At 62.4% G+C, this 86944-nt stretch carries 91 protein-coding genes and 1 pseudogene (1 of these 92 cut by a window edge); 55 read left to right on the top strand and 37 right to left on the bottom strand.

Annotated elements, in window-relative coordinates; all coding sequences use genetic code 11:
* Positions 1–769: 769 nt before the first annotated feature.
* The 3 genes from KBY83_RS03290 to KBY83_RS03280 form a co-directional block, all read right to left on the bottom strand.
* Entirely contained in the window at positions 770–958 is a 189-nt protein-coding gene (locus KBY83_RS03290) for a YgaP-like transmembrane domain (RefSeq protein WP_315858922.1), read from the bottom strand.
* A 71-nt stretch (positions 959–1029) separates the two neighbouring features.
* The gene (locus KBY83_RS03285; RefSeq protein WP_255018301.1) at positions 1030–1215 is read right to left on the bottom strand and encodes a rhodanese-like domain-containing protein; all 186 of its coding nucleotides are present in this window, start codon (positions 1213–1215) and stop codon (positions 1030–1032) included.
* Positions 1216–1233: 18 nt separating this feature from the next.
* Complete coding sequence (locus tag KBY83_RS03280) at positions 1234–2370, bottom strand: rhodanese-like domain-containing protein (RefSeq protein ID WP_255018300.1); 1137 nt, start codon at positions 2368–2370, stop codon at positions 1234–1236.
* 120 nt (positions 2371–2490) lie between these two features.
* On the opposite strand from KBY83_RS03280, the gene KBY83_RS03275 reads away from it, so the two are divergent.
* From KBY83_RS03275 to KBY83_RS03260, 4 genes are read left to right on the top strand one after another with little or no spacing between them, the layout of a single operon-like run.
* The gene (locus KBY83_RS03275; protein ID WP_255018299.1) at positions 2491–2811 is read left to right on the top strand and encodes a helix-turn-helix transcriptional regulator; all 321 of its coding nucleotides are present in this window, start codon (positions 2491–2493) and stop codon (positions 2809–2811) included.
* Positions 2812–2858: 47 nt separating this feature from the next.
* Positions 2859–4403: a carboxypeptidase M32 gene (locus KBY83_RS03270; protein ID WP_255018298.1), complete on the top strand. Its 1545-nt coding sequence runs from the start codon at positions 2859–2861 to the stop codon at positions 4401–4403.
* Between the two features lie 30 nt (positions 4404–4433).
* Positions 4434–5021 carry an inorganic diphosphatase gene (locus tag KBY83_RS03265; protein ID WP_106502423.1) on the top strand — a complete coding sequence of 196 codons (588 nt, stop codon included), beginning with the start codon at positions 4434–4436 and terminating at the stop codon, positions 5019–5021.
* 14 nt (positions 5022–5035) lie between these two features.
* Complete coding sequence (locus KBY83_RS03260; RefSeq protein WP_106502424.1) at positions 5036–5524, top strand: L,D-transpeptidase; 489 nt, start codon at positions 5036–5038, stop codon at positions 5522–5524.
* 279 nt (positions 5525–5803) lie between these two features.
* Here KBY83_RS03260 and KBY83_RS03255 read toward each other — a convergent pair whose 3' ends face one another.
* Genes KBY83_RS03255 through rpoD form a run of 4 tightly spaced genes read right to left on the bottom strand, consistent with a single transcriptional unit; the run spans position 5804 to position 10547 of the window.
* Positions 5804–7822, bottom strand: a complete 2019-nt coding sequence (locus KBY83_RS03255; protein WP_255018297.1) for a chloride channel protein — start codon at positions 7820–7822, stop codon at positions 5804–5806.
* Complete coding sequence (hemC, locus tag KBY83_RS03250; protein WP_254941667.1) at positions 7797–8747, bottom strand: hydroxymethylbilane synthase; 951 nt, start codon at positions 8745–8747, stop codon at positions 7797–7799. Before hemC ends, KBY83_RS03255 begins: the two co-directional genes overlap by 26 nt.
* Positions 8748–8772: 25 nt before the next feature.
* Positions 8773–9171, bottom strand: coding sequence for a DUF1824 family protein (locus tag KBY83_RS03245; protein WP_255018296.1), 399 nt, complete (start codon positions 9169–9171; stop codon positions 8773–8775).
* Positions 9168–10547 carry an RNA polymerase sigma factor RpoD gene (gene rpoD, locus KBY83_RS03240; protein WP_255018295.1) on the bottom strand — a complete coding sequence of 460 codons (1380 nt, stop codon included), beginning with the start codon at positions 10545–10547 and terminating at the stop codon, positions 9168–9170. Before rpoD ends, KBY83_RS03245 begins: the two co-directional genes overlap by 4 nt.
* A 405-nt stretch (positions 10548–10952) precedes the next feature.
* Between rpoD and priA the strand changes: the two genes are divergently transcribed.
* Positions 10953–13163 (top strand): primosomal protein N', encoded by a 2211-nt coding sequence (priA, locus tag KBY83_RS03235; protein ID WP_255018311.1) that lies wholly within the window; start codon positions 10953–10955, stop codon positions 13161–13163.
* A gap of 9 nt (positions 13164–13172) precedes the next feature.
* On the opposite strand, the gene KBY83_RS03230 is transcribed toward priA, so the two are convergent.
* Genes KBY83_RS03230 through KBY83_RS03220 form a run of 3 tightly spaced genes read right to left on the bottom strand, consistent with a single transcriptional unit; the run spans position 13173 to position 15752 of the window.
* Positions 13173–14291 (bottom strand): DUF3153 domain-containing protein, encoded by a 1119-nt coding sequence (locus tag KBY83_RS03230; RefSeq protein WP_255018294.1) that lies wholly within the window; start codon positions 14289–14291, stop codon positions 13173–13175.
* Positions 14284–15162 (bottom strand): acetylglutamate kinase, encoded by an 879-nt coding sequence (gene argB, locus KBY83_RS03225; protein ID WP_255018310.1) that lies wholly within the window; start codon positions 15160–15162, stop codon positions 14284–14286. Before argB ends, KBY83_RS03230 begins: the two co-directional genes overlap by 8 nt.
* Before the next feature lie 41 nt (positions 15163–15203).
* Positions 15204–15752 carry a DUF2854 domain-containing protein gene (locus tag KBY83_RS03220; protein ID WP_255018309.1) on the bottom strand — a complete coding sequence of 183 codons (549 nt, stop codon included), beginning with the start codon at positions 15750–15752 and terminating at the stop codon, positions 15204–15206.
* A gap of 22 nt (positions 15753–15774) precedes the next feature.
* On the opposite strand from KBY83_RS03220, the gene KBY83_RS03215 reads away from it, so the two are divergent.
* Positions 15775–15978: a hypothetical protein gene (locus KBY83_RS03215; RefSeq protein ID WP_106502430.1), complete on the top strand. Its 204-nt coding sequence runs from the start codon at positions 15775–15777 to the stop codon at positions 15976–15978.
* 23 nt (positions 15979–16001) lie between these two features.
* Here KBY83_RS03215 and KBY83_RS03210 read toward each other — a convergent pair whose 3' ends face one another.
* The gene (locus KBY83_RS03210; protein WP_255018308.1) at positions 16002–16505 is read right to left on the bottom strand and encodes a single-stranded DNA-binding protein; all 504 of its coding nucleotides are present in this window, start codon (positions 16503–16505) and stop codon (positions 16002–16004) included.
* A 31-nt stretch (positions 16506–16536) separates the two neighbouring features.
* On the opposite strand from KBY83_RS03210, the gene KBY83_RS03205 reads away from it, so the two are divergent.
* Complete coding sequence (locus KBY83_RS03205; RefSeq protein ID WP_255018293.1) at positions 16537–17328, top strand: precorrin-6A/cobalt-precorrin-6A reductase; 792 nt, start codon at positions 16537–16539, stop codon at positions 17326–17328.
* Between the two features lie 3 nt (positions 17329–17331).
* On the opposite strand, the gene KBY83_RS03200 is transcribed toward KBY83_RS03205, so the two are convergent.
* The 4 genes from KBY83_RS03200 to KBY83_RS03185 all read right to left on the bottom strand — a co-directional run bounded on the left by KBY83_RS03200 (position 17332) and on the right by KBY83_RS03185 (position 22046).
* Positions 17332–18330, bottom strand: a complete 999-nt coding sequence (locus tag KBY83_RS03200; RefSeq protein ID WP_255018291.1) for an adenosine kinase — start codon at positions 18328–18330, stop codon at positions 17332–17334.
* Complete coding sequence (locus KBY83_RS03195) at positions 18330–19649, bottom strand: adenylosuccinate synthase (RefSeq protein WP_255018290.1); 1320 nt, start codon at positions 19647–19649, stop codon at positions 18330–18332. Before KBY83_RS03195 ends, KBY83_RS03200 begins: the two co-directional genes overlap by 1 nt.
* 88 nt (positions 19650–19737) lie before the next feature.
* Positions 19738–20172 carry a photosystem II protein Psb27 gene (psb27, locus tag KBY83_RS03190; protein WP_106502435.1) on the bottom strand — a complete coding sequence of 145 codons (435 nt, stop codon included), beginning with the start codon at positions 20170–20172 and terminating at the stop codon, positions 19738–19740.
* Between the two features lie 47 nt (positions 20173–20219).
* Positions 20220–22046 (bottom strand): proline--tRNA ligase, encoded by a 1827-nt coding sequence (locus KBY83_RS03185; RefSeq protein WP_255018289.1) that lies wholly within the window; start codon positions 22044–22046, stop codon positions 20220–20222.
* Between the two features lie 140 nt (positions 22047–22186).
* Between KBY83_RS03185 and KBY83_RS03180 the strand changes: the two genes are divergently transcribed.
* Positions 22187–22675, top strand: a complete 489-nt coding sequence (locus KBY83_RS03180) for a hypothetical protein (protein ID WP_255018288.1) — start codon at positions 22187–22189, stop codon at positions 22673–22675.
* A gap of 398 nt (positions 22676–23073) precedes the next feature.
* Here the strand turns inward: KBY83_RS03180 and KBY83_RS03175 are convergent, their stop codons facing one another.
* A complete protein-coding gene (locus KBY83_RS03175) occupies positions 23074–23826 on the bottom strand; it encodes a class I SAM-dependent methyltransferase (RefSeq protein WP_255018287.1) in 753 nt (250 codons plus the stop codon).
* Positions 23827–23908: 82 nt separating this feature from the next.
* Here KBY83_RS03175 and KBY83_RS03170 point away from each other — a divergent pair, with 82 nt between their 5' ends.
* Both KBY83_RS03170 and KBY83_RS03165 read left to right on the top strand, forming a co-directional pair.
* A complete protein-coding gene (locus tag KBY83_RS03170; protein ID WP_106502554.1) occupies positions 23909–24271 on the top strand; it encodes a 2Fe-2S iron-sulfur cluster-binding protein in 363 nt (120 codons plus the stop codon).
* A 29-nt stretch (positions 24272–24300) separates the two neighbouring features.
* Positions 24301–24645, top strand: coding sequence for a Spx/MgsR family RNA polymerase-binding regulatory protein (locus tag KBY83_RS03165; RefSeq protein ID WP_255018286.1), 345 nt, complete (start codon positions 24301–24303; stop codon positions 24643–24645).
* Here the strand turns inward: KBY83_RS03165 and KBY83_RS03160 are convergent.
* On the bottom strand, positions 24611–26152 hold the full coding sequence (locus tag KBY83_RS03160; protein WP_255018285.1) for a hypothetical protein: 1542 nt from the start codon (positions 26150–26152) through the stop codon (positions 24611–24613). The genes KBY83_RS03165 and KBY83_RS03160 overlap by 35 nt on opposite strands.
* 77 nt (positions 26153–26229) lie before the next feature.
* Here KBY83_RS03160 and lepB point away from each other — a divergent pair, with 77 nt between their 5' ends.
* The gene (gene lepB, locus KBY83_RS03155) at positions 26230–26997 is read left to right on the top strand and encodes a signal peptidase I (protein WP_396093295.1); all 768 of its coding nucleotides are present in this window, start codon (positions 26230–26232) and stop codon (positions 26995–26997) included.
* On the opposite strand, the gene KBY83_RS03150 is transcribed toward lepB, so the two are convergent.
* Together KBY83_RS03150 and KBY83_RS03145 are read right to left on the bottom strand one after the other, a co-directional pair.
* Entirely contained in the window at positions 26960–28237 is a 1278-nt protein-coding gene (locus KBY83_RS03150; RefSeq protein WP_255018284.1) for a dihydroorotase, read from the bottom strand. The two genes, lepB and KBY83_RS03150, sit on opposite strands and share 38 nt — an antisense overlap.
* Before the next feature lie 6 nt (positions 28238–28243).
* Positions 28244–29578: a histidine phosphatase family protein gene (locus tag KBY83_RS03145; protein WP_255018283.1), complete on the bottom strand. Its 1335-nt coding sequence runs from the start codon at positions 29576–29578 to the stop codon at positions 28244–28246.
* A gap of 83 nt (positions 29579–29661) precedes the next feature.
* Here KBY83_RS03145 and KBY83_RS03140 point away from each other — a divergent pair, with 83 nt between their 5' ends.
* The 5 genes and pseudogenes from KBY83_RS03140 to KBY83_RS03120 all read left to right on the top strand — a co-directional run bounded on the left by KBY83_RS03140 (position 29662) and on the right by KBY83_RS03120 (position 35003).
* Complete coding sequence (locus KBY83_RS03140) at positions 29662–31077, top strand: CPBP family intramembrane glutamic endopeptidase (protein WP_255018281.1); 1416 nt, start codon at positions 29662–29664, stop codon at positions 31075–31077.
* A 66-nt stretch (positions 31078–31143) separates the two neighbouring features.
* A complete protein-coding gene (locus KBY83_RS03135) occupies positions 31144–31617 on the top strand; it encodes a hypothetical protein (protein ID WP_255018280.1) in 474 nt (157 codons plus the stop codon).
* A gap of 13 nt (positions 31618–31630) precedes the next feature.
* Positions 31631–33448 carry a penicillin-binding protein 2 gene (locus tag KBY83_RS03130; protein WP_255018279.1) on the top strand — a complete coding sequence of 606 codons (1818 nt, stop codon included), beginning with the start codon at positions 31631–31633 and terminating at the stop codon, positions 33446–33448.
* Between the two features lie 116 nt (positions 33449–33564).
* Positions 33565–34551: pseudogene (locus KBY83_RS03125) on the top strand (transaldolase); the annotation flags it as partial.
* A 74-nt stretch (positions 34552–34625) separates the two neighbouring features.
* On the top strand, positions 34626–35003 hold the full coding sequence (locus KBY83_RS03120) for a Crp/Fnr family transcriptional regulator (RefSeq protein WP_255018278.1): 378 nt from the start codon (positions 34626–34628) through the stop codon (positions 35001–35003).
* 8 nt (positions 35004–35011) lie between these two features.
* On the opposite strand, the gene KBY83_RS03115 is transcribed toward KBY83_RS03120, so the two are convergent.
* The 5 genes from KBY83_RS03115 to KBY83_RS03095 all read right to left on the bottom strand — a co-directional run bounded on the left by KBY83_RS03115 (position 35012) and on the right by KBY83_RS03095 (position 39462).
* The gene (locus KBY83_RS03115) at positions 35012–36178 is read right to left on the bottom strand and encodes an NAD(P)/FAD-dependent oxidoreductase (protein WP_255018277.1); all 1167 of its coding nucleotides are present in this window, start codon (positions 36176–36178) and stop codon (positions 35012–35014) included.
* Complete coding sequence (gene frr, locus KBY83_RS03110) at positions 36175–36714, bottom strand: ribosome recycling factor (protein ID WP_254937042.1); 540 nt, start codon at positions 36712–36714, stop codon at positions 36175–36177. Before frr ends, KBY83_RS03115 begins: the two co-directional genes overlap by 4 nt.
* Before the next feature lie 8 nt (positions 36715–36722).
* Positions 36723–37430, bottom strand: a complete 708-nt coding sequence (pyrH, locus tag KBY83_RS03105; RefSeq protein ID WP_106502448.1) for a UMP kinase — start codon at positions 37428–37430, stop codon at positions 36723–36725.
* Between the two features lie 65 nt (positions 37431–37495).
* Positions 37496–38179: a cob(I)yrinic acid a,c-diamide adenosyltransferase gene (gene cobO, locus KBY83_RS03100; protein ID WP_255018276.1), complete on the bottom strand. Its 684-nt coding sequence runs from the start codon at positions 38177–38179 to the stop codon at positions 37496–37498.
* Positions 38176–39462: a site-specific integrase gene (locus KBY83_RS03095; protein ID WP_255018275.1), complete on the bottom strand. Its 1287-nt coding sequence runs from the start codon at positions 39460–39462 to the stop codon at positions 38176–38178. The genes cobO and KBY83_RS03095 overlap by 4 nt, the downstream gene beginning before the upstream one ends.
* Positions 39463–39584: 122 nt before the next feature.
* Here KBY83_RS03095 and hemH point away from each other — a divergent pair, with 122 nt between their 5' ends.
* The 5 genes from hemH (at position 39585) to KBY83_RS03070 (ending at position 43922) form a co-directional block, all read left to right on the top strand.
* Positions 39585–40760, top strand: a complete 1176-nt coding sequence (hemH, locus tag KBY83_RS03090; RefSeq protein WP_255018274.1) for a ferrochelatase — start codon at positions 39585–39587, stop codon at positions 40758–40760.
* Positions 40761–40785: 25 nt separating this feature from the next.
* The gene (locus KBY83_RS03085) at positions 40786–41394 is read left to right on the top strand and encodes a M23 family metallopeptidase (protein WP_255018273.1); all 609 of its coding nucleotides are present in this window, start codon (positions 40786–40788) and stop codon (positions 41392–41394) included.
* A gap of 142 nt (positions 41395–41536) precedes the next feature.
* Positions 41537–43309: a biosynthetic-type acetolactate synthase large subunit gene (ilvB, locus tag KBY83_RS03080; protein WP_396093308.1), complete on the top strand. Its 1773-nt coding sequence runs from the start codon at positions 41537–41539 to the stop codon at positions 43307–43309.
* Complete coding sequence (locus KBY83_RS03075; protein ID WP_255018271.1) at positions 43306–43695, top strand: hypothetical protein; 390 nt, start codon at positions 43306–43308, stop codon at positions 43693–43695. The genes ilvB and KBY83_RS03075 overlap by 4 nt, the downstream gene beginning before the upstream one ends.
* Positions 43696–43715: 20 nt before the next feature.
* Positions 43716–43922 carry a GIVxVP protein gene (locus tag KBY83_RS03070; RefSeq protein ID WP_254930967.1) on the top strand — a complete coding sequence of 69 codons (207 nt, stop codon included), beginning with the start codon at positions 43716–43718 and terminating at the stop codon, positions 43920–43922.
* Positions 43923–43969: 47 nt separating this feature from the next.
* On the opposite strand, the gene KBY83_RS03065 is transcribed toward KBY83_RS03070, so the two are convergent.
* On the bottom strand, positions 43970–44410 hold the full coding sequence (locus KBY83_RS03065) for a hypothetical protein (RefSeq protein ID WP_255018270.1): 441 nt from the start codon (positions 44408–44410) through the stop codon (positions 43970–43972).
* Positions 44411–44582: 172 nt separating this feature from the next.
* Between KBY83_RS03065 and ppsA the strand changes: the two genes are divergently transcribed.
* Entirely contained in the window at positions 44583–46964 is a 2382-nt protein-coding gene (gene ppsA / locus KBY83_RS03060) for a phosphoenolpyruvate synthase (RefSeq protein WP_255018269.1), read from the top strand.
* Between the two features lie 32 nt (positions 46965–46996).
* Here the strand turns inward: ppsA and KBY83_RS03055 are convergent, their stop codons facing one another.
* A complete protein-coding gene (locus tag KBY83_RS03055; RefSeq protein WP_255018268.1) occupies positions 46997–48094 on the bottom strand; it encodes a metallophosphoesterase in 1098 nt (365 codons plus the stop codon).
* Between the two features lie 244 nt (positions 48095–48338).
* Between KBY83_RS03055 and KBY83_RS03050 the strand changes: the two genes are divergently transcribed.
* Positions 48339–50042, top strand: coding sequence for an FAD-dependent oxidoreductase (locus tag KBY83_RS03050; RefSeq protein WP_255018267.1), 1704 nt, complete (start codon positions 48339–48341; stop codon positions 50040–50042).
* On the opposite strand, the gene KBY83_RS03045 is transcribed toward KBY83_RS03050, so the two are convergent.
* The 4 genes from KBY83_RS03045 to KBY83_RS03030 form a co-directional block, all read right to left on the bottom strand.
* Positions 49981–50343, bottom strand: coding sequence for an AbrB family transcriptional regulator (locus KBY83_RS03045; RefSeq protein WP_254941143.1), 363 nt, complete (start codon positions 50341–50343; stop codon positions 49981–49983). The genes KBY83_RS03050 and KBY83_RS03045 overlap by 62 nt on opposite strands.
* A gap of 104 nt (positions 50344–50447) precedes the next feature.
* Complete coding sequence (gene pgeF / locus KBY83_RS03040; RefSeq protein ID WP_255018266.1) at positions 50448–51263, bottom strand: peptidoglycan editing factor PgeF; 816 nt, start codon at positions 51261–51263, stop codon at positions 50448–50450.
* A 9-nt stretch (positions 51264–51272) separates the two neighbouring features.
* Complete coding sequence (locus KBY83_RS03035) at positions 51273–52157, bottom strand: Tab2/Atab2 family RNA-binding protein (RefSeq protein WP_255018264.1); 885 nt, start codon at positions 52155–52157, stop codon at positions 51273–51275.
* Positions 52154–53437, bottom strand: coding sequence for a S1 RNA-binding domain-containing protein (locus KBY83_RS03030; RefSeq protein ID WP_255018263.1), 1284 nt, complete (start codon positions 53435–53437; stop codon positions 52154–52156). The genes KBY83_RS03035 and KBY83_RS03030 overlap by 4 nt, the downstream gene beginning before the upstream one ends.
* Positions 53438–53486: 49 nt before the next feature.
* Here KBY83_RS03030 and KBY83_RS03025 point away from each other — a divergent pair, with 49 nt between their 5' ends.
* The 6 genes from KBY83_RS03025 (at position 53487) to folE (ending at position 58725) form a co-directional block, all read left to right on the top strand.
* The gene (locus KBY83_RS03025; RefSeq protein WP_255018262.1) at positions 53487–54290 is read left to right on the top strand and encodes a creatininase family protein; all 804 of its coding nucleotides are present in this window, start codon (positions 53487–53489) and stop codon (positions 54288–54290) included.
* 44 nt (positions 54291–54334) lie between these two features.
* Positions 54335–55078: an aldehyde oxygenase (deformylating) gene (locus tag KBY83_RS03020; RefSeq protein ID WP_255018261.1), complete on the top strand. Its 744-nt coding sequence runs from the start codon at positions 54335–54337 to the stop codon at positions 55076–55078.
* Between the two features lie 61 nt (positions 55079–55139).
* Complete coding sequence (locus KBY83_RS03015) at positions 55140–56192, top strand: long-chain acyl-[acyl-carrier-protein] reductase (protein ID WP_255018260.1); 1053 nt, start codon at positions 55140–55142, stop codon at positions 56190–56192.
* Between the two features lie 30 nt (positions 56193–56222).
* On the top strand, positions 56223–57212 hold the full coding sequence (locus tag KBY83_RS03010) for an acetyl-CoA carboxylase carboxyltransferase subunit alpha (RefSeq protein WP_106502464.1): 990 nt from the start codon (positions 56223–56225) through the stop codon (positions 57210–57212).
* Between the two features lie 38 nt (positions 57213–57250).
* Complete coding sequence (locus KBY83_RS03005; RefSeq protein ID WP_255018259.1) at positions 57251–57973, top strand: SDR family oxidoreductase; 723 nt, start codon at positions 57251–57253, stop codon at positions 57971–57973.
* Between the two features lie 8 nt (positions 57974–57981).
* Positions 57982–58725 carry a GTP cyclohydrolase I gene (gene folE, locus KBY83_RS03000; protein ID WP_255018258.1) on the top strand — a complete coding sequence of 248 codons (744 nt, stop codon included), beginning with the start codon at positions 57982–57984 and terminating at the stop codon, positions 58723–58725.
* Positions 58726–58786: 61 nt separating this feature from the next.
* Here the strand turns inward: folE and KBY83_RS02995 are convergent, their stop codons facing one another.
* Together KBY83_RS02995 and KBY83_RS02990 are read right to left on the bottom strand one after the other, a co-directional pair.
* Positions 58787–59329 (bottom strand): hypothetical protein, encoded by a 543-nt coding sequence (locus KBY83_RS02995; RefSeq protein WP_255018257.1) that lies wholly within the window; start codon positions 59327–59329, stop codon positions 58787–58789.
* Positions 59329–60021 (bottom strand): phosphoribosylanthranilate isomerase, encoded by a 693-nt coding sequence (locus KBY83_RS02990; RefSeq protein ID WP_255018256.1) that lies wholly within the window; start codon positions 60019–60021, stop codon positions 59329–59331. The genes KBY83_RS02995 and KBY83_RS02990 overlap by 1 nt, the downstream gene beginning before the upstream one ends.
* Positions 60022–60119: 98 nt before the next feature.
* Between KBY83_RS02990 and KBY83_RS02985 the strand changes: the two genes are divergently transcribed.
* A complete protein-coding gene (locus KBY83_RS02985) occupies positions 60120–61382 on the top strand; it encodes a site-2 protease family protein (protein WP_255018255.1) in 1263 nt (420 codons plus the stop codon).
* On the opposite strand, the gene KBY83_RS02980 is transcribed toward KBY83_RS02985, so the two are convergent.
* Complete coding sequence (locus tag KBY83_RS02980) at positions 61289–62074, bottom strand: lipoyl protein ligase domain-containing protein (protein ID WP_255018254.1); 786 nt, start codon at positions 62072–62074, stop codon at positions 61289–61291. The genes KBY83_RS02985 and KBY83_RS02980 overlap by 94 nt on opposite strands.
* 14 nt (positions 62075–62088) lie before the next feature.
* Between KBY83_RS02980 and KBY83_RS02975 the strand changes: the two genes are divergently transcribed.
* Positions 62089–62892: a sulfite exporter TauE/SafE family protein gene (locus KBY83_RS02975; RefSeq protein ID WP_255018253.1), complete on the top strand. Its 804-nt coding sequence runs from the start codon at positions 62089–62091 to the stop codon at positions 62890–62892.
* Here KBY83_RS02975 and KBY83_RS02970 read toward each other — a convergent pair.
* Positions 62872–63354, bottom strand: a complete 483-nt coding sequence (locus KBY83_RS02970; protein WP_255018252.1) for a CRR6 family NdhI maturation factor — start codon at positions 63352–63354, stop codon at positions 62872–62874. The two genes, KBY83_RS02975 and KBY83_RS02970, sit on opposite strands and share 21 nt — an antisense overlap.
* 89 nt (positions 63355–63443) lie before the next feature.
* Here KBY83_RS02970 and psaM point away from each other — a divergent pair, with 89 nt between their 5' ends.
* The 3 genes from psaM (at position 63444) to KBY83_RS02955 (ending at position 65142) form a co-directional block, all read left to right on the top strand.
* Entirely contained in the window at positions 63444–63548 is a 105-nt protein-coding gene (psaM, locus tag KBY83_RS02965; RefSeq protein WP_106502470.1) for a photosystem I reaction center subunit XII, read from the top strand.
* Positions 63549–63870: 322 nt separating this feature from the next.
* A complete protein-coding gene (locus tag KBY83_RS02960) occupies positions 63871–64134 on the top strand; it encodes a hypothetical protein (RefSeq protein ID WP_255018251.1) in 264 nt (87 codons plus the stop codon).
* A 27-nt stretch (positions 64135–64161) separates the two neighbouring features.
* Positions 64162–65142: a protochlorophyllide reductase gene (locus KBY83_RS02955; protein WP_255018250.1), complete on the top strand. Its 981-nt coding sequence runs from the start codon at positions 64162–64164 to the stop codon at positions 65140–65142.
* Here KBY83_RS02955 and KBY83_RS02950 read toward each other — a convergent pair.
* The gene (locus KBY83_RS02950) at positions 65139–65609 is read right to left on the bottom strand and encodes a hypothetical protein (RefSeq protein ID WP_396093281.1); all 471 of its coding nucleotides are present in this window, start codon (positions 65607–65609) and stop codon (positions 65139–65141) included. The genes KBY83_RS02955 and KBY83_RS02950 overlap by 4 nt on opposite strands.
* Before the next feature lie 182 nt (positions 65610–65791).
* On the opposite strand from KBY83_RS02950, the gene KBY83_RS02945 reads away from it, so the two are divergent.
* Positions 65792–66550: a BMC domain-containing protein gene (locus KBY83_RS02945; protein ID WP_106502471.1), complete on the top strand. Its 759-nt coding sequence runs from the start codon at positions 65792–65794 to the stop codon at positions 66548–66550.
* A gap of 58 nt (positions 66551–66608) precedes the next feature.
* Here KBY83_RS02945 and KBY83_RS02940 read toward each other — a convergent pair whose 3' ends face one another.
* Entirely contained in the window at positions 66609–67190 is a 582-nt protein-coding gene (locus tag KBY83_RS02940) for a non-canonical purine NTP pyrophosphatase (RefSeq protein WP_106502472.1), read from the bottom strand.
* Between the two features lie 114 nt (positions 67191–67304).
* On the opposite strand from KBY83_RS02940, the gene KBY83_RS02935 reads away from it, so the two are divergent.
* The 17 genes from KBY83_RS02935 to KBY83_RS02850 all read left to right on the top strand — a co-directional run bounded on the left by KBY83_RS02935 (position 67305) and on the right by KBY83_RS02850 (position 83142).
* Positions 67305–68300, top strand: coding sequence for a sodium-dependent bicarbonate transport family permease (locus KBY83_RS02935; RefSeq protein ID WP_255018249.1), 996 nt, complete (start codon positions 67305–67307; stop codon positions 68298–68300).
* A 4-nt stretch (positions 68301–68304) separates the two neighbouring features.
* Positions 68305–68586, top strand: a complete 282-nt coding sequence (locus tag KBY83_RS02930; protein WP_106502474.1) for a P-II family nitrogen regulator — start codon at positions 68305–68307, stop codon at positions 68584–68586.
* A gap of 230 nt (positions 68587–68816) precedes the next feature.
* A complete protein-coding gene (locus tag KBY83_RS02925; protein WP_106502566.1) occupies positions 68817–69128 on the top strand; it encodes a BMC domain-containing protein in 312 nt (103 codons plus the stop codon).
* A 64-nt stretch (positions 69129–69192) separates the two neighbouring features.
* Positions 69193–70602, top strand: a complete 1410-nt coding sequence (locus KBY83_RS02920; RefSeq protein ID WP_254997356.1) for a form I ribulose bisphosphate carboxylase large subunit — start codon at positions 69193–69195, stop codon at positions 70600–70602.
* Between the two features lie 153 nt (positions 70603–70755).
* A complete protein-coding gene (locus tag KBY83_RS02915; protein WP_254941125.1) occupies positions 70756–71097 on the top strand; it encodes a ribulose bisphosphate carboxylase small subunit in 342 nt (113 codons plus the stop codon).
* Positions 71098–71214: 117 nt separating this feature from the next.
* Positions 71215–73587 (top strand): CsoS2 family carboxysome shell protein, encoded by a 2373-nt coding sequence (locus KBY83_RS02910; protein WP_255018248.1) that lies wholly within the window; start codon positions 71215–71217, stop codon positions 73585–73587.
* Between the two features lie 7 nt (positions 73588–73594).
* On the top strand, positions 73595–75100 hold the full coding sequence (locus tag KBY83_RS02905; RefSeq protein ID WP_255018246.1) for a carboxysome shell carbonic anhydrase: 1506 nt from the start codon (positions 73595–73597) through the stop codon (positions 75098–75100).
* Position 75101: 1 nt separating this feature from the next.
* Positions 75102–75383, top strand: a complete 282-nt coding sequence (locus tag KBY83_RS02900) for a carboxysome peptide A (protein WP_106502479.1) — start codon at positions 75102–75104, stop codon at positions 75381–75383.
* A complete protein-coding gene (locus tag KBY83_RS02895) occupies positions 75383–75634 on the top strand; it encodes a carboxysome peptide B (RefSeq protein ID WP_106502480.1) in 252 nt (83 codons plus the stop codon). Before KBY83_RS02900 ends, KBY83_RS02895 begins: the two co-directional genes overlap by 1 nt.
* Before the next feature lie 63 nt (positions 75635–75697).
* Complete coding sequence (locus KBY83_RS15385) at positions 75698–76327, top strand: BMC domain-containing protein (protein WP_315858920.1); 630 nt, start codon at positions 75698–75700, stop codon at positions 76325–76327.
* Between the two features lie 5 nt (positions 76328–76332).
* Complete coding sequence (locus KBY83_RS02880) at positions 76333–76800, top strand: ferritin-like domain-containing protein (RefSeq protein ID WP_255018244.1); 468 nt, start codon at positions 76333–76335, stop codon at positions 76798–76800.
* Positions 76801–76822: 22 nt separating this feature from the next.
* Complete coding sequence (locus KBY83_RS02875) at positions 76823–78682, top strand: NAD(P)H-quinone oxidoreductase subunit F (protein ID WP_255018243.1); 1860 nt, start codon at positions 76823–76825, stop codon at positions 78680–78682.
* A 7-nt stretch (positions 78683–78689) separates the two neighbouring features.
* The gene (locus KBY83_RS02870; protein ID WP_255018305.1) at positions 78690–80234 is read left to right on the top strand and encodes an NADH-quinone oxidoreductase subunit M; all 1545 of its coding nucleotides are present in this window, start codon (positions 78690–78692) and stop codon (positions 80232–80234) included.
* Entirely contained in the window at positions 80234–81373 is a 1140-nt protein-coding gene (locus KBY83_RS02865) for a CO2 hydration protein (RefSeq protein WP_106502571.1), read from the top strand. The genes KBY83_RS02870 and KBY83_RS02865 overlap by 1 nt, the downstream gene beginning before the upstream one ends.
* 75 nt (positions 81374–81448) lie before the next feature.
* Entirely contained in the window at positions 81449–81706 is a 258-nt protein-coding gene (locus KBY83_RS02860; RefSeq protein WP_255018242.1) for a 4a-hydroxytetrahydrobiopterin dehydratase, read from the top strand.
* Between the two features lie 29 nt (positions 81707–81735).
* Positions 81736–82629 (top strand): CbbX protein, encoded by an 894-nt coding sequence (gene cbbX, locus KBY83_RS02855; protein WP_255018304.1) that lies wholly within the window; start codon positions 81736–81738, stop codon positions 82627–82629.
* Between the two features lie 24 nt (positions 82630–82653).
* Positions 82654–83142 (top strand): hypothetical protein, encoded by a 489-nt coding sequence (locus KBY83_RS02850; RefSeq protein ID WP_255018240.1) that lies wholly within the window; start codon positions 82654–82656, stop codon positions 83140–83142.
* A gap of 24 nt (positions 83143–83166) precedes the next feature.
* On the opposite strand, the gene dnaA is transcribed toward KBY83_RS02850, so the two are convergent.
* Complete coding sequence (gene dnaA / locus KBY83_RS02845; RefSeq protein ID WP_254961432.1) at positions 83167–84558, bottom strand: chromosomal replication initiator protein DnaA; 1392 nt, start codon at positions 84556–84558, stop codon at positions 83167–83169.
* A 97-nt stretch (positions 84559–84655) separates the two neighbouring features.
* On the opposite strand from dnaA, the gene KBY83_RS02840 reads away from it, so the two are divergent.
* The 3 genes in view from KBY83_RS02840 to KBY83_RS02830 are tightly spaced (each overlapping or abutting the next) and all read left to right on the top strand, a layout consistent with a single transcriptional unit that may run on beyond the window.
* The gene (locus KBY83_RS02840) at positions 84656–85780 is read left to right on the top strand and encodes a trypsin-like peptidase domain-containing protein (protein WP_255018239.1); all 1125 of its coding nucleotides are present in this window, start codon (positions 84656–84658) and stop codon (positions 85778–85780) included.
* Complete coding sequence (locus KBY83_RS02835; protein WP_255018238.1) at positions 85777–86394, top strand: TIGR04282 family arsenosugar biosynthesis glycosyltransferase; 618 nt, start codon at positions 85777–85779, stop codon at positions 86392–86394. The genes KBY83_RS02840 and KBY83_RS02835 overlap by 4 nt, the downstream gene beginning before the upstream one ends.
* Positions 86385–86944, top strand: the 5' portion of a protein-coding gene (locus tag KBY83_RS02830) for a TIGR04283 family arsenosugar biosynthesis glycosyltransferase (RefSeq protein ID WP_255018237.1). 190 nt of this gene lie beyond the right edge of the window; only the first 560 of its 750 coding nucleotides appear in the window; it begins with the start codon at positions 86385–86387; the stop codon falls past the right edge of the window. Before KBY83_RS02835 ends, KBY83_RS02830 begins: the two co-directional genes overlap by 10 nt.

Here is an 86944-nt window from a genome sequence, read left to right as displayed (position 1 = left end):
CAAAGTGGCTGAACAGGAGATCAAAAGTCCTCTGAAAAGGGCCTCAGAGGCAATTTACGGTCAAAGGCACTCTTTTCTGCTCACTGCCTCCGGCTCAAACCCCGTTTGTCCAGAGATTCCCTAACACCTAAGCGTCAACGCTTCACCGCGGGATTGTGAGATGATGGACTGGGCCAAGGGTTGAATTGGTGAATTAGTGATTGAGCACTAAGTCTAATTTTTTGTAAAAGCTTCCCGGTGTCCCAGAAGCGTCGTAGCATTCCAGGCTGCCAGGCCGTGCGGCGGCCACCTCCCCCGTCAAGTCAGTGCGGCCAGCCGGTCGAAAGTTGGTTTCGTTAAGGCTGGAGTTCTAGGAATAAATAATTGTCTTCAGGGCTTATCGGCCTCGCCAGCCAATGCAAAATACAAAGACTAAAAGGTTGCGAAAAAGACAAAGCTGCCAGTTATTTAAACAGGCATTCCTTTATTGGTATTGGCGCCACCAGTGCCAGCCTTCAATGTTGATCAATAATCCAAGCAGGGTCATCACCGCCATGAGAACGATCTGATCAAGGCGTGCATCTGGCACCAAGCAGCAGCGGCAAGGCTCCCAGTGGCACTTGGCTGTCGATCTCGGGTGACTGCCCGTGGAATAAGGGCATCAAGCCCAAATCCACGTGGAACAGCATGGCCAGCAACCAGGCAATCCAGAGAGTGATCAACCGCTGGGCATGATTTGTAGTGGAGCGCATGCATCCATCCAGGTGTTATGGGCAAGCGCCTGCTGCCATCAAATCGACACCCGGTTCCAGGGCATCAGGGCCAGCAGGCGGGCCATGCCACAAAAACCACTGACGCCAGCAAACACCAGGCCGGCTCCCACAAACCAGCTGAGCAGAATCCAAGCCGGCGCCACCCAGCCGCCGAGGCCCAGACCGATCAGCACCAAAGAGCCAGCGGCGATCTGAACCTGGCGCATCAGCGGCAGGGGGGCGTTGTTGAGCCTGTGCAGGGGCAGTCCAGCCTGCTGCCAGGTGGGGATGCCGCCATCTAGATCGGCAAGGGCGCTGCGGCGACCGCTGAGGCATACCAGTACAAGGGCTCCTTGCGGCTGCCTTCGATGTGACCGCCGGCGAATTCCATTGCCTCGCGCACATCGATCACGCTGACCCGCTTTTCAGCCAGCTGCCGGGCTAGTTCCTGTGCATTGAGACGGGTATTGAGGTCTGGTGTCATGACTGATAAGGAGGTTGATCAGGTGGAAGCGACGCCTTGCAGCGGGTAGCCCCCATCCGCCCAGCGGGCCAGACCGCCGTGGAGGTTTGCCACCTGGCTGAGGCCGGCCTTAAGCAACTGCTGGGTAGCCAGGGCTGAGCGGCTGCCGGAGTGGCAGACCACCACCACCGGTTGATTGACGGGAAGTTCGGAGATGCGACCTTCCAGTTCCGGCAGGGGAATCAGCAGGCTGCCCGCCACCCGACCGTCGGGGCCGCCATATTCCTCAGCCGAACGCACATCCAGCAAGGTGAGGCCATCACGGTGGGACGCCACCCAGGCGGGGGGAAGTTCGGGCAGGCCCGCATAGCTGCGTTGCAATGGCGCCCAACATGGGTTTGCAGCAGGGCTGGTGACGCCCTGATCCAGGGGCTTGCCAGAGCGCATGTTGCCAGGTAAGGCTTCGGCGATCCTGTGGGGGTGGGGCAACTGCATGGACTCCATGTGACCAACGAAATCCCTTTCGGTGGCCATACCGCCCAGGCGGGCGTTGAAGGCTTTTTCTTCAACGACCGAGCTGACCGTGCGGCCCTCGTAATCGTGCCCTGGATAGAGCAAGCAGGAGTCGGGCAGGCTGAAGAGTTGCTGGGTAATCGAGGCCCAGAGGGTATGGGGGTTGCCCTGCTGAAAGTCACAGCGACCGCAGCCCCGCACCAGCAAGGCGTCACCACTGAATGCCATCGACTGATCGTCGAGCACAAAACTGAGGCAGCCATTGGTATGACCTGGGGTGCTGCGCACCTCGAGCCAACGAACACCAAAGGACAGCCGATCCCCGTGCTGCAGGGGCATGGTCACGTTTTTCGCCTTAGCGGCTGCAGCCAGGCCAATTGCACAGCTAGTGGCCTCGTGCAGCAGCCAGCTGCCGGTGACGTGGTCGGCGTGGGCATGGGTATCGAGGGAGGCCACCAGCTCGAGCCCCAGCTCACGGAGTAGGGCGAGATCCCGGCCATGGCGCTCAAACACCGAATCGATGATCACCGCCTGACGACTGGAAACATCGCCTAGTAAGTAGGTGAAGGTGCCGGTCTGGGCATCAAAAAGCTGGCGGAAGAGCAGGGATCCCCCTCCAGCCGCTGCCCGCAGGGAGATCGGCGTAAACGGGGCGAAAACCATCGCGACATTGCAGCTTGTTATGACCATAGCCGCATAAAGACGTCACCCCCGGGGTTGCTCGGGGGAATGCGGCTTGCGACATAGCTGCGACATAATTAATAGATGGCTTATTCCAGCTCCATGCCGTCTCCCCAGTTGCTGGAGGAGTACTGCCAGTTTTTCCGTTTGCTGAGCGAGCCGGCGCGCCTCCAGTTGCTTTGTCAGCTCAGGGCAGGGCCCATGGATGTGGCAGCACTGATCGAAGCCACAGGCTTCTCCCAATCCCACATCAGCCGCCAGCTCGGCCAACTGCAGCGGGCTGGCCTAGTGCGCTGCGAGCGCGATGGGGTGCGCACGATCTGGAGCGCCGAAGGCGCCTTGGTAGACGAGCTCTGCTCCCTGGTCCAGACCCGACTCAAGCGACGTCTCGAGAACCAGTTAGCCCAACTGCAATCAGCCTGAGCGCGCCGGGCCTGAAGCCGGAAGAATGGCCCTAGCAAAAGTTCCCCATGGCGCAGCCAAAATCGCCCCTAGATCAGCTGCAGGAGCATCTGCGCCAGAGCCAGCTGCTGGGCTCAATCAGCAGTGCCCTCTACTACGACCAGAACACGGTGATGCCGGCGGCCGGTGCCGAATGGCGTGGCGACCAACTGGCCCTGTTGGCCAGCCAGCTACACGAACGCCAGAGCAGCCCTGCTTACGCCGATCTGGTCGAGGCGGCGGAAGCCGAGCTGCAAGCCAGCACCCCGGCGGCGGTGCGCCGCAACTTGCAGCTACTGCGGCTTGAGCTAAATCGCCAGCGCTGCCTAGATCCCCAGCTAGTAGCCCAGATCGCCCAAGCCCAGTCGCGCGGTAATGCCATCTGGCAGGAGGCAAGGCGCCGCAGCGACTTCAGCATCTTTGCTCCGGCACTGGAAAGCCTGATCGGCCTCCGCCGCGAACAAGCGACCCAACTTGCCGCCGCTGAAGTTCAACACCGCAGCCCCTGGGAAATCCTGGCCCAGCCGTTTGAGCCCGACGTCAGCAAAGAACGGCTGCAGCAGCTGTTTGCCCCACTTCAGGACGAGCTGCCCGTCCTGCTCCAGCAGGCAGCAGCAACCCAGGTATCCCCCCTGCCAGAGCTACCCGAAGCCCTGCAGGAAAATCTCTGCAGCGAGCTGCTCAACAGCTGGGGCTACGACCCGGCCTACTGCCAACGCTCCCGTTCGGCCCATCCCTTCTCCTGCACCGTGGGCCCCCAGGACTTCCGCATCACCACCAGGGTGGTGCCGGATCAGCCCCTCTCGGCCTTCCTTGCCACCGCCCATGAATGGGGCCACTCCCTATATGAACAGGGCCTGCCCCGCACGGGCAACCACTACTTCCCCTGGCCCCTCGGTGAGGCCACCTCGATGGGGGTGCACGAGTCGCAGTCGCTGTTCTGGGAATGTCGCGTGGGCCGTAGCCGCGCCTTCGCCGAGCGCTGGCATCCGCGCTTCTGCACTGGCTTAGGCAGCGGCGTTGGCAGTGGCAGTGATCCCTGGGGCGGCGCCCTCAGCTTCTGGCGAGGGCTCAATCCCCTGCGGCCCGGCCTGATTCGGGTGGAAGCAGACGAGCTTAGCTACTGCTTACACATCGTGCTGCGCTTTGAGCTGGAGCTGGCCCTGCTCGAGCAGGAGCTGCCGGTGGCGGAGCTTCCAGGTTTATGGAACCGCCGCATGGGCGAGCTGCTGGGCCGTACCCCTTCAAGCGATTCGGAGGGATGTCTGCAAGATATCCACTGGGCAGAAGGCCTGTTTGGCTATTTCCCCAGCTATGCCCTGGGCCATCTGATCAGCGCCCAACTCGCGGAAACCATGGAGCAGGAGCTTGGCGGCCCAGGTGCCATCGAGGCCGCGATCGCTGCTGGTAAGGAGAGCAGCCTGCGGGACTGGCTGGCCAGCAGGGTTTATCCCCTGGGCCGCAGTGTCAATGCGGAAGAGCTGGTGGAACAGGTGAGTGGCCAGAGCCTCAGCGCAGCTGCTTTCCTTCGCTATCTGCGCAACAAGCTGGAGCGCCTGCAGGCAGATACTTAGGATGCCGCTCAGCCACTCAAATTCCGCTTCATGGCGAACATCGACCACGCCCCGAGCCGCACGATGCTCAACCTGCTGCACGTGCTGCCGGCCTTCGCTGATGAAGCAGAGCTGCGCTTGAACGCGATCGTGGAGTTGAACTCCATGACGATCAACAAGTACGAACTGATCACGGAGACAGGCCACCTCAAGCTGGATCGCGTCGGCTACTCGTCGCTTGCCTACCCCTTCGCCTACGGCTGTATCCCCCGCACCTGGGACGAGGACGGGGATCCCCTAGATATTGAAATTGTCGGTGTCACCGAGCCCCTAGTGCCGGGATCGCTGGTGGAAGCTCGGATCATCGGCATCATGACCTTTGACGACGGCGGCGAGGTCGACGACAAGGTGATCGCAGTATTGGCCGATGACAAGCGCATGGACCACATCACCAGTTTCACCCAGCTTGGTGAGCAGTGGGTCACGGAAACCCAGTACTACTGGGAGCACTACAAAGACCTCAAAAAACCCGGCACCTGCAAGGTCAATGGCTTCTTGGAGCCAGCAGAAGCTGTGAGCATCATTAAGGAGTGCGAACGGCGCTATCTCCACATCATCGACTCCAAATTGGTTAACTAAGCGCCCTTATCACCATGGCTGACTACCTCAAACCGCTCTGGATTGCCGCAGCAGCCCTAGCGATGGCTCCGGCTTGGACCCCTGTCCAGGCCCAGAGCAACAGCCGGGAAATTGTGCTTCAGCTTGACAAGCGCACGATCAGCCTGCGTGAAGGCGGCAAGGTGCTGGGCAGTTGGCCAGTGGCGATTGGCGATCCCAGCACCCCCACACCAGTAGGGCGCTTCTCGGTGCAAAACAAGGTTGTTAATCCCAAATACCAGAGCACCAAAAGCGGCAAGATCAACGCCACCGTCGGACCAAATGGCCCCTTAGGCGATCGCTGGCTTGGATTCCAGAAAAGCGGACCCAACCAGTACGGCATCCATGGCACGCCAAATGCTTGGTCCTGGACGGTGACATCACGCGCAGCCGTGACCAATGGCTGCGTGCGCATGCTCCACGAGCATGTGCGCTCCTTATTTGATCAGGTGGAAGTCGGTACGCCAGTAATCGTGCAGCGCTGAAGCCACCCGATTGTCGGAAAATATTCTGGAGATAACCCCAGCTGCAGCACCAAGCTGGGGTTATCGGCGTACCTTATAAGGCCAAAACAAGGCACGAGGCCTTTCGACTGCGTCTATGTCTGCGGTTCCCCACTCCAATCATTCCTGCGAACCCCAAGTGAGCACCACCTTGAAGTGGGCCAGTGACGGCGAGCTTTCAGCCCTTGATTTAGAGCGGATACTGGCGAGGTTAAGTGCGGTTGATCCAGCAGCCCAGGAGCTCTTTAGCCAGCTGCAGACTCAATCCTGAGCCCCATCCCCAGCGGGTGTGAGCTGGCGCGCTAGGGCCCGGGCCATGCCATCGCGGCTGGCCAAGCCACGTAGAGAAGCAACCGGTAAACCGGGATTGGGAAGGCCATGGGGCAGGGCTGCTGCCGCCGCAGCCGGCACATCAAAAACCGGCAATTGGCGCAAGCCATTTGGCCTGAGCTGGTCTTCCAGCTGAGCAAGCTGGGCAGACATCGGCAGCCACACCAAGTCACTGCGGCGACAGGAGAGCAAGGTGGGCACAGGTAAAGAGCCGTCCTCATTGAACTCCCGCTCGGCACTCAGGGCCCGCTGCAGATCAGCCAGGGTGACCAGCCCCACCACCCAAGCCCCATCAGCCACCACCAGACAGTGGCCGTGGGCCTCCACCAGCTGAATCAAGGCCTTTTTGGCTGGTAACTCAGCTGCCAGCACCAGGGGGGCTTCGGGCTCGAAAGCCTCAGCCACCTGCAGGGCGGCCAACTGGCGGCGGCGATGCTCCTCTTGGGGGTCAGGCCCAAGTAAGCCCGGATCAGCCAGGCCCTGCCAGCGCTCCACCAAGGCAGCACTTAGGCCTGCGGCGGCCATCAGAGGCAGCACAATTCGAATATCACGGGTGAGCTCAAACAGCAGCAACAGGGCCGTAAGAGGAGCCCGGGCACTACCGGCCAGCACAGCGGCCATGCCCACCATGGCGTAAGCGGGTGGCTCAGCCACCGGCAGGTGCAGGCCACTATCACCAAGCAGCTGGCCGTAGCAGTTGCCGAGCACCGCTCCCAGAAACAGGGATGGGGCAAAACCACCGCCAACAAAGCCGGTGGCATTGCTAATACCAGTTGCTAGAAGCTTGACGCCCAGCAATACCAGCAAGGTGAGCAGGGGCACGCCCCCCTCGCTGCCAAGCAGGGCCTCAATCGTGTCGTAGCCGACACCCAGCACCTGGGGAAAACCCAGAGCCATCACACCCACAGAGGCACCCCCTAGGGCGGTGGGCAGGCCTGGCGGCAGCTGGCCCAGCCAGGCCTGAAGCCGCTCGCTGCGGCCTGCAGCCAGCAGGCTCACCAAGGCCCAGGACATCAAGCTGGCCACCAGGCCTAAGCCCAGATAAAGGGGCAACTCCAGCGGTGAGCGCACCTCATAAGCAGGCAAGCGCAAAATCGGTGTGTCCCCAAGCAGCAATTGGGTGACCAGCGAGGAAGCCACCGCCGCCACCAGCACCGCCCGCAAGCTGGGCCGGCCCTGAACGGCACTGAAGCTTCCTTCAAAAGCAAAAAACACTCCGGCGATGGGTGCCTTGAACCCCGCCGCCAGACCTGCGGCCACTCCCGCGGCCACCAGGGCTTTCTGACTCTGGGGAGAGAGCCCGCCGCGCAGGGCCACCCAAAGACCGATATTGCCGCCACTCTCAACGCTGGGCCCCTCCGGGCCGAGGGAGGCACCACTGCCCAGGCTGAGGGATGCACCCAGCAGGCGCAGGAAGGGCAAGCGGGGCCGAGCGCTAACGGCGCCATCGGCCATCGCCATCAGGCTGGGGAGGCCAGGGCCCAGGTCACCGCCATAGCGGCGCAAAAGACCAACGGCCCAGCCCCCCAGGGTGGGCACCACAACCACCGGCCAGAGACTGATCCAATCCGGCAGGGAGGAAACCGGCAGGGGCAACGGCTCAGGAACGGCCGGGGGCGGTGGCAGGAAGCCAAGCCCGCCGAGACCCACCTGGAGCAGGGCCCGCAGCGGTGTGCCCGTATCAGGAGCCGCCGCCAGCGGCAATTCGGTTGCTAACTCCGGCGGCTGGCTACGACCAACCGTTAGGAGCCCCTCCACAAAAGGTCCAAACAGCCCGTTATTGATAAAGCCCAGCAATTCGTGGAAGGCCACCACTGCCAGTCCCGTGAGCACCCCAATCAGGGCAGCCCAGGCCAGCAGATTCCATTGATAGGGAAGGGCGCGTGCCTCGGCTTCAACGGGGCTAGCGGCCGCTGGCGCTGGTTCAGGCTTCGGGCCGGACAGTTGCAAAAATCTCCTCCAGGATCTCGCCGGCGCCCTGGGCTTTCAAAGCATGGGCAAGGGCGATCCCAATGGCCTCAGGGTCGGCCTGGGGACCGCAAGCCTCATCGCGAATCAGGCGCAGGCCGTCGATGCTTGCAACCATTCCCGTTAATACAAGCGTATCCCCGTCGAAGCGGCTGTTAACGCCGATGGGCACCTGACAGCCCCCCTCCAGCTCACGCAAAAAGGCTCGCTCAGCCAGGCAGCGACGGGCGGTGGGCTGGTGCTCCAACACCTTGATCTGCTCGAGTACGGCGGCATCGCCCTCTCGACACTCAATACCCAAGGCACCCTGGCCAACGGCGTGGAGGGAAATGGAGGGGTCGATCAGCTCGTGGATGCGATCCCCCAAACCAAGCCGTCCCAAACCAGCGGCCGCCAGGATCAGGCAGTCGTACTCACCAGCATCAAGTTTCTCCAAGCGGGTGATTACGTTGCCGCGCACATCCTTGAAGCTGAGGTGCGGGAAGTGGTGGCGCAGCTGGGCTAGACGGCGCAGGGAACTGGTGCCCACCACGGCGCCTGCGGGCAGGGTTGCCAGGCTCTTATCGCGGTGTTGTTCATGCACCACCAAGGCATCCGCGGGATCTTCCCGCTCGGTGATGCAGCCAAGCATCAGCCCCTCGGGCAGGTTGGTTGGCAGATCCTTGAGGCTATGGACGGCGATATCAGCCTGTCCAACAAGCATCTGAGCCTCTAACTCCTTGGTAAAAAGGCCTTTGTCGCCGATCTTGGCGAGGGCCACATCGAGAATTTTGTCCCCCTGGGTGGCCATCGCTTCAATCGTGATCTCCAGGCCGTTGTGGGCCTGGATCAGTTCATCGCGCACCCAGTTGGTTTGCACCATGGCCAGCTGGCTGCGGCGGGAGGCTATGCGCAGGGGGTTGGCCATCAGGGGCAGATAACAGCCACTCAGATTAAGGGCCGAAGAAATCAAGGGGCAATGGACCCCAGGTGTCTTCCGCAGCCGTATCTGCTGAACAGTGACCGCTGATCAAAAGGCCCTCTCCTAGACCGGTTTCAGCGCGCACCTGAAAGCGACCGCTGTTTTGGTTGGCCTTGAGGAAGACCGGACCTTCGATCGAATCGAGGGCTACACCGGCGGGATCTAGCTGCAATGGCGACCAGCCCAGAGCCGTCTCAACCTGACGCAGACAGGTCACCGCAGCCGCTGCAGAAGCTGCCATCACTCCCGCCGTGAACCAGTCGCAGCGAGCCAGCAGCGGCTCAAGCTCTGCCCGCAGCTCCGAGAGCGCTGCGGGGTCGAGCGACGGAGCAGTGCGCAGCCCCCGCAGGGATGCCAGGTCCTGACTCACTTGATGTACTCCTTGAGCACGCCGTTGCGGTTGGGGTGGCGCAGCTTGCGCAGGGCCTTGGCTTCAATTTGACGAATGCGCTCCCTGGTTACATCAAAGATCTGGCCGATCTCTTCAAGGGTCTTCATGCGGCCGTCATCTAGGCCGTAGCGCAGACGCAGCACGTCACGCTCCCTGGGGCTGAGGGTGGCCAGCACGCCCTCGAGGTCCTCTCGCAGCAGGTTCTTGGCCACATCCTGCTCAGGGTTTTCAATATCGGCCTCGATGAAGTCACCGAGCCGGGAATCCTCCTCTTTGCCGATCGGCGTCTCCAGGGAGATGGGCAGCTGGGCGCTTTTGGCGATGAAACGCAGCTTCTCGATGGTCATTTCCATCGATTCGGCAATTTCCTCTTCGGTGGGCTTGCGGCCGAATTCCTGGGAGAGGGTCTTAGTGGTCTTCTTGATCCGGGAAATGGTTTCGTATAGGTGCACCGGAAGGCGGATAGTGCGTGACTGATCAGCGATAGCGCGGGTGATCGCCTGACGAATCCACCAGGTGGCGTAGGTGGAAAATTTATATCCCTTTTCGTGGTCGAATTTCTCGGCAGCCCGGATCAAGCCGAGGGAACCCTCCTGAATCAGGTCCTGGAAGCTCAGGCCCCGGTTCATATATTTCTTTGCGATCGAAACCACCAGGCGCAGGTTTGACTGCACCATCTTTTCCTTGGCTCGGCGGCCAAGCATCAGGCGCCGGCGGAACTTGATGGAGGGCATCTCCACCAATGCCGCCCATTCCTTGTTGTCGGGCTGGCGGCCGTGATCGGCCTCAAACTGAGCGGCGATCTCCTCGAGCTGGAGCAGATCGGCGATCTTGCGGGCCAGCTCGATCTCCTCATCGGGCCGGAGCAGGCGGATACGGCCGATCTCCTGGAGGTAAACCCGAATGGAGTCTTCGGTGTAGACACCTTTAGGCCCCACCTTGATGCTGGCGAGGGCCTTTGCGGCCTTCTCGTCCTTCTCGGCAGAGCTGCCAGATGGGCCTAGATCATCGGCATCGTCTAGCCCAGCGGTATCGACTGGAGCCTCAGTTTTGGCCTTGGCCGCTGGGGGTTTAGGCGCTGAGGATTTGCTTGCGGCCGGCTTTGCCTTGGTAGCAGCCTTTGCCTTGGTAGCAGCAGTTCCTTTAGAAGCAGCCGGGGATTTGGTGGCAGTCTTTGCTTTGGGAGCAGCCGTTCCCTTGGAAGCGGCCGGGGCTTTGGCAGCGGCTTTTGCTTTTGGCGCGGCCTTTGGCTTAGGTGCAGCCTTCATGGGCTTTACTTGCACCTCTTCACCGGCCGCCGTGGCCACCATCAAGATTTCAGGGGTTGCTTTCGGCTGGGCAGCAGCAGGGCTCATAGGTAACGAAAACGAAACAACAAAACAAATGAGCGGAAACGCATCGCCTGAAATCGGGTCTAGAGATTTTCTGCCTGCAATCGGCAGAAAATTGTTCCAGCTACGCCGGGATTAGCCGTAGGAGCTGGTGCAAGACCACGAAAACGGAAACGAAACCTCTGAACGGTGGTAGTAGGCAAGGAAAAGTCGAGCGACCCGGCAAAAAGCAAGGGGTCGGTGGCCGAGGCCTGGACAGGGCTGACAGGGGTGGTCGCAGACCGGGAGGCCGAATGGTGGGAGGCTGGCTCCCGGGGTCTCACTTCAGGTCTTCCCGCTGGACGGAAATCTGCTTAGTTCCGACGGCAGTCCTTGAACTGCCCAACAAACACATCCTAAGAATGGGTTGTGACCTTTGCAAGCTTGTCGATCCCCTGGCTGCAGATTTGGCTCGAAGCCGGGCGGGAAGGCCAGGTATTCACCTACGCCAACTCGCCAGAAACCCCAGCCGGGATTGGGGATTTGGTGCGGGTGAAGCTGCAGGGCCGCCCGCACACCGGCTTGGTTGTGGGCTGGCTTGATCAATTACCCACCAGTCTCAGCAGCAAGCGAATCCAGCCAATCATGGAGATTTGGCAGCGGGCTGCCGTAGATCCCGATTGGCAAAACTTAATGACAAGTGTGGCGGCGGAGTGCCACACGAGCCTCTTCAAAACTCTGAAAAGTGCCCTGCCACCGGGCTGGCTTGGCCAGCGCAACCAGGGGCCAAGCAGGCCAAGCCGTGCAATCTGGCTGGTGGAGCGCTCCGATGCAGCACTCCTCAGCCAGCCCCTCACCGAGCGGCAGCAACAACTGCTTGAGCACCTTGGGCGCCATAGCGGGCCAGTGCCCCTGCGGGACATTTGTGGTGAGGCTGGCTTCAGTCGCGCCGTCCTCAAGGGCCTGGAGGCTAGGGGCCTGGTGCAGCGCCTTCAGGCTCCCCCCGAGGGCAGTGGAGCTGGCCTGGCACCGGCCCACTGGCCTGCCCTGACGGAAGCTCAGGCCGCTGCAGGCCAGGCCCTTTCCGGTGCCCCAGCGGGCGCGGAATTTTTGCTCTGGGGTGTAACAGGCGCCGGCAAAACTGAGGTGTATCTGCGGGCGGCCGCCCAAGCTCTGGAGCTGGGGCAGGCCACCCTCTTACTCACCCCGGAGATTGGCCTAATCCCCCAGTTGCTCGACCGGGCACGGGAACGCTTCGGCTGCCGGGTGGTCGAGTTCCACAGCGGCCTTTCCGATGGAGCCCGGGTGGCGGCCTGGCGTCGCTGCCTAGAACCAGAAGCGGTGGTGGTGGTGGGTACCCGCTCAGCGATCTTTCTGCCCATGCCCAGGCTGGGCCTGATCGTGCTCGATGAGGAACACGACAGCTCCTACAAGCAGGACAGCCCGATGCCCTGCTACCACGCCCGCGACGTAGCCCGCCTACGGGCCCGGCACAGCGGGGCGCGGCTGGTGCTCGGCAGTGCCACACCCTCCCTCGAGAGTTGGCTGAGCTGTCAATCCCCCCAACCAGCCAGCCGCCTCCTACGACTGCCGGAGCGGATTGGTTCGCGGCCCCTGCCTGCCGTACGGGTGATCGACATGCGCCACGAGCTCGCCGATGGCCACCGTCGCTTGATCAGCCGGGCCCTGATGGGGCGCTTAGAGCAGCTGCAGGAGAAGGGCGAACAGGCAGTGGTGCTGGTGCCCCGACGGGGCTACCGAGCATTCCTTAGCTGTCGCAGCTGCGGCGAAGCGGTGCTCTGCCCCCACTGCGATGTATCCCTAACCGTGCACCGCTCCAAAGGGGGCCAGGAATGGCTGCGCTGCCACTGGTGCGACCACCGCGCCGAGATGGGCAATCGCTGCGGCCACTGTGGCTCCACGGCCTTCAAGCCCTTTGGCGCGGGCACCCAGCGGGTGATGGAGCAGCTAGCAACCGAGCTTGAAGGGTTGCGCCTGCTGCGCTTTGACCGTGACACCACCAGGGGCCGCGACGGCCACCGCCGCCTGCTCGATCGCTTTGCCCAAGGGGAAGCCGACGTATTGGTAGGCACCCAGATGCTGGCCAAAGGCATGGACCTACCTCGGGTCACCCTGGCGGCGGTATTGGCGGCAGACGGGCTTTTGCATCGCCCCGATCTGCGCTCCTCCGAGCAGTGCCTGCAATTGCTGTTGCAATTAGCGGGCCGGGCGGGCCGCGGCGAAAAACCAGGCGAGGTGCTGGTGCAGACCTACAGCCCCGACCACCCGGTGATTCGCCACCTGGTGGATGGGCGCTACGAGCTGTTTTTGGCCCAGGAGAGCCAGTTGCGCCGCCAGGGTGGCCTGGTGCCCTTCAGCCGGGCCTGCCTCCTGCGTCTGAGCGGACCAAGCGCCAGCGGCACGGCAACCGCCGCCGCCGCCTTGGCGGAGAGAATCCGCAGCCAAGTGGCGGCAGCCGGCTGGCTGTTGATTGGTCCCGCCCCGGCCCCGGTAGCCCGGGTAGCGGGCAAGAGTCGCTGGCAGCTGTTGCTGCATGGTCCCGCCGCCCAGCCCCTGCCCTTGCCAACTGAAAGCCTGCTGCGGGAGGGGCTGCCTGCGGGGGTGGGTCTGGCGATCGACCCCGACCCCCTCTGCCTTTGAGCACCGCTCTCAAGCCGGTAGTTCCGGCAGGCCGAAGCCCAGCAGACGCCGCAGGCGCTCCAGGGCCAGCACCAGCACTAGGGCAAGGGCAATCAGGGCGCCGCCAATACCAAGACCACTCCAGCGCCAGCAGCTGAGCTGCAGGGTGTTGCTGGCGCCAAAGCGCAGGGGCCAGTGCAGGGCAGCTCGTCCAGAAATCGCCGCAGCGGGCTCGGGACTGGCCAGGCGGACAGCGGCAGGGGTCACAGGGGCCAGGTCGATGGCGGCGCTGAAACCCGGCAGAGCGGTGAGCCCACGCAGGTCCACTGTCAGTTCAAGGCTTTGGCGCACCCCCAGCAGCCAATTGCGCTCCCGCAGCTGGAACTGGGGCGGCTGCAGGGCTACACCGGCCAGATCCGCTGCCGCGCTGAGGTTTGCTGCCAGCAGGGCAAGGGCCTCGGGCGCTGGTAGCACCGGGCTCTCCAGTCGCTGGTGAAAGCCGTCAGCGCCAGCAGATGGCTTGGGCTGCTTGGCCGGGTGAAATCCCTGGGTCAGCAGGGTGCGGCCAAACTGACGGGCCCAGGGCTCGGGTTGGGTGCCGGGGCTCGATAGGCCATGGGCGATCTGCAGCCGGCCCGGCCCCTTAAAGGTCAACTCGCTGCGCACCTCGGTGCAGCCGCCGAGCAGCAGCGTCAGGAGCAACAGCAAAACTGCCAGCACAGCGAAGCCCACTGGAGCCCTAGTTGGCCCCACCGGTGGCGGTGGCGGCGGTGGCGGTTTGTTGGAGCGGCGGCCGCGGGCAAGCTGCTGCATCTGGCCGCCCATGGCCTCGGCTGTGCCCAGATCGGGCAGGGTGATCGACCAATCGCGGGGGCGCTCGAGGGCCGGTGCCTCCAGCACGGTGAGTAGGTCTATGGCTTGAGCCCGCAGGCTGGCATCACGGCAGCGCTTGATCAGCCGGCAACACAGGATCGCCCGGCCGTTGTCGCCCCGCCCCATCCAGGCGGTGGCGAGCAGCAGCTGAATCTCAGCTCCGGTGGCGGTAGCAGCAGGATGCTCTCTGGTGAGGGGATCCAACAGGCGTACAACCTGGCCGTAATCGCCCCGCTCGAGGGCTGCACGGGCTGCAGCCAGCAGGTCTTCAGCCATGGCCGCCGCGCTGGCTGCCCACCACCATGGTGCCAATCCCCGAATCGGTGAATACCTCCAGCAACAGGGCGTGGGGCACCCGGCCATCAACGATGTGGGCCGCCGCCACTCCCTGGGCCAGGGCCCGGATGCAGCATTCGGTCTTTGGGGTCATGCCGCCTGCAACCACACCGTCATGGATTAATTGGCGTGCGTCCGCCAGGGTCAGCTGACGAATTAGGGAGTCAGAATCGTGGCGATCCTTCAAAATCCCTGCCGTGTCGGTGAGCAGGATCAGTTTCTCGGCCTGTAAAGCCGCGGCCAGTTCACCGGCCACGGTATCGGCATTGATGTTGTGGGCCTGGCCCTCAGCATCGGCGGCCACGCTTGAGATCACCGGGATGTAGCCGGCATCGAGCAGGGGAAAAAGCACTGCCGGATCTACTGCCGCCACCTCTCCCACCAGCCCATTAACCCCATCGGCGTAGGTGCGGGCCCGCACCAAGGAGCCATCACTGCCGCAAAGTCCCACGGCCCGGCCACCCACCTGATTGAGGCCGTTAACGATGTTTTTGTTGACCCGGCCCACCAGCACCATCTCCACCACGTCCATGGTTTCCGGAGTGGTGACCCGCAAACCGTCACGGAATTCCGGCTCGATTTGGAGGCGATTCAGCCAGTCATTGATCTCCGGACCGCCGCCATGAACCACCACTGGCTGCACCCCCACCGAGGCCAGCAACACCACATCGCGGTAGACAGCGTCGCGAAGCTCCGCTTGCACCATCGCCGCGCCGCCGTACTTGACCACCACCCTGCGGCCCGCAAAGCGTTGGATGTATGGAAGGGCCTCACTTAGGACCGACACCCTCAGGGTGTCCTGGCTGCTGATCAAGGTTTCGCTTGTCGATGGGGCAGATGGATTAAGCGGTCTTAGCTAGGGCTGGGCTCGGGCACCAGAGCGAGGCTGAATTCATCGCGGCGCTCTGGCTTGATGTCGGCACTCAAACCGGGGCCAAAGAAGCGGCCAAGCCGATCAGCGCGGGCCTGCCAGCGATCTAGGGGCACCCCTTCGCAGCGAAAGCGCAGGCGCAAGCCATAGCGGCCATCGCAGTCGAGCTCCTCAACACTCAGCAGCTGGGGCGGAGCGTCCTCGTCCCAGAGCTTGAGCACCTCCAGGGAGCTCTCCAGATGGGCTTTCTGGCCGTAGCGCCAGCGATCTACATCGGCTAGCAGCTTGCGCAGGGGCTCGCTCTCCGGCAGGTCCCGCAATTGCTTGAAACGGGAGGCCGGCGTTAGTCGCTTAGGTGGAGGCAGCTCAGAGGATTTCAAGGCCAACCCACCCAACAGGATCGGAATGCCGTAGAAAATCGTGGGCAGGCTGAGATTGGGGATATCGGTGGCGTAGGCGATCGTGCCGATCACCGTGAGCACAGCCCCCGCGATGGTCACGAGGCTGCCTGGTGAGAGAAGTGCTTGCATACAGCCATCTTCCTTTATGCCCATGGCGGATGCGACCACCAGCTGGCCCAGCGAAACCGGCACCGCCGAACTGATCAGCAACCTCAAGAGCGACCGGCTTTGGTTATTGCGCCAAATTGATGCGGGTCGTTGGCCCCAATGGCGCCTGGATCTAGCAGCCTTGGAGCGGGAGCTGGGCCAGCTGCTCGATCAGTTGAGCGACTCCGATTCCAGCGCCGACGCCTAGCTCTGAACGGGATCAATCCCGCATCAAAAAGGGATGTCGTCGTCGTCAGGGAGATCAGGCACCAGCGGGGAGGTATTCCAGGTTGGGGGCTGGGCACCTGCCGGCGCTGCTGGAGCCGGGTTGGCTGGAGCCGGGGTGGAAGGGGGAGCCGCCGCTGGGGCACGGCGCTGGGGCGCAGGCGCAGTAGCGGCAGCTGGATTGACAGCAGGACTGCTGGTGGCGCCAGGACCCATGCCGTGCAGCCGGGCCAGGGTGAATTCAGCGCGCTTTTCCTTGACGCCGTCCTGACGGGTGACGGTATTCATGCGCAGCCTGCCCTCGAGCATCAGCCGCTGGCCAACCTGCACCCGGTTCTGGAGCTCTTGGGCCAAATTGCCCCAGCCGACCACCTTCAATTGACCCGGGGGATCATCAGGACGCAGGCCATCTATCTGGACCGCCATCTCCGCCACCGGCGTCTGATTGTCCTGGGTGTATCGCACCTGGGGCGCTTCCAGCACCTCAACCTCGAGCAGACAGTGATTCACTCCCCGGCAACCATTGGTGGTCCCCATCCTGATGCACGGACCTGAGATTCAGCAGACCTCGCCCCGTCTGTGGCTGATCGGCGGCACCGGTGAAGGCCCCGTAGTGGCGGAGCGGCTGCTGCAGCGCGGTTGGCACCTAACCGTGAGCGTTGTTGGTGCAACAGCGGCCCTGGCCTATCGCCCCCATCCGGGGCTAACCCTGCGCGTCGGCGCCATCGATGGCGAGCAGGGGGTATGGGCAGAACTGGCCGCCGCCGAATCGGTGGGTTGGCCCTATGCGGTGGTGGTGGATGCCAGCCATCCCTTCGCCTGTCTGGTGAGTCGCCAGCTGGCCGCCGTGTGCAAGCAGCGCCGCCAACGGCTGATACGGCTGCTGCGCCCCACCCTGCCTGGAGCGGCAACGATCCTGCCGAGCCTGGAGACGCTGCGTAGTCGCTCGCTGCAGGGCCACCGCCTCCTATTGGCAATAGGTGCCCGCCAACTAAAACAGGCGCTGGCCTGCAGCCCCGGCGCCCGTCACTTCGCCAGGCTGCTGCCCAGCCCAAGGGCCTTACAGCTGGCCATGGCGGCTGGCTTGGCGGCCGATCAGGTCGCCTGCCTCCGCCCAGGCTCGGAGCTGGAGGTAGAGCGATCCCTGATTCGTCGCTGGCGCATCACTACGGTGTTGGCCCGCCAGTCGGGCGGAGCTACCGAACAGCTCTGGAGGCAGCTCTGCGCAGGCCCCGGCCCCGAATTGTTGCTGATCGGCAGGCCAGCAGAGCCAGCCGGAGTAGAAGCCTTAAGCCAAACTTGCCTATTGGAGGCACTGGTGCTGCCGCAGTGAGGCTCAGCCCAGGTGCTGGGCTACTAGCTGCTTGAGCGAGCCCTGGGGCCGGGGCCCCAGCTGGGTCACGACCTGACCAGCGCAGAGGGAACCCAGCCGTCCACATTCGTCGACGGACTGGCCCTGGGTGTAGGCGTGCAGGAAGCCAGCGGCGTAAAGATCACCCGCCCCTGTGGTGTCCAGCAAGGGACCGAGCTGGAAGGGGGCGACTCTGTGGGTTCCGGCGCCATTGAGTACTACCGATCCCTGCTCGCTGCGGGTGAGGGCTGCCAGCTTGCAGCGGCCCCGCACCTGGTCGGCAGCCTCTTCAAAACTATTGGCCTTGTAGAGGGCCGTGATCTCCATTTCGTTGGCAAACAGGATGTCGACGTGGCCGTCCACTAGCTCCTGGAAGCTTTCGCGGTGACGCTCGACGCAAAAAGCATCCGACAGGCTCAAAGCCACCTCGCCCCCATGGGCGCGGGCCACCTCGGCCGCAGTGATGAAAGCCGCCTTGGCCTCGTCGCTGTCCCAGAGGTAACCCTCTAGGTAGAGCACCTTGGCTTGGGCAACCATGTCAAGGTCGAGGTCGGCTGGATCCAGCCCCACCGAAGCACCCAAGTATGTGCACATGGTGCGCTGGGCATCCGGAGTTACCAGGATCAGGCAGCGGGCCGTGGAGGGCCCCTCCGTGGCCGCAGGGGTATCAAAGCGAGCTCCAACCGAACGGATGTCGTGGGTAAAGATCCCCCCCAGCTGATCGTTGCGCACCCGACCGATAAAGCCCGCCCGGCCGCCCAGTTGGGCAACCCCGGCCAGGGTGTTGGCAGCGGAGCCGCCAGAGGTTTCAAGGCCCGGTCCAACGCTGGCGTAGAGGCGCTCGGCTTGGGCTTCGTCCACCAGGGCCATGGTGCCCTTGGTGAGTTCGAAGTTGTCGATCAGGTCGTCGTTGGCTTGCACCAGCACGTCAACGATGGCGTTGCCAATGCCGACGACGTCGTAGGTCTTTTCCATGGGATCCATTAGGTGCTCAGCAGGGCCCGCTTGGGACCGTGAATGGGGTCTTCTACAACGATCGTCTGATCGCGGTTAGCGCCAAGGGAAACTATGGCGATCGGTACCTCCATTAGATCGGCAAGAAAGCGCAAATAGCTCATCGCCGTTGGAGGTAATTCCTCCAGGCTGCGGCAATCTTCAGTAGAGGTTTGCCAACCCGGCAAGGTTTCAAAGATCGGCTGGCAGCGGGCGAAATCCTCCGAACTGCTGGGGAAATATTCGATCCGCTCGCCGTCGAGTTCGTAGGCAACACATACCTGGATTTCATCGAGCTCATCAAGCACATCGAGCTTGGTGATGGCCAGACAATCGAGGCCGTTCACCTCCACCGCATAGCGACCGATCACCCCGTCAAACCAACCGCAACGGCGGCGGCGGCCCGTGGTGGTACCAAACTCACCGCCCCGATCACAGAGATGATCGTTGAGGCTGCCCTGGAGCTCGGTGGGGAAGGGACCCTCTCCTACCCGGGTCGTGTATGCCTTGGCTACCCCGATCACCCGATCGATCAAGGTGGGGCCCACCCCTGCTCCGATGCAAGCACCGCCACTTACCGGGTTTGAGGAGGTGACATAGGGATAGGTGCCGTGGTCAAGATCCAGCAGGGTGCCCTGGGCTCCCTCAAACAGGATGTTTTGGCGGGCCCGCGCAGCGCTGTGGATAGTGCGGGTGCAATCGACCACATGGGGCGCTAGCCGCTTGCCGTAGCCGACGTATTCGGCCACAACCGTCTCGAAATCCAACGGCTCAAGGCCGTAGAGCTTCTCGAGGATTTCGTTCTTTTCGGCAAGGGGGCCCGCGAGGCGATCCCGCAACCGATCCCCGTCAAGAATGTCCAGGATTCGGATGCCATTGCGCTCCGATTTATCTGCGTAGGTGGGACCGATGCCCCTGCCAGTGGTGCCGATGCGGCGATCGCCGCGGCGCTGTTCCATCGCCTGATCCAACAGGCGGTGGTAAGGCATGGTGACGTGGGCCGTAGAAGCCAGCTTCAAGCCACTGATGTCGATGCTGTAGGTGGCGAGCATGTCGAGCTCCCCCAGCATCACCTTGGGGTCGACCACCGTGCCGGAGCCGATCAAGCAAATCGTGTCGGGGTAAAGGATCCCGGAGGGGATCAGGTGCAGTTTCAGCACCTTGTCGTCCACGACGATGGTGTGGCCGGCGTTCACCCCGCCTTGATACCGCACCACAACGTCGGCTGAGCGGCTGAGAAGATCCGTGATCTTGCCCTTCCCCTCGTCACCCCACTGCGCACCGATGACGACAACGTTGGCCAAGGACACAGCGGCCCGGAGCCGCTTCTGAGCACAATCCGAGAGCTTCTCAGATCGTGGGGTCCTTCGTCAAAGATGGTTGGATTGGATCAGGGCCTTAGGCGCCGCGAGTCGCGTTGGTTTCAGCCTTCTTGAGTTCCTTGGCGATCCGCTCCTTAAGCGCCTCCGGCAGCGGGCGATTGGGATAATTGGTGTAGTGGCCAGCCATGGAGTTGATCGCCGTCTGCATGGTGGTGAAAGAGCCCAAGCCGTTCACCGAGCTGCGGGGGCGGTAGCGGGCCACGTAGCCATTGCTCAGGCTGCGAGCTTCGATCTCGGCCTCAGCGCGGGCAGGATCGTCGGCCCCTAAGGCGATGGTGCTCAGCAGGCTGTCGGCCACCGCCACAGTGTCCTCGATGTAGTTACCAGAAAGACCAGTATTTGCAGAGCTACAGGCAGTTAGAGCAAGGCTGAGGCAGAGCACCAGGGCTACGGCCAAGCGTGAAAAAAGCTGCTTCAGCCGCTGGCGGAAGGAGGGAAGCACAGCGGCCATGGGAGAAATGCGAATCCCCCCATCCTAGAAGCCGCCTCAGGGGCCCATTACGCAGGCAGGCCCATGCGCTGGCTTACCAAGCAGGGCAGCAGGGTCTCAAGCAGCTCAATGGCCGGCAGATCGCGCTTGCTGCAGCTGGAGCGCTCCACCAACTCCACCAGACCATCAGCCGCTCCGCGACCCACCACTACCCGCCAGGGAATACCAATCAGATCGGCATCCTTAAACTTCACTCCAGCCCGCTCACTGCGGTCATCCAGCAATACATCTACACCTGCTTCCTGGAGACGCAGATAGAGCTGCTCAGCCAAGCCGCTCTGCTCGGCTTCGGCCCAATTGGCCGCCACCACGATCACTTCGAAGGGCGCAATCGATACGGGCCAGCAGATGCCATTGCCATCGTGATGTTGCTCAACAGCCGCCTGGGCCAACCGGGAGACACCGATGCCGTAACAGCCCATCCACAGGGCTTCTTCCGAGCCAGCCTCATTGGTGAAACGGGCCTCAAGGGCCTCTGAATACTTGCGGCCCAGCTGGAAAATGTGTCCCACCTCAATGCCCCGACTGGCCTGGAGCTGCTGGGAGGGGTCGTGTTGGCAGCGATCACCTGGTTGGGCGGCCCGCAGATCAAGGCTCTCAGGGCAAGGGCAGAGGGAGCCCCAAGCCGCGCCTACTAGGTGGATATCGGTGCTGTTGGCACCACACACAAAGGAACTGAGCTCAGCAGCTGTTCTGTCAGCTAGTCGCAAGAAGTGCTTGGTCCAGTGACCGGAATTGGTCAGCAGCCCATCGGCTAAGTGGGGACCCATAAAGCCAAAGGGCAAGGGCAGCAGCCCTTCGCTGGCCGCGGCCTCCTTAGTAATTGGGGAAATGTCTAGTAGCGCCCCATGCTCCGCTGAGCAGCGGGCCGTTACTGCATTGGCCAGCTTGACTTCGTTGAGTTGTTGATCGCCCCGCAGGCTCACCAGCAGGGGCTGGGCGCTTTGATCTTCAAAGCGGGCTAGCAACATCAACACCTTTACGGTCTGACAGGGCTCAATGCCATGGCCGGCGCAGAGATCTTCAATGCTGCTTTGTCCAGGGGTGGCAAAAGGTTCACCCTTACCGCCAGCCCGCGGTCCCCCCGGTAGGGAGATTGGGTCAGCGGCTAACGAAACAGCCCGCTCCTGGTTGGCGGCGTAGGCCCCATCGGAACTAGCCAAAATCAAATCCTCACCTGCCTCAGCCGTAACCATGAATTCCTGGCTGGCCGAGCCACCAATCGCACCGCTGTCTGCCTCCACCGCGACAGCTCGCAAACCACAACGGGCAAAGATGCGTCTGTAGGCGCCATCCATAGCGGCGTAGGTTTGCCGCAAGGACTCCTCATTGGCATGGAAGGAGTAAGCATCTTTCATGATGAATTCGCGACCACGCATTAAGCCGAAGCGGGGACGAATCTCATCGCGAAATTTGCTCTGTATCTGATATAAATTGACGGGCAACTGCCTGTAAGAACGCAACAGATCGGTGGCCAGATATGTGATCACCTCCTCATGGGTAGGCCCCAGCCCCAACTCACGCCCCTGGCGATCCTCCAGGTGGAACATGATGCCCTCCCCTGCGGTGTAGCCGGCCCAACGGCCGCTGCGCTGCCACAACTCCGCCGGCTGAAGTTGGGGCAACAGGGTTTCAAGGGCTCCGGTGCCGTCCATCTCCTCACGCACCACCCGGGAAACCTTCTGGAGCACCCGCCACATCAAGGGGAGATAGGCGTAAATGCCCGAGGCAACCCGGCGGATGTAGCCGGCGCGAAGCAGCAGCTTGTGAGAGGGAATCTCAGCCTCCGACGGATCGTCGCGGAGCGTCACCAGCATCAGGCGGGAGACGCGCATGGCAGGAGCTTTCGATGAGGGCGGAACCTATCACCGACACCCAGCCAGGGGAGCCTGTATGGGGGTGACCACCGCTGGTGATTACGTGTAAAACCCCTGCTATGGTCTCGATCTGATCCCGTTAGTCCAAAAGCCGTCTCATGTCACCCCAGCCCAGTTCTGCAAATGGATTGGGGGCAATCGGGCTACCTGCTGGGCTTGTTGCCCAGGCCGAACCCGCAGATGCTGGATCCGCCGAGATCGCTGAAGGCCTAATCGGTATTGATGAGGTCCAAAGGGCTCTCAACCGTTCTCGGGCGTCTGTATACCGCTATACAAATACTGATCCCCGCAATCTCAATCCGCCTTTTAACCCGCGCAAGTTGAATCCGGAATACCGCAGCGATCAAAAGGATCCGCTGATGTTCCACCCCAACGAGGTGGCCCGTTTTGCCCGCGACGTGCTGCGGATCAAGGAAGTAACGGTTGAGGTACTCAACTCACCCTCTACTGCCACCCAACAATTGTTGGGTTCGATCCTCGAAGAGCTGCGATCCATCCGATTGCGCTTAGACCATCTCGATGGTCGCCCTACAGACCTGAGTGCCCGCCGTGATCAACACGATCAAGGCTCCCGCCCTGCCGCCTAAAATATTGGCCTTACTAGTTGACCGGTCTTGCAAGTTGCACGGTTCAGTCTTGCTAGTTGCACGAGTCAATAATTGTTCAATCCCCAATTTCTGAGCCACAGTGCCAGAATTGAAGAAGTCCCTTTGATTTTTGAGTGGAATCGGTGCCTTATGCGCCCTTTCCCATTGCTATGGATTCAGTTCCCCGAGATTCCCAACCCTCTTCCATCCCCCATCTAGTCGAAGCGACCGCGCCAGAACGCGATCTTGATGAGCAGGGTGAAGATCCATTCAGTACGGGCCCCCAAGCCCTTTCAGGCCTGCTGGGAAGCCTGATCGCCCTGGCCACGGCGGTGGTGCCGCTAGCCATGGTTGTCGCTGGAAGACCCTTCAGCTATTCGGCCCCGAGCTTCGAGAGCTCAGGGGCGGCGCTGCAGCAGAAAGCCCTCATAGCCGAGAGCCTGAAAAATCCTGGCCGGATCTCCAAAGCCAGCCGCGTTGACGAGAGCCGTTAGCCGCGCTTCCCCAATCGGGTGGAGGCCTTGGGTAAGAGGAGCGAGATCGTGAGGATCAGCGTTGAGGCCACTAGCCCGTTGGAAACCCATCCAGGCTGCCTCCACCTGGCTTTGCAGGGTTGATCGCTCCGGCGCCATCAAATCAACCAGCACGAGTTGGCCACCAGGCTCAAGGCTGCGGGCAAGGGCCGTAAGGAAGGCAAGCTTGCTGCCATCGTCTGGCAAGGACTGCAAAACCAGCACGGAAAGGGCGCCAGCAAAACATCCGTCGGCGTTGAGGTCCTCGACCGTGGTTTGACGCCAGCTGATCGACTCGACACCCAGTCGCTGTTGGGAAGCGGCGAGCATCTCAGCGGAGGGATCGATTGCGGTGAGCTGCCAGTCCGGGCGCTGGGCCCTTGCCTCCACCAGCTCTGCTCCGGTGCCGCAGCCCGCCACCAACACAGCTGCGCCAGAGCTGCTGGCCCGAGGCGAGGCAGCCAGCAAAGCAACCGCCAAGCGAGCCAGGCTGGCGTATCCCGGAATCAGCTGCTGGACTATCAGGTCATAACCAAGAGGCAGGTCATAACCAAGAGGCAGGTCATAACCAAGAGGCAGGTCATAACCAAGAGGCAGGTCATAACCAAGAGGCAGGTCATAACCGAGGGGCGTTGACACAGCTCGCTCGCGAAGATTCCGATGCTAGGCATTGGGGCGGGCGTGACCTAAGTTGGGCGGCGCCCATTCCCCCAGCCCGACCGTGCCCACCATCCGTTTTGAACAGGAAGGCCAGACGGTCGGTTGCATCGAAGGTGCCAATCTCCGCAAGGCCGCCCTGGATGCGGGCATCAACCCTTACAAAGGGCTCAACAACGTCAACAACTGCGGTGGCATAGGCCAGTGCGGCACCTGCGTTATGGAAGTGATCGAGGGCATGCAAAACCTTTCTCCCCGCAGCGATGTCGAGGAGGTTTACCTCTCTGATCGTCCAGCCAATTTCCGCCTCAGCTGCCGCACCAGCGTCAACGGCGACGTCACCGTGCGCACCAAACCGACCAACGCCGTTGGCCAGGGTTCAAACAGCCTGGTGGGCGCCCTGAAGTCCCTAATCGGCATCAAATAAGCGGCCGGTACCCCAATCCGTAGCTCCGGATGAAGCTCTATAGCTATTCCCGTTGCAGTACCTGCCGCAAGGCAATCGCCTGGCTGACAGCCCGTCATCTGGCTGCCGAAACGCTGGACATCACCGAGCAGCCGCCCAACATCGCCGAACTTGAGCAGGCCTTGGCCCAGCTTGGAAGGCAGCGCCTGTTCAATACCAGTGGGCAGAGCTACCGGGCCTTGGGAGCCGCTGCGGTGCAGGCCATGGACGACCAGGCCGCTCTAGCAGCGCTGGCCGCTGACGGCAAATTGATCAAGCGGCCTTTTCTGGTCGCAAACGACGGGCGCATCCTCACCGGCTTCAAGGAGCCGGAGTGGCTGGATCTTCTGGGCTAGCTGGGCCAGGGGCGGTCATCAACTGGTCGAGCTCCTGGATCAGTGCTTCAATTCCGGCCCTGTTGATCTGGCTCAGATAGGTGCCCTTGGCGCCGTCTATCAAGGTGCACAGCAGCTCCTGGGAGCGCTCCAGGGCCGAGCCGCTCTCGAGGGCCGCGGCCAGCTCCTCCCAGAACCGGTCGATGAACCGCTGCAATAAATCGAGCTGCACGTCATCGCGGCGGGAAAGCTGGTTACCAGTGCTGCGGGAAAGCTCAAGGAGGCTGTCGACCATGCCGCTCGCTAGTTGGCGACTGATGCCGGTCTCGACCTGGAGCAGCGGCTGCAACTGGCGCAGCGGTGCTGGCACCACGGTGCGCTCCAGACTTTGACGCAGGCTGTATCCCAGCAAACCTTGCAGCTCCGGCGCGAGCTTCGGTGCCACCCGGCTCAGCAGCAGCGGCGCCCAGATCCTCACCAGCTCCACCAGCGCCCGCTCGTCGCTGCTGCTGGCCACGCTCTGATGGCTGCGCAGGGCTCGCAGCCGCTGGGGCCAGCGCCGCGAGCGAATCAAGCCCTGGGTGCCATCGAGGATCTGCAGCGACAGCACTTCAAACAGCTCCACCGCCAGCAGCGCCACCACCCCCCGGCTCACCACGGCCCGCAGGGGCTCAAAATTGACCAAGCCCGAGGTCTGCAGGCGCTCAAGCACCGGTACCAGCCGCAGCCAGCGCCAGAAGGGCAGCAGTAGGGGCAGGTCGCTCCAACGGCGCAACAGGGCATCACCCCAGCTGAGGCCAGGCAGCCGGCGCCGCAGCCGAATCAGCCGCAACAAGATGTCTAAAACAAAGACGCTCTGAAACAGCAGCAGGTCGATGCGCCAGAAGTGGTCTGTGGGTCTGCCGTTTTCATCGATCGATCGCCAGTAGTTGGTGGCCACCAGCGGCAGCACCTGGTCGTTCCAGAAGCGCCGCTCCTGGCTCCAGCCGCTGATTCGGATCCGCTCTGGACTCAGCAACAGGCTGGAGGCCTGTCGAGCGGAATCCCGGTCTGCCCGCTGCCGCAAGCGATTTTTGATTTTCTCCAGGGTTCCCGAGGCCTCAGAAGCGAGAAATGGATTGCTATCGATCAGCTGGGACGTGAGTTGGGCCTGACGATTCAGCAGGAGCACCTGGCGGGGCTGCGGTGCCTGGCCGGCCGGCAGGGTCAGCAGGGCCGCATCGAGTTGGCGAAATTGCTCCAGGTAGGCCTGGGTCTCCCGGTGGGGCTCAATGCCCTTGATCGGATCCACCAGGGGGGTGACATCCGGGATCACGGTGAGGGGCACCACTAGGGGCACCGAGGGGATCGGGTAGAGGTTGCGCTGCAGCCAGAAGGTGCGCAGCGGCACGTAGGTGATGTCGAACGCCACCCACAGCAGGTTGACGCTGGCCCACACCGCCACAAAGCGGTCCCAACCCAGCATCCAGCGGCCTACTGGCTCAGCCGATGCCGACTTGGTGCGATCTTGCCAGCGAGGGGACGCCATGGGCTTTGGCGGGGTGGTTGTTGTGCCTAATCTGCCCTGTCTGGTTCGGTGAACCTGAACAAAGGAGATCTGCTGTCTTGAGCCCTTCCAACAATCCAGAGAGTGGTCAGGTTGTCAATCAGGAGGGGGGCAGTACCAGCCCCTCCCTGATTCAGCCCGAACAGGCACCCCAAGAGAGCCCCTGGGCCTTCTGGCGCAGCGTCTTGATCACCCTGGCTGTGGCTCTAGGTATTCGCCAGTTTCTGGTGGAAGCCCGCTACATCCCCTCGGGTTCGATGCTGCCAGGGCTGCAGCTTCAGGACCGCCTACTTGTGGAAAAGCTGAGCTATCTCCAGCGCTCGCCGCGGCGCGGTGAGATTGTCGTATTCCATTCGCCCCACCGCTTTGACCCGGTGCTGGCAGCTGGATCAAGCTCCAATCCCCTGCGTTGCCTGCTGGTGAATCTGCCGCTCCTGGGCAGCTTGCCCGGGGTTGCCAACCCTGCCTGCGATGCCTACATCAAGAGGGTTGTAGCCCTGCCCGGTGAGAGGGTTGTGGTGGATCCAAGGGGACACGTATTCATCGATGGCCAGCGGCTGGCCGAGCCCTACGTCCAAGGCGATTGCCCCGTAGATAGCCAGGGCATGGGACCTTGCCGAACCTTGAATGCCGTCGTTCCAGCTGGCCACGTGCTCACCCTGGGCGACAATCGGGCCAATAGCTGGGATGGCCGCTTTTGGCCTGGGGGAGCGTTCCTGCCCGAAAGCGAAATCATCGGTCGGGCCTTCTGGCGCTTTTACCCCTTCAACCAAACCGGTGCCCTTGGAGTCACAAGCTCCAGTGATCTGCCGGCTGCAGGCCGGTAGCCCGCACGGCCCCGCATACCGACTGGCCCAAGCGAGGCTGGTTGGCCGCCATCGACAAGGATTCACCCCGCTCCCAGCTCCAGGGGTGCTGGGGGTCAAACAGCAGCCAACGGCGAGTTCCCAGGCCTAATTGCTCGGGGGGCAGCCCCAGCAACTCGGAGCCTCCCCAGCTCAGGGCCTGCCAGAGCAGCTCCACGCTCCAGCCGCGGCCCTCCACCAGCTCTTGCCACAACAGCGGCAGCACAAGCCCATGGCGGGCGCCATGGCCGGCCACTCCGGCCCGCCGCTGATCAAGGGGGAGCAACTGCTCTTCCGCATCAAGCGGCAGATGGTGCACGGCCACGGCGGTAAGCAGCCGCTGCTCTAGGCCAGCAATTAAGCCCAGGCGATCAGCGGGAGTTCCCAAGCTGGGCCGCAGCCGCCACCCCTCCTCGGTGGGGTGGAGATTGCCGCTATCAGCAAGCAGGTGCCACCAGCTGACGCTGGCCAGGGGCCGCCTGGGGGCCTGGGCCAATAGATCCACCCCAGCGGCTGTGGATAGGTTCATCAGCCGCATAGCCACCGTCGAACGAACCTGAGCAAGGCTGAGCAGGCTCTGCAGCGGCAGGGTTTCGCTGAGCTCCGGATCAAGGGGCCAGCCCGCCCTCAGGGCATCAACCCCCTCGCGCATGAAGCCACCGCAGCTAAGGCCGGCATCGCGCGGGGCAACCAGCACGGGCCGGCTGCCCATCTCGCCTAGCAGCAGGCCCCGCTCCAGCAAAGCCAACGGTGGCTGCTGTTCAGCGCAGGCCAAACCAATGGCACCGGCAGCGATTTGATCGGCATGGGGGGCCAGCTCCTGATCGGCACCCTCCAGGCTGAAACTGCCCCACAGCAGTAATTGCATCGGCTCAGCCCACCCCAGGCCAAGCCGCTCCGGTCGATCGCGCCAGGGAGTAGCCCAGGGCAGCAGGGCCACGGTGCCGTAGCCGCCAGCAGCAGCGGCGGCCGCCAAGCTGGCCAGATCTTCCGCTCGCCCGCCGCAAGGTTGCTCCAGCACGCTGTGGGGGTCGACCAGCACTGGCGCTAATAGCCAGGAACGGGCGTCGGTGGGGCTGAGGCCAAGGGCCTGGGCCCGCTGAGTAGCGCCTTCGCCCCAGAGGAGCAGCTCGCCACCGCTATCGATCAGGGCATCTGCCCTAGTGATCGGCTGACCAGGACCGGTGAGCAGCTGAACCTGGTGAAGCCAGAGGGGGAGCATCAAAACTCAGAGAGCACCGGCGGCGGTGCGATCCAACACGCCTCCAAGATGCGAGGTGAGGTTCATGGCGGCCACCACAGGACGGCCAGCTGGACCCTCGGGGTAATCAATCACCGTGACACCGCCATTGCCCTGCTTGATGGCCCAGATGTCGGCGGGTTGCAGCCCCAGCAGCCCGCACAGGATGGTCTTGTTGACCGCGTCGTGAGCTACCACCAGGGCCGTTTCATCGGCTCGGAGGCTGGCAGCGATGTGAGCCCAGGTCGTTAAGGAGCGGTCCCATACCTCCTGGAGAGTCTCCCCCTCAGGCATCTGCACGGTGTGTGGTGCCCGCTTCCAATCGGCCAGCAGCTCGGGCCAACCGGCGGCGATCTCGTGCTCCAAGCGGCCCTCCCAGAGGCCGTGGCCGATCTCCACCAGGCCAGTGCTGCTTGTGAGGGGCACACCAGGATGGCTAGAGAGGATTGCCTCGGCCGTCTGGCGCGGCCTGGCCATGCAGCTGGTGTAAGCGCGATCGATGCTCACCGGGGCGAGAAAGCTGCCAGCGGCCTCGGCCTGGGAGCGCCCGTTGGCATTGAGGGGAATGTCGATCTGGCCCTGAAAGCGACCCTCTCGGTTCCAGTCGGTTTCGCCGTGACGCACCAACAACAGTCGGGCGCCTGAAGCTTTAGGGGGCAGGGGCTCACCAAGGTGGGCTACCCCATTGAGCGACTCCACCTGGACGCCGCCCTTGCTGACATTGAGCACAGAGATTGAACAGTTGTCGACCCGCAGCCGGCGGAAGCCGCTGAGGGGCAGCTCCAGCAGGGCTAGTAATAGGCAACGCAAGATGGCGTTATGGGCCACCACGAGCACGGTCTGGGGAGGGGCCTGATCGTCAGCTAGCGCGGCGGCATGGCGATCAAACAGCAAATGGCGGAACTGCTGGGCCTGGGCCATCAGCTCCGGCAAAGGCAGGTAAGAGCTGCCATCAGGGCGCTGCAGCTCAAGCAACTCAGGGGCCTGGCGCCATTGCTGCTCCTGCTCGGGGTAGTGCGCCCGCAACTCATCTCGCAGCAGACCGCTCCAGGGGGCCAGATCAATTTCCAGCAGCCCTTCCGCCTGTTCGGCAACCAGGCTCTGGCCCTGCTCGGCTAGGAGCAGACGGGCGGTTTCAGCGGCTCGCCGCAAAGGGGAGCAGTAGGCAGCAGCGCAGGTCAGATCACGCAGGGCCGCTCCTGTGGCACAGGCCTGGTTTTGGCCAGTTGCTGTCAGGCTCGACAGGTCGTCGCGGCCCTGGATCCGATGCTCCACATTGAAGCTGCTCAGCCCATGGCGCACCAGCACAATCCGAAGGGGCACGGGCTCGTCGCTGCTTAGATCCCATCGTATGGGAGGGGTGCGGGCCAGAATCCCGAAACCGGTGCGCCCTGGAGGGCCTGCGTTTGAACGCCAGTCCCCCCCCCCAACCCCGCCAGAACGCTGGATGGACCACTGGACTTGCCCTGCTGAGCCTGGTGCTCAGCGGCCTGCTTTGGATCACTGGCCTGGTGGACAGCCTGCAACGCCCATCTGTGGGCAATTCCCTGGAGCTGCGCCAACTGGAGCTGACCGCCCTGGCAGCACCAGCACTGCCGGCTGGCCTGCGCCAAGCCCTCACCGGCGCCAACCCCCTCGAGGCCCTGCGCCTTGATCTGCAGAAACAGTTGGATGGCAATCCCGTGCCGCCAGCACCGCAGCAAGAGCTGCAACTAGCCCTACTGGAGCTTCAGGCCGGCCAGGGAAGTGCGGCACGCCAGCGGTTGCAAGAGCTAAACCAGCAGGTGCCACCTGAGCAGCGCCTGCTGCTCAAGGCCCTGGTCGAACCAGCACCCAGAGCCGCCAGCCGCGACCCAGAGCAAGCGGCACAGGACCAACTACTTCAGGGCTGGGGCCTGTCTCCCCTAAGCAGACAACTGGTGTGCCAAGCCCTAGGCGATCCCCAAGTTGCTTGTGGAGATCGCGCCGCCCAGCAGGTAGCAGTGCTGCGCCTACTCGGAACCGCCGTACTTCCTGTGCTGCTGCTGCTGCTGGGCTCAGCCCTGCTGCTGCGCGAGCTGTGGCTGCGCTGGCGCGGCAAGGCAGCCCCGCCCGCCCCCCTGGTAGGTCCACCCCTCACCCTGGCGGAGGTGACCCTGCTGATCGCTGGCGGGTTCGTGGTGCTGGGCGAGCTGGTGATGCCCCTTGTGCTGGCGCCGCTGCTGCAGGGGCTGCTCAAACCGTTGTCCAGCCAGCCGGCCCTGCAACAGGGATTGCTGGTGTTGGGCCTCTACAGCGGCTTGATGGCAGCGCCACTTGTTTTGTTGTGGAGCCAGCTGCGACCCCACGGACCCGGGCCCCAGGGGGGCTGGTTGCAGTGGCACTGGCGGCCGCTGGCCAGTGCGCTGAGCCGAGCTTTGCTGCAGGTGTTGCTGGTGTTGCCGCTGGTAGCCCTGGTGGGATGGCTGCTGGAGCGTTTGGTTGGCGATCCCGGTGGCAGCAATCCCTTGCTTGAGCTCGTACTCAACAGCGCCAATCCCCTTGCCCTGCTCTGTTTCGCCATCACTGCCCTGGTGCTGGCACCCCTATTTGAGGAAACCCTTTTCCGGGGGGTGCTGCTGCCTGTGCTGGCCCAGCGCTGGGGGGGGCCTGCTGCAGTGGTGGTGAGCGCCCTGCTTTTTGGTATCGCCCACCTCAGCCTGGGAGAACTGCCACCTTTATTCGTGTTGGGGCTAGGGCTGGGCTGGCTCCGGCTGCAGAGCGGACGGCTCGGGCCCAGTGTGCTGATGCACAGCCTCTGGAATGGCCTCACCTTTGCCAATTTGTTGTTACTTGCTGGCTAAGCGTCTGCCAGCTATTGCTGCCTGGCGCCAAGGGTGGTTCAATCGCGCAGTGCATTGCCCCTTCCCTTGGTTGCCTCCCTTTCGCCCCGGCAGGCTCCAGAGCGCAGCGTGACTGCAGGGGCTAATCCAAGTCGCAAGCTGCAGAAACGCACGCTCAAGCTGATCCAGGGTTCGCTCTCCGGCCGTAAACTTGAACGCCGCGCACCCTGGATCTCCAACCTGCACCGGGCCACCGATGGCACCCTGGCTGGTCTGGGAATCTGCATGCTTGCCCTCAGTGCCCTAACCCTGCACTGGCAAAACCAATGGGGTGTGAGCTATCAGCAGATGGAGTCGTCCCAGGTGCTGGAGCACAAGCTGCAGGAATCAGCTGCCCTGCTGGAACAGCACCACCTCGGCGCCGTGAAGCGACCAGGCTGGCTGGTACCCACCAGCAGCGAAAAACTCATTTACCTGCCGGCCCCGAGCGTGGCCTCAGCTGAACCCGGCTTGCCACTGCTGAGCAACTTGCCCCTGCGCCAGATCCGGACTGGCTACTGATGGCAATAATTCAATGACCAGTAGCCGTAAGCGCGGTCCGGTTCGGGCTCCTCGCAGCTCCCAGCAACGGGTGGTAGCGATCCAACCAGTGCCCGCTGGACGCCTGCTCGCTGTTTACGGCTTGCTCTGTGCCGGTTTAGTTGGCCTGGCGGGTCGGCTGGCCTGGCTCCAGGTGGTGGATGCCACCAACCTGCAGACCCGGGCCCATGCCATCCAGACCCAAACCACCAAGCCCATCGGCAAGCGGCGCACGATCGTCGATCGCAACGGCCGTCTAGTGGCTCTCGATGAGGAGCGCTTCACGCTCTGGGCCCATCCCCGTTATTTCAACTTCCCAGGCGACGACCCCCAGAAGATCCGCACGGCAGATGAGGTGGCCGGCAAGCTGGCGACCGTGCTCGCCCAGCCCAAGCCAGCCCTACTGCAAACCATGGCCGGCCGGCCCAGCGGCGTCAAGCTGCGCACCGACCTCGACCCTGAAACGGCAGAACGGGTAAGGCAACTGGGCATTAGTGGTCTCGATCTAGAGGCCTATCCACACCGCATCTATCCCCAGGGCTCCCTTTTCGCCAACGTGGTGGGTTTTCTCAACCTGGAACGCGTTCCCCAGGCTGGCCTGGAGCAAAGCCGCGACAGTGATCTCAAGCGCCAGGAGACTGCCCTGCAGATGCGCCGCGGCGCTGATGGCACCCCCTTACCAGCCGGCCTAACGGCCGGCTCCCTCTACGGCGATGACCTGCGCCTACAGCTCACCCTTGACTCCCGTTTGCAACAGGTAGCCCTTCAGGCCCTGGCAAAGCAGGTGAAGAAGTGGAACGCCAAGCGCGGCGCTGCACTGGTAATGGATGTGCGCAATGGCGAAATGCTGGCGCTGGCTTCCACACCCACCTACGACCCCAATAAGTTCTGGACCTTTAATCCCGGGCTGTTCCGCGAATGGTCTGTGCAGGACCTCTACGAACCTGGCTCCACCTTCAAGCCGATCAACCTGGCGGTGGCCCTGCAGGAAAAAGCCATTAAGGCCGATGGTCGCGTTGCCGACACCGGCCAGCTCAGCATCGGCGGCTGGCCGATCTTCAACCACGACAAACGGGCTAACGGGTTAATCGATTTTCCCACCGTTTTGCAGGTGTCGAGCAACGTCGGCATGGTGAAGGCCATGGCCCAAGTGAAGCGCGATCGCTTCTGGCACTGGCTGCGCACGATGGGGATTGACGAAATCCCCGACACCGACCTGCCAGGGGCGGTGGCAGGCGAGCTCAAGTCGCGCAAGGACTTCACCAGCCAGGCGATCGAACCTGCTGTTGCCGCCTTTGGCCAGGGGTTTTCCCTCACCCCGCTGAAGTTGCTGCAACTTCACGCCATGCTTGCCAACGGCGGCCGTCTGGTGAGTCCGCACATCACCCGCGGACTGCGCTCCGGCGATGCCCTAGCCAGCACACCCGGAGGCAGTGGTCTCCAGTTGCTTGATCCAGGCGTCACCCGCACGGTGATGGCCTGGATGGAATCGGTGGTGGACAACAGCAGCGGCCTGGGTATGAAGATTCCCGGTTACCGCATCGGCGGCAAGACCGGCACCGCCCAGAAAGCTGAACGTGGTGTCTACATCCCAGGGGCCCTGATCACCAGCTTTGTGGGCCACCTGCCCATCGACGATCCCCGCTATGTGGTGCTGGTGGTGGTGGATGAGCCCAAGGGAGGCAATACCTTCGGTTCCACGGTGGCAGCGCCAGTAGCTCGCCAGATCATTGATGCCCTGCTGGTGCTGGAGCGGATCCCCCCTTCCCACCCAAAGGAGCTGCAGAAAGCAGTCGCTAAGCCCAGCGCCTGAGCGCCTGTGGCCGTTCCCTGAAGGAAGGGCATCGCCGCTGGGATAACCCGAAAACACTGGCTAGCGTGATTGCACACCGGGTCGATGCCCCGCCATCAGCCCCCCTCTTCCAGCCAATGGCCAACCTGCTCGATCAACTTGCCGCCATGACCGTGGTGGTGGCCGACACCGGTGACATCGACGCGATCAAGCAGTTCACGCCCCGCGACGCGACCACCAACCCCTCGCTGATCCTGGCGGCAGCCCAGATCCCCACTTACCAGAATCTGATCGATCTCTCTTTGCAGGAGTCGCGCCAGGTGATGGGTGCCGATGCCGGCGCCGATGCGGTGGTTCGCGAAGCCCTCGATGAAATTTGCATCACCTTCGGCAAGGAGATCCTCAAGATCGTGCCGGGGCGTGTTTCCACTGAAGTTGACGCCCGCCTCAGTTACGACACCGAGGCAACGATTACCAAGGCCCGCAAACTCATAGGCCTCTACAACCAAGCCGGCATCAGCAACGACCGGGTACTGATCAAGGTGGCCTCCACCTGGGAAGGTATCTGCGCAGCTGAACAACTGGAACGGGAAGGTATCCACTGCAACCTCACCCTCCTCTTCGGGTTTGCCCAGGCCGTCGCCTGCGCGGAGGCCGGCGTCACCCTGATCTCTCCATTCGTGGGGAGGATCCTCGATTGGTACAAAAAGAGCAGCGGCCGTGACGGCTATCCAGGTCCAGAAGATCCCGGTGTGATCTCCGTAACCCAAATCTTCAACTACTTCAAGACCTACGACTACAAAACGGAGGTGATGGGGGCCAGCTTCCGCAACATTGAAGAGATCATTGAACTGGCCGGTTGCGACTTGCTCACTATTTCGCCGGCGCTGCTTGATCAGCTGCGCCACACCGATGGCGAGCTAGAGCGCAAGCTCAACTCCTTCGACCCCGCCCCTACCGACGCCCAGATCCACCTCGACGAAGATAGTTTCCGTCAGATGCTGGCCGCCGATCCAATGGCCACCGAGAAACTGGATGAGGGCATCCGTGGTTTCTGCAAGGCCATCGAAACCCTCGAGGCTCAGCTAGCCCACCGCCTTGGCGAACTGGAAGACGCTCCTGCCCTTGTGGGGACCGGCTTGACCCAGGCTTAACAGAGGTGGGCCACACTGGCCATTAAGTACAGAATATTGGCCTCGTGAACGCCCTCGACACCATGCGCGCCTTGGCCAGCAACGGTGAGGTTGTCAGCCTTGAGCCCGGAGAGCTGATTTTTAGCTCTGGAGAGGCCGGCGACTGCATGTTTGGCTTACTTGAAGGATCTGTCCAGCTCAGCTGGAACGGCGACCAAGGCCACGAACAGATCAACGCCGGCGACGTATTCGGGGCAGGCGCACTGGTGACGAGTGATCACCGCCGCTACGGCAATGCCATGGCCCTAACCGCCTGCAAGGTGCTGGTGATGAACAGGGAAAAGTTTTTGTTTGCCGTGCAGGAATCGCCGATTTTTGCGATTGAGCTGCTGGGATCAATCGACCAGCGGCTGCGCCAACTCAAGGACTGCACCAAGATCTGAACCGACCTTCAATTGCGCTGAAACAGCAGCCTCCGGATCACACGCTGGGCGATATCGCCATATCCCATCTCGCCGGAAAGGATCTGGGCGATCCGCTGGGGAGCCGTAGGCCGCTTTATGCCGAGTTGATAGCCAACCCGCGGCACCCGGTAGAACACCTGGGCGATGCGCTTGCCCCAGGCCATTGAGGCGCCCCACTCAGCCCGCATCCGATTGCTGTAGCCCACCAGGGCCTGACTATCACCGGCTAGCCAGGGAATCAAAGCTTCGGCGGCCCGGCAGCCGCTGATCAGGGCAGGCCGTAGCCCCTCGGCCAGGAAGGGGTCGCAGAGGGAGGCGGCATCGCCCACCACCACCAAACCGGCATTGGCACCCTGGCCATGCAAGGGGTGGTGGCCATCCCAGATGCGTAGGCGGCCAGGCTGGCGAACGCCTGCATGCGGCGGCAGGCCGAGGCTGGGCAGCAGCTGGCTGAGCACCGCCTCGGCATTGGCGGGGTCTCGGCCAATGAAGGTGCCCACGCCAATGCTGTAGCCACCCTTGCGGGGGAAGGTCCAGCAAAAACCGTGGCGCACCAGGCCAAATTCAAAGCGGGCGGTGCTCGGGTCGCTCACCTCGCAATCCACCTCCACCGACACTGTTTCGGCGTAGCGGGGCTGGCTTGGACCAAGGCCATGGCGAGCCGCCAACAGGGAGCCTGAGCCATCGGCGATGACCACGGCCCGGGCCTTTAGCTGCAGCGCTTTCCCCTCCGGCCCGCGGGCCTGAAGCTGCCAGCAATCGCCTGCCCGCTTCAGGCTTTCCACCGCTATCCCAGTTCGGAAAGTAGCTCCAGCGGTCTGGGCCTGCTCCACCAAATAAGCATCGAGCACGGAGCGGCGCACGATCCAGAAGGGCGAATCACCGGGCAGGACCGCCGTAACCGGGTCGCCCAGGCACCAGGTGAAGCGCACCTGGTCAATCACCGAATCAACGGCAGGGCTGAGATCGAAGGGAAATAGCCCCTGCGTCGAGGCCGCCATGCCACCGCCGCAGGGCTTGGATCGGGGGAAGCTGGCTCGCTCGAGCAGCAGCACCTCTAAACCGCCAGCGGCTAGGTGGAAGGCAGCAGCAGCGCCAGCCGCACCAGCGCCGACCACCGCCACATCAGCCACGCCAGCCGGCGAGCTGGTCACACCTTGAGGATGTCAGCTTCCTTAGTAACCAGAAGCTTCTCAAGCTCAGCGATGAATTTATCGGTGAGCTTCTGCACCTTCTCCTGTTCGTCGCGGCTCTGATCTTCGGAGAGATCGCCGTCTTTTTCCTGCTTTTTTACCCTGTCGATGGCGTCACGACGCACGTTGCGCAGGGCAACCTTGCCCTCCTCGGCATATTTGGCAGCCAGCTTGCAGAAATCCTTACGGCGCTCTTCGGTGAGGGGTGGGATGTTGATCCTGATTACCTTGCCGTCGTTGTTGCAGGTGAGACCCAGGTCACTCATGGAGATGGCCTTTTCGATCAGGCCCATCGAACCGCCATCAAAGGGCTGGATCTGAATCGTCTGGGAATCGGGGGTGGAGATGGTGGCGAGGGATTTCAGCGGCGTTTCAGCGCCGTAATACTCCACGGAAATCTTGTCGAGCAGGGAGGGGTTGGCTCGACCGGTACGGATGGTGTTGAAGGTGCGTTGGGTCGATTCCAACGACTTGCGCATGCTGGCTTCCAAATCCATGGCTGGCGTCAGGGGTGAATACGGGTACCAATCGGGTCTCCGGCCACGGCTCGGCCGATGTTGCCGGGGCCGAACAGGTCAAACACCACGATTGGGATGGAGTTGTCTTTGCAGAGGGCAATGGCTGTGCCGTCCATCACCTCGAGCTCGGAGCTGAGCACCTCCAGGAAGGAGAGACTTTCGAAGCGCACCGCATCGGCGTGCTTATTGGGGTCTTTGTTGTAGACCCCATCCACTTTGGTGGCCTTGAACACCACATCGGCGCCGATTTCAGCAGCCCGTAGGGCGGCGGTGGTGTCGGTGGTGAAAAAGGGATTGCCGGTGCCAGCAGCGAAGATCACCACCCGGCCCTTTTCCATGTGGCGGATCGCCTTACGGCGGATGTAGGGCTCGGCCACCTCCTGCATCGAGATGGCGCTCTGCACCCGAGTTGGCACACCGGCCCGCTCCAGGCCGTCCTGAAGGGTGATGGCATTCATCACCGTGGCCAGCATGCCGACGTAGTCGGCGGTGGCCCGATCCATGCCAGCGGCCGATCCCTTCAGGCCGCGGAAGATGTTGCCCCCGCCCACCACGATCGCCAACTGGGTGCCACCGGCAACGCAGGCAGCCACATCGGAAGCAATCGACTGCACGATCTCAGGATCGATGCCATAGCCCTGCTCACCCATCAGCGCTTCGCCGCTGAGCTTGAGGAGAACGCGCTTGAAGCCCATTGATACCCCAGATCTGCCGGAGCGTAGCAACGGCCTTGCGAATTAACCTGCCGCCGCGGCCAGGTTCAGAACTCAATCCCCCGTTGAGCCTTGACCCCTTGCTCTCTGAAGGGGTGGCGCACCAGCTTCATTTCGGTCACCAGGTCGGCCCGCTCCAGCAGCTGCGGCGGCGCGCCCCGGCCCGTCAGGGCAACGTGAGTGAGCTCTGGCCGCAGGTCCAGTCCGGCAAGCACCTGTTCAATCCCCAGGTAACCCAGCTTGAGGGCGACGTTTACCTCGTCGAGCACCACCAGCTTGCGACTGGCATCCGCGAGGTAGGCCAACGACTGCTCCCAGGCCTGCTGCACCAGCTGCCGATCACGATCCCGGTCTTGGGTTTCCCAGGTGAAGCCTTCGCCCAGGGCGTGCCAGTGCAGCGCCTCCCCAAACAGCTCCAGGGCTTTTGCCTCCCCGGGCTGCCAGCCCCCTTTGATGAACTGCACCACCGCCACCTGGTCGCCATGACCCAGGGTGCGCAGCGCCAGGCCAAGGGCCGCCGTGGTTTTGCCCTTGCCATCGCCGGTGAACACCAGCACCAGGCCCTTTTCCAAGTTGCGCTCACCAACCCGTTGTTGCTGCACCTCCTTGCGACGGGCCATGCGGCGGCGATAGCCGTCCTGATCAGCTTCTGGCGCCAGATCACCGCCGGGACCCAGCTCCGCCGCTGCCGCATCAAGGCTTGAGGCTTGGTCGCTGGAGTGCTGATTCACGGGGTTAGCAAAGCGGTGACACCACTCTGGCTGTGACGGGCCAGGGCCGCATCAACCGCCTGCTGCTGGTCGCGCCGGGTGATCCAGTGGTGATATGTGCGGGTATGAATAGCCACCGAGTGGCCCATCATCCGGGCCGCGACCGTGTCGGGCAGGCCGATGTGAATGGTTCGCACCGCCCAGGCATGGCGCAGGTCGTAGGGGGTGATCGGCAACTCGTAGCGGCGAAACTGCTCAGCCACCCGGCGGCCCACCTGCTGCAGGGTCGTGTGGCGCAGGTCGGTTGCCACCGCTGGCAGGGGCGGCTGGGAACCCCCCAGCTGCTCCAAGCCGAAATGCTCCACCCAGTCGGGCTGGAAAGGCCACACCTGATGTTCACCGGTCTTGGAGGTGGGCAGCACCCGAATCACCCGGTCACCACCTGGGGCAAGGGCCGAAAGATCACAGAAAAACACCTCGTGATTGCGCAAGCCGTAGGTGGCCATCAAGCCGTAGGCCAGGCGCCAGGCCGGATTGGGGATCTGCTCGGCCCACAACAAAATCTGAGGATCACCCGGAAGCCGCCGGAACTGGGCCGCATGTAGGCCATAACCAGCAGCCCTCTCACTCCAGTTATCGGGTAGGTCGAGCTCAAAGTGGCGAGCCAGGGCGGCCAGGGCGGTGCCGCACTGCTGGCGGCTGCGACTGCTGGCGGCGTAGCTCTCTAGCGCCACTTCGAGTAGGGGCAGACCCAAGGGCAGGTCGCGCTCGGCCGCAACGGCCGCCAGGCGCCTCAGGTAGGGCAGGTAGGCGCTGCTCCAGGTGGTGCGACAACCGGCAGGGTTGCGGCGGCGGCGGGGATCGGCAAAAAATGTTGCCTCAAAAGCTGCCAACCCCAGCAAATCGTCCGCGGCGGGCTGAGTAGCTGCCGGCAACCATGAAGTTGAGGGTGAAGGTGGCTGAGCTTGTTGAACCCCCCATGCACTCCATGCGAAGCGCCCTTGCTGCAGCTGACGCAACACCTCTTTAAGCCGCTCCCTAGCCAGCTCAAGACCAGCAGTATCGGCAGGCAGCCCGAGGCTGATGCGCTGCACCGGGTGGCGGCCCGAGCCCCGGCGACAGGGAAGGGGGCCGCGCAGGCCCAACCTTTGGCCGCGCAGCTCTATGCGCAAGGAGACTCCGGCTTGGGCTAGGGCTTGGTTTGCCTGGGCGAGACCGATCTGCAAGTTGGCCAAGGCTTCAGTGGAAACTGCTGAGCTGGCATCTGCCCTAGCCAGATCCAGCTCCACCGCTGCTTTTGCCATGGGCCCAGCACAGAGGCTGACGTTCCAGCACACAACTTGACGTTATCGATCCTGCGCCTTTGTCGCTAGGGGAGGAGCGGCAGCGTTACGCTCTAATCCTCTGAGCCGCGTGGAACGAGGGCATGGCCAAAGTTGGCGTGCTGCTGCTGAACCTCGGTGGGCCCGAGCGTATCCAGGACGTTGGGCCGTTTCTTTACAACCTGTTTTCCGATCCGGAAATCATTCGGTTGCCCAATCCAGCCCTACAAAAACCGTTGGCCTGGTTGATTAGCACCCTGCGGGCTGGCAAGTCCCAGGAGGCATACCGCTCCATCGGTGGTGGTTCACCGCTGCGGCGTATCACCGAGCAACAGGCCCGCGAACTGCAGAGCGAACTGCGCACTCGCGGCATCGAAGCCACCAGCTATGTGGCTATGCGCTACTGGCATCCCTTCACCGAGTCGGCTGTGGCCGACATCAAGGCCGACGGGGTTGAGGAGGTGGTAGTGCTGCCCCTCTATCCCCACTTTTCGATCAGCACCAGCGGATCGAGTTTCCGCGAGCTGCAACGGTTGCGCCAGGCCGACAGTGGCTTTTCCCGGCTGCCGATCCGCTGCATTCGCAGCTACTACGACGACCACGGCTACGTGGGTGCCATGGCTGGCTTGGTTGCCCGCGAAATCCAGGCTTGCCCCGAGCCCTCAAAAGCCCATGTGTTTTTTAGTGCCCATGGGGTGCCTAAGAGCTATGTGGAGGAGGCGGGCGACCCCTACCAAAAAGAGATCGAAGCCTGCGCCCAGCTGATCATGGAGCGACTTCATAGTGATCTGGGCTTCGCCAATCCCTTCACGCTCGCCTACCAGAGCCGGGTAGGTCCGGTGGAGTGGCTTAGGCCTTACACAGATGATGCCCTGCAGGATCTCGGCGCCGCTGGCATCAAAGATTTGGTGGTGGTGCCAATCAGTTTCGTCAGCGAGCACATTGAGACCCTCGAGGAGATCGATATCGAATACCGGGAGATAGCGACCGAGGCAGGCATCATCAATTTCCGGCGTGTGCCAGCCCTAGACACCACCCCGGCCTTCATCAACGGCTTGGCCGATCTGGTGCAGCAGGCCATGGCTGGGCCCGAGGTGAACCTCGACCAGGCCGCCGAATTGCCCAGCAAGGTGAAGCTGTACCCCCAGGACAAATGGGCCTGGGGCTGGAACAACAGCTCTGAAGTTTGGAATGGGCGCTTGGCGATGGTGGGATTTTCCGCTTTCCTGCTGGAGCTACTCAGTGGAAAGGGACCACTGCATGCGCTGGGCCTGCTCTGAGCGCCTTCTAATACAGAGCCGTCTAATGCAGGGCCGTCCAATGCAGGGCAGACTGATCGCGGCGGCGGTCGTGTTCAGCGGCAGCGCCGGCCTGCTGCTTTCCAGCTCGGCTGGGCTGGCCCAGAGTCGCTGGCAGATGGGGGTTTTTCCCGTCACCAGCTTCCTGGCCTACACCAGCCATTTCGGTACCCGCACCGGCCCCTGGGGTCGGGTAGAGCCCCATTACGGCCTTGATATCGCAGCTCCCATGGGATCGCCGATCCGCAACTGGTGGGCTGGCTCGGTGCAGGACGTGATCAACGACGGAGGCTGCGGCTTGGGGCTGGTGATTCGTTCGGGCGATTACGAGCACATCTACTGCCATTTGTCCGGCCGGGTTTCAGGCGGTACCTACAGCAGTGGTCAGGTGCTGCTGCGCCAGGGCCAGGGCGTGCGCACGGGGCAACTAATCGGCCATGTGGGCATGAGCGGCCGCACTACTGGTCCTCACCTGCATTGGGGCATGCGCCATGGCGGCCGCTGGCTAGACCCAGCCCAGATCCTGCGAGCTATGGCAGCCGGCAGGCGCCAGCAACCGGGGCGGGCAACTGCCCCGAAAGCGCCGCCGGCAACTAGGGTTGCCGTAATCCGTTAACCGCCAAGTTGATTGGCCTGCAGCAGCCGTGACGCTGACGCCCCTCGCCTCTGCGGCCCAGTCCGCTACCGCCACAACCAGTGGTGATCACACCGCTGCTGAAGCTTTTGCTCCTCAGCGAGTAAACGGCGGCTATGCCCTGATGGACGCCCTGCATCGCCATGGAGTGCGCCACATCTTTGGCTATCCCGGCGGCGCGATCCTGCCCATCTACGACGAACTGCACAAGGCAGAGTCCCGTGGCTGGTTGAAGCACATCCTGGTGCGCCATGAGCAGGGCGGCACCCATGCGGCCGATGCCTACGCGCGAGCCACCGGCGAAGTTGGCGTCTGCTTTGGAACTTCGGGGCCCGGCGCTACCAACCTGGTCACCGGCATCGCCACTGCCCAGATGGATTCGGTGCCGATGGTGGTGATCACCGGGCAGGTGCCGCGGGCATCGATTGGCACCGACGCCTTCCAGGAAACCGACATCTTCGGCATAACCCTGCCGATCGTGAAGCACTCCTGGGTTGTGCGCGATCCCCGCGATATCGGCAGGATCGTGGCTGAAGCCTTTTTGATTGCAGCCAGTGGCAGGCCCGGCCCGGTGCTGATTGACGTGCCCAAGGACGTCGGTCTGGAGGAATTTGACTACACGCCGGTGGCTCCGGGCTCGGCGATCCCAGCTGGATTCAAGTTGCCACCCAGCCCCGACCCCGAGGCCGTTGCCGCGGCTCTGGCCTTGATCCGCCAAGCCCGTCGCCCCCTGCTCTACGTCGGTGGCGGAGCCATCAGCAGCGGGGCCCATGGCGCCGTGAAACAGCTGGCCGAACGCTTCCGCCTGCCTGTCACCACCACCTTGATGGGCAAGGGAGCCTTCGATGAGAAGCACCCTCAATCTGTGGGCATGCTCGGCATGCACGGCACCGCCTATGCCAATTTCGCAGTCACAGAGTGCGATCTGCTGATTGCCACCGGTGCCCGTTTCGACGACCGGGTCACAGGCCGGCTGGATGGCTTTGCGCCCCGGGCCCAGGTGATCCATATCGATATCGACGCGGCGGAGATGGGCAAAACCCGCCTACCCGATGTGGCCTTGGTGGCCGATGTCCAGGCCGCGCTAGCAGCCCTTCTGGCTGCCTCAGCCCAGGACAGCTCGGAGGGCCGCACCGAGGCCTGGTTGCAGCGCATCGACAGCTGGAAGCAGAACTATCCGCTGGTGGTGCCCGATCCGGAGGGAGACATCGCCCCCCAGGAAGTGATTGTCGCCCTGAGGGAGCTGGCACCGGATGCCTTCTACACCACAGATGTGGGCCAACACCAAATGTGGGCAGCCCAGTTTCTACACAATGGCCCCCGGCGCTGGATCAGCTCGGCGGGCCTTGGCACGATGGGTTTCGGCATGCCCGCAGCCATGGGCGTGCAGACCGCCTTCCCGGATGAGCAGGTGATCTGTGTTGCCGGCGACGCCAGCATCCTGATGAACATTCAGGAACTGGGCACTCTCAGCCAATACAACCTGCCGGTGAAGGTGGTGGTGATTAACAACGGCTGGCAGGGCATGGTGCGCCAGTGGCAGGAGAGCTTCTACGGAGAGCGCTACTCGGCCTCGGAAATGACCAATGGCATGCCGAATTTCGCAGCTTTAGCGGAAGCCTTCGGCGTTAGGGGTGTGCGCATCGACGAACGGGCCAATCTGCGCCAGCAATTGCAGGAGGCCCTTGACCATCCCGGGCCTGCCTTCATCGATGTCAAGGTGCGCCGCAACGAGAACTGCTATCCGATGGTTCCCCCCGGCGCCAGCAACGCCCAGATGGTGGGGCTGCCATCCCATCCGGAGCTGGCTATCGACACGAGCCGCCATTGCCACTCCTGCGGTAGCACCACCGAAAGTGCCCACCTGTTCTGCCCCAGCTGCGGCGCCAAGCTTTGAGATGGCTCGCCGCATTGCTGGCGGTTTTACTGCTGTGGCCTGGAGCCGCCTTGGCGGCCGAGGTGCTGCAGGTGCGGGGGGCAACCCTGCTGCAGCTAGGCGACCAAAACCGGAGCTACACGGTGCAGCTGGCCTGTGTGGAGGTGGCTGAAGCTCAGCAGGCTGAGGCAGTGGCCTGGCTACGCCAAGCCGTTCCTCGCCACACCCGCGTCAATTTGCGGCCGATGGGCCAAAACCAGGGTGTGCTGTTGGCAAGGGTTCAGCCGCTTGCTCCCGTGCGTGGCAGCACAAACCAAGCAGCAGATCTGGGCAGCGGATTAATCGCAGCTGGTCTGGCCCAAGCCGACTCCCACGCCAGCGCCGACTGTGCCAACGTCGCAGCCTGAATGAGGCCACTTATCTGCCCATGAGTCTGAATCGCACCGCCAAGGGCATCGTGCTGGTGCCCTCCCTGCTGCTGGGGGGAGCCTTCCTTGCGGCGGGGGTATGGAGTGAGGGCCCAGCGGCTAGTAATAAAACCCTAGCCCTCAGTTTGGGCGGATTGCTGATGGCGGCTGGGCTACTGGCCCAACTCCTACCGGAGAGTAAGCCAGAGTCTTCCGACTCCGACTGATCTCCAGTCAAAGGGCAAGTTTGATCTCTATTCAAAGGGCAAGCTCTTTACTTCTTGGGCTGGGCTTTGGAGGCCTGGGCTGTGTACTGGGCGATCACATCGTCCACAAATTTTTTGTCGTCGGCGGTGATCTTGGCGTAACAGCCCTGCTTAACCCGGCCCACAATCTGCACAATGCTGCCGTTGAAAATCTGGGCGGCTTCAAGCTTGCCGCTGCCAGCTATCTGACCGCCATGGGCAGCGGTCACCACGTAGGTGATCGCCTTGGCATTGGAGATAACGGCGTTTTGCACGGCCAATTTCTGCTCCACCGCCAGCTCACAGACGTTGACGGCGGCGGCGAGAGCCAGATCGTTCATGGTCTCCAGGCTGACTGGCTTGGCCGCAGCGGCGGCGGCCCCAGGCGACTGGGCGAAGACAGGAGCTCCCAGCAGAGCTGTGGTACTTAGGGCGGAAGCAGCGATCCAGGCGAGGGAAAAGCGAGACACAGAAACTTGCGAGCAACAAAAAGCTTCACCCCACTGTGCCACCTATTTCGAACCAGCGTCAGGGGGTGTGGGGCCTGCATCGCTGGCTTCACAGTTAAGACAACGCCCCAAGAAGGCGCCAGATTCAGGGTGGCTGCCAAATACCCATGCCAACAGCCGCGAACTGCTCGTCGTGCCGTTCGCGGAAGTAGGTATCGGGGCGATAGCCGAGGTGGGCGGCAAAAACGCCTCCCTCGGCGAAATGATCCGCGAGCTCGCGGGCCAGGGTGTGCGGGTGCCTGGAGGCTTCGCCACCACAGCCGCCGCCTACCGCCACCTACTGCGCAGCAACGACCTCAGAACTCCACTGCAGGACCTACTCCAAAACCTGGATGCTGATGATCTCGGTGCCCTGCAGGCCGCCGGCAAAGCCGCCCGCAACCTGCTGCTGAACACCACCCTGCCCGCCGATCTCAGCGAAGCGATCCTGGCCGCCTATCGAGAGCTGGCAACACCAGATGGCGTTTTGCCAGCGGTAGCAGTGCGCTCGAGCGCCACAGCCGAAGACCTGCCCGATGCCAGCTTTGCTGGCCAGCAGGAGACCTTCCTCAATATTCAGGGCGAAGCTGCCCTGCTGCAGGCCTGCCGGCGTTGCTACGCGTCGCTGTTCACCGACCGGGCCATCTCCTACCGCCAGCTCAATGGTTTTGACCACCTGGAGGTCGCCCTTTCGATCGGTGTGCAGCGCATGGTGCGCTCCGACCTGGCCTGCGCCGGGGTGATGTTCAGCATTGACACCGAGACAGGCTTCCGCGACGCGGTGCTACTCACCGCCGCCTACGGCCTCGGTGAAAACGTTGTTCAGGGCGCCGTTAACCCCGATGAAGTGCTGATTTTTAAGCCAACGCTTGAGCAGGGATTTGCGCCGATCCTCAGCAAGCGACTGGGCAGCAAGGCGATCCGGATGGTGTACGGGGAAGCGGGGATCACCGTGACAAACGAGCCCGTGCCGGAAGCCGAGTGCAACCGCTTCGCCCTCAGCGATGACGAGTGCCTCACCCTGGCCCGTTGGGCCTGCCAAATTGAGCGTCACTACAGCGACAAGCGTGGCGCCCCCACGCCAATGGACATCGAGTGGGCAAAAGATGGCCTCACAGGCGAGCTGTTCATCCTCCAAGCCCGTCCTGAAACCGTGCAGTCGCGGCAGCAGCAGGCGGTGCTGCGCAGCTGGCACCTGGAGCCCCATCAGGCGCAAACCCTGGTGAGCGGCCGCGCCATCGGCGCCTCGGTGAGCAGCGGCGTAGCCCGGGTGATTAATGATCCCGGCGAAATCAGCCGTTTTGAGGCTGGCGACCTACTGATCACCGAACGCACGGACCCCGACTGGGAACCAATCCTCAAACGAGCCAGTGGCGTGGTGACCGACCAGGGCGGCCGCACCTGCCATGCGGCGATCATTGCCCGCGAGATGGGCATTACGGCCATCGTCGGCACCGGCGATGGCACCCAGCGCATCCAGGACGGCGACGCCATCACGATCAGCTGCTGCGAAGGCGATGTCGGCCGGGTGTACCGGGGCAACCTGCCGTTCAGCGTCACGGAGCAGGCCATTGGCGATCTGCCCGTCACCCGCACCCAGATCTTGATAAGTGTTGGCAATCGGGAGGAGGCCTTCAACCTCGCGGCCATTCCCTGCGACGGGGTGGGCCTGGCCAGGCTGGAGTTCATCATCGCCAATCACATCAAGGTGCACCCGCTGGCCCTGCTCCAGCCTGAGCGGGTTGCTGACGCCCAGCAGCGGCAGCAGATAGCCCGGTTAACGGCTGGCCACACCAGCCCCGCCGAGTACTACGTGGATCTACTGGCCCAGGGCATGGCCCGCATTGCAGCGGCTTTCTATCCCAGGCCGGTGATCCTGCGCTTTTCCGATTTTAAGAGCAATGAATACGCTCGACTGCTTGGGGGAGCTGCGTTTGAACCCAACGAGGAGAACCCGATGCTCGGCTGGCGGGGCGCATCCCGCTACTACGCCCCCGCCTTCCGCGCTGCTTTTGCCCTTGAATGCCAGGCCCTTAAACGGGTGCGCGATGCCATGGGACTCACCAATGTGATCCCGATGGTGCCTTTCTGTCGCACTCCCGAGGAGGGGGATCGGGTGTTGGCCGAAATGGCCCGCTCCGGCCTGGTGCGGGGTGAAAACGGGCTTGAGGTGTATGTGATGTGCGAGCTACCAAGCAACGTGATCGCGGCAGAGGCGTTTGCCGAGCGCTTCGATGGCTTCTCGATCGGCTCCAACGACCTCACCCAGCTCACCCTGGGGCTGGATCGCGATTCAGCCTTGGTGGCTGAGTTGTTTGACGAGCGCCATCCGACCGTGAAGTCCATGATTCGCCTGGCAATCCAAAGCGCCAAACGCTGCGGCCGCAAGATCGGCATCTGCGGCCAAGCCCCCAGCGACTACCCCGATTTCGCTCGCTTCCTGGTGGAGGAGGGCATTGATTCGATCAGCCTCAACCCCGACGCCGTGATCGCCACCCGCCTGGAGGTGGCCAGGATCGAGGCCAGCTTGGCCTGAGCCGCCAACCGCAGCTCACAAAACCCCATCTCTCAGCCGATCCGCCGCAGCGACGGTCCCTGGCTGGGTTGAATCTGGGCAGGTAGCTGCTGGCTGCTGATCGACTCCAGGGTGGTCATGTTGTAGCTGGTGTAGGTCGTGCGTCCCGCGCCATCGCCCTGGGGCCAGAAGGCATCGATCACGGTGAGGGTCTGCACCGGAGCCGTGCTGTCCTGCAGCCGGCGGCGCGGACCGCTGCCCAGGGCGCCGAGGTTGAGCAGGTCCAGTTGACCCACTCGGCCAGGGAAGAAGGCGTGATGGTGGCCGCTGATGTAGGCATGGGCGCCGGTGCGCTCCAGCAACTGGCGCAGGGCCTCGCTCTGCTGCAACACCTCGCCAGGCCGGTCCCGGCCCTCTCCTACGGCCAGCAGCGGCAGGTGGCCAAGCACCAGCCGCAACCGAGCCGATTGGGCCTCGGGGCTGCGCAGCTGGCGCTCGGCCCAGGCCACCTGTTCGGCGGGCAGGGCGGCCGAGGAGGCATCCCACACCAGCAGGAAAAGGTCGTGCTGACGCACGCTGTAAGCAAAGGGAAAGCGGCTGGCATCAACAAACTTCAGCCCCAAGGCATTCTGCTGGCCGCGCCAATAACGCTCGGCCTCCTGGCGATCGAGCTCAAATATGTATTTGCCTGCAGAGCGGGCGGAAGAGGCGTCGTGGTTGCCCATGGTGATCGCCACCGGCAGCCCAGCCCGCTCCAGAGGTGCCAGCAGCTGGCGGTGGAAGGAGGCCCACATGGCGCTGAGGTGTACCCGGCTGAGGCCCTGCTTCTGGCCCGCCACCATGTCGCCGCCGCAGAGCACCAGATCGGGTTTCCAGCTGGGGATCAGTTCAACGGCCCGCAGCACCTCCGGCAGGTAGCTGGTGGAGCCGTAGCTGCTGTTGAGATCACTGATCGCCACCAGGCGCAGGTCGCCTCGGGGCGGCAGCAGCGGTTTGGCACCGCCTCGAGGGGCGGCAGCGGCCTCAGGGTTCAGGCCTGATGCCGCCAAGGCTGCCACTCCCAAGCCAGCCAAGCTGAGGAAGCCACGTCGGGAGACGAAGGCGCCAGGCCAGGTGAGGTTCTTCGGCGTGCTGCGCTGGAACATGCCCATGGTTTAGCGCCCCGCCTAGGCAGACAGACGCCAGAGCAAGGTGCCGTGGGCCGTGGCTCGCAGCACACAAAGGACCGCCAGGGCCATGCAAAGGGGGCAGTGGGTAATCGACAAAGAATCGACGCCGCATCGACCTCCAGCCTGGCAGCCCAATCGAATTTCAGGCGCAGTGGAGCCAAGACTGCTGAAATAACGCCATGAATAAGCGCCCGGCTCCCGTCCAGGCGCTCCCCTGGAGTCGGTAGTGCTGCGCCTGAGCGAATTGAAGCTGCCCCTCGACCACAGCGAGGCCGACCTGGCGGCGGCAGTGCTGAGGCGCCTGCGGCTCGCCCCCGATCAACTACTTGGGTTGCGGCTGGTTAAGCGCAGCGTTGATGCCCGCAAGAGCGCGGCGATCACCCTCGTTTACAGCCTGGATCTGGATTTGGACCTTGATGCCCGTGCCGAGGCCCGGCTTCTCAAGCGCTTTGCCGGCGACCCCCACCTGCGGCCCAGCCCCGACATGACCTATCACCCCGTCGTAAGCGGAGCCAACGCTGGAAAGCTGCGACCAGTGGTGGTGGGAGCTGGTCCCTGCGGCTATTTCGCGGCCCTGCTGCTGGCCCAGATGGGGTTTCGTCCCCTACTGCTGGAGCGGGGCAAGGCGGTCAAGGAGCGCAGCGCCGACACCTTCGGCTTTTGGAAGGGGAGCGCTGACTTCAATCCCGAATCAAATGCCCAATTTGGCGAGGGTGGGGCTGGCACCTTCTCCGACGGCAAGCTTTACAGCCAGGTGAGCGAAGCCAAGCCCTACGTGCGCAAGGTGCTGGAGGAGCTAGTTGCCGCAGGCGCCAACCCTGACATCCTCACCCTGCACCACCCCCACATCGGCACCTACAAACTGGCCACGGTGGTGCGGGGGTTGCGGCAGCGAATCGAGGCCCTAGGGGGCGAGGTGCGCTTCGAGTGCCGGGTAGACGGCCTGGAGCTTAATCCCGTAGACCGCTCCATTCAGGGTCTGCAGCTCGATAGCGGCGAACGAATTGCCGCCACCCAGGTGGTGCTGGCCCTTGGCCACAGCGCCCGGGACAGCTTTGAGATGTTGAAAACCGCCGGCGTGGCGATGCAGCCCAAGCCTTTTGCCGTTGGTCTACGCATCGAACACCCCCAGAGCCTGATTGACAGGGCCCGCTGGGGGCAGGCCGCCGGCCACCCGCGCTTGGGGCCAGCTGAATACAAGCTGGTGCATCACTGCCGTGAGACAGCCAACTTGGGCCGCAGTGTCTACAGCTTTTGCATGTGCCCGGGGGGATTGGTGGTGGGGGCTACCTCGGAGCCAGGTCGAGTAGTTACAAATGGCATGAGCCAGCACACCCGCAATGAACGCAATGCCAACAGCGGCATCGTGGTGGGTATCGAGCTAGCCGATCTGACGCCCTATGGGGAAAGAGACGACGATCCCCTCGCCGGCGTTGCTTTTCAGCGCTATTGGGAGGGGCGCGCCTTTGTTACAGGCGGATCTAACTACCAAGCACCTGCCCAGCGGGTTGGAGATTTCCTCGCTAACCGCTCAAGTGAGGGCAGTGGCGGAGTGATTCCTTCATACCAACCAGGAGTTTGCTATGGAAACTTGGCTGGCTGCCTACCGGAGTTCGTGCTGACAGCTATCCGAGAGGCCCTGCCCGCCTTCGATCGCCGCATTCCAGGCTTCCTAATGGGCGATGCCCTGCTCACCGGTGTAGAGACCCGCACCTCGTCGCCCGTGCGGCTACCCAGAGACGAAATAACCCTGGAGTGTGGTAACACCCCAGGGTTATACCCAGCCGGCGAGGGAGCTGGTTATGCCGGCGGAATCCTCTCGGCAGCAATTGATGGAATCAAAGTGGCCGAACAGGTAGCCCTGTCGATCACTCTTCCTCGTCCTCAGCACCCAGTGGTACCAAGCGAATCTGTTTGCGACCCAACTTGATTTCGAACTCATCGCCAGGCTTGAGGTCAAGCATGCCCGTATAAGCCTTGCCGACCATCAAGTTGCCGTTGAACTGGACCTTGGTGTTGAAGCTGAGTTTTCGGCCGCCCTTCCCGGTTTTGGCTGCACCGCCAAAATCGACTCCCTTGGCATTCAAGAGAGCCTCGTAGAAGGCTGTGAAGTTCAGCCGTTCCGAACCGTCTTTTTTGTGGGAGACATAGCCGCAAGCGCGAACCAAGTCAGACTTGCTCACATCCCCGAGTTCTTTGACCTTGGCGAGGAGGTCGACACCAGTGAGCATTGATGATAATTATGCAACTCCTGCATTATTGCGCAGAAACAGGCCCGAATGCAAGCTACGCGGCTTTGATTGAAGGTGAATCCAGCTCGAAACAGCGCCAAGATTCAAGCCTGAGAAACAATGCCGCTCCACTGCACCGCCTTCACCTGATCGCGCCGCCAGGAGTGAAAAAGCAGTGGTTCGCTGGCTGTGCAAAGAGGGCAGCGGTCAATTTGCGCCGCGGGCACCCCAAGTCGCTCCAGTTGGAGCTGGGCGGCAAGGCGAATATCAAGGCGGTCTTTCATAGGGTCTGGATCGGCCTGCAGAGCGCCGCACTGACGCAACTGCTCAAGCAGAACAGGCAGCAAAGACGCATCAGGGGCGGCGGCTAGAGACGCCGCAACCTGTTCAGACACCAGCCGCTGCACTTGGTAGGAGCCACCGTCGATCGCTGGTCCTAGGGCCACCAGCAGCTCGGCCGGCCGACTGCCTCCATCCACCAGCTGCTGCACGGCGCGCTCGAGGATGCCTCCAGCCACACCGCGCCAACCAGCGTGGCAAGCCGCCACCCGGCCAGTAGCGGGATCAGCAATCAGCACCGGGGTGCAGTCAGCGCCACAAGCCCAGAGGCTTTGGCCGCCGGCATCACTAATAAGACCATCGGCCTCGGGAAAGGGATCGGCGCTGGCCTGGCTGGCTGGCAAAACCAAGGCGCTGTGCACCTGACGCAGACGGTGCACACTCACCCCAGCGCTCACATAAGCCGCCAGCACCTCAGGCCCCCGTCCCTGCCATTGACGTGTAAAGAAGCCATGCTCAAACGACTGGAGCAGGTCGCACTGGAGGTAGTAGCCGCCATAGGTACCTACCCAGGTCCAACCGGGCAAGGAATTGAAGTCCCGGTCGGGACGATCAAAGGGGGGATCAACCGCTTCGGCCATCGTGGGGAATCAAGCGTCGGGAAGATCGCGCAGCAACCAGAAGCCCTCAAAGCGCTGGTCCTGCTCGCTGGCCTGAACGGCAAGGAACTGAAGGCCACCAGCCTGCTCTCGGGCGGCAGCAAAAGCCGCAGTGGCCACCTCTGCCTCCTCAGCCGGCAAGTTGGTGAGCAGCCAGCGATCCTCAAGGCCTGCCTCAAGCACTAGCTGCGGGCCACTGATCTCAAGCCGCACGGGTTCGAGCCCAGCCAGCCAGCCGGCCAGGGCCAGGGCCCTGGTGGAGCTGAATAGGCGAATGCCCGGCACCGGCAGCTCGGCAGTCCCCGCCTCTGGTAGGGGTACGAGGCCCGCAAAGCCAACCTCCCACTCCGATGCAGCGGCTAGGACACCCAAGGGCAAGGTGGCCCAGGCCCAGCTGTCGCCCCGCGCCTCTTCCGGCAAGGGCACCGCAATCGGTCGCAAAGCCTGGGGGGGCGGTGCTAGCGGGCCCGCCATGTAGCCGGGCTCCTGGGGATACACCAGGCGCTCCCGCTCCTGCAGCCAGTTGACCAGGGCGTAGGTACGGCGGCTGGGCACCAGCTCCAATCCCAGCCCCTCAGCAGCCCGCTGCACCATGGTGCGCATCGAGCCACGCCAGCAGCGCAGCCGCCGAGGCGGCCCAAAACCCTGGGCGGCAGCACCAGCCAATGCTGCCTCCAGAGCCTCCCTCAGCCAGATCGAATTAACGCTGGTGGCAGGGCAGGCCTGGGCCCAGCGGAAGGATTCGCTCGCTACCTCCCCTGGTCCGGGCACCTCAGGGGTGGAACAAATCAGCAGCTCCCAGCGCTTTTTGCCATCTTCTTCAAGGATGGGACGGGAGTAGTAGTCGAGCTCCCAATCTGGAGCGGCCTGCTTCATCCGGCCCCTTGTTCTTGCTGGCGCAGCACGGAGCGGGCCCGGTTGGCCCGCTCTGGAGCCTCAGCCATCACTTTGTCGCGATCGATCAGCAGTTCACCGGGCTGTCCCTCGAGAAGGGCGGTATTGAGGGCGATGCGGCCCCGGCCCGGATCCAGCTCGGTGATCAGGGCCTTGACCCGGTCTCCCTGGCCAAAAACCTCACGCAGGTCCCGCAGCTGACCACCACTAATTGCCGATTGGTGCAACAAACCGCTCACACCGCCTAGATCGACAAACAAGCCATAGGGCTTAATTGCCACCACCTGGCCTTCGACCAGCTGACCCACCTCCAGGTTTTGGAACAGGGCTGCAGTGGCAGCTTTCTTCTCCGACAACACCAACTTGCGGGTCTCTGGATTGACCTCTAGGAAGGCGGCCCCAAGGGTCTTACCCACCAAAGCCTCATGGTTTTCACCCTCCTGCAGCTGGGAACGGGGGATGAAGCCGCGCAATCCCTCGAGTTCACAGGTGACACCACCTCGATTGAAGCCGTTCACTTTGACCTGCACTACCTTGCCCTCCTTCTCCAGGAGCCTCACCTTCTCCCAGCTCTGGCGCAGGGCCAAGGCACGGGCGCTGATGGTCACCATGCCATCGGCGTTTTGCTCACCGGTGACGAGCACATCCACCTCCAGCCCCTTGGGAAAGGTCTCTTTGAGGTTGGTGATCACCCCCAGGCCGCACTCTTTCTTGGGCATGAAACCCGGCGCCTTGCCGCCGATATCCACGTAAACGCCATCGCTTTCGACACCGATCACGGTGCCGCGCACCACCTCTCCAGTGGTGCCATGGGGCTCGTGGTCGTCGAGAGCCGCCAGAAAGGCTTCTTCGTCAAAGTCGAAATCGTCGACGCTCCGCGCCGCGGGCTTGGTGCTGGGCTCTCCGGCAACAGCAGCCTTGGGAGCACGCTTCTGACTCGGGTCAGGGCCCAGCAGGTCGGCCATGGTGAGGCCCTCCATGGACCCCAGGTCAAACAGCTCGTCGTCGTTTCGGACAGGAGTGCTGGCAGGTGCCGCAACCCGGTTAACGGGAGAGAGCTGAGCGGGAGCCTGGGGAGCTGCGGCAAGCGCAGGCTCAGTCGCAGACGGCTGCGGGGCTGGCTCGTCCTTGCGGATCATCAACACCTGGGGCGGCTTACGCAGAGGCGCCAGCGGCTGGGGGCGTGCAGGCACTGGGCGCGCAGGACCAGGGGGCACGGGCCGGGATGAGGATGAGGGCGGTTGACTGCCGGTACCGGCCATCTCCACTAAGGGCTGAGAGCCCCACACTGTAGTGATCAGTCCTCAAAAAATGCCCCAGCAGCGCCACCTTGAGCAGCTGGCCTGGCCGCAGGTTCAGGAGCTTGCAGCCCAGCCAGGAAGCACGGTTGTCTGGCCCTGGGGGGCGGTCGAGCAACACGGCCCCCAACTGCCGCTCGGAACGGATGGCCTGTTTGCTGAGCGAGTGCTAGACGCAGTTTTGGTAGCGCTGGAGCCAAGCCTGCCCATTGTGCGGCTGCCGCTGCAGAGCATTGGCTTCTCCCCAGAGCACCGTGGTTTCAGTGGCACCATCAGCCTCCCCCCCCAGGTCCTGATCGAGCAACTGGTGGCCGTAGGCCATGAACTGGCCAGCACAGGTTTTCAGCGCCTGGTGTTGTTTAACGGACACGGAGGCCAGATATCCCTGCTCCAGACCGCCGCGCGCCAGCTGCGGGCGGAGCGGCCCGAGCTAGCCGTGCTGCCCTGCTTTTTATGGAGTGGTCCCGAGGGGATCGCCGAGCTCATCCCCGAGCCGGAGCGCTCCGACGGGCTGCACGCGGGCCTGGCGGAGACCAGCCTGATGCTGCACCTTGCCCCCCAGCTGGTGGGCGAGCAGCGCCCCTGCGATGGCAAGGGAGGCGAGGTCATCCCCGCCGGGTGGAGCCTGGAAGGGGCCGCCCCGCTTGCCTGGCTCAGCCAGGAACTCAGCCTCACCGGAGTGGTTGGCGACGCCCGCGGCGCTTGTGCAGCCCTGGGAGCCCAACTTTTTGACCGGTTGGTCGCAGGTTGGCAGCACCGCTTCGAAACCCTGCTGGCCAGCCCCTGGCCAGGCCAAGGGACGGTCAGAGTTCGGTAGGGGGTGGTTACAGTCAGATGATCAGATCCAACAGCGCGGCTGCCATGACAACTCTTGCTCCTACCAATGTCACTGACAATGTGACTGAGAATGTCACTAAGGCGTTCCCATCCGACCAACTGCCCGACTTCAGCACAGACACCTACAAGGACGCCTACAGCCGCATCAACGCGATCGTGATTGAAGGCGAGCAGGAAGCTCACGACAATTACATCTCTATTGGTGGGCTTCTCCCCGACCAAGCTGAGGAGCTCACCAGATTGGCCCGCATGGAGCTGAAGCACATGAAAGGCTTCACAGCTTGCGCCAACAACCTCGGCGTCACTGCTGATATGCCGTTTGCTAAGGAGTTCTTCTCACCTCTGCACAACAACTTTCAGAAGGCTCTAGCTGAAGGCAAGGTCACAACCTGTCTTTTGATTCAGGCCATTTTGATCGAGGCCTTTGCAATTTCGGCCTATCACATCTATATCCCCGTAGCCGATCCATTCGCGCGTAAGATCACCGAAGGTGTAGTCAAAGATGAGTACACACACCTTAATTACGGTCAGGAATGGCTGAAAGCCAACCTTGAAACGGTGCGAGGGGAGCTGGAGCTGGCAAACCGTGAGAATCTGCCCCTGGTGCGCAAGATGCTCGAGCAGGTCGCTGGCGACGCGGCTGTTCTGCAAATGGACCAGGAGGATTTGATGGCCGATTTCCTCACCTCCTACCAAGAGGCTCTGCTCGAAGTTGGCTTCACTTCCAGGGAGATCGCCAAAATGGCAGCCGCTGCATTGATCGGCTGAAGTCTCCTGCCAGGGGTGTCGTGGCAAGATGTAGCGTCCGCGACATCCCCTGGGGTTGCCCATGTTCGGCCTGATCGGTCACTCCACAAGCTTCGAGGCTGCCCGTGAAAAGGCCCGCACTCTTGGCTTTGAAGAGTTTGCCGAAGGTGACCTCGACGTTTGGTGTAGTGCCCCGCCCCAATTGGTGGAGCATCTTCAGGTCACCAGCGCCACAGGCAAGACCATAGAAGGGGCTTACATCGACTCCTGCTTCGTGCCAGAAATGCTGAGTCGGTTTAAAACCGCTCGCCGCAAGGTGCTCAGTGCCATGGAGCTGGCCCAAAAAAATGGTATCGATATCACCGCTTTGGGCGGGTTTACCTCGATCATTTTTGAAAATTTCAACCTGCTCAAGGAGCAGCAAATCCGTTCCACCACCTTGGAATGGGAGCGATTCACTACCGGAAATACCCACACCGCCTGGGTGATTTGTCGCCAGGTGGAAACCAATGCCCCCAAGCTCGGTATTGATCTGAGCCAGGCCCGGGTCGCAGTCATTGGGGCTACCGGTGATATCGGCAGCGCTGTATGCCGCTGGCTGAGTCAGCGCACTGGAGTCAAGGAGCTCTTACTGGTCGCCCGCCAGCCCCAACCCTTGCTGGACTTACAGCAGGAGCTTGGCGGCGGCCGGATCCTCAAGCTGGAGGAGGCCCTACCGGAAGCCGATGTAGTGGTGTGGGTGGCCAGCTTGCCCCAAACGCTGAGCATTGATGCGGCCAGTCTTAAGTCGCCCTGCCTGATGATCGACGGCGGCTACCCGAAAAACCTAGACACCAAGGCCAGTGGCAACGGCATCCATGTATTGAAGGGCGGCATCGTTGAGTTTTTCAGCGACATCACCTGGCAAATGATGGAAATGGCTGAAATGGACAACCCCAAACGTCAGATGTTTGCCTGTTTCGCCGAGGCCATCCTGCTGGAGTTCGAAGGTATCCACACCAACTTCAGCTGGGGGCGCAACAACATCAGCCTCGACAAGATGGATCTGATCGGTGCCGCCTCCCTGCGCCATGGCTTCGAGGCCCTGGGGCTGTCCGCCCAGATCGATCCCACCCCGGCCCTGACTACTGCCTGAATACCTTTAGTCCCCTTGCCCATCCCCGCCATGGCCCGCCGCGCCTTGCTGGAGTTCGAAAAACCCCTCGTTGAGCTCGAAGAGCAGATCGAGCAGATCCGCCAGTTGGCACGCGACTCGGAGGTGGATGTGAGTCAGCAGCTGCTGCAGCTCGAGACCCTGGCCACCAGACGTCGCAAAGACATCTTCGATGCCCTGACGCCCTCCCAGAAGATCCAGGTGGCCCGCCACCCCCAGCGGCCCAGCACCCTGGACTACATCCAGGTGATTACTGATGAGTGGCTGGAGCTGCATGGCGACCGCCGTGGCAGTGACGACCGGGCCCTAGTGGGTGGGGTTGGCAGGATCGGTGAGCAGGGTGTGGTGCTGCTCGGACATCAAAAAGGCCGCGACACCAAGGAGAATGTCGCCCGCAACTTCGGCATGGCATCCCCAGGGGGCTATCGCAAGGCGATGCGGCTAATGGAGCATGCCGATCGCTTTCGCCTGCCGATCTTGAGTTTCATCGATACGCCGGGGGCCTATGCGGGGGTGCTGGCCGAGGAGCAGGGGCAGGGTGAAGCGATCGCCGTCAATCTGCGTGAGATGTTCCGGCTGCGGGTGCCGATCCTTGCCACGGTGATCGGCGAAGGCGGATCTGGTGGCGCCCTAGGCATCGGCGTAGCCGACCGGCTGCTGATGTTCGAGCACAGCGTTTACACAGTGGCCAGCCCAGAAGCCTGCGCCTCGATCCTGTGGCGGGACGCAGGCAAGGCCTCCACTGCCGCTGAGGCTCTCAAGATCACAGGCCCTGATCTGCTCAAGCTCGGCATCGTTGACCTGGTGTTGCCCGAGCCTGCCGGCGGCAACCACTCGGCTCCTCTCCAGGCCGCTGAGACCCTGAAATCTGCCCTACTGGAGCAACTCAGCGAACTGCAGGGCCTAAGTGAATCCCAATTGATCGAGCAGCGCTACGCCAAATTCCGCCGCATGGGAAGGGTGCTCGACAGCGAGTCCCCAATTGCTTCCCCCAGCTCTTAAGATTTGCTTCAGGTCCCGTTGCCTCCCAGAGCCTGCCTTTGCCTGATTCAGCACCTGTTGCTCTGATCACCGGCGCCTCGCGAGGCATAGGTGCAGCAGCAGCCCACAAGTTTGCCGCTGCCGGCTACGATTTGCTCCTGCTAGCCAGGACTACTGCCGACCTCGATTCGCTTACGACGGATCTAAAGACCACTGGCAGGAGAATCGAATCCATCGGCCTCGATCTCGCCGAGCCTGCCACTATTGCTCCCGGACTGGAAGACCTCTGCAGCCGAGGCCTCTCACCTACTGTTGTAATTAACAATGCCGGCGTTGCCTATACAGGCTCCTTGGCAGAGATGCCCCTGGAGCAATGGCAACGATTGATGCAGCTCAATCTCAGCGCTGTATTTCAGGTGTGCCAGTCGCTGCTTCCTAGACTCAGGCAGGCTGGTGGCGGACATATCATCAATCTGAACAGCCATGCAGCCCACCAAGCCTTCCCCGACTGGGGCGCTTACTGCGTTAGCAAGGCCGCTCTCCTCTCCCTTAGTCGATGCCTTGCCGTCGAAGAACGCCCCTTTGGCATACGGGTCAGCACCCTTACTCTAGGTGCTGTGAATACGCCTCTCTGGGAGAGCGAAAACGTCCACAGCACGTTCGATCGCCGTGCCATGCTTGACGTTGAAAGGGCATCTGAAGCCCTGCTGTACTTGGCCCAACAGCCAGCCACCTCAGTGGTGGAAGATCTCACCCTCATGCCGGCCGCCGGCGCGCTTTGAGCCCTCCTATGACTTCCACCCTGCCGTCCAGCATTCCTTCGCTCTCCATTACACCCGATTCAGCTCCCTTGCCCATAAGTCTGCGAATCCGTGAGCGTCTTGACGCTGCAGGAGTTGCTTACCTCGCAAACGACAACATTGCTGACCATCTGCGCGATGGTGAGCTCGAGCAGTTGGAGATTGAGGTGGCGGGCAAGGTTCGCGAATTGCTACGTAGTCTTGTCATCGATATAGACAAAGATCACAACACCGAGGAGACAGCTGAGCGTGTCGCCAGGATGTACCTGCACGAAGTCTTTAAGGGGCGCTATCACGACCAGCCCAAGATCGCCAGCTTTCCAAATGTTAAAAAGCTGGATGAAATTTATACCGTTGGTCCCATTACCGTTCGTTCAGCCTGCTCACACCACCTAGTTCCCATTTTGGGCAATTGCTGGATTGGTATCAAGCCCGGCGATCGGGTAATTGGCCTGTCCAAGTTCTCTAGAGTTGCCGATTGGGTATTCTCAAGGCCCCATATTCAGGAAGAGGCTGTAATGATCTTGGCCGACGAGATCGAGCGTCTTTGCGAGCCCCAAGGTCTGGCGATTTTGGTAAAAGCCCAGCATTACTGCATGAAATGGCGTGGTGTGAAGGAGCCCCAAACCAGCATGGTTAATTCTGTGGTGCGGGGCGATTTCCGTATAGATCCAAGCCTTAAGGCTGAGTTTTTCGAGCTGGTTAAGCAGCAGGAGTGCATGCTTTCTACCTAGAGCGAAAACCTTAGCTAGAAAGCCACCTTCCCCCGAAAACCAACCTCCCCGAAAACCAACCTCAGGGTTTGCTGCCAATTGGTCCAATGGCCGGTGAAGCCTGCCGGCTAGATCCACCCCCTTGGGCTGGCACCGCTATCACCACCATTACCTGGGCTGAAACGTCTTGAAGTTGCAAGACGTAGCTGGGCCCTGTTGCGCCATCAATCAGCAGCCACTGGTTGGCACCAGGGCTACGCCGGTACCAGTGAAACGCTGAGGGTGGCAATGCGGCCAAAACGTCGGCTACGGCCGTGGCCTGTAGTACTGCCCCCTGCACGGCTTCACCCTGGAGCACCAGCTGCTGCAAACCATCGATTTGCTGCTGAACAGCACTCTCCTGTTGCAGATCCGTATTGATCTGCTGGCGCAGGGCACGGATCTGGGACTGGGGGTCGGCACTCACCCCTGGTACGCAGGAAAGCTGGCCATCCACCAGCTGGCAGCCCACTAGGTCCTGGGCCCGTACCGGTGCCAGCGGGCCTAGTCCTAGACCCGAGCCAATGGTCAACGCCAGGGCCCAGAGGGATGGACGAAGAAGCGCAGATGTACGAAACAAACCCATCAAGAAGGGGCAAGACCCACCGATCTTGACTGGGAAGGCCCAGCGAGGCCAGCAACCCGTACCGCAGCCACTAGCGCTGCAACCTGATCGAGATCCTTATTGCCTGGGCTTCGCTCCACGCCGCTGGAGGCATCGAGGCCTGTGGGGCGCAGCTGGGTCAGCACTCCCGGCACCCGGTCGGCCCGAATGCCCCCCGCCAGCCACCAGGGAAGAACTGGCGTAAAACTCTGCAGCCAATCAATCGGAATGCGGTGGCCGGTACCGCCCAGCTGGTCGGGCACCCAGGCATCGAGAAGCAGGGCATCCACCACCAGGGAGTAGTCAACGGCCCGCTGCAGATCTCCCGGCCTGCGAATCCTCAGGGCTTTCCAGATCTCACAGCCCAAGAGGGAGCGCAGCTGGCCGCAGAGCTGGGGTGTTTCTGAGCCGTGTAACTGGAGCACATCATGACCCTGTCCTAGCTCTAGTTGGGCCCACTGCTGCTCGAGCGGATCGGCCACCACCAGCACACCGCGGCAGCCAGGCGCAGCGGCCCGCATCGCCCCAAAAAGCGCCGGCCGGTGTTCAGCGTCAAGGAAGCGAGGCGAGCCCGGCACTCCGATCACGCCGATCGCATCCACCTCCAGTTGGGCCACCGCTGCGGCCTGGTCCGGATCCCGCAACCCACAGATTTTCAGCAGGGGGGATGCCATGGCGAGGGCAAAGGCTGTCGCCCCTTTCTAGGATCAGAGTCCTGCAGCTCTTCAACTGGCTTGACCAGCACGAGGAGCAGACACAAATACAGAGGGCAGTGGGAGAAGGCTGGCAAATTTTCAAAATTCGGGGCATCCCCCTACGGATCCACCCCAGTTGGTTTGTGATCTTGGTGCTTGCCACCGCGGCCTTCCAACAGCAATACAGCCTCACCCTCAAAGATCCGATGAGTGCCCCGGTGCTCTGGGGCCTGGGGCTGGTTACGGCAATGTTGCTGTTCGTTTCGGTGCTCCTGCACGAATTGGGCCACTCCCTGGTGGCCCTGGCCCAGGGGGTTGAGGTGCGCAGCATCACCTTGTTCTTGCTCGGCGGTGTGGCCAGCGTGGAGCGCGAGTGCAGCACCGCCCGCGGCGCCCTGCTGGTGGCAGCTGCTGGCCCTGCCGTGAGCCTGGTACTGGGTGTGGGCCTGCTGGCCGCGACCCATCCAGCCGCCCATCTCTCCCCCCTGCTGGGCGCCATGGTTTCAGAACTGGGCACCCTCAACATGGTGCTGGCCCTGTTCAACCTGCTGCCCGGCCTACCGCTGGATGGGGGCTTGATTGTGAAGGCCTTGGTGTGGCAGGCCAGCGGTAGCCAGCGGCGCGGCGTGGAGGTTGCTAACAGCTGCGGGCGCTTCCTTTCCCTGCTTGCCATTGGCATGGGCACCGTGGTGCTGCTGCGCGGAGGGGGCCTCAGCGGAGCCTGGTTGATGCTGCTGGGCTGGTTTGGACTTGGGGCCTCGCGCAATCAGCGCCAAATGCTCGCCTTACAGCAAACCCTCAAAGAACTAAAAGTACGGGATGCGGCTGGGCGGCGATTTCGGGTGCTTGAGGCGGCAGGTCGGTTGCGGGAACTGAGCCAGATGCGTGTCTCCCAAGCCAGCGAGGTGGACCAAGGCGACTGGCTGCTGGTCTGCGATCGCGGCCGCTGGCAGGGCTTCATCGACGACAAGCCCCTGCAACAACTGCCAGTGCAGCGTTGGGATACGGACAGCATCGGCGACCACATCCAGCCCCTCTCGAGCCTGCCCTCCATCCGGGAGTCGGCACCGCTCTGGCAAGCGGTGCAGCAACTCGAGGCGAGCGGCCGCAACCGGCTGCTGGTGCTAAGCCCAGCCGGCCTCCCCTGCGGCACCATCGAACGCCCCGAGCTCGGCGAGGTGGTGCTTGCCAAGTTGGGCCTGCGCCTGCCCGCTCCCATGCTTGAGGCCGCCCGTCGCCAAGGCACCTATCCGCTTGGCCTGGCATTAGCCCAGGTGGTGCGCTCCATGGTGGCCTCTGGTGAAGCAAGCGAGGAGGGGCCAGTCAACGCCAGCAAGTAACTGGCCTCGGTCGCTGCAATCTGTTCCCATTCCTCGCTGCTGAGGGGAATGCTCCTGTTACCGGCCGCCGCCGCAGGCAGCTCAGCCTGGGCCGCTTGGATCAAACGCAGCTCCAGCTCAGCGCGGTCTATGGGCAGAACTGGCAATTGGGGTGGCGGCCCGCCAAACACAAGCTTCCATAAATCGGCGGGTGGCTCCAAAAGAATCGAGCCGTGCTGCAGCAGGCAGCCGCGGCGCCAGAGCTGGGCGCTGCCAACCCGTTTGACGCCGCTGGCGTGCCCTAGATCCGCAGCCGTACTGGTGGCAAAGCAGCTGCTGGGTTGTGGGCTGGCGGCCTGGCGGCCTGCCTGCAATGGCAGTCCCAATCCCGCAAAGCAATTCACAAGCCAGGCGCAAGCGCTGCCGTACGTCTCCTGACGCGATAGGGGGGGATCAGGCCACACCAGGGCGTAGGTGAGCTCTCCGGCGTGGAGCACGGCACGGCCGCCACTTGGTCGCCGCACCAAATCGATCACCCCCGCCGCTGCCAGCGCCTGCCAATGGGGTTCTATGCAGCGCTGGTGAAACCCCAGCGACAGGGTCGGGTGCTGCCAGGAGTAGAGCCGAAAGGCCGGTGCCCGTTGGTCCAGCAGCAGGCTGTCTATCGCCATCTGCCTGGCTCCCGGATGGCAGCTGCTGGGCAGCAGCCGCATGGCTGGGAGGGGAGATGCTGGAGAGTGATTCATTCCGCCAGGTTGCCCGGATGTTGTGGAGCCTGTTGCCCTATCTGCCCCTTGGCCTGCTGGCGGGTCTGCTGTCGGGAGTGCTGGGCATCGGCGGTGGGCTGGTGTTTTCACCCCTATTGCTGCTAGCCGGACTTGATCCGCACCAGGCCCTGGCCACCAGCACCCTGGCGATCGTGCCCACCACCCTGGGTGGTACCTGGGCCCACCTTTCCAACCGCAGCCTTCCCTGGCGCGGGGGCTTGGCGATTGTGCTGGGTGCAGGCCTCGGTGCAGGCCTGTTCAGCCAGGTTGGGCTGGTGCTCCATGGCTGGATGTTGCTCGCAATGCAGGCGTTGATGTACGGAGGACTGGCCTTGAGCTTTCGCCCCCCGTCGGCGCAGGCTGCCACCGATACCGCCAGCTTGAAGCTGGCGGGTTTGACAGCCACCGGCATGGTCGCAGGCATGGCCACCGGCTTGCTCGGTCTCGGCGGTGGCCTGGTGATGGTTCCCTTGATGGTGCAGCTGATGAAGGTGCCAATTCACCTGGCAATCCGCTTCAGCACCCTGGCGGTGCTCACCTCAGCCTCAGTCGCCTCAACCACCTTCCTGCTGGATGGCCGAGCACTGCTGCCGATCGGGATGCTCCTAGGAGGCACAGCAGCTGTTGCCGCACGCTGGTCGGCCGCCAGGCTGGATCGGGTCAGCGACGGTCAGCTGACGTGGCTACTGCGGGCTTTAACTCTCATACTTGCGCTCGACAGCGGTCGCAGGGCCCTGGCACTACTAATGAGCCGCCCCGGCTGAAAGTGGCGCCCAGAAGCCTCCATCTAGCTCGTAGCCAAGCACCGCAGCCATCTGGGCTAAGCCCTGACGGCAACTCAAACCGTGCAGGCGCGCCCAGGCGTCAAGGCTGAAAAGCCTGTGGGTGATCCAAAGCTCCAGGGACTCGGGGGCAAAACGGATGCCCTCCGTGCGGCTGAATTGGTGGGGCAGCACCATCGCCACGTGGCGGGTGAGTTGGCCGCCGCCACGCTCCAGCAGCAGGGGCAGCCAGGGAGCTTCCGCATCGGCCCGCAGGGACCAAAGCCGCAACTCGGCAATTTCCGACAGCTCCCGGGGGTCGTCGTCGGCACGGGGCCAATTGAAGTGAAGCTCCAGGGAACCAGCCTGCTGGACAAGGGCATCAGGGCTAAGGCTGAACCAGGGCTGGAGAGCTGCAAGATCCAACTGGCGGATCTGGCTCTCGGAAATCTCCACAGGGGCCATCAAGAGCTGTGACAGCAGGGCGGGACAAGCTGGACCGTAGCCACCTAAGGGCAAAGAATGGGGCGAATCCAGTTGCTTGCTGCCCTCCCATGGTTTCCACTCTCAGCCAGGCCGAAGTGCTGATTGCCCTGGTGGTGGCCGCCCATGCGGGCGTGCTGGCCGTTCGCCTCTGCTTCAGCCTTTACAAAGCCTGAGAAGCTGGCCATTGCTCCTTGGCAAGCCTTACCCCTTGGCAAGTTGCACCTGGCTAGCTAAAAGCGTCTAGGCCCCAGCGGGGTTTGATCCCTCGTTGCCCCCATGCCGCCTCTCCACCCATCCAGTTATCAGGCCAGGCAAAATCTGCCCTTGCGGCGAGAAAGAAAGCCGCTTTCTGGTGCGGATTCCAGGCCTGCTTCCCTCCGCAAGCCAGGGTCGCTCCCCAATCCGGCGTCCCAGCCTGATCCCCAGATAATTACTGGCGGTGAAGCAGCCGCACTGCAAGCCCTCTCAACTGAGCGGCAAGAATTTCTCTGCAGCGTGATCGGCCTGGCTCTCAAGGTTGGCCTTGTTGTGGTCGCTGGCGTCAGCCTGGTACGACTTGCCACCGCTTATCAGGAGCGGATGGAGCGCCAGGGTGAGCTCTCGGCGGTGCTCGGCCTTGAACGGGCCAAACTCTCCAAAGCACGCGAACGCTTTGACCATCTGTTCATGGTGGAAGGGGAGCAGCGGCTGATCCGCGAGCAAAATCAGTGGATTGCCCCGAATCGCCTGCGGGTGGTTTGGCAGCAGTCCACCCCGTAGGTTGGGGCCCCTGTCTCAATTCACTTGATGGCCGCAACAGCAGCCGCCGGAACGGTTTTGATCACCGGCACCACCTCAGGGGTGGGCCTCAATGCCGCAAGTGCCCTCGCCAAACGCGGCTGGCATGTGGTGACGGCCAACCGTGATCCCGTTAAAGCCGCTGCTGCCGCAGCCAGCCTGGGGATTCCTGCAGATCAGCTAAGTCATCTGCGTTTTGACCTCGGCGATCTCGACAGCGTTCGGGTGGGAGTCGAAACTTTGGTGGCGTCCCTGGGACGCCCCTTGGATGCCCTGGTGATCAATGCGGCTGTCTACAAACCGCGGCTAAAGCAGCCCGAGCGCTCCCCGCAGGGCTACGAAATATCGATGGCCACCAATCACCTGGGGCACTTTTTACTGATTCAGCTACTGCTGGGCGACTTGCAGCGCTCAAGCCACCCCTCGCGGCGGGTGGTGATTCTCGGCACCGTGACGGCCAACTCCAAGGAACTGGGCGGCAAGATTCCGATCCCAGCTCCAGCGGACCTGGGCGACTGTGCCGGCTTCAAGGCCGGATTTAAGGCCCCTATCGCCATGGCCAACGGCAAGGCCTTCAAACCCGGCAAGGCCTACAAAGACAGCAAGCTCTGCAACATGATCACGACCCAGGAGCTGCATCGTCGTCTGCACGAAAGCACCGGCATCGTTTTCAGCTCGCTATACCCAGGCTGCGTTGCCGACTCGCCCCTTTTCCGCAACACGCCGCGGGCGTTTCAGACAATTTTCCCTTGGTTCCAGAAAAATATCACCGGCGGATATGTAAGCCAGGCATTGGCAGGAGAGCGGGTTGGCCAGGTGGTGGCCGATCCAGATTTTTCCGCCTCAGGTGTGCACTGGAGCTGGGGCAACCGCCAAACCAAAGGGGGACGGCAATTCAGCCAGGAGCTCTCCGACAAGGCCAGCAACCCCGAAACGGCGCAGACCTTGTGGGAGGAATCAATGAAGCTGGTGGGGCTGACGCCGGCCTAAAAGCGGCGGCGGAAGGCATCGTCGCTGCGGCTGGATGCTTCTTCAGCGAGGCTCAATTTCCAGACGTTGCGGCTAAGGCGGCGGGCCTTGAGGCCGCCTCGCTCAACCGTTTCACTGGTGGGGCGGGCACCAAGCAGCTGACTCACCTCGGAAGTGCTGAGGGGTGCCCCGGTCTGGACGGCCAGCTGGGTGAGCTCGAGGCGTTGCCGCAAAGCAGCCAGATCGGCCTGGCCACCGTCTTCGGCCTCAGACCAAAGCCAGGGCAGGTCGTGGGCCGAACCGGCCATCTTCTGCATCAATCCCATACCGATGAAAGCCAGTGCTTGCTCCGGCTTTACTCCCTGGGCTGCTGCCTGGGCCATCCATTCAGGCATCGGAGCACTGTTGACAGTGTCTCCAGCGGGCATGGGTTCGGCCTGGGCAGCCTGGCTGCGAGTGGAGCTAGAAGCGGTGCGGCGGGTGGCCATGGACGTCCCCTGAACGTTGGCCGGACGGTACCGGCTCAGCCGCGATGGGCAAGGGGCAGGGGGCTTCAGGGTTAAGATCCAGCCGCAGCAATGCCGATGTGAGGGCTAGCTGTTCGAAGGATTTTCCCTTGCCATCCCGCCTTCCCTCCCGAGACGAACTGGCGCTGCGCCGGCGTCGGGAGATGGCGCTTGGCTCAAGCTCAAGTGGCGGCACCCAGATCACTGGCACCCGGGTGGGCAGCGACAGCTCGGGCGCCAGTTGTGTGATCACCACCGACAGCGAGGGCTCCCGGCTGGCACGCCAATCCAGCCATGTGCAGTCGATTGAGCTGCGCACCTACGTATTTCTTGATTCGCTGCAGCCCCAGCTAGCTGCCTACATGGGCACGGTTAGCCAGGGCTTCCTGCCCATTCCCGGTGACGCCTGCTTGTGGCTGGAGGTATCTCCGGGCATGGCTGTGCACCGGGTCACCGACATTGCCCTCAAGGCCAGCACGGTGCGGCTTGGCCAGATGATCGTGGAGCGGGCCTTCGGCTCCTTGGCGCTCTACCACCGTGATCAGAGCAACGTCCTCCACTCCGGCGACGTGGTGCTTGAGGCCATCGGCAGCCGGGTGGAGCTCCGCAGCCGTTGCGAGGTCAGCTGGACCGAGATCATCCGGGCGATCACCCCAGACCACGCCGTGCTGATCAATCGCCAGAACCGGCGCGGATCAATGATTCAAGCGGGGATGAGCATGTTCATCCTGGAAACCGAGCCCGCCGGTTACGTGCTGATCGCAGCCAATGAGGCAGAAAAGGCTTCCAACATCACTGTGGTGGACGTGAAAGCCGTGGGCGCCTTTGGCCGTCTAACCCTGGCGGGGCGGGAGGGTGATGTGGAGGAGGCAGCCGCCGCCGCGATGCGGGCGATCAGTCATATCAACAACAAGGCCAGCTGACCCAGGGGCTTGCTCTGACAATTGAGCTACTGGCAATTGAGTTATTGGCAATGGAGCATTATTTGCTCAGCTCCAGCAGGCGGAGCAACTTCGGGGCAAGCGCACGAGCTGCCTTGCCGCGGCTGCCGAGCTTGGCCTTGAGGTGGGGGCCCATCAGGGCGTAAGAGCAGCCTGCCTCGCGCACATAAAAAAGGCTGTCGTAACCAGGGCCATGACCCTGGGGAGCGCGCAATATCTGGCCGCGGCAGATCCCCTCGGCCTCGGCCCTGGTGGTGCCGGATGGATCGGCCAGGGCCATGGCGCTCCGGAAGCTGGCTCCGCGATAAAGGCTGTCGCCTAGTTCTTTCAAAAGACGGTGAATCCGTTCGTGGTCGGTGGGGGCGTAGCGGGCCGAAAAAACACCCGGAGCTCCATCCAGGGCGTCCACCTCGATGCCTGAGTCGTCGGCGAGGGCCCAGTGGCCGGTGATGCGGGCAACAGCCTCGGCTTTGAGACGGGCATTAGCGAGGTAGGTCGCTCCCGTTTCTTCAATATCGAGACCGGGCGGCTGGGGCAGGACATCCAGCTCAACCAGCTCAAGCATCGCGCCGATTTCGGCCACCTTGTGGGGGTTGCCACTGGCCACGACCAGGATCGGCATTCAGCAGGAATCGGGGCAAGTCATTGTCCCCCAAGAAGGTGTCTCATTTCCTGCAGCAGACCTACGGTTGGTAAACGCCTTGGCCCCCGCGTGATTGGGTTCCAGGGGTAACCGATGGACCCAAGCCTGATTCTGCAGAACCTGGTCAGCCCACCGGTGCTGTTTTTTTTCCTTGGCGTGACCGCCGTACTGGTGGGATCGGATCTGGAAATTCCAGCCCCGATCCCAAAGCTGTTCTCCCTCTATTTGTTGCTCGCCATCGGATTCAAAGGTGGCTTGGAGCTGCAGCACAGCGGCCTCGGTGGCCAAGTGCTGCCCACCATCGCCGCCGCGATGGCGATGTCGCTACTGGTGCCGCTCTACAGCTATCTGGTGCTTAAAACCAGGCTGGATGGGTTTAATGCCGCCGCCATTGCCGCCACCTACGGATCGATCAGCGCGGTGACCTTCATCACCGCCGAGAGCTTTCTGGAAACCCAGAACCTGCCCTTCGATGGCTTCATGGTGGCTGCCCTGGCCCTGATGGAATCGCCGGCCATCATTGTGGGACTGCTGCTGGTCAAATTGGCAGCCCCCAGCCAGCAAGCAGAGGGGCCGAAGATGGGTTGGAGCTCCGTGCTGCGGGAGTCATTTTTAAATAGCTCGGTATTTCTGCTGGTAGGGAGTCTGGCGATTGGCTTGCTGGTCGCAGCTTTCAGCCCAGCCAGCATCGACAAAATGCTGCCATTCACCGACAAACTTTTCTATGGAGCCCTCAGCTTCTTCCTGTTGGACATGGGGATCGTTGCGGCCCAACGGATCCGAGATCTACGACAAGCGGGAGCCTTTCTGATCGGCTTTTCGGTGTTGATGCCACTTTTTAATGCCCTAGTAGGCACCCTGATCGCCCGAGGTTTGGGCCTTGGACCTGGTAATGCCCTGCTGTTTGTGGTGCTGTGCGCTAGCGCCTCCTACATCGCGGTACCAGCAGCGATGCGAATGACAGTGCCGCAGGCCAATCCCAGTTTGTATATATCTACAGCGCTGGGAGTCACATTTCCCTTCAACATCATTGTTGGCATTCCCATCTACATGGCCATGATTAAGGCCTTGCTTCCCACTGCCGGATAAATCAATGAAACGCCTCGAACTGATCCTCAGCGAGCGGGAGTTGGATGCGGTGATCCAGGCAATGGAAATAGCGGGTGTGCCCGGTTACTCCGTAGTCAGGCACGTCACCGGCAAGGGTCCGCATGGCTCCGTGTCCGAGGGCATGGAATTCAGCGGTTTAGGCGCCAATGCCCATGTGATCGTGTTCTGCGAAGCGGATTTGCTGGATGCATTGCGGGCTGCCCTGCGCCCCCTTTTGACCTACTACGGCGGAGTGGCGTACGTCACAGACGCCGAGGCCCTCTAGATGCTGGGCAAGCAAATTTTGATCAAAACGGGTTTGGTGGGGCTGAAACCCCTTGCCAGCACTGCAATGGCAAGCATTGCCTAACGTTTTGTGATGCACTGATCAGTCTGCCTTATCTAAAGGCGACGCAACAGTGATGGTCGGTTCCGGCTAAATGGCTTGACGGGGGGTTTGGCTGCCGACCATGGTTGCGAGCGAACATTCAACCCCACCTCCACCAGGAGCAGGTAATGGCAACTGAATCCATGGGCATCGCCCTCGGCATGATCGAAACTCGGGGGCTGGTGCCCGCGATCGAGGCGGCTGACGCCATGACCAAGGCCGCCGAAGTGCGCCTGATCGGTCGTGAATTCGTCGGCGGCGGTTACGTCACCGTGATGGTGCGCGGTGAAACCGGCGCCGTCAACGCAGCTGTGCGCGCCGGGGCCGACGCCTGCGAGCGCGTGGGCGACGGTCTTGTGGCAGCGCACATCATTGCGCGCCCCCACCGCGAAGTGGAGCCTGCCCTGGGCAACGGCAACTACGCCGGTCAAAAGGACTGAGTCGCTCAGCGCCTGACGCGTTGATCTATCTCAATCCCTTACCCGCCCAAATCGGAGAAACTCCATGAGCAAGAAGTACGAATCCGGGGTCAAGGAGTACCGCGACACCTATTGGACTCCTGATTACATCCCCCTAGACACCGACCTGCTGGCGTGCTTCAAGTGCACCGGCCAAGAAGGTGTTCCCAGGGAAGAAGTTGCCGCTGCTGTGGCCGCTGAATCCTCAACCGGCACCTGGTCCGCCGTGTGGTCCGAGCTCCTCACCGACCTCGACTTTTACAAAGGCCGTTGCTACCGCATCGAAGACGTTCCTGGCGACAAGGAAGCCTTCTATGCCTTCATCGCCTATCCCCTCGACCTGTTCGAAGAAGGCTCCATCACCAATGTGCTGACCTCCTTGGTCGGCAACGTGTTTGGCTTCAAGGCCCTGCGCCACCTGCGTCTGGAAGACATCCGCTTCCCGATGGCGTTCATCAAGACCTGCATGGGTCCCCCGAACGGCATCGTGGTTGAGCGCGACCGTATGAACAAGTACGGCCGTCCTCTCCTGGGATGCACCATCAAGCCGAAGCTCGGCCTGAGCGGTAAGAACTACGGCCGGGTTGTCTATGAGTGCCTACGCGGCGGTCTGGACTTCACCAAGGACGACGAAAACATCAACTCCCAGCCTTTCCAGCGCTGGCAGAACCGTTTCGAGTTCGTTGCTGAAGCTACCAACCTGGCTCAGCAGGAAACAGGCGAGAAGAAGGGGCACTACCTCAACTGCACCGCCGCAACTCCTGAAGAGATGTATGAGCGCGCCGAGTTCGCTAAAGAACTGGGCCAGCCCATCATCATGCACGACTACATCACTGGTGGCTTCACCGCTAATACCGGTCTTGCCAAGTGGTGCCGCAAGAACGGCATGTTGCTGCACATTCACCGTGCTATGCACGCTGTGATTGACCGCCATCCTAAGCACGGTATTCACTTCCGAGTGCTGGCCAAGTGCCTGCGTCTCTCCGGTGGTGACCAGCTGCACACCGGCACGGTGGTCGGCAAGCTGGAGGGTGACCGCCAGTCGACCCTCGGCTATATCGACCAACTGCGCGAATCCTTCGTCCCCGAAGATCGCAGCCGCGGCAACTTCTTCGACCAAGATTGGGGCTCCATGGGCGGCGTGTTCGCCGTGGCCTCCGGCGGTATCCACTGCTGGCACATGCCCGCACTGGTTGCCATTTTTGGCGACGACTCGGTGCTGCAGTTCGGTGGTGGTACCCACGGTCACCCCTGGGGCTCAGCTGCTGGTGCTGCTGCTAACCGCGTGGCTCTCGAGGCCTGCGTCAAAGCCCGTAACGCCGGTCGTGAAATCGAGCGCGAAGGCCGCGACATCCTTCTGGAAGCAGCGAAGCACAGCCCTGAGCTAGCCATCGCCCTGGAGACCTGGAAGGAAATCAAGTTCGAGTTCGACACCGTCGACAAGCTCGACACCTGAAATCGTCAGTCTGAGATGGTGAGTGGGTCAGGCAACTTGCCTACTCACCTCCCAGAACGGAAGATTCAGATCTAGAGATTAAACTAATCTCTACGAACGAGATTAAGAGCCTTTCATATAAGGTTCAAACATTCCATCCACACAAGGATCCCCATGCCTTTCAAGAGCACCGTGGGTGACTATCAAACAGTCGCCACCCTGGAGACATTCGGCTTTCTGCCGCCGATGACTCAGGACGAGATCTACGACCAAATCGCTTACATCATCGCCCAGGGTTGGAGCCCGCTCGTTGAGCATGTCCATCCCAGCAACTCCATGGCGACCTATTGGTCCTATTGGAAGCTGCCCTTCTTCGGCGAGAAGGATCTGGGTGTGATCGTGAATGAGCTTGAGGCTTGTCACCGCGCCTATCCCGACCACCACGTTCGCTTGGTGGGCTACGACGCTTATACCCAAAGCCAGGGTTCCTGCTTCGTGGTTTTCGAAGGACGCTGATCCCAGCCCTTCCGGGGCTCGAGCCATTGGCCTGAGCCCCAACTCTTTTCCTCTGCGGGCTAGTTCGCGCTGCGAACTGGTCAGCACCTTTTCAGATATTCCATTCGACGGGCGGACATGGCCAGCTCATCCAGCCGGGAAGCAGCTCTAGAGCGCCGCAAGGCCCTCACCAACGGTGGCAAAAAAGCCGCCAACCGGTTCACTTCCGGTCCGAGCCGTGTGCGCTCGGTTGAAGACGCTCGCCCCACCCGCACAGCCCCAGCGATGGAGGCCCCAGCATCGGTGGCCAAGGCTGCCCCGGCCGTGAACGCCAGGGGTGCTGCCTCCCAGCGAAGCCTTGCGGCACCCACCGGCTCCAGCCGGACCAGCCAAGCCCGTCCAATCGCAAATCCCAGCAGAGATTTGGTGCTTGCCCGACGGGAAGCCCTTTCCAAACGCGGCAAACGTGCCGACACCTCCAGCGACCGCACCCGCACGGACCTGGCCAAAATTGCACCAAAAGCCCAGGCACCTGCAGCGGAAGCCAAGTGCAAATGCCAGGGCGAAACCGCTGCTGCACCGGCCCTAACAAGCCTCAGTAATCGCACTAGCCAAACAACTAGTAGTGGTGCCGATCGCCGTGCCACAGCCAAGCGGCTCTCCCAACTGGATCCCAGCCGGGCCCTTGTGCTCGCCCGCAGAGAAGCTCTCTCGAAGCGTGGTAAGTCAGCTAACGCGCCCAAGAGCACTACAGCCGCGTCGGTATCCCGCCAGGGCAATCCTGATATGAGCGCCCGCGAACTTTCCCAGAAGGTGCGTGAACTGCGGGCCAAGGTTGGCAGCGCTGGTTCCAGCAGAGCTGGCGGCACACGCCCCTCTGGCCCAAACCGCCACGGCGCCAAACAGGCAGCCGCCGCAGAAGCCCACTGGAAAGTGGGCGTGAGCGAAACCAGCTCTGGCCAGGTGGTGACCGGAACCCAGGCCAATCGCTCAGAGAAAACCACTGGTAACGAAGCAGCTACCTGCCGTGCCATTACAGGCACCGAGTATCTCGGCGCCGAAGTGTTCCAGACCTTCTGCCAGAGCGCTCCGGTGGCAAGCCAGCCAGCCAAGGTTCGCGTCAGCGCCACCACCCACGGCAACCGGGTCACTGGTAATGAGGTCGGTCGCTCTGAAAAGGTGACCGGCGATGAGCCCGGTACCTGCAAAAACATCACTGGAACCGAATACGTTTCCGCCAATCAGTCAGCAGCCTTCTGCGGCACCTCCAGCCCTAGTCCTAGCCCTAGTCCGCGCAAGGTTGGGCGGAGCCAGACCCAGGGCGGTCAGGCTGTTTCCGGTGTGATGGTTGGTCGCTCAAGCAAGGTCACAGGCGACGAACCCGGCTCGGGCAAGCAACTCACCGGCTCCCAGTACGTATCCGATCAAGGCCAGGTGACCGGACGCGCACCTACCAAGGTCGCAAGCTTGCACACGCTTCGGGGCACGGGCATCACCGGCACCCATGTGGGCCGCAGCGAGCATGTCACCGGTGATGAGCCCGGCAGCTGCCGCCTGGTAACTGGTGATGAATACGTCGGCAGCCAGCAATACGCCGATTTCTGCGGCAGTAAGCCCGAGCCGGAGGCCGCCAAGGTGGGCTTCAGCGTCACCAATCGGGCCCAGGTTGTCAGCGGAACCCACACTGGCCGCTCCTCCAATGTCACCGGCGATGAGCCCGGCACCTGCAAGGTCGTAACCGGCACGCCCTACGCCGGCCTTGAGCAGGCAGGGGATTTCTGTAACAGCAAGTCTGTCTCCGAAATTCGTCAGCGCACTCCGGTGCGGGGCTCTAACCGTATGAGTGGCATACAACCAGGCATTGGCGGTGTCCTCACCGGTGCCGGCCGCGGGGCCTGCGAAGCCGTCACCGGCACTCCTTATATCGGTGGCGATCAACTCGCCAAGGTCTGCGGTGCCGCCGCATCCCAGGACTCCGACTTCCCCCAACCCCTGGCGGGCAGCCAGCCCTGGCAGCAATTCAGCATTCAATCCCCAGCTCGCTCAGCCCAGGTGGGGCGAGAACCAGCCGGGGCCGTAACCGGCACCAGCTACGAGCAGGGCAGCAGGATTACCGGCCCTTTTGACCTGGCCGGTGACATGGTCACCGGCACCGAGCAATTCCGTTTCGACCGTCGCGGCGGCAGCCAAATCGCCCGGGGGCCCATTGAGGTTCCTGTGAGCGTTGACGAGGATGCCCGTCCAACCTCCAGGGTTACCGGCGAAGGCATCTCCGCTGGCTTGAAGATCACTGGTGATGACTGGGATCGAGGTGATCGGGTCACCGGCACGGAAGGTGTTTCAGCTCGGCGCCGCAACCCCACCCGGCCAGGCTCGAAGACCTCTATGCCGGCCGCCCTCCAGCCGAAGCGCAACGAGGAGCGTCCTGAGCCGATTTGCCGTGTCACCGGTTCCAGCGGCAGTACCACTGCCGGTTCCCTGATCACGGTTTCCGGCGGCGCCCGCGGTTGATTTCCTGATGCCCCGACGTCCGCTCGCCACTGCCTATCGCCCGCTGGCTCCGACTGCTCCCCGCCGTCGGCCCGGCTCAGCAGCCGCGAGCGAGCTGGTGGTGACTGGCTTGCATCCGCTTAGCGATGGCCAGGTCAATGGTGTACTGAGGGCCTACGAAGACCAGGTCAAAGGGGCATTTGATCGCATTGTCCCCTTGCTCAAGCGCCTTTCAGCCCTGCAGCACGAGGCTGATTTCATCGAGCAGGCCCAGCGGTTGGCCAGGGCCGAACTGGGCTTTGAGTTGCCGCTGCCCATTCTCGAGAAGGCCTGGGTGAGCCAGCTAGACATGCGCACCTTGTTCGCCTGGTGTGTATTTGAAACCTACGAACAAACCAGCGACGCTTTCTTTCAGCACGATCCCCTAGGAGGCAAGCCTGGCAGTCCCGCAGCCGAAGCCTTCGATGAGTTTCTACTGGCCTGTGGATTCCACCTACTCGACGTAACCCCATGCGCTGACGGGCGCCTGGCCCATGCCATGGCCTACGCCCTGCGAATTCCATTCAGTTCGGTGCGGCGGCGTTCCCATGCTGGGGCCCTGTTTGACGTTGAAAACACTGTCAACCGCTGGGTCAAAACTGAACATCGCCGCTACCGGGAAGGTCAGCCCAATTCGGCGCACGATGACACCCGTTATCTGAAGGTGGTGCTCTACCACTTCAGCTCAAAAGATCCCCTGCATGAGGGCTGTGCTGCCCATGGCAGCGATGATGCCTTGGCGGCCTCCTGTGGCCTAGCCCGGCTCAAGGATTTCCAGCAGGCCGTCGAAAACAGCTTCTGCTGTGGTGCCTCAGTAGATCTGTTGCTATTCGGCATCGACACCGACACAGACACGATTCGGGTGCATGTGCCGGGCATTGACGGCAGCACCAATCTAGAGAGCTGGCTGGATGCAAAAGCGGCCTATGAGGCCACCCGCCATCTCAATGCGGTTGAGGGCCGGGCCCGCATTCAATCGCTGGTGGAGCAGGCAGCCGCCAGCAGTCCCGATCCGGGCATGGTGAAGCTGATAGCTCGCTTGATCGAGAACAACATCTCCCAAATCGATTACGTGCGCCAGTACCACCGGGGCAGCTACGGCGATGCTGGCCATGCGGAGCGCTTTATCGGTGTGGGCATAGGCTTCAAGGAGATCCATCTGCGCAATCTCACCTATTTCGCCTATATGGACACGGTGGAGGAGGGGGCGCCCGATTTAGATGTAGGCATCAAGATTTTCAAGGGCTTGAACGTTACTCGGGGCCTGCCTGTGCCAGTGGTCGTGCGCTTTGATTACAACGGCCAGGTGCCTGGAGCGAGGCTGCGAGCGATCCGCAATTGCCAGCGGGTGCAAGCTGCCATGGAAAACCGTTATCCCGAGTTGTTTGAGCAGGGCCTATTGCATGCTCTGCTTACCGTGCGGGATCAAGACCGTCACACCCCAGCTGAAGCTGTAGGTTCCACCATCACATTCGCGAGCGGAGGAGGGCACTGACATGTTGATCTGCAAGGTGGTTAAACCACTGGTGTCTACCAATCGCATTCCAGATTTTGAGCACAAGCACCTGCAGGTGGTGCTCGATGGCAGCACTCAGAAAGTGGCAGTTGATGCAGTGGGTTGCATACCAGGCGACTGGGTGATCTGCGTCGGCAGCTCAGCTGCGCGCGAGGCAGCTGGAAGCAAGTCGTACCCGAGCGATCTAACGATCGTTGGAATCATTGACCACTGGGATCCTGATGCTGGCAAGGCGCAAGCTCCGCCAGGAGGTGCCAGCTAATGGAAATCATGCAGGTCACCGGCTCTTTGGTTTGCAGCCAGCGGGTTGCCGGATTAGATCATTCCAATCTGCGCGTGCTTCGCACCTCTAAGGGCAAGCTGAGCGTTGCGGTAGACCCTGTCGGTGCATCCCCAGGTAACTGGGTATTCACCGCCAGTGGCTCTGCCGCCCGCTTCGCCTGCGGTAACCCCGAGGTGCAGACCGATCTGACGATCGGCGGAATCATTGATTTCTGGGAGCCCGATGGCTAGTTGGCCCGGGTAGCTCGCTGCCCGATCGACCTGTTATCACTCCAGCCCCCATACTTCTGAGCCATGGCCACCCCCACCCCTAAATCCACCACCAGCGGAGCTGCTGCTGCCAAACCCGCCCCCGCGGCAGCGGCAGCCAGCTCCACACCAGTGGCTGCAGCGGCGGCGGCCAGCTCGACCCCACCTGCAGCGGCCCCCAAAGCCCTGCCGGCGGCGGCAGCCCAGTCCCCTGCGGCGAAAGCCGTAGCCAAGCCAGCTGCCTCGACAGCGCGCCGTGCTTCCAGCACGACCCGCCGCTCTAGCGCCAGCTCAACCGGCGCCCGTACCGGTGCCGGCAAGGGCGCCGGCACCACCCCCCCAACCACTCCTTCGCTCAGCAACGCCATGGCTCCTTCCATTCAGGGCATCGCCCTCGGCATGATCGAAACCCGTGGCCTGGTGCCGGCGATTGAAGCCGCAGACGCCATGACCAAGGCCGCTGAAGTAACCCTGATCGCCCGTGAGTTCGTTGGCGGCGGCTACGTCACCGTGATGGTGCGCGGCGAAACAGGTGCGGTGAATGCAGCAGTGCGTGCCGGCGCTGATGCTTGTGAGCGCGTCGGTGACGGCCTGGTTGCTGCCCACATCATCGCCCGTCCCCATAGCGAAGTGGAGCCTGCCCTGATCGCAACTGCTTCCACCCGTCGCCTCTGATGGCCATGGGCGCCGTTCATCCGCGCGTCCTGGGTTACCTCGGCCGCGCCCTGAGCTTGGAATTTTCCGCAGTTCAGCAGTACATGACCCAGGCTTCCTTAGTGGAGCTCTGGGGAGATGGTGATTCGGCCGCCAGGTTTCGTAGCGAAACCGTGGAGGAAATGCAGCATGCCGAACGCCTCGTTCAGCGCATGCTTGAGCTGGGTGTCGCTCCTGCCGCATCCCAGTTGAGGCCTGTAACCCATGCCGCCGATCTAGTTGGACTGCTCCGGCTCAATCTCGCCCTCGAAAACGACCTGATCCATCACTACGCCGAGGCGGTCCGCTTTTGTGTTTTGGTGGGTGATGGCGCTAATGAAACCTTGTTCAGGAGTCTCTGGAAGGACGAACAGCACCACGGTGAAGATCTGGGAGCCTGGCTGAGCAGCCTTGGCTCCAGGCCCAACCCCTCGATGGAACGGGCCACCTTCTGAGCCGACCGACGCCCATCTCCCCTTGCTCGCCCCACCCCTGCCACTTTCGATCCAGCTGGCCTGGTTGATCCCGCTCTATGGGTTCAGCGGCATGGTTTTGTCCCTGCCGTGGGCTGCTGGATGGATCAAGCGTCACGGTCCTCGCCCTGCGGCTTATCTCAACCTGATCGTCACGTTGCTGGCGGTGGTGCATGGCACCTTGATGCTGCAGCAGGTATGGCTGCTGGGTCCCCAGCACATCGAGCTGCCCTGGTTTCAGGCTGCCGATCTCGACCTGCGCATTGGCTTCGACCTATCCCTGACCAATCTGGCCGCCCTGGAGTTGGTGACCGGACTGAGCTTGGTGGGTCAGGTATTTGCCCTGGGCTACCTGGATAAGGAGTGGGCCTTGGCGAGGTTTTATGCCCTGGTGGGTTTCTTCGAAGGCGCCCTTGCCGGAGTTGTACTAAGCAGCAATCTGTTTATGAGTTATTTCCTGCTGGAAATGCTCACCCTTTCCACCTATCTGCTTGTGGGGTTTTGGTACGCCCAACCGCTGGTCGTTACGGCGGCCAGAGACGCCTTTTTGACCAAGCGGGTTGGTGATGTCTTGCTGTTGATGGGAGTAGTCGCTCTCTCAGCTTGGGCTGGCTCGATGGAATTCGACGACCTTTACGTGTGGGCAGCTGAAGCCCATGCCAATGGATCCCTAACTCCGCTTGCGGGCACCCTGCTCGGGCTGGGCCTGATCGCCGGCCCTATGGGTAAGTGCGCCCAGTTCCCCATGCACCTCTGGCTTGACGAGGCCATGGAGGGTCCAAACCCAGCCTCGATTCTGCGCAACTCCGTAGTTGTGACCGCTGGAGCCCTTGTGCTTCTCAAGGTGATGCCGCTGCTGCGGTTTTCACCGCTGGCTGTTGATGCCTTGCTGGTGGTTGGCACAATCAGTGCCCTGGCTGGTGCCCTGGTGGCGATCGCCCAGGTGGATATCAAGCGGGCCTTCTCCTACTCCACTACCTCCTATCTGGGCCTGGTTTTCATTGCAATCGCCCTGCAACAGCCGGCTATTGCCCTGTTGCTGTTGTTTGCCCATGGCCTGGCCAAGGCCCTGCTGTTCATGAGTGTGGGCAGCGTTATCGCCACCACCAGCTGCCAGGACCTCACCGAGCTGGGTGGCCTGGGCTCCCGCATGCCTGCCACCACCACCGCCTACCTGGTGGGGGGAGCGGGCCTGGTGGGTTTGCTGCCCCTTGGCTGCTTCTGGTGCTTCGGCCTGCTGGTGGAGGCGCTAGGCCGCACCGCGCCATTTTTTGCCGCAGTTGTGCTGATCACCAATGCCCTGACAGCTTTCAACCTCACCCGGGTATTCCGGCAGGTGTTTATGGGAGCGCCACTGCCGAAAACTAAGCGAGCCCCTGAGGTCAACTGGCTGATGGCCCTGCCGATGGTGAGTCTGACCGTGCTGGTAGCCCTCCTGCCAGCTTTGATGGCCCGGATAGATCCGGTGCCAGGCCTGGACTCCTTCCCCCTGCCCCTCGCCACTGCAGTGGTGGCAAGCGGGGTGGCTGGAGTAATCGGCGGCTGCCTGGCACCCCTGCACAAGTTCTGGTCCCGATCCATGTTCCGGCCCCTGCGGTTGCTCCAGGATCTACTGGCCTATGACTTCTACACCGAGCGCATCTACAAGGTGACGATTGTGGCGGCGGTAGCTGGCCTGGCGCGATTTAGCAACTGGATCGACCAGGCTCTGGTGAGTGGCTTTGTTAATGGCATTGGCAGGCTTTCCCTGGCAAGCGCCGAAGGGCTGAAGCTCTCCGTTAGCGGCCAACTGCAGACCTATGTCCTAACGGTCCTATTGGCGATTGTGCTGCTGCTCGCCTCGCTGCAGTGGTTGCACGGATGAGGAGTGCCTGATGCTTAGCCTTCTACTACTGATCCCTCTAGTCGGAGCACTTTCCCTAGCCCTATGGCCCGGCAACCCCTCGCCCGGACGTATGCGCACCGTGGCCCTGGTGGTGTTGGGCCTGCAGTTGATCTGGAGCCTGCTGGTGCTGCTCCGCTTCGACACCGGCCTCAGTGGCATGCAGCTGCAGGAGTCATTTGTCTGGGTCGGCAGCATCGGCCTCGATTACCGGCTCGGGGTCGATGGTCTGTCGATGCCGCTGGTGCTGATCAATTCAGCCCTCACTCTGGTTTCGGCGATCTGCACCCGGGACATTAACCAGCGGCCCCGCGTCTACTTCGCCCTTTTGCTGGTTATCAGTGGCGCAGTCAACGGTGCTTTCTTAGCCGAAAACCTGTTGCTGTTTTTCCTGTTCTATGAGCTGGAACTGATACCTCTCTGGTTTCTGATCAGCATCTGGGGCGGCGCCAACCGGGCCTACGCGGCCACAAAGTTCCTTATTTTTACGGCGGTTTCGGGAATTTTAATCCTCGGAGCATTCTTGGGCCTCGCCCTATTAACCGGCAGTGTGGACTTCAGCCTCACCCCGGTCACCAGTGAAAGGCTGGCGATGGGAGGTCAGCTGGTGCTGCTGGGGGCGCTGCTAGTGGGATTTGGCATCAAGGTGCCCCTATTCCCATTTCACAACTGGCTGCCCGATGCCCACACCCAGGCATCTACCCCTGTGTCAGTGCTGCTGGCAGGGGTGCTGCTGAAGCTGGGCACCTACGGCTTGCTGCGCTTCTGCATGGGTCTTTTCCCGGAAGCCTGGGCCCTGCTTGCGCCGGGATTGGCCATCTGGGCAGCTGTTTCTGTGCTGTTTGGCTCCCTGGCAGCGATCGCCCAGCAGGACATGAAGCGGATGGTGGCCTACAGCTCCGTGGGTCACATGGGCTACATCCTGCTAGCCGCTGCAGCTGCCACACCGGTCGCCCTGCTCGGGGCGGTCTTCCAGATGGTGAGCCACGGTCTGATTTCAGCCCTGCTTTTTCTGCTGGTGGGCATTGTGTATCGCAAGACGGGCACCCGGGATCTCTCGGTGCTGCATGGTCTGCTCAACCCGGAAAGGGGTCTGCCTTTCACAGGCACGCTGATGATTTTGGGGGTTATGGCCAGTGCCGGTATGCCTGGCATGGCCGGCTTCATTTCGGAGTTCATGGTGTTCCGCGGCAGCATCACCGCCTTCCCACTGGCGACCTTGCTTTCGATGGTTGGTTCGGGCCTAACGGCGGTTTATTTTCTATTGCTCGTTAACCGCGCCTTCTTCGGCCGCCTGGCAGTGACACCGGCCAGCGATGCGGTTTCCGATGGTCGCCTCGATGTGCGCCTTGCCCCAGTGGCGCCCCGCGAAACCATTCCCGCCATGGGGCTGGCCTTTGCTGTGGTGGCCATCGGTCTGCTGCCCTCGGGCCTCGGTAAGTTGAGCGAGGCCGCTTCCACCTCCATGGCCCAACTGCCAGCTTTGGTGGCCGCCCTGCAACTGGCAGCCCTGCATCCATGGGGGGTGGGCTGATGCCAATCATCTCTGCCGAACTGGTCCACGCTGGGGGTAAGCCTGCTGCCGCAGAACTTGAGCAGCAGCTACTCAGCGGCCAGACCCTGCTCAGCGAATCCGCAGACCACCTGATCGAGGTGGTGGATGTGCTCAAGAGCTACGGAGAGGTGCTGGATGCCTACAGCATCAACCTGATCTTCCAAGCCGAGCAGCAGTTCCTGCTGCCCTTTCCACTGTTCAAATACCTTGACGGTGACAAAAACCCAGCCAAGATCTGGCGCCACCTAATCCACGACCGGATCAACTTCGAATACGCCGAATATTGCATGAAGGCCATGCTCTGGCATGGCACCGGCGGCCTTGATGCCTATCTGGATTCCGATGCGTTTGCGGCCAACTGCGCAGCGATCATTCGCCGCAAGACCCGGCTTGATCCCTTGCTGGCCCTACTCAACCCCCTGTTCAGGGGCTTCCTGCCCGAGCTGATTCGTACCGCGGCCACCACCCACGCCCTCGGTCAGTTTTGGCGGGTAATGAGCGATCTTTTCATCGATCTGGCCGAGGCTGAGGCAGATGGCAGGGTGGCCAGCATCGACGCCGTGGTCGAGTTCATCAAGGACGGACTTGTCGCCGCCGCTGCCAACCCGATCACCTACGGAGTGGAGGTTGACGGCGAACACTTTTGGGTGCTGCCACCGGAGGCTGGTCTTACCTTTCTGGTGGATGTGGCCGTGCCCTATGTGGAGGCTGTCTTTCTGCGAGGCATGCCGTTCCTGGGCACGGTTAGTTTCAATGCCCAGGCCCAGCAGATCTCACCGGACCAGGCGCAGTTTGCCTACGGCGCCCTATTTGCCGACCCCCTGCCGAGCATGGGTGCCGGCATTCCACCCAGCCTGCTGATGCAAGACATGTTCCGGCATCTGCCGGAGCGGTTGCACCAGTGGTATCGCGAGCGCACTCGAGGGGAGGGAGATGTGCGGGTGAAAATCTGCATGAGCTTCCAGAAGTCGATGTTTTGTGTCACCAATGCGGCGATACGTGGCACCTTCCCCCAGCCGCTCAACAGCAGCGAACCAGCAGCCCAGGCAGCAAACCGCGCCTATGCCGCAGCCTGGGCCTCCCGCCTGGCCACTGCCCGCACTGACTGTCTTGACTGAGACTGCCTTGACTAAGTTTGCCTTGACTGAGTTTGCCTTGACTGAGCCCAAAATGACCTGTTTTAGCTTCAAGTAATGGACCAACCCTGGACCCCGCGCCCCAAACCCGAGCAGGCCGAAAGGCTGGAGCGGCGCATTGAATTCAGCGACTACGCCACCACCAGAGACTTTCTGGAGCGGCTCAATGCCCTCTGCGAGACCCAGCAACGCTTCCCTGATATCAGCTTCGGGCGCACCTACGTGAACCTGACCCTGCGCGCCGAAACTGAAGACTCCCCAATCGAAGCAGCAGACTGGGCCTTCACAGCAGCCATTGATACTCTGGTCTGTTGACACTCCCAGTCCCCGGCAACGACACGGTGATTGATCTACAGGCGGCCTATGAAGGAGCCGGCATTCAGGCGATGCTCGATCAACTCGACCTTGAGCTGATCGGCCTACGGCCGGTGAAGGCGCGCATCCGAGAAATCGCTGCCTTACTGGTGGTCGACAGGGCCAGGCAGCAAGTGGGGCTTGAGACCAAGCCGCCCAGCCTGCACATGTCATTCACGGGGCGACCGGGCACGGGCAAAACCACAGTTGCTGCCCGGATGAGCAAAATCCTTCACGGTCTCGGCTATGTGCGCAAAGGCCATGTGGTGACCGCTACCCGCGACGATCTGGTGGGGCAATATATCGGCCACACCGCGCCAAAAACCCGGGAAATGCTCAAAAAGGCAATGGGCGGCGTGCTCTTTATCGATGAGGCTTACTACCTCTATCGACCGGAAAATGAAAGGGATTACGGCGCCGAAGCCATCGAAATATTGCTGCAGGTAATGGAGGGTAATCGCGACGACTTAGTAGTAATTTTTGCGGGCTACAAAGATCGAATGGATATTTTTTATCAATCTAATCCAGGGCTCTCGTCGCGTGTAGCAAACCATATCGATTTCCCGGACTACAGCGCCGAGGAACTGCTTGCCATTGCCCAACTGGTGCTAGCCGCCGAAAACTACCGCTTCAGCCAGGAGGCTACTGCAGCTTTCGTTGGCTACATCCAACGTCGCATGCAGTTGCCCTTCTTCGCCAATGCTCGCTCCATTCGTAACGCCATTGATAGAGCGCGAATGCGACAGGCCAACCGCCTATTCAGCCGTATCGGTAGCCCCCTAACCAAACTCGACCTGATGACGATCGAGGCTGAAGACATCACAGCCAGCCGTGTATTTGATGGTGAAGTAGAGGGGCTAGACCCATCTAGGCCCCTCACCTAAAGTCAGAGCTGATTTGATCGCCCCATGTCTCTGACACGCCTTACCGCAGCTGGATTTGCCCTAGGAGTGGCCCTTGGGGGCGGCAGTGCCGGTGCTGCCCCCACCTGCACCTTTCTGCAACCGGTTGGGGGAAATGGCAGCTCACGTATCGTGTCCAAATCGGTGGGAGCGGCCAAGGTCACCCCGATCGGAATGGCTCTCGGTCGCACCAACTGGAACACCGACTTTCTGGTGGACCAGCCCTACACCAGCTTCAAGTTCTTTTTCACCGCCAACAGCTCCGACCCCAAGGCCAAGTACCCCGTTGAGGCCTACATGAAGTTCAGCGATGGCTCAAGCCTGCAGATGTTCAATACACAGCTGAATCCGCCGATGGGCACAGGCAAAATGTTTGGCCCCTTTGCAAGCGTGCCCGGCAAGCAGGCTACCCAGATGAATTTCAAAGTAGGGGCAAGCAAGGATCCCGGTGCCTTGGGCTTCAGTTATAGGATTTCAGTGCAGGGGTGCCGCTAAATTTAATATTATTTAAGCAGAGATTTAACGACGCTTTCGAGAGTCAATCTGCAGCAGGTCTCGCACCTGCTGCACTTGGCGTGAAAGAACCGGATCGCTATTAAGTTTGCGGTCGATTTGCTCAACGGCATACATCACCGTGGAGTGATCCTTGCCACCAAAAGCCTCGCCGATGCGCGGCAGGCTCAAATTGGTGCTCTGGCGCATCAGGTACATACCCACCTGGCGGGCCTGGCTGACGGCTCGCTTGCGGCTAGCGCTACGCATCTCTTCTACGCCCACACCGAACACCTCGGCCACCTTCTCGATTACCTGGACCGGCTTCACCTCCACATCCCCACCACCGGGATCGAGCATGGGGGCCACCGATTCCACCGTCATCGGCAGGCCGGTGATCGAGGCGAAGGCCACCGCCCGGGTTAGTGCCCCTTCCAGCTCGCGGATGTTGGAGGTGAAACGGCCGGCGATGAACTGGATCAGGTCGCGGGGCAGCACCATCTGCTCCTGCTCCGCCTTCTTGTGCAGGATCGCCATGCGGGTTTCCAGGTCTGGAGCCTGGATGTCGGCAATGAGGCCCATCGAGAAGCGGGAGATCAGCCGCTCCTGCAATCGAGGAATCTGGGAGGGAGGGCGATCGGAGGCAATCACGATCTGGCGGCCCGCCTCGTGCAGGGCGTTGAAGGTGTGGAAAAACTCCTCCTGGGTGTATTCCTTGCCCTCAATGAATTGAATGTCGTCCACCAGGATCAGGTCGGCGGCGCGGTAGCGGTCGCGGAAGGCCTGCATGCCGTCCTTGCGGATCGCCTGGATCAGGTCGTTGGTGAAGGTTTCGGTGCTCACATAAAACACCCGCGCCTCGGGGTTGATTTCAAGTCGGTAATGGCCGATCGCCTGCATTAAGTGGGTTTTGCCCAGCCCGACTCCACCGCACAGAAATAGGGGGTTGAACTCCCGGCCCGGTGCCTCGGCTACCGCTAGGGACGCAGCGTGGGCCATGCGGCTGTTGGGTCCCACCACGAAGCGGTTGAACACGTAGCGAGGGTTGAGGCCCGGCGCCAATTTTCGGGGGGTCTCGCCCGTAGCCCGCGGCGCGGCATCACGACTGGTCACGGCCACCGGAGCCAGAACCGCCGCCGCACCACTGGCGGACGCCGCAATGATGTCATCACCGCTGGCTGCGGAAACCCGAACCTGAACCTGGCGGCCGGCGATCTCGCTGGCAACCGCCTCGATCGTGCCGAGGTAGTTCTTGCGCAGCCAGCCACAGGCAAAGCTATTGGGGGCCTCAAGCTGGAGCTGGCCGGCCTCAAATCCCTGACAGCGAGCCGGTCGTATCCAGGTCTCAAAGGTGGGCTTGCTGAGGTTGGCCTGCAGTGCCTGCTGAACCTGGTGCCACAGCTCCTCTCCCTGCTGCACCGAACTCCGCCGTATCTAAGGAGCCGAATCTACGCATGGTTGCGCAGCTGGGCAGTCTTTAATGAAACGGATTCAGACCTGGCCCAGTTCCATCCCCATGCTCCGCCTCTCCCCCCGCTGTCGAGCTGCGCTAGTCGCCCCTGCAGCGCTGCTGCTGGTGGGCTGCAGCCAAGGGCTGCCTGGGCTGCCTGGCCGCCAGAGCACCCAGACACCGATCAGTGATGCACCCCCAACCCCGCCGCTGCAGCAGGGCAACACCCTGATCGTTGATGCGGTGGCCAAGGTGGGGCCAGCCGTGGTGCGAATCGACACCGTCAAGCGCCTGGTGAACCCCCTGGGCGGCCTGTTTGGCCGCGGACCCACCATTCAGCAGCAGCAGGGCCAGGGCTCGGGCTTCATCACCCGTTCTGACGGAGTGTTGCTCACCAATGCCCACGTGGTGGAAGGGGCCAGTGAAGTGACTGTGACCCTGCCCGATGGCCGCAGCTTCACCGGCAAGGTGCTCGGCAGCGATCCGCTCACCGATGTGGCGGTGGTGAAGGTGGTGGCCTCCAAGCTGCCGGTGGCTCCCCTGGGCGATTCCGCCAAAGTGCGCCCGGGCGAATGGGCCATTGCCATTGGCAATCCGCTTGGCCTCGACAACACGGTCACAGCTGGAATCATCAGCGCGATCCAGCGCACCAATGCGGTGGGTGAGGGCCAGCGCGTGCCCTACATCCAGACCGATGCCGCCGTGAATCCCGGCAACAGTGGCGGCCCCCTAATCAATGACCGGGGTCAGGTGATCGGCATCAATACAGCCATCTTTAAGGCCCCAGGCGCCGGCCTGAGTTTTGCGATCCCAATCAACGTTGCTCGCCAGATCGCCGCCCAGATCCTCGAGAAGGGCTCCGCCAGCCATCCCTACATCGGCGTACGACTGCAGGCCCTCACGCCCCAGTTGGCTAGGGAGATCAACGCCAGCACCGATGAATGTCGGCTTCCCGAGGTGAATGGGGTGGTGGTGGTGGAGGTGATGCCCGGCAGCCCAGCCGCAGAGGGTGGCCTCAAGCCCTGCGACCTGATCGACCAGGTGGGAGGCAAGGCCGTAAAGAACCCCTCCGAGGTGCAGCTGGCCGTGGACCAGGGCCGGGTGGGTCAGCCCCTGGCCGTATCCCTGCGTCGCGGCGACGGGCGGCTGACCCTGCAGCTCAAGCCAGCAGAACTGCCCCGCCAGGGGTGAGTGCTACCTGCAGTCGCCAGCTGATCGTGATGGCCCGCTGGCCGGCTCCGGGCCGTTGCAAGCGACGCTTGGCCCAAGAGCTTGGCGCGGCCAGGGCCGCCCAAATCCAGGCGCGGCTGACAGTGCACACCCTTGCGGCGGCTAGGGACGCCCGCCAGGGTCACGGCCTTGAACTGGTGCTTGCCGTTGAGGGGTTGGGTGGCCTCGCCGCCAGCCGGTGGGGCCAGGCGCTCGGGGCGGACAGAACCGTGCTGCAGGGGCGAGGGGCGCTGGGATTGCGCATGCAGCGCCAGTTTCAGCGTGCCGCCAGGGAAGGGGCCAGCAAGGTGGTGCTGATCGGCAGCGACCTGCCCGAGCTCGAAGCCAGCGACCTGTCAGCCGCCTTTACGTCCCTTGGGCACAGCCAGGGGGTGTTGGGCCCGGCCCACGATGGGGGCTACTGGCTGATTGGGCTGCGGCGTCCCGAGCCGGAGCTGCTCGCCGGCATCGCCTGGGGGAGCGAGCAGGTGCTCGAGCAAACCTTGGCGGCAATGGCGCGTCGGGGCCTGGAGCCGGAACTGCTAACCCACCGCGGCGACCTCGACTGGGCCAGGGACCTGCTGCCATGGCGCTGACCACCCCAACAATCACTTCAACCATCACCCCAACTATCTCCGTGGTGATTGCCGCCCGCAATGAGGCGCCGCGGCTGCCTCTGTTGCTGGCCGATCTGGCGGCGGGGTGGGAGTTGCTGAAGGAGATTGTGGTGGTCGATGGCGGCAGCGCCGATGCCAGCGCCCGGGTGGCGGCACTGGCCGGTGCCCAGGTGCTGGCCAGCCCCCCCGGTAGGGGGAGGCAGTTCGGCCTGGGAGTTGAAAGCAGCGGCGGCTCCTGGCTACTGCTGCTGCATGCCGATGCACGCCTGCCAGAGCGCTGGCAGCAGGCCTTGGCACGGGCCATCGACCGCGATGGGCCAAAACAAATCGATGCGGCCTGGTATTTCGACCTGAGGATCGCTGGGGCTGGCCTTGGCCTGCGGCTGGTGGAGGCGGGAGTAGCGCTGCGCAGCCGCTGGCGGCAGCTGCCCTATGGCGACCAGGGCTTGCTGCTGCCCCGATCGCTGCTGCAGCGGGCAGGGGGCCTGCTGCCCTTACCCCTGATGGAAGACCTGGAGCTGGCGCTGCG

It is taken from the genome of Cyanobium sp. WKJ7-Wakatipu, assembly GCF_024345355.1.
GTDB classification, from domain to species: Bacteria; Cyanobacteriota; Cyanobacteriia; order PCC-6307; family Cyanobiaceae; genus Cyanobium_A; species Cyanobium_A usitatum.
This window is presented reverse-complemented; position numbering and strand designations above follow the sequence as displayed.

Bases quoted from the DNA above. Each gene is read 5' to 3' on its own strand.
- KBY83_RS03275 (WP_255018299.1), top strand. From the start codon at position 2,491: ATGCCGTCTCCCCAGTTGCTGGAGGAGTACTGCCAGTTTTTCCGTTTG.
- KBY83_RS02940 (WP_106502472.1), bottom strand. From the start codon at position 67,190: ATGCCGATCCTGGTCGTGGCCAGTGGCAACCCCCACAAGGTGGCCGAA.
- KBY83_RS02980 (WP_255018254.1), bottom strand. From the start codon at position 62,074: ATGCGGCTGCTGCCCAGCAGCTGCCATCCGGGAGCCAGGCAGATGGCG.
- KBY83_RS02955 (WP_255018250.1), top strand. From the start codon at position 64,162: ATGGCCGCAACAGCAGCCGCCGGAACGGTTTTGATCACCGGCACCACC.
- KBY83_RS03205 (WP_255018293.1), top strand. From the start codon at position 16,537: ATGCACGGACCTGAGATTCAGCAGACCTCGCCCCGTCTGTGGCTGATC.
- psb27 (WP_106502435.1), bottom strand. From the start codon at position 20,172: ATGGCCGCTGTGCTTCCCTCCTTCCGCCAGCGGCTGAAGCAGCTTTTT.
- pgeF (WP_255018266.1), bottom strand. From the start codon at position 51,263: ATGGCCGAAGCGGTTGATCCCCCCTTTGATCGTCCCGACCGGGACTTC.
- KBY83_RS03200 (WP_255018291.1), bottom strand. From the start codon at position 18,330: ATGGATCCCATGGAAAAGACCTACGACGTCGTCGGCATTGGCAACGCC.
- KBY83_RS02865 (WP_106502571.1), top strand. From the start codon at position 80,234: ATGCCAATCATCTCTGCCGAACTGGTCCACGCTGGGGGTAAGCCTGCT.
- KBY83_RS03160 (WP_255018285.1), bottom strand. From the start codon at position 26,152: ATGGCGTCCCCTCGCTGGCAAGATCGCACCAAGTCGGCATCGGCTGAG.
- KBY83_RS03285 (WP_255018301.1), bottom strand. From the start codon at position 1,215: ATGACACCAGACCTCAATACCCGTCTCAATGCACAGGAACTAGCCCGG.
- KBY83_RS02930 (WP_106502474.1), top strand. From the start codon at position 68,305: ATGAAACGCCTCGAACTGATCCTCAGCGAGCGGGAGTTGGATGCGGTG.
- KBY83_RS02905 (WP_255018246.1), top strand. From the start codon at position 73,595: ATGCCCCGACGTCCGCTCGCCACTGCCTATCGCCCGCTGGCTCCGACT.
- KBY83_RS03230 (WP_255018294.1), bottom strand. From the start codon at position 14,291: ATGGCTGAAGACCTGCTGGCTGCAGCCCGTGCAGCCCTCGAGCGGGGC.
- KBY83_RS03185 (WP_255018289.1), bottom strand. From the start codon at position 22,046: ATGCGCGTCTCCCGCCTGATGCTGGTGACGCTCCGCGACGATCCGTCG.
- KBY83_RS02920 (WP_254997356.1), top strand. From the start codon at position 69,193: ATGAGCAAGAAGTACGAATCCGGGGTCAAGGAGTACCGCGACACCTAT.
- KBY83_RS03130 (WP_255018279.1), top strand. From the start codon at position 31,631: ATGACCAGTAGCCGTAAGCGCGGTCCGGTTCGGGCTCCTCGCAGCTCC.
- KBY83_RS02895 (WP_106502480.1), top strand. From the start codon at position 75,383: ATGGAAATCATGCAGGTCACCGGCTCTTTGGTTTGCAGCCAGCGGGTT.
- KBY83_RS03045 (WP_254941143.1), bottom strand. From the start codon at position 50,343: ATGCTCACTGGTGTCGACCTCCTCGCCAAGGTCAAAGAACTCGGGGAT.
- KBY83_RS03270 (WP_255018298.1), top strand. From the start codon at position 2,859: ATGGCGCAGCCAAAATCGCCCCTAGATCAGCTGCAGGAGCATCTGCGC.
- KBY83_RS03180 (WP_255018288.1), top strand. From the start codon at position 22,187: ATGTCACCCCAGCCCAGTTCTGCAAATGGATTGGGGGCAATCGGGCTA.
- KBY83_RS02950 (WP_396093281.1), bottom strand. From the start codon at position 65,609: ATGGCCACCCGCCGCACCGCTTCTAGCTCCACTCGCAGCCAGGCTGCC.
- KBY83_RS03030 (WP_255018263.1), bottom strand. From the start codon at position 53,437: ATGGCCGGTACCGGCAGTCAACCGCCCTCATCCTCATCCCGGCCCGTG.
- ilvB (WP_396093308.1), top strand. From the start codon at position 41,537: ATGGACGCCCTGCATCGCCATGGAGTGCGCCACATCTTTGGCTATCCC.
- KBY83_RS03260 (WP_106502424.1), top strand. From the start codon at position 5,036: ATGGCTGACTACCTCAAACCGCTCTGGATTGCCGCAGCAGCCCTAGCG.
- KBY83_RS02990 (WP_255018256.1), bottom strand. From the start codon at position 60,021: ATGGCATCCCCCCTGCTGAAAATCTGTGGGTTGCGGGATCCGGACCAG.
- KBY83_RS15385 (WP_315858920.1), top strand. From the start codon at position 75,698: ATGGCCACCCCCACCCCTAAATCCACCACCAGCGGAGCTGCTGCTGCC.
- KBY83_RS03010 (WP_106502464.1), top strand. From the start codon at position 56,223: ATGGCCCGCCGCGCCTTGCTGGAGTTCGAAAAACCCCTCGTTGAGCTC.
- KBY83_RS03265 (WP_106502423.1), top strand. From the start codon at position 4,434: ATGGCGAACATCGACCACGCCCCGAGCCGCACGATGCTCAACCTGCTG.
- rpoD (WP_255018295.1), bottom strand. From the start codon at position 10,547: ATGAGCCCTGCTGCTGCCCAGCCGAAAGCAACCCCTGAAATCTTGATG.
- KBY83_RS02925 (WP_106502566.1), top strand. From the start codon at position 68,817: ATGGCAACTGAATCCATGGGCATCGCCCTCGGCATGATCGAAACTCGG.
- KBY83_RS03015 (WP_255018260.1), top strand. From the start codon at position 55,140: ATGTTCGGCCTGATCGGTCACTCCACAAGCTTCGAGGCTGCCCGTGAA.
- KBY83_RS03035 (WP_255018264.1), bottom strand. From the start codon at position 52,157: ATGAAGCAGGCCGCTCCAGATTGGGAGCTCGACTACTACTCCCGTCCC.
- pyrH (WP_106502448.1), bottom strand. From the start codon at position 37,430: ATGGGCTTCAAGCGCGTTCTCCTCAAGCTCAGCGGCGAAGCGCTGATG.
- KBY83_RS02850 (WP_255018240.1), top strand. From the start codon at position 82,654: ATGTCTCTGACACGCCTTACCGCAGCTGGATTTGCCCTAGGAGTGGCC.
- KBY83_RS03055 (WP_255018268.1), bottom strand. From the start codon at position 48,094: ATGGGCATGTTCCAGCGCAGCACGCCGAAGAACCTCACCTGGCCTGGC.
- KBY83_RS03165 (WP_255018286.1), top strand. From the start codon at position 24,301: ATGAAGCTCTATAGCTATTCCCGTTGCAGTACCTGCCGCAAGGCAATC.
- KBY83_RS02945 (WP_106502471.1), top strand. From the start codon at position 65,792: ATGGCGCTTGGCTCAAGCTCAAGTGGCGGCACCCAGATCACTGGCACC.
- frr (WP_254937042.1), bottom strand. From the start codon at position 36,714: ATGGATTTGGAAGCCAGCATGCGCAAGTCGTTGGAATCGACCCAACGC.
- KBY83_RS03280 (WP_255018300.1), bottom strand. From the start codon at position 2,370: ATGGTTTTCGCCCCGTTTACGCCGATCTCCCTGCGGGCAGCGGCTGGA.
- hemH (WP_255018274.1), top strand. From the start codon at position 39,585: ATGGCCAAAGTTGGCGTGCTGCTGCTGAACCTCGGTGGGCCCGAGCGT.
- KBY83_RS03215 (WP_106502430.1), top strand. From the start codon at position 15,775: ATGGCGGATGCGACCACCAGCTGGCCCAGCGAAACCGGCACCGCCGAA.
- KBY83_RS03020 (WP_255018261.1), top strand. From the start codon at position 54,335: ATGACAACTCTTGCTCCTACCAATGTCACTGACAATGTGACTGAGAAT.
- psaM (WP_106502470.1), top strand. From the start codon at position 63,444: ATGGTTTCCACTCTCAGCCAGGCCGAAGTGCTGATTGCCCTGGTGGTG.
- KBY83_RS02860 (WP_255018242.1), top strand. From the start codon at position 81,449: ATGGACCAACCCTGGACCCCGCGCCCCAAACCCGAGCAGGCCGAAAGG.
- KBY83_RS03290 (WP_315858922.1), bottom strand. From the start codon at position 958: ATGCGCCAGGTTCAGATCGCCGCTGGCTCTTTGGTGCTGATCGGTCTG.
- KBY83_RS02970 (WP_255018252.1), bottom strand. From the start codon at position 63,354: ATGGCCCCTGTGGAGATTTCCGAGAGCCAGATCCGCCAGTTGGATCTT.
- hemC (WP_254941667.1), bottom strand. From the start codon at position 8,747: ATGGCCAACCCCCTGCGCATAGCCTCCCGCCGCAGCCAGCTGGCCATG.
- KBY83_RS02995 (WP_255018257.1), bottom strand. From the start codon at position 59,329: ATGGGTTTGTTTCGTACATCTGCGCTTCTTCGTCCATCCCTCTGGGCC.
- KBY83_RS03095 (WP_255018275.1), bottom strand. From the start codon at position 39,462: ATGGCAAAAGCAGCGGTGGAGCTGGATCTGGCTAGGGCAGATGCCAGC.
- KBY83_RS03070 (WP_254930967.1), top strand. From the start codon at position 43,716: ATGAGTCTGAATCGCACCGCCAAGGGCATCGTGCTGGTGCCCTCCCTG.
- folE (WP_255018258.1), top strand. From the start codon at position 57,982: ATGACTTCCACCCTGCCGTCCAGCATTCCTTCGCTCTCCATTACACCC.
- KBY83_RS03220 (WP_255018309.1), bottom strand. From the start codon at position 15,752: ATGCAAGCACTTCTCTCACCAGGCAGCCTCGTGACCATCGCGGGGGCT.
- KBY83_RS03150 (WP_255018284.1), bottom strand. From the start codon at position 28,237: ATGCTCCCCCTCTGGCTTCACCAGGTTCAGCTGCTCACCGGTCCTGGT.
- KBY83_RS02900 (WP_106502479.1), top strand. From the start codon at position 75,102: ATGTTGATCTGCAAGGTGGTTAAACCACTGGTGTCTACCAATCGCATT.
- KBY83_RS02840 (WP_255018239.1), top strand. From the start codon at position 84,656: ATGCTCCGCCTCTCCCCCCGCTGTCGAGCTGCGCTAGTCGCCCCTGCA.
- KBY83_RS02915 (WP_254941125.1), top strand. From the start codon at position 70,756: ATGCCTTTCAAGAGCACCGTGGGTGACTATCAAACAGTCGCCACCCTG.
- KBY83_RS03025 (WP_255018262.1), top strand. From the start codon at position 53,487: ATGCCCCAGCAGCGCCACCTTGAGCAGCTGGCCTGGCCGCAGGTTCAG.
- KBY83_RS03085 (WP_255018273.1), top strand. From the start codon at position 40,786: ATGCAGGGCCGTCCAATGCAGGGCAGACTGATCGCGGCGGCGGTCGTG.
- KBY83_RS02910 (WP_255018248.1), top strand. From the start codon at position 71,215: ATGGCCAGCTCATCCAGCCGGGAAGCAGCTCTAGAGCGCCGCAAGGCC.
- KBY83_RS02880 (WP_255018244.1), top strand. From the start codon at position 76,333: ATGGGCGCCGTTCATCCGCGCGTCCTGGGTTACCTCGGCCGCGCCCTG.
- KBY83_RS02975 (WP_255018253.1), top strand. From the start codon at position 62,089: ATGCTGGAGAGTGATTCATTCCGCCAGGTTGCCCGGATGTTGTGGAGC.
- KBY83_RS02935 (WP_255018249.1), top strand. From the start codon at position 67,305: ATGGACCCAAGCCTGATTCTGCAGAACCTGGTCAGCCCACCGGTGCTG.